Annotated in this window: 101 protein-coding genes, 3 tRNA genes and 1 pseudogene (1 of these 105 cut by a window edge); 49 read left to right on the top strand and 56 right to left on the bottom strand. The window is 70.1% G+C overall.

Annotation, left to right across the window (positions count from 1 at the left end; all coding sequences use genetic code 11):
* From J7I98_RS04010 to J7I98_RS03995, 4 genes are all read right to left on the bottom strand, one after another.
* Window positions 1–325, bottom strand: the 5' portion of a protein-coding gene (locus tag J7I98_RS04010; protein ID WP_214917592.1) for an MFS transporter. It extends 953 nt beyond the left edge of the window; 325 of the gene's 1,278 nt are visible here — the first part of the coding sequence; the start codon lies at window positions 323–325; the stop codon falls past the left edge of the window.
* Window positions 322–1,680: a GH1 family beta-glucosidase gene (locus tag J7I98_RS04005; RefSeq protein ID WP_214917590.1), complete on the bottom strand. Its 1,359-nt coding sequence runs from the start codon at window positions 1,678–1,680 to the stop codon at window positions 322–324. The genes J7I98_RS04010 and J7I98_RS04005 overlap by 4 nt, the downstream gene beginning before the upstream one ends.
* A 72-nt stretch (window positions 1,681–1,752) precedes the next feature.
* Window positions 1,753–2,019 carry a protealysin inhibitor emfourin gene (locus tag J7I98_RS04000; protein ID WP_214917574.1) on the bottom strand — a complete coding sequence of 89 codons (267 nt, stop codon included), beginning with the start codon at window positions 2,017–2,019 and terminating at the stop codon, window positions 1,753–1,755.
* 40 nt (window positions 2,020–2,059) lie between these two features.
* On the bottom strand, window positions 2,060–3,118 hold the full coding sequence (locus J7I98_RS03995) for a M4 family metallopeptidase (RefSeq protein WP_214917562.1): 1,059 nt from the start codon (window positions 3,116–3,118) through the stop codon (window positions 2,060–2,062).
* Window positions 3,119–3,445: 327 nt separating this feature from the next.
* On the opposite strand from J7I98_RS03995, the gene leuA reads away from it, so the two are divergent.
* The 5 genes and pseudogenes from leuA to J7I98_RS03970 all read left to right on the top strand — a co-directional run bounded on the left by leuA (window position 3,446) and on the right by J7I98_RS03970 (window position 10,190).
* Window positions 3,446–5,206, top strand: coding sequence for a 2-isopropylmalate synthase (gene leuA, locus J7I98_RS03990; protein ID WP_214917559.1), 1,761 nt, complete (start codon window positions 3,446–3,448; stop codon window positions 5,204–5,206).
* Window positions 5,207–5,376: 170 nt separating this feature from the next.
* Window positions 5,377–6,072: a TerB family tellurite resistance protein gene (locus J7I98_RS03985; RefSeq protein WP_214917556.1), complete on the top strand. Its 696-nt coding sequence runs from the start codon at window positions 5,377–5,379 to the stop codon at window positions 6,070–6,072.
* 145 nt (window positions 6,073–6,217) lie between these two features.
* Window positions 6,218–8,324, top strand: a pseudogene (locus tag J7I98_RS03980) (MMPL family transporter).
* A gap of 4 nt (window positions 8,325–8,328) precedes the next feature.
* Window positions 8,329–9,528: a histidine kinase gene (locus J7I98_RS03975; protein ID WP_308377665.1), complete on the top strand. Its 1,200-nt coding sequence runs from the start codon at window positions 8,329–8,331 to the stop codon at window positions 9,526–9,528.
* Complete coding sequence (locus J7I98_RS03970) at window positions 9,525–10,190, top strand: response regulator transcription factor (protein ID WP_214917553.1); 666 nt, start codon at window positions 9,525–9,527, stop codon at window positions 10,188–10,190. The genes J7I98_RS03975 and J7I98_RS03970 overlap by 4 nt, the downstream gene beginning before the upstream one ends.
* 9 nt (window positions 10,191–10,199) lie before the next feature.
* On the opposite strand, the gene J7I98_RS03965 is transcribed toward J7I98_RS03970, so the two are convergent.
* Entirely contained in the window at window positions 10,200–11,570 is a 1,371-nt protein-coding gene (locus tag J7I98_RS03965) for an FAD-dependent oxidoreductase (RefSeq protein WP_214917537.1), read from the bottom strand.
* A 175-nt stretch (window positions 11,571–11,745) separates the two neighbouring features.
* Between J7I98_RS03965 and recO the strand changes: the two genes are divergently transcribed.
* From recO to J7I98_RS03950, 3 genes are read left to right on the top strand one after another with little or no spacing between them, the layout of a single operon-like run.
* Window positions 11,746–12,492, top strand: a complete 747-nt coding sequence (gene recO, locus J7I98_RS03960) for a DNA repair protein RecO (RefSeq protein WP_214917534.1) — start codon at window positions 11,746–11,748, stop codon at window positions 12,490–12,492.
* Window positions 12,493–12,512: 20 nt separating this feature from the next.
* Window positions 12,513–13,352, top strand: a complete 840-nt coding sequence (locus J7I98_RS03955; protein WP_214917523.1) for an isoprenyl transferase — start codon at window positions 12,513–12,515, stop codon at window positions 13,350–13,352.
* Window positions 13,353–13,401: 49 nt separating this feature from the next.
* Window positions 13,402–13,554 carry a hypothetical protein gene (locus tag J7I98_RS03950; protein ID WP_214917510.1) on the top strand — a complete coding sequence of 51 codons (153 nt, stop codon included), beginning with the start codon at window positions 13,402–13,404 and terminating at the stop codon, window positions 13,552–13,554.
* 72 nt (window positions 13,555–13,626) lie between these two features.
* Here the strand turns inward: J7I98_RS03950 and J7I98_RS03945 are convergent, their stop codons facing one another.
* The 4 genes from J7I98_RS03945 to J7I98_RS03930 all read right to left on the bottom strand — a co-directional run bounded on the left by J7I98_RS03945 (window position 13,627) and on the right by J7I98_RS03930 (window position 16,842).
* Entirely contained in the window at window positions 13,627–14,046 is a 420-nt protein-coding gene (locus J7I98_RS03945; protein ID WP_214917494.1) for a Fur family transcriptional regulator, read from the bottom strand.
* A 65-nt stretch (window positions 14,047–14,111) separates the two neighbouring features.
* Entirely contained in the window at window positions 14,112–15,026 is a 915-nt protein-coding gene (locus J7I98_RS03940) for a metal ABC transporter permease (RefSeq protein WP_214917472.1), read from the bottom strand.
* A 2-nt stretch (window positions 15,027–15,028) separates the two neighbouring features.
* Window positions 15,029–15,823, bottom strand: coding sequence for a metal ABC transporter ATP-binding protein (locus J7I98_RS03935; RefSeq protein WP_214917460.1), 795 nt, complete (start codon window positions 15,821–15,823; stop codon window positions 15,029–15,031).
* Window positions 15,824–15,858: 35 nt separating this feature from the next.
* Window positions 15,859–16,842 (bottom strand): metal ABC transporter substrate-binding protein, encoded by a 984-nt coding sequence (locus J7I98_RS03930; protein ID WP_214917457.1) that lies wholly within the window; start codon window positions 16,840–16,842, stop codon window positions 15,859–15,861.
* Window positions 16,843–17,011: 169 nt separating this feature from the next.
* Between J7I98_RS03930 and J7I98_RS03925 the strand changes: the two genes are divergently transcribed.
* The 6 genes from J7I98_RS03925 (at window position 17,012) to J7I98_RS03900 (ending at window position 25,087) form a co-directional block, all read left to right on the top strand.
* Window positions 17,012–18,397, top strand: coding sequence for a glycine--tRNA ligase (locus tag J7I98_RS03925; protein WP_214917454.1), 1,386 nt, complete (start codon window positions 17,012–17,014; stop codon window positions 18,395–18,397).
* 93 nt (window positions 18,398–18,490) lie between these two features.
* Entirely contained in the window at window positions 18,491–18,703 is a 213-nt protein-coding gene (locus J7I98_RS03920; protein WP_214917441.1) for a hypothetical protein, read from the top strand.
* A gap of 162 nt (window positions 18,704–18,865) precedes the next feature.
* Window positions 18,866–19,090 carry a DUF6243 family protein gene (locus J7I98_RS03915; RefSeq protein WP_214917438.1) on the top strand — a complete coding sequence of 75 codons (225 nt, stop codon included), beginning with the start codon at window positions 18,866–18,868 and terminating at the stop codon, window positions 19,088–19,090.
* A 77-nt stretch (window positions 19,091–19,167) separates the two neighbouring features.
* The gene (dusB, locus tag J7I98_RS03910) at window positions 19,168–20,307 is read left to right on the top strand and encodes a tRNA dihydrouridine synthase DusB (protein ID WP_214917425.1); all 1,140 of its coding nucleotides are present in this window, start codon (window positions 19,168–19,170) and stop codon (window positions 20,305–20,307) included.
* Between the two features lie 365 nt (window positions 20,308–20,672).
* On the top strand, window positions 20,673–23,414 hold the full coding sequence (ppdK, locus tag J7I98_RS03905; protein WP_214917413.1) for a pyruvate, phosphate dikinase: 2,742 nt from the start codon (window positions 20,673–20,675) through the stop codon (window positions 23,412–23,414).
* A gap of 608 nt (window positions 23,415–24,022) precedes the next feature.
* Window positions 24,023–25,087 carry a helix-turn-helix transcriptional regulator gene (locus tag J7I98_RS03900; protein ID WP_214917399.1) on the top strand — a complete coding sequence of 355 codons (1,065 nt, stop codon included), beginning with the start codon at window positions 24,023–24,025 and terminating at the stop codon, window positions 25,085–25,087.
* Between the two features lie 124 nt (window positions 25,088–25,211).
* On the opposite strand, the gene J7I98_RS03895 is transcribed toward J7I98_RS03900, so the two are convergent.
* Window positions 25,212–26,369: an alkaline phosphatase PhoX gene (locus J7I98_RS03895; protein ID WP_214917387.1), complete on the bottom strand. Its 1,158-nt coding sequence runs from the start codon at window positions 26,367–26,369 to the stop codon at window positions 25,212–25,214.
* Between the two features lie 175 nt (window positions 26,370–26,544).
* Window positions 26,545–27,111: a DUF4287 domain-containing protein gene (locus J7I98_RS03890; RefSeq protein WP_214917384.1), complete on the bottom strand. Its 567-nt coding sequence runs from the start codon at window positions 27,109–27,111 to the stop codon at window positions 26,545–26,547.
* A 186-nt stretch (window positions 27,112–27,297) separates the two neighbouring features.
* Between J7I98_RS03890 and J7I98_RS03885 the strand changes: the two genes are divergently transcribed.
* Window positions 27,298–27,717 carry a VOC family protein gene (locus J7I98_RS03885; protein ID WP_214917381.1) on the top strand — a complete coding sequence of 140 codons (420 nt, stop codon included), beginning with the start codon at window positions 27,298–27,300 and terminating at the stop codon, window positions 27,715–27,717.
* Between the two features lie 32 nt (window positions 27,718–27,749).
* Here the strand turns inward: J7I98_RS03885 and J7I98_RS03880 are convergent, their stop codons facing one another.
* From J7I98_RS03880 to J7I98_RS03865, 4 genes are read right to left on the bottom strand one after another with little or no spacing between them, the layout of a single operon-like run.
* On the bottom strand, window positions 27,750–28,682 hold the full coding sequence (locus J7I98_RS03880) for an oxidoreductase (protein ID WP_214917368.1): 933 nt from the start codon (window positions 28,680–28,682) through the stop codon (window positions 27,750–27,752).
* A gap of 41 nt (window positions 28,683–28,723) precedes the next feature.
* Complete coding sequence (nirD, locus tag J7I98_RS03875; RefSeq protein ID WP_214917365.1) at window positions 28,724–29,053, bottom strand: nitrite reductase small subunit NirD; 330 nt, start codon at window positions 29,051–29,053, stop codon at window positions 28,724–28,726.
* Window positions 29,050–31,593 carry a nitrite reductase large subunit NirB gene (gene nirB / locus J7I98_RS03870; protein ID WP_214917361.1) on the bottom strand — a complete coding sequence of 848 codons (2,544 nt, stop codon included), beginning with the start codon at window positions 31,591–31,593 and terminating at the stop codon, window positions 29,050–29,052. Before nirB ends, nirD begins: the two co-directional genes overlap by 4 nt.
* A 1-nt stretch (window position 31,594) precedes the next feature.
* On the bottom strand, window positions 31,595–32,842 hold the full coding sequence (locus J7I98_RS03865; protein WP_214917358.1) for an NAD(P)/FAD-dependent oxidoreductase: 1,248 nt from the start codon (window positions 32,840–32,842) through the stop codon (window positions 31,595–31,597).
* A gap of 261 nt (window positions 32,843–33,103) precedes the next feature.
* On the opposite strand from J7I98_RS03865, the gene J7I98_RS03860 reads away from it, so the two are divergent.
* The 4 genes from J7I98_RS03860 to J7I98_RS03845 are packed head-to-tail and all read left to right on the top strand — an operon-like array spanning window position 33,104 to window position 36,478.
* Window positions 33,104–33,736 carry a sensor domain-containing protein gene (locus tag J7I98_RS03860; RefSeq protein ID WP_214917354.1) on the top strand — a complete coding sequence of 211 codons (633 nt, stop codon included), beginning with the start codon at window positions 33,104–33,106 and terminating at the stop codon, window positions 33,734–33,736.
* A gap of 10 nt (window positions 33,737–33,746) precedes the next feature.
* Window positions 33,747–35,000, top strand: a complete 1,254-nt coding sequence (locus J7I98_RS03855) for a sensor histidine kinase (RefSeq protein ID WP_214917351.1) — start codon at window positions 33,747–33,749, stop codon at window positions 34,998–35,000.
* Between the two features lie 23 nt (window positions 35,001–35,023).
* Window positions 35,024–35,674, top strand: coding sequence for a response regulator transcription factor (locus J7I98_RS03850; protein ID WP_214919088.1), 651 nt, complete (start codon window positions 35,024–35,026; stop codon window positions 35,672–35,674).
* Between the two features lie 21 nt (window positions 35,675–35,695).
* Complete coding sequence (locus J7I98_RS03845) at window positions 35,696–36,478, top strand: TSUP family transporter (protein WP_214917338.1); 783 nt, start codon at window positions 35,696–35,698, stop codon at window positions 36,476–36,478.
* Between the two features lie 12 nt (window positions 36,479–36,490).
* Here J7I98_RS03845 and J7I98_RS03840 read toward each other — a convergent pair whose 3' ends face one another.
* The 3 genes from J7I98_RS03840 to J7I98_RS03830 form a co-directional block, all read right to left on the bottom strand.
* Complete coding sequence (locus tag J7I98_RS03840; protein WP_214917323.1) at window positions 36,491–37,120, bottom strand: class F sortase; 630 nt, start codon at window positions 37,118–37,120, stop codon at window positions 36,491–36,493.
* A gap of 18 nt (window positions 37,121–37,138) precedes the next feature.
* Entirely contained in the window at window positions 37,139–37,690 is a 552-nt protein-coding gene (locus J7I98_RS03835) for a hypothetical protein (protein WP_214917320.1), read from the bottom strand.
* Window positions 37,691–37,934: 244 nt separating this feature from the next.
* Window positions 37,935–38,732: an aminotransferase class IV gene (locus J7I98_RS03830; RefSeq protein WP_214917317.1), complete on the bottom strand. Its 798-nt coding sequence runs from the start codon at window positions 38,730–38,732 to the stop codon at window positions 37,935–37,937.
* A gap of 68 nt (window positions 38,733–38,800) precedes the next feature.
* On the opposite strand from J7I98_RS03830, the gene J7I98_RS03825 reads away from it, so the two are divergent.
* From J7I98_RS03825 to cutA, 4 genes are all read left to right on the top strand, one after another.
* Window positions 38,801–39,496, top strand: coding sequence for an NADPH-dependent FMN reductase (locus J7I98_RS03825; protein WP_214917303.1), 696 nt, complete (start codon window positions 38,801–38,803; stop codon window positions 39,494–39,496).
* Window positions 39,497–39,507: 11 nt separating this feature from the next.
* On the top strand, window positions 39,508–41,244 hold the full coding sequence (locus tag J7I98_RS03820; RefSeq protein ID WP_214917299.1) for an ABC transporter ATP-binding protein: 1,737 nt from the start codon (window positions 39,508–39,510) through the stop codon (window positions 41,242–41,244).
* Window positions 41,241–43,088 carry an ABC transporter ATP-binding protein gene (locus tag J7I98_RS03815; RefSeq protein WP_214917296.1) on the top strand — a complete coding sequence of 616 codons (1,848 nt, stop codon included), beginning with the start codon at window positions 41,241–41,243 and terminating at the stop codon, window positions 43,086–43,088. Before J7I98_RS03820 ends, J7I98_RS03815 begins: the two co-directional genes overlap by 4 nt.
* A gap of 159 nt (window positions 43,089–43,247) precedes the next feature.
* Window positions 43,248–43,577 carry a divalent-cation tolerance protein CutA gene (gene cutA / locus J7I98_RS03810; RefSeq protein ID WP_308377664.1) on the top strand — a complete coding sequence of 110 codons (330 nt, stop codon included), beginning with the start codon at window positions 43,248–43,250 and terminating at the stop codon, window positions 43,575–43,577.
* Here the strand turns inward: cutA and J7I98_RS03805 are convergent, their stop codons facing one another.
* The 3 genes from J7I98_RS03805 to J7I98_RS03795 form a co-directional block, all read right to left on the bottom strand.
* Entirely contained in the window at window positions 43,578–45,698 is a 2,121-nt protein-coding gene (locus J7I98_RS03805; RefSeq protein ID WP_214917281.1) for a molybdopterin oxidoreductase family protein, read from the bottom strand.
* Window positions 45,699–45,778: 80 nt separating this feature from the next.
* Window positions 45,779–46,570 carry a glucose 1-dehydrogenase gene (locus tag J7I98_RS03800; RefSeq protein WP_214917278.1) on the bottom strand — a complete coding sequence of 264 codons (792 nt, stop codon included), beginning with the start codon at window positions 46,568–46,570 and terminating at the stop codon, window positions 45,779–45,781.
* 12 nt (window positions 46,571–46,582) lie between these two features.
* Complete coding sequence (locus tag J7I98_RS03795) at window positions 46,583–47,200, bottom strand: vancomycin high temperature exclusion protein (protein WP_251020089.1); 618 nt, start codon at window positions 47,198–47,200, stop codon at window positions 46,583–46,585.
* Window positions 47,201–47,343: 143 nt separating this feature from the next.
* Here J7I98_RS03795 and J7I98_RS03790 point away from each other — a divergent pair, with 143 nt between their 5' ends.
* The 3 genes from J7I98_RS03790 (at window position 47,344) to J7I98_RS03780 (ending at window position 50,548) form a co-directional block, all read left to right on the top strand.
* Window positions 47,344–47,985, top strand: a complete 642-nt coding sequence (locus tag J7I98_RS03790; RefSeq protein WP_214917222.1) for a GNAT family N-acetyltransferase — start codon at window positions 47,344–47,346, stop codon at window positions 47,983–47,985.
* A 247-nt stretch (window positions 47,986–48,232) separates the two neighbouring features.
* Window positions 48,233–49,132: a sirohydrochlorin chelatase gene (locus tag J7I98_RS03785; RefSeq protein WP_214917219.1), complete on the top strand. Its 900-nt coding sequence runs from the start codon at window positions 48,233–48,235 to the stop codon at window positions 49,130–49,132.
* Between the two features lie 36 nt (window positions 49,133–49,168).
* The gene (locus J7I98_RS03780) at window positions 49,169–50,548 is read left to right on the top strand and encodes a deoxyguanosinetriphosphate triphosphohydrolase (protein WP_214917215.1); all 1,380 of its coding nucleotides are present in this window, start codon (window positions 49,169–49,171) and stop codon (window positions 50,546–50,548) included.
* On the opposite strand, the gene J7I98_RS03775 is transcribed toward J7I98_RS03780, so the two are convergent.
* Window positions 50,520–51,554 carry a helix-turn-helix domain-containing protein gene (locus tag J7I98_RS03775; protein WP_214917211.1) on the bottom strand — a complete coding sequence of 345 codons (1,035 nt, stop codon included), beginning with the start codon at window positions 51,552–51,554 and terminating at the stop codon, window positions 50,520–50,522. The genes J7I98_RS03780 and J7I98_RS03775 overlap by 29 nt on opposite strands.
* Window positions 51,555–51,904: 350 nt before the next feature.
* On the opposite strand from J7I98_RS03775, the gene J7I98_RS03770 reads away from it, so the two are divergent.
* From J7I98_RS03770 to J7I98_RS03760, 3 genes are all read left to right on the top strand, one after another.
* Window positions 51,905–53,167: an FAD-dependent oxidoreductase gene (locus J7I98_RS03770; RefSeq protein WP_214917199.1), complete on the top strand. Its 1,263-nt coding sequence runs from the start codon at window positions 51,905–51,907 to the stop codon at window positions 53,165–53,167.
* Window positions 53,168–53,201: 34 nt separating this feature from the next.
* Entirely contained in the window at window positions 53,202–55,100 is a 1,899-nt protein-coding gene (dnaG, locus tag J7I98_RS03765; RefSeq protein ID WP_214917193.1) for a DNA primase, read from the top strand.
* Between the two features lie 120 nt (window positions 55,101–55,220).
* Window positions 55,221–56,507, top strand: a complete 1,287-nt coding sequence (locus J7I98_RS03760) for an RNA polymerase sigma factor (protein ID WP_214917190.1) — start codon at window positions 55,221–55,223, stop codon at window positions 56,505–56,507.
* Between the two features lie 85 nt (window positions 56,508–56,592).
* Here J7I98_RS03760 and J7I98_RS03755 read toward each other — a convergent pair whose 3' ends face one another.
* The 4 genes from J7I98_RS03755 to J7I98_RS03740 form a co-directional block, all read right to left on the bottom strand.
* A complete protein-coding gene (locus J7I98_RS03755) occupies window positions 56,593–58,521 on the bottom strand; it encodes an ABC transporter ATP-binding protein (protein WP_214917187.1) in 1,929 nt (642 codons plus the stop codon).
* Entirely contained in the window at window positions 58,518–60,251 is a 1,734-nt protein-coding gene (locus J7I98_RS03750) for an ABC transporter ATP-binding protein (protein ID WP_214917172.1), read from the bottom strand. The genes J7I98_RS03755 and J7I98_RS03750 overlap by 4 nt, the downstream gene beginning before the upstream one ends.
* 97 nt (window positions 60,252–60,348) lie before the next feature.
* On the bottom strand, window positions 60,349–61,791 hold the full coding sequence (locus J7I98_RS03745; protein ID WP_214917169.1) for an FGGY family carbohydrate kinase: 1,443 nt from the start codon (window positions 61,789–61,791) through the stop codon (window positions 60,349–60,351).
* Window positions 61,792–61,836: 45 nt separating this feature from the next.
* Window positions 61,837–62,136 (bottom strand): YtxH domain-containing protein, encoded by a 300-nt coding sequence (locus J7I98_RS03740; protein ID WP_214917166.1) that lies wholly within the window; start codon window positions 62,134–62,136, stop codon window positions 61,837–61,839.
* A gap of 213 nt (window positions 62,137–62,349) precedes the next feature.
* On the opposite strand from J7I98_RS03740, the gene J7I98_RS03735 reads away from it, so the two are divergent.
* The 3 genes from J7I98_RS03735 (at window position 62,350) to J7I98_RS03725 (ending at window position 62,752) form a co-directional block, all read left to right on the top strand.
* A tRNA-Asn gene (locus tag J7I98_RS03735) sits at window positions 62,350–62,422 on the top strand.
* A 5-nt stretch (window positions 62,423–62,427) separates the two neighbouring features.
* Window positions 62,428–62,500, top strand: a tRNA-Asn gene (locus tag J7I98_RS03730).
* Window positions 62,501–62,678: 178 nt separating this feature from the next.
* Window positions 62,679–62,752, top strand: a tRNA-Ile gene (locus J7I98_RS03725).
* 117 nt (window positions 62,753–62,869) lie between these two features.
* Here the strand turns inward: J7I98_RS03725 and J7I98_RS03720 are convergent.
* Complete coding sequence (locus J7I98_RS03720; protein ID WP_214917164.1) at window positions 62,870–63,688, bottom strand: hypothetical protein; 819 nt, start codon at window positions 63,686–63,688, stop codon at window positions 62,870–62,872.
* Between the two features lie 291 nt (window positions 63,689–63,979).
* Between J7I98_RS03720 and J7I98_RS03715 the strand changes: the two genes are divergently transcribed.
* From J7I98_RS03715 to J7I98_RS03705, 3 genes are read left to right on the top strand one after another with little or no spacing between them, the layout of a single operon-like run.
* Window positions 63,980–64,729 (top strand): (Fe-S)-binding protein, encoded by a 750-nt coding sequence (locus J7I98_RS03715; protein WP_214917161.1) that lies wholly within the window; start codon window positions 63,980–63,982, stop codon window positions 64,727–64,729.
* Window positions 64,730–64,785: 56 nt separating this feature from the next.
* Window positions 64,786–66,195, top strand: coding sequence for a LutB/LldF family L-lactate oxidation iron-sulfur protein (locus tag J7I98_RS03710; RefSeq protein WP_214919086.1), 1,410 nt, complete (start codon window positions 64,786–64,788; stop codon window positions 66,193–66,195).
* Entirely contained in the window at window positions 66,192–66,830 is a 639-nt protein-coding gene (locus J7I98_RS03705; RefSeq protein ID WP_214917158.1) for an LUD domain-containing protein, read from the top strand. Before J7I98_RS03710 ends, J7I98_RS03705 begins: the two co-directional genes overlap by 4 nt.
* Before the next feature lie 17 nt (window positions 66,831–66,847).
* On the opposite strand, the gene J7I98_RS03700 is transcribed toward J7I98_RS03705, so the two are convergent.
* The 4 genes from J7I98_RS03700 to J7I98_RS03685 all read right to left on the bottom strand — a co-directional run bounded on the left by J7I98_RS03700 (window position 66,848) and on the right by J7I98_RS03685 (window position 71,808).
* Entirely contained in the window at window positions 66,848–68,320 is a 1,473-nt protein-coding gene (locus J7I98_RS03700; RefSeq protein ID WP_214917139.1) for an acyl-CoA synthetase, read from the bottom strand.
* A 74-nt stretch (window positions 68,321–68,394) separates the two neighbouring features.
* Window positions 68,395–69,963 (bottom strand): GAF domain-containing protein, encoded by a 1,569-nt coding sequence (locus J7I98_RS03695; RefSeq protein WP_214919084.1) that lies wholly within the window; start codon window positions 69,961–69,963, stop codon window positions 68,395–68,397.
* An 87-nt stretch (window positions 69,964–70,050) separates the two neighbouring features.
* A complete protein-coding gene (locus J7I98_RS03690) occupies window positions 70,051–71,088 on the bottom strand; it encodes a rod shape-determining protein (RefSeq protein ID WP_214917137.1) in 1,038 nt (345 codons plus the stop codon).
* Window positions 71,089–71,232: 144 nt separating this feature from the next.
* Window positions 71,233–71,808 carry a hypothetical protein gene (locus J7I98_RS03685; protein ID WP_214917134.1) on the bottom strand — a complete coding sequence of 192 codons (576 nt, stop codon included), beginning with the start codon at window positions 71,806–71,808 and terminating at the stop codon, window positions 71,233–71,235.
* 271 nt (window positions 71,809–72,079) lie between these two features.
* Here J7I98_RS03685 and J7I98_RS03680 point away from each other — a divergent pair, with 271 nt between their 5' ends.
* Window positions 72,080–72,799, top strand: coding sequence for a hypothetical protein (locus J7I98_RS03680; protein ID WP_214917103.1), 720 nt, complete (start codon window positions 72,080–72,082; stop codon window positions 72,797–72,799).
* A gap of 51 nt (window positions 72,800–72,850) precedes the next feature.
* Here J7I98_RS03680 and J7I98_RS03675 read toward each other — a convergent pair whose 3' ends face one another.
* On the bottom strand, window positions 72,851–73,273 hold the full coding sequence (locus J7I98_RS03675) for a MarR family winged helix-turn-helix transcriptional regulator (RefSeq protein WP_251020086.1): 423 nt from the start codon (window positions 73,271–73,273) through the stop codon (window positions 72,851–72,853).
* A 92-nt stretch (window positions 73,274–73,365) separates the two neighbouring features.
* Between J7I98_RS03675 and J7I98_RS03670 the strand changes: the two genes are divergently transcribed.
* Together J7I98_RS03670 and J7I98_RS03665 are read left to right on the top strand one after the other, a co-directional pair.
* Complete coding sequence (locus J7I98_RS03670; protein ID WP_214917097.1) at window positions 73,366–74,385, top strand: NADP-dependent oxidoreductase; 1,020 nt, start codon at window positions 73,366–73,368, stop codon at window positions 74,383–74,385.
* Window positions 74,386–74,451: 66 nt separating this feature from the next.
* On the top strand, window positions 74,452–74,880 hold the full coding sequence (locus J7I98_RS03665; RefSeq protein ID WP_214917094.1) for an organic hydroperoxide resistance protein: 429 nt from the start codon (window positions 74,452–74,454) through the stop codon (window positions 74,878–74,880).
* Window positions 74,881–74,979: 99 nt separating this feature from the next.
* On the opposite strand, the gene J7I98_RS03660 is transcribed toward J7I98_RS03665, so the two are convergent.
* The gene (locus J7I98_RS03660) at window positions 74,980–77,562 is read right to left on the bottom strand and encodes a M14 family zinc carboxypeptidase (RefSeq protein ID WP_214917081.1); all 2,583 of its coding nucleotides are present in this window, start codon (window positions 77,560–77,562) and stop codon (window positions 74,980–74,982) included.
* 133 nt (window positions 77,563–77,695) lie between these two features.
* Window positions 77,696–78,607, bottom strand: coding sequence for a nitroreductase/quinone reductase family protein (locus J7I98_RS03655; RefSeq protein ID WP_214917069.1), 912 nt, complete (start codon window positions 78,605–78,607; stop codon window positions 77,696–77,698).
* 305 nt (window positions 78,608–78,912) lie between these two features.
* Between J7I98_RS03655 and J7I98_RS03650 the strand changes: the two genes are divergently transcribed.
* Window positions 78,913–79,416: a GNAT family N-acetyltransferase gene (locus J7I98_RS03650; RefSeq protein ID WP_214917066.1), complete on the top strand. Its 504-nt coding sequence runs from the start codon at window positions 78,913–78,915 to the stop codon at window positions 79,414–79,416.
* Window positions 79,417–79,547: 131 nt separating this feature from the next.
* On the opposite strand, the gene J7I98_RS03645 is transcribed toward J7I98_RS03650, so the two are convergent.
* Together J7I98_RS03645 and fabV are read right to left on the bottom strand one after the other, a co-directional pair.
* Window positions 79,548–79,691, bottom strand: a complete 144-nt coding sequence (locus J7I98_RS03645) for a hypothetical protein (RefSeq protein WP_214919189.1) — start codon at window positions 79,689–79,691, stop codon at window positions 79,548–79,550.
* A 17-nt stretch (window positions 79,692–79,708) separates the two neighbouring features.
* Window positions 79,709–80,917, bottom strand: a complete 1,209-nt coding sequence (fabV, locus tag J7I98_RS03640; protein WP_214917052.1) for an enoyl-[acyl-carrier-protein] reductase FabV — start codon at window positions 80,915–80,917, stop codon at window positions 79,709–79,711.
* Window positions 80,918–81,346: 429 nt separating this feature from the next.
* On the opposite strand from fabV, the gene J7I98_RS03630 reads away from it, so the two are divergent.
* Window positions 81,347–82,135: an EI24 domain-containing protein gene (locus tag J7I98_RS03630; protein WP_214917004.1), complete on the top strand. Its 789-nt coding sequence runs from the start codon at window positions 81,347–81,349 to the stop codon at window positions 82,133–82,135.
* Here the strand turns inward: J7I98_RS03630 and J7I98_RS03625 are convergent.
* Complete coding sequence (locus tag J7I98_RS03625; protein WP_214916991.1) at window positions 82,125–82,871, bottom strand: carbon-nitrogen hydrolase family protein; 747 nt, start codon at window positions 82,869–82,871, stop codon at window positions 82,125–82,127. The two genes, J7I98_RS03630 and J7I98_RS03625, sit on opposite strands and share 11 nt — an antisense overlap.
* A gap of 59 nt (window positions 82,872–82,930) precedes the next feature.
* Here J7I98_RS03625 and J7I98_RS03620 point away from each other — a divergent pair, with 59 nt between their 5' ends.
* Window positions 82,931–83,539 carry a LysE family translocator gene (locus J7I98_RS03620; RefSeq protein ID WP_214916978.1) on the top strand — a complete coding sequence of 203 codons (609 nt, stop codon included), beginning with the start codon at window positions 82,931–82,933 and terminating at the stop codon, window positions 83,537–83,539.
* On the opposite strand, the gene J7I98_RS03615 is transcribed toward J7I98_RS03620, so the two are convergent.
* Complete coding sequence (locus J7I98_RS03615; RefSeq protein ID WP_214916974.1) at window positions 83,517–84,785, bottom strand: pyroglutamyl peptidase; 1,269 nt, start codon at window positions 84,783–84,785, stop codon at window positions 83,517–83,519. The genes J7I98_RS03620 and J7I98_RS03615 overlap by 23 nt on opposite strands.
* A 53-nt stretch (window positions 84,786–84,838) precedes the next feature.
* Window positions 84,839–85,414 (bottom strand): TetR/AcrR family transcriptional regulator, encoded by a 576-nt coding sequence (locus J7I98_RS03610; protein WP_214916971.1) that lies wholly within the window; start codon window positions 85,412–85,414, stop codon window positions 84,839–84,841.
* A 145-nt stretch (window positions 85,415–85,559) separates the two neighbouring features.
* Here J7I98_RS03610 and J7I98_RS03605 point away from each other — a divergent pair, with 145 nt between their 5' ends.
* Window positions 85,560–88,040 carry a glycoside hydrolase family 3 C-terminal domain-containing protein gene (locus J7I98_RS03605; RefSeq protein WP_308377663.1) on the top strand — a complete coding sequence of 827 codons (2,481 nt, stop codon included), beginning with the start codon at window positions 85,560–85,562 and terminating at the stop codon, window positions 88,038–88,040.
* 241 nt (window positions 88,041–88,281) lie between these two features.
* On the opposite strand, the gene J7I98_RS03600 is transcribed toward J7I98_RS03605, so the two are convergent.
* Window positions 88,282–89,196 carry an SGNH/GDSL hydrolase family protein gene (locus tag J7I98_RS03600; RefSeq protein ID WP_214916968.1) on the bottom strand — a complete coding sequence of 305 codons (915 nt, stop codon included), beginning with the start codon at window positions 89,194–89,196 and terminating at the stop codon, window positions 88,282–88,284.
* 344 nt (window positions 89,197–89,540) lie between these two features.
* On the opposite strand from J7I98_RS03600, the gene J7I98_RS03595 reads away from it, so the two are divergent.
* Window positions 89,541–90,035: a DUF3145 domain-containing protein gene (locus J7I98_RS03595; protein WP_214916964.1), complete on the top strand. Its 495-nt coding sequence runs from the start codon at window positions 89,541–89,543 to the stop codon at window positions 90,033–90,035.
* Between the two features lie 78 nt (window positions 90,036–90,113).
* On the opposite strand, the gene fabF is transcribed toward J7I98_RS03595, so the two are convergent.
* The 5 genes from fabF to J7I98_RS03570 form a co-directional block, all read right to left on the bottom strand.
* On the bottom strand, window positions 90,114–91,385 hold the full coding sequence (gene fabF, locus J7I98_RS03590) for a beta-ketoacyl-ACP synthase II (protein ID WP_214916961.1): 1,272 nt from the start codon (window positions 91,383–91,385) through the stop codon (window positions 90,114–90,116).
* 78 nt (window positions 91,386–91,463) lie between these two features.
* On the bottom strand, window positions 91,464–91,712 hold the full coding sequence (locus tag J7I98_RS03585; RefSeq protein WP_214916958.1) for an acyl carrier protein: 249 nt from the start codon (window positions 91,710–91,712) through the stop codon (window positions 91,464–91,466).
* Between the two features lie 72 nt (window positions 91,713–91,784).
* The gene (locus J7I98_RS03580; RefSeq protein ID WP_214916955.1) at window positions 91,785–92,786 is read right to left on the bottom strand and encodes a ketoacyl-ACP synthase III; all 1,002 of its coding nucleotides are present in this window, start codon (window positions 92,784–92,786) and stop codon (window positions 91,785–91,787) included.
* Between the two features lie 14 nt (window positions 92,787–92,800).
* On the bottom strand, window positions 92,801–93,721 hold the full coding sequence (locus tag J7I98_RS03575; protein WP_214916952.1) for an ACP S-malonyltransferase: 921 nt from the start codon (window positions 93,719–93,721) through the stop codon (window positions 92,801–92,803).
* Window positions 93,722–93,810: 89 nt separating this feature from the next.
* Window positions 93,811–95,010 (bottom strand): CdaR family transcriptional regulator, encoded by a 1,200-nt coding sequence (locus J7I98_RS03570; RefSeq protein WP_214916950.1) that lies wholly within the window; start codon window positions 95,008–95,010, stop codon window positions 93,811–93,813.
* Window positions 95,011–95,092: 82 nt separating this feature from the next.
* On the opposite strand from J7I98_RS03570, the gene J7I98_RS03565 reads away from it, so the two are divergent.
* Window positions 95,093–95,749: a pirin family protein gene (locus J7I98_RS03565; RefSeq protein WP_214916947.1), complete on the top strand. Its 657-nt coding sequence runs from the start codon at window positions 95,093–95,095 to the stop codon at window positions 95,747–95,749.
* Here the strand turns inward: J7I98_RS03565 and J7I98_RS03560 are convergent.
* Window positions 95,741–96,562: a serine hydrolase gene (locus tag J7I98_RS03560; RefSeq protein WP_214916930.1), complete on the bottom strand. Its 822-nt coding sequence runs from the start codon at window positions 96,560–96,562 to the stop codon at window positions 95,741–95,743. The two genes, J7I98_RS03565 and J7I98_RS03560, sit on opposite strands and share 9 nt — an antisense overlap.
* A 19-nt stretch (window positions 96,563–96,581) precedes the next feature.
* Window positions 96,582–97,052 carry a GNAT family N-acetyltransferase gene (locus J7I98_RS03555; RefSeq protein ID WP_214916927.1) on the bottom strand — a complete coding sequence of 157 codons (471 nt, stop codon included), beginning with the start codon at window positions 97,050–97,052 and terminating at the stop codon, window positions 96,582–96,584.
* Between the two features lie 85 nt (window positions 97,053–97,137).
* Between J7I98_RS03555 and J7I98_RS03550 the strand changes: the two genes are divergently transcribed.
* Window positions 97,138–97,593 carry a MerR family transcriptional regulator gene (locus tag J7I98_RS03550; protein ID WP_214916924.1) on the top strand — a complete coding sequence of 152 codons (456 nt, stop codon included), beginning with the start codon at window positions 97,138–97,140 and terminating at the stop codon, window positions 97,591–97,593.
* A 5-nt stretch (window positions 97,594–97,598) separates the two neighbouring features.
* Window positions 97,599–98,615 carry an aldo/keto reductase gene (locus tag J7I98_RS03545; protein WP_214916902.1) on the top strand — a complete coding sequence of 339 codons (1,017 nt, stop codon included), beginning with the start codon at window positions 97,599–97,601 and terminating at the stop codon, window positions 98,613–98,615.
* 204 nt (window positions 98,616–98,819) lie between these two features.
* Here the strand turns inward: J7I98_RS03545 and J7I98_RS03540 are convergent, their stop codons facing one another.
* The 7 genes from J7I98_RS03540 to J7I98_RS03510 all read right to left on the bottom strand — a co-directional run bounded on the left by J7I98_RS03540 (window position 98,820) and on the right by J7I98_RS03510 (window position 106,877).
* The gene (locus J7I98_RS03540; protein ID WP_214916899.1) at window positions 98,820–100,040 is read right to left on the bottom strand and encodes an acyltransferase; all 1,221 of its coding nucleotides are present in this window, start codon (window positions 100,038–100,040) and stop codon (window positions 98,820–98,822) included.
* Entirely contained in the window at window positions 100,040–101,059 is a 1,020-nt protein-coding gene (locus tag J7I98_RS03535; protein ID WP_214916887.1) for an alpha/beta hydrolase, read from the bottom strand. Before J7I98_RS03535 ends, J7I98_RS03540 begins: the two co-directional genes overlap by 1 nt.
* Before the next feature lie 761 nt (window positions 101,060–101,820).
* Entirely contained in the window at window positions 101,821–102,495 is a 675-nt protein-coding gene (locus J7I98_RS03530; RefSeq protein WP_214916885.1) for a response regulator transcription factor, read from the bottom strand.
* Entirely contained in the window at window positions 102,492–103,811 is a 1,320-nt protein-coding gene (locus J7I98_RS03525) for a sensor histidine kinase (RefSeq protein ID WP_251020085.1), read from the bottom strand. Before J7I98_RS03525 ends, J7I98_RS03530 begins: the two co-directional genes overlap by 4 nt.
* A gap of 103 nt (window positions 103,812–103,914) precedes the next feature.
* A complete protein-coding gene (locus J7I98_RS03520) occupies window positions 103,915–104,811 on the bottom strand; it encodes a DUF4429 domain-containing protein (RefSeq protein WP_214916879.1) in 897 nt (298 codons plus the stop codon).
* A gap of 86 nt (window positions 104,812–104,897) precedes the next feature.
* Complete coding sequence (locus J7I98_RS03515) at window positions 104,898–106,109, bottom strand: alpha/beta hydrolase (protein WP_214916876.1); 1,212 nt, start codon at window positions 106,107–106,109, stop codon at window positions 104,898–104,900.
* An 87-nt stretch (window positions 106,110–106,196) separates the two neighbouring features.
* Entirely contained in the window at window positions 106,197–106,877 is a 681-nt protein-coding gene (locus J7I98_RS03510; protein WP_214916874.1) for a TetR/AcrR family transcriptional regulator, read from the bottom strand.
* Between the two features lie 124 nt (window positions 106,878–107,001).
* On the opposite strand from J7I98_RS03510, the gene J7I98_RS03505 reads away from it, so the two are divergent.
* Both J7I98_RS03505 and J7I98_RS03500 read left to right on the top strand, forming a co-directional pair.
* Window positions 107,002–108,606: an MFS transporter gene (locus tag J7I98_RS03505; RefSeq protein ID WP_214916865.1), complete on the top strand. Its 1,605-nt coding sequence runs from the start codon at window positions 107,002–107,004 to the stop codon at window positions 108,604–108,606.
* A gap of 150 nt (window positions 108,607–108,756) precedes the next feature.
* Window positions 108,757–109,119: a peptidase inhibitor family I36 protein gene (locus J7I98_RS03500; RefSeq protein WP_214916864.1), complete on the top strand. Its 363-nt coding sequence runs from the start codon at window positions 108,757–108,759 to the stop codon at window positions 109,117–109,119.
* 34 nt (window positions 109,120–109,153) lie between these two features.
* Here J7I98_RS03500 and J7I98_RS03495 read toward each other — a convergent pair whose 3' ends face one another.
* Together J7I98_RS03495 and aceE are read right to left on the bottom strand one after the other, a co-directional pair.
* On the bottom strand, window positions 109,154–109,948 hold the full coding sequence (locus tag J7I98_RS03495; protein ID WP_214916859.1) for a potassium channel family protein: 795 nt from the start codon (window positions 109,946–109,948) through the stop codon (window positions 109,154–109,156).
* A 93-nt stretch (window positions 109,949–110,041) separates the two neighbouring features.
* Window positions 110,042–112,774, bottom strand: coding sequence for a pyruvate dehydrogenase (acetyl-transferring), homodimeric type (gene aceE / locus J7I98_RS03490; protein ID WP_214916856.1), 2,733 nt, complete (start codon window positions 112,772–112,774; stop codon window positions 110,042–110,044).
* A gap of 457 nt (window positions 112,775–113,231) precedes the next feature.
* Here aceE and J7I98_RS03485 point away from each other — a divergent pair, with 457 nt between their 5' ends.
* Window positions 113,232–113,660 carry a DUF3052 domain-containing protein gene (locus J7I98_RS03485; protein WP_214916844.1) on the top strand — a complete coding sequence of 143 codons (429 nt, stop codon included), beginning with the start codon at window positions 113,232–113,234 and terminating at the stop codon, window positions 113,658–113,660.
* Window positions 113,661–113,728 lie beyond the last annotated feature (68 nt).

Raw genomic sequence — 113,728 nt, 5'->3', positions numbered from 1 at the left:
TCCACGGCGTACGGCGGCCGAATCGTGAAGCCGTACGGTCCGACAGTGCCCCGAACACCGGATTGGCGACCAGCGAAACGGCCGCCCCCATGCCCGTGACCCAGGCCAGCACGGTCTCCTTCGAGGTACCGGCCGGGGCGAGCTCCGCCGCCTGGAGGGCGAGGAGGATCTGGAGGGGCCCGTACCAGCCGACCCAGATCGCCCCGTTCGCGAGGGACAGCGACGCCGTCCAGCCGCGCCCGACCGGGACGGTGGGCTCGGCAAAGGCCGAAGAGACCGAAGGAGACGCTTCGGCGCCCTCGTCCGCCGAAGCTGTCGTCGTCACGCCCGTTGCCCGCGCAACGCGTCCCGCAGCCAGTGGAACGACGCCTTCGGCGTACGGGCCAGCGTCTCGTAGTCGATGTGCACGAGGCCGAAGCGCTGGGCGTTCCCCTCGGCCCACTCGAAGTTGTCCATCAGCGACCACACGAAGTAGCCGCGTACGTCGACGCCCGCCTCCATCGCCCGGTGCAGCGCCCGCAGATGGCCGTCGATGTACGTGATCCGCTCCTGGTCGTCCAGGCCGTCGTACGAGCAGCCGTTCTCGGTGATGACCACCGGGGGAAGCCGGTCGCCGTACCGCTCGCGGAAGGACGTCAGCAGCTCGGTCAGGGCGTCGGGGACGACCGGCCAGCCGAAGGCGGTCCGCGGGTAGCCCTCGATCTCCCGTATCGAGAAGGGCATGTCCGGCGGTACCTCGATGCCGGCGAAGTCGCGCGGCAGGTCCCCGTCAGGAGCCCCGACAAGCGTCGGCTGGTAGTAGTTGACCCCGTACCAGTCCAGCCGCTGGGAGATGACGTCCAAGTCGTCCGCCACAGGGCCCGGCAGCATCTCGGCGATCCCCTCCGGATACCGCCCCAGCAGCAGCGGGTCGGCGAACAGCCGGTTGAGCAGCAGGTCGTAGAAGTCCGCCGCGCTCTTGTCCGGGCCGGACCCGGAAACCGCCCACGTCGGCCCGTGCGAGTTGGCGATCCCGATACTGTCCGCGCCCCTCGCACGCAGCGCCTGTACGGCGAGACCGTGCCCGAGGAGCTGGTGGTGGGCGGCGGGCAGCGCGTCGAAGAGCAGCCGCTTGCCGGGGGCGTGCTCGCCCAGCCCGTACCCCAGCAGGGTCAGTTCGGCGGGCTCGTTCAGCGTGATCCAGCGGTCCACGCGGTCGCCGAGCCTGGCGGCCACCACATCGGCGTACTCCGCGAACCGCCGGGCCGTGTCCCGCCGGAGCCAGCCACCGCGCTCCTCCAGCGCCAGCGGGGTGTCCCAGTGGAAGAGGGTCGGCACGGGCCGTACGCCCGCCGCGCACAGCTCGTCGACGAGCCGGTCGTAGAAGTCGAGGCCCGCCTTGTTGACCGCCCCGGCACCCTCCGGTAACACCCGCGCCCAGGCCACGGAGAAGCGGTACGCCCCGGCTCCGAGCTCCTTGAGCAGCGCCACGTCCTCGGGGTACCGGTGGTAGTGGTCGGTCGCGACGAGGGCGTCCGACCCGTCCCTGATGCGCCCGGGCTCGGCGGCAAAGGCGTCCCAGGTCGTGCGCCCGCGCCCGTCCTCGTCCACGGCGCCCTCGATCTGCTGCGCCGAAGTGGACACTCCCCAGAGGAAGTCGGCGGGGAAACGGGGCAGCGGTGAAGGCGGCAGCGTTGTCATGCAGCGATGCTCGGTACCGCCGGTAACCCTGTCAATGGGCGTGCACGGGTCCTGTCGACCCGGCCGTCGCCGCTACGCGCCTTCTTTGAGGACCCGTGAGATGAGCCGGCTCTGTGCGTCGGTCAGTCGTGGGTCCGCGCAGTAGACGGTCTTCCCGTCGACCGTGATCTGGTAGCTGAATCCGTCCGGCACGCCGACGGGCGGCGTGCCCCGGCCGTCGGCCATCGCCGCTTCGGCCAGGGCCTGCCACTCACGGGCGTCGGGCCGTCCCGAGGTTTCCACCTCGGCATGGCGCTCGATACCGGCGAATCCTCCCGTGCGCCTTACCTGAATACGCATGGGTCCCGTTCTAATACGGATACGGCCGGGCCGAAAGGTACTAGCCGGTAGGCACCCCCACCTGGGACCACGCCTTCAGCAGAGCCTCCTGCTCCTCCCCGTCACCGAAACGGGCCTGCGCGGCGGCCACAGTGGCGCGGGCGAAGTCGGTGAAGCTCGCGTCGACCTGGAGCCCGCCCGAGGTCAGCGTGTCGTACCAGATCTGCCCCGGCCGCTCCCACGCCTTGCCGCCGAGAGCGGTGGCGAGCAGGTAGAAGGCGTGGTTGGGGATGCCGGAGTTGATGTGTACGCCGCCGTTGTCCCGGCCCGTACGGACGTAGTCGTCCATCGTCGCCGGCTGCGGGTCCTTGCCGAGCACATCGTCGTCGTACGCCGTTCCGGGCGCCTTCATGGAGCGCAGGGCCACTCCGGTGACGCGCTCGGCCAGCAGACCGGCTCCGATCAGCCAGTCGGCCCGGTCGGCGGTCTCGTCGTTGACGTACTGCTTGACGAGGGAACCGAAGACGTCGGACACGGACTCGTTGAGTGCGCCCGGCTGGCCGAAGTACGTGAAGTTGGCCGTGTACTGCGTCAGGCCGTGGGCGAGCTCGTGGGCGAGGACGTCCACGGGCAGGGTGAAGTCGAGGAAGATCTCGCCGTCACCGTCGCCGAAGACCATCTGATCGCCGTCCCAGAAGGCGTTCCCGTACTTCTCGTCGAAGTGGACGGTCGCGATCAGGGGCAGTCCGTTGCCGTCGATCGAGTTGCGCCCGAAGGCCTTCATCAGGAGCTCGAAGGTCGCCCCGAGGCCCGCGTACGCGCGGTTGACGGTCGCGTCCTGGCCCGGCTCGTCGCCCTCGCCGCGGACTTTGGTGCCGGGCAGCTCCTTGCGGTGCTCGGCGTCGTAGATGGTGCGGTGAACCGTGTCCGCGGCGCCTTCGGGCGGGGCGAGGGCGGTGGCGCCGAGAACCGTGGTCAGCCGACGGTGGGTGCGCTGTGCGGCGTCCGCTTCGAGGGTGCGGCGGGCGGCTCCGGCGAGCGCGGGGTCCTCGGCCTGGGCGAGCTTGTCGAGGACGTGGGGCGGCACGATCGTGCAGAAGATGGGATGTGTGGCATTCATGGCGGCAATGTGGCACTGGGTCATGCCACTGTCACTACCTGCGACCATGATTGATGCAATCGAGTGAAGCGTCACTCTTTGCCCGTTATGGCGGGTGATCCCGCATACTGATACGGGGCCGGTTTTCTGGACGTCCCTGGGCTAGGCTGCGGCACATCATGCGTTTCGGGCTGCTTCTCCTTAGCTGCCGCGGCGAGGGCCTGTAGTTGTAGGCCGACCCCCTCCCCGCGGGATTTGGTGCTGCAGCGACACAGTCGGCCTCCCCCAAGCTCTTGCAGAGCGCAGGGGGTACCCCCTCCCCGCTGGATCCCGAGGAGCCCCACGCAGATGTCCATCACCGTTGGCAATAAGACGCCGATCACCAATGCCACCCAGATGCAGAAGCCGTCCGGGATGCCGATCCACAAGTACGGCCCGTACGAGGCCGTCGACATCGCCGACCGCACCTGGCCGGACAACCGGATCACCAAGGCCCCCCGCTGGCTGTCCACCGATCTGCGCGACGGCAACCAGGCTCTGATCGACCCCATGTCGCCCGCCCGCAAGCGCGAGATGTTCGACCTGCTCGTGCGCATGGGCTACAAGGAGATCGAGGTCGGCTTCCCGTCCTCCGGCGAGACCGACTTCAACTTCGTGCGCTCCATCATCGAAGACGGCGCGATCCCCGAGGACGTGACGATCTCCGTCCTGACGCAGGCGCGCGAGGAGCTGATCGAGCGCACCGTCGAGTCGCTGGTCGGCGCCCGCCGGGCCACCGTCCACCTGTACAACGCCACCGCCCCCACCTTCCGCCGGGTCGTCTTCCGCGGATCGAAGGAGCAGGTCAAGCAGATCGCCGTGGACGGTACGCGGCTGGTCGTGGAGTACGCCGAGAAGCTGCTGGGCCCGGAGACGATCTTCGGCTACCAGTACAGCCCGGAGATCTTCACCGACACGGAGCTGGACTTCGCCCTGGAGGTCTGCGAGGGCGTCATGGACGTCTGGCAGCCGGAAGAGGGCCGCGAGATCATCCTCAACCTGCCCGCCACCGTGGAGCGTTCGACGCCGTCCACGCACGCGGACCGCTTCGAGTGGATGTCCCGCAACCTGTCGCGCCGTGAGTACGTGTGCCTGTCCGTGCACCCGCACAACGACCGCGGCACCGCCGTCGCCGCTGCCGAACTGGCGATCATGGCGGGCGCCGACCGCATCGAGGGCTGCCTGTTCGGGCAGGGCGAGCGGACCGGCAACGTCGACCTGGTGACGCTGGGCATGAACCTGTTCTCCCAGGGCGTCGACCCGCAGATCGACTTCTCGCAGATCGACGACATCCGCCGCACCAGCGAGTACTGCAACCAGATGGAGGTCCACCCGCGCCACCCCTACGCGGGCGACCTGGTCTACACCGCCTTCTCCGGCTCCCACCAGGACGCCATCAAGAAGGGCTTCGACGCCATGGAGGCCCAGGCGGCCGCCGCAGGCAAGACGGTCGACGACATCGAGTGGGCCGTGCCGTACCTGCCGATCGACCCGAAGGACGTGGGCCGTTCGTACGAGGCGGTCATCCGGGTCAACTCGCAGTCCGGCAAGGGCGGTATCGCGTACGTCCTGAAGAACGACCACAAGCTGGACCTGCCGCGCCGCATGCAGATCGAGTTCTCCCGGATCATCCAGGCCAAGACGGACGCCGAGGGCGGCGAAGTCACGCCCAAGGCGATCTGGTCGGTCTTCCAGGACGAGTACCTGCCCAACCCCGAGAACGCCTGGGGACGCATCCAGCTGCGCTCCGGCCAGACGACCACGGACAAGGACGGCACCGACACCCTGACCGTCGAGGCGGTCGTGGACGGCACGGACACCGTGCTGACCGGCTCCGGCAACGGTCCGATCTCGGCCTTCTTCGAGGCGCTGGGTGCGGTGGGCGTGGACGCGAGGCTGCTGGACTACCAGGAGCACACGATGAGCGAGGGCGCGTCCGCGCAGGCCGCCTCGTACATCGAGTGCGCGATCGACGGACAGGTCCTGTGGGGCATCGGCATCGACGCCAACACCACGCGTGCATCGCTGAAGGCGGTCGTCTCCGCGGTCAACAGGGCTGCTCGCCAGTAAAGCTGGATTCCGGCCTGACCTGAGGTTTTGCCGGCCCCGTTCACCCGTGGAGGTGGGCGGGGCCGCTTCATGTAGTGACAGGGTGCTGACGCGGCATCACTGATGTGGCTAACATCACGTCAACGCGGCAGCGTTGCCGCGAGCGTACGGGGGAGTTACGGAGGTGCGACGTGGTGCCGGCCCAAGGCCCGAAACGATGCGTTTGGGGCATTCGCACCGCTTGGAATACTGTCGGCGACGGTGACTTCTTCTGTCCCGATTGCGGCGGAGACCGCAATTTCCGCCGCCGGACAGGACGCAGGCGCTTCACCGTCCTCGGCGTCCCGCTGCTGCCGCGCGGTTACGCGGGCCCGGTCATCGAATGCGCCGCCTGCCAGACCCACTTCGGCACCGAGGCACTCGACCACCCCACCACCGTCCGCTTCTCCGCGATGCTCCGCGACGCCGTCCACACCGTGGCCCTCGCCGTCCTCGCCGCGGGCGGCACGTCCTCCCGTACGGTCAGACTCACCGCAGTGGCCGCCGTGCGCGCCGCGGGCTTCGACGACTGCACCGAGGGCCAGCTGACCGCCCTCATCGAGGCCCTCGCAGCCGACACCGGGCGCCTTCCCGGGCAGTACGAAGGGACCGCCGAGCCCTGCGGTGCGGCGCTCGCCATCGAGCTGCACGAAGCGCTCGAACCGCTCGCGCCGCACCTCGCCCCCGCCGGCCGGGAATCCATCCTGCTGCAGGGCGCCGCCATCGCCCTCGCCGACGGCCCGTACAGCCCGGCCGAACGCGAGGTACTGACGATCGTCGGCGGCGCGCTGCTGATCTGCCCGGACGACACCTCCCGGCTGCTGGCGGCCGCCCGTACGCCGTCCTGATCCGCCGCCTACTCCCGGGGGAGTAAGGGAGCCCTCCTGCCGCCCCCGGCAGTAGGACTCATCTCGCCCGTACGCGCGACGAATCGGCCTCCCTCCGACGGGACTCTGGTGAAGACCGGAAGCCCGTCCAGGAGGGAGGCCCGCAATGGGGCCTGCAGACACAGCGATACGACAACGCCAACGACGCCGCCGCCGTGCCGTGCCCTGGGCCGTGATCGGCCTCTGGGCCGTTGCGATCGCGGTGGCCCTGTCCTTCGCCGGAAAGCTCGGCGACGTACAGCGCGACCAGGCCGTCGACTACCTTCCCGCGAGCGCCGATTCGACGCAGGCCGAGAAGCTCCAGCAGCGTCTGCCGGGCGGCGAGACCACCGATCTCGTCCTCGTCTACCAGCGCGACGGCGGGCTCACCGCCGCAGACCGCACCGCCGCCCAGCGGCAGGTCGACGCGATCGCTGCGGAGCACCGGCTGACCGCCCGCCCTGAGGGGCTTCCCTCGAAGGACGGCACGACGCTCATGTACCCGGTCTCCACATCGGAGCCGGGCCAGGACGAGGAGGCGCGGACGGCCTTCGTCGAAGAGGTACGGGAGGCCGTCACCGGCGCCGACGGGATGCGCGTTGAAGTCGGCGGGTCCGGCGCCCTTCAGACCGACCTGGAGGCCGTCTTCGGGTCCATCGACGCCACGCTGATGCTGGCGACGGTACTGGTGGTCGCCGTACTGCTGGTCATCACCTACCGCAGCCCGTTCCTGTGGCTGGTGCCGCTCGTCGTCGTCGGCGTCGCCGCCCTCGCCTCCCGGGCCGTGGTCTACGGCCTCGTCCAGGGCTTCGGCCTCACGGTCACCAGCCAGAGCGCGGGCATCATGACCGTCCTCGTCTTCGGCGCGGGCACCGACTACGCCCTGCTGATCGTCGCCCGCTACCGCGAGGAACTGCGCCGCGTCCCCCACCCGTACGACGCCATGAGCGCCGCCCTGCGCGGCTGCGGCCCCGCCGTCCTCGCCTCGTCGGGCACCGTCGCCGCCGGGCTGCTGTGCCTGCTCGCCGCCGACCTGAACAGCAGCCGCGGCCTCGGCCCGGTCGGCGCTGTGGGCGTGGTGTGCGCGCTCGCCGCGATGACGACGCTGCTGCCCGCCGTACTCGTCCTCCTCGGCCGGCGCGTGTTCTGGCCGCTGATCCCCGCGTACGGCAGCGAGCCCAAGCGCCGTCGCAACCTCTTTGCCTCCATGGGCAGTTCGGCCGGTCGCAGGCCGGTCGCCGTCCTGGCGACCGGCACGGCACTGCTCGGCGCCCTCGCGCTCGGCGCGCTGAACCTGCCCGGCGGGCTCAAGGAGGAGGACAGCTTCACCAAGGCCCCGGAATCGGTCGCCGCCATGACGACCCTCGCCGACGCCTACCCCGACCGCAGCAGCAGGCCCATCGATGTCCTCGCGCCGACGAAGGAGGCGGCGCAGGCGCTCAGCACGGCCCGTACGACCGAAGGCGTCGCCGGAGCCGAGCAGGGCCGCAGCGGCGAAGGCTGGACCGAGATCGCCGTCTTCGCCGAGGACGCCCCCGAGTCGGCCGGTGAGACCGCCACCATCGAGCGGCTGCGGGCCGGTCTCGAAGGGGCGTACGTCGGCGGGGCGAGCGCCCAGCAGCTCGACCTGGAGGAGACCACCGCCAGGGACCGCATGATCGTCGTTCCGCTCGTCCTCGCCGCCGTCCTGCTCATCCTCACCGCCCTGCTGCGCAGCCTTGTCGCCCCGCTTCTCCTCGTCGTCGCCGTCGTGGTCGTCTGGGGCGCGGCCATGGGCATCGGCGGCCTGGTCTTCGGCCCGCTCTTCGGCTTCGAGGGCATCGACCCCGGCCTCCCGCTGCTCTCCTTCGTCTTCCTGGTCGCACTCGGCGTCGACTACGGCATCTTCCTGATGCACCGAATGCGCGAGGAGGCGGCGCGGCGCCCGGCCCGCCGAGGCCGCGCTGACAGCGCTGCGCACGACGGGCGGAGTCATCGCCTCGGCCGGCATCGTGCTCGCCGCGACCTTCGCGGTCCTCGCCTCGCTGCCGCTGGTGATGATGGTCGAGCTGGGTACGGTCGTCGCGGTCGGTGTACTCCTCGACACCTTCCTCGTACGGACCTACCTGGTGACCAGCGCAAGCCTGCTGCTCGGCCGACGGGTGTGGTGGCCGGGCGCGCTGTCCCGGAGCCCGGCGCCTGCGGCGGCTTCCGACGAGGCCGTGGCAGAAGAGCCGGTCCGTACCGGAGGATGAGCGGGTGCCCCTGAAGTCCGAACGGGTTTTCGCCGCCCTGCGGCGGGACCCCGCGCAAGCGCCGCACCGGCAGCGCACCGACATGGTGATCAGCGCCGTGATCGGTGCGCTCGCCGTCGCGCTCGCGCTCCTGGTCGACGACGGGCGCAGCCCCGACGCGTACGGCTGGGCGCTGCTCGCCGCCGCTACGGTGCCGCTCGCCTGGCGGCGGCGCAGGCCCGTGGTCGTACTGCTGCTGGTTGTCGCGGCCGTCGGCACGTACCACGGGCTCGACTACAACCATGCCGCTCCCGTCCCGGGCTCACTCCTCGCCGTCTACACCGTGGCGGTCACCGGCAGGCCGCTGCGCACCGTGCTGATCGGCTCGGGCGTCGTCGCCTTCGCCGTCTCGGTGATGCTCACCCTCAACACCCACAAGGGCCTGGAACTGCTGCGCACCTCCGGCTGGATCCTGGCGGTGATCGTCCTCGGCGTGGCCGTGCGGACCCACCGGCGGTACATCGCCGCGACCGTGGAGCGGGCCGAGCGCGCGGAACGCACCCGCGAGGAGGAGGCCGCGCGCCGGGTCGCCGAGGAGCGCCTGCGCATCGCCCGCGACCTGCACGACCTGCTCGCGCACTCCATCACGCTGATCGGCGTCCAGACGTCCGTCGCGGCCCACATCCTGGTCGCCGACCCCGACCGGCTGGACCGGGAGGCGGTCGCCAAGGCGTTGGACGGCATCGCGGAGACCTGCCGCTCGGCGCGCGGCGAGCTCAGGACCACGCTGGAGGTGCTGCGGACCGACTCCACCCGGGACGGTCCGCTGCCCGACCTGGCCGCGCTCCCGGGCCTGGTACGGGCGGCGGAGACGGCCGGCGCCGAGGTGGAGCTGACGGTGCGGACGGGGCAGGTGCGCCCTGCGGTGGCAGCGGCGGCGTACCGCATCGTGCAGGAGTCGCTCACCAATGCGGTACGGCACGCGGGCCCCGGCGTACGGATCCGGGTGGGCGTAGAGGCGCGGGACGACGGAGCGCTGGGCGTCACGGTCACCGACGAGGGCAACGGCCCCTCGGACCACGGCAGTCCGGGCTACGGGCTGGCCGGGATGCGCGAGCGTGCCCGTAGCGTCGGCGGGACACTGGCGGCGGGGCCGCGCCGGGAAGGCGGCGGCTTCGAGGTTGCGGCGGTCCTGCCGCTCGGACAGCAGGAGGCCACTGCATGAGCCCGATCCGGGTCCTTCTCGCCGACGACCAGACCCTCGTCCGGGCCTCGTTCGCGATGCTCGTCGAATCTGCCCGCGACATGGAGGTCGTCGGCCAGGCCGGCACCGGCGCCGAAGCCGTCGAACGTGCCCGCTCCGAGCGTGCCGACCTCGTCCTCATGGATGTCCGTATGCCCGGCCTGGACGGCATCGAGGCGACCCGCCTGATCGCCGCCGACGACGACCTGGCGGGCGTGAAGGTCCTCGTCCTCACGACGTACGACACCGATGAACACATCCTGGAGGCGCTGCGCGCGGGCGCGTCCGGCTTCCTCGTCAAGGACATCAAGCCCGCCGAACTCCTCGCCGCAATCCGCACGGTGGCTGCCGGCGAATCCCTGCTCTCCCCGGGCCCCACGGCCCGGCTCATCGCCCGCGTCCTCGCCACCCCCGACGCGCCGACGACCGGCGGCCCCGACGGCCTGACCGACCGCGAGTGCCAGGTCCTCGCCCTGGTCGCCCGCGGCCTGAACAACACGGAAATCGCCGAGACGCTCGGCCTCAGCCCGCTCACCGCAAAGACCCACGTCAGTCGCATCATGGGCAAGCTCGGGGCCCGGGACCGGGCCCAACTCGTGATCGTCGCCTACGAGTCGGGCCTGGTCCGCCCGGCTCAGTCCTGAGCGCCCTGCTCAGTCCTGGGCCGAGGACGCCCGCAGCATCGCGTCACGGTCGACGATCTTGACCCGCTCGCGGCCCTCGGCGGCGCCCAGCGCCCGCTCTGCGCTGTCCAGGCGGTGCCAGCCCTCCCATGTCGTGTACGCGACGCCCTTGCCCTCCAGGAAGGCCGTCACGGCCTCCTCGGCGGGCGCGGCGGGGGTGTCCAGCCTGCCCGCGCCGTGGTCCTCCAGAAGGTTGGCCACCGTCTCGTTCGCGTCGCCCTTGGTGTGGCCGATGAGGCCGATCGGGCCGCGCTTGATCCAGCCCGTGACGTACGTCGACCGAAGGTGCTCGCCGCCCTCCTCGATGACCCGTCCGCCCTCGTGCGGGACGGTTCCGGACACGTAGTCGAAGGGCAGCTTGGGGAGCTCGTCGGAGAGGTAGCCGACCGCACGGTAGACGGCCTGCACGTCCCAGGTGTGCGTCTCGCCCGTGCCGGTGACATTGCCCGTGCCGTCCAGTTGGGTCCGCTCGGTACGCAGCCCGACGACCTTGCCGTCCTCGCCTATGACCTCGGTGGGCGACTCGAAGAAGTGCAGGAACAGCTTGTGGGGCCGGTCGCCGATGTCCCGGATCGCCCAGTTCTCCAGCGTCTTGGCCACCATGTCCGCCTGCTTGTTGGCACGGCGGGTGGCGATGCTGCCGTCGTCGTAGTCGATGTCCTCGGGGTTGACGATGACCTCGATGTTGGGGGAGTGGTCGAGCTCCCGCAGCTCCATGGGGCTGAACTTGGCCTGCGCGGGACCGCGCCGGCCGAAGACGTGCACTTCGAGCGCCTTGTTGGCGGCGAGCCCGTCGTACACATTCGGCGGGATCTCGGTCGGCAGCAGCTCGTCCGCGGTCTTCGCGAGGATGCGGGCCACGTCCAGAGCGACATTGCCGACCCCCAGCACGGCCACCTTCTCGGCCTCCAGCGGCCAGGTGCGCGGCACGTCCGGGTGGCCGTCGTACCAGGAGACGAAGTCGGCCGCCCCGTAGGAGCCGTCGAGTTCGATGCCGGGGATGTCCATCGCCCGGTCGGCGCTCGCGCCGGTGGAGAAGATCACCGCGTCGTAGAACGCGCGGAGATCGTCCAGGCCGATGTCGGAGGGGTAGTCGACGTTGCCGAACAGGCGGATCTGCGGCTTGTCCAGGACCTGGTGCAGGGCGGTGATGATGCCCTTGATGCGGGGGTGGTCGGGCGCGACGCCGTACCGGATCAGCCCGAAGGGCGCCGGCATCCGCTCGAAGAGGTCGATGGACACCCCGGGATCGGAGGCCGCCTCGGACTTCAGCAAGGCGTCGGCGGCGTAAATACCGGCGGGGCCGGCACCGACTATCGCGATCCGCAGGGCGCGGGGCATGGGGGTTTCCCTTCGAGCGGAGACAGCTGTTCGCCTGCCACCCTGTCAAACGAAATGCCTGCTCAGGTACCTGGCCCCCACCTATGACCACATAAGCGAGACTTATGGCGTCCCAAAGAGGCCCTAAAAACACTGCCCGGCCGGGCCCGCAGGCGGCGTACGGGAGAATGAACGTATGAGCCTGTTCCGTGATGACGGCATCGTCCTGCGCACCCAGAAGCTGGGTGAAGCGGACCGCATCATCACGCTGCTCACTCGCGGTCACGGCCGCGTACGCGCCGTCGCGCGCGGGGTCCGGCGGACCAAGTCGAAGTTCGGGGCGCGGCTGGAGCCCTTCTCGCACGTCGACGTGCAGTTCTTCTCGCGCGGCAGCGAGCTCGTCGGCCGCGGCCTGCCGCTGTGCACACAGAGCGAGACGATCGCTCCGTACGGCGGCGGCATCGTCACGGACTACGCCCGCTACACGGCGGGCACGGCCATGCTGGAGACCGCCGAGCGGTTCACCGACCACGAGGGCGAGCCCGCTGTACAGCAGTATCTGCTGCTCGTCGGCGCCCTGCGCACCCTCGCCCGCGGCGAGCACGCACCGAACCTCATCCTCGACGCCTTCCTGCTGCGCTCGCTGGCCGTCAACGGCTACGCGCCCAGCTTCACGGACTGCGCGAGGTGCGGCCTGCACGGACCGAACCGGTTCTTTTCGGTCGCGGCGGGCGGGGTCATATGCGGCGACTGCCGCGTTCCCGGAAGCGTCGTACCCTCGGCGGAGGCCGTCGGTCTGCTCAGCGCGCTGCTCACGGGGGACTGGGAGACGGCGGACCGCTGCGAGCCGAGGCACGTCAGGGAGGGCAGCGGGCTGGTGTCGGCGTATCTGCACTGGCACTTGGAGCGCGGACTGCGCTCGCTGCGGTACGTAGAGAAGTGAATTGAGGGAGACGAAAGCTCATGGCACGACGCGGGATTCTGGGCCGTAACCGGCGCGAATACAAGACGCCGGAGCCGCACCCGTCCGGTGCGCGCCCGCCGAAGATCCCCGGTGAGCTGGTGCCGGAGCACGTGGCGATCGTCATGGACGGCAACGGCCGCTGGGCGAAGGAGCGCGGCCTGCCGCGCACCGAGGGCCACAAGGTCGGCGAGGGCGTCGTCCTGGACGTGCTCAAGGGCTGCATCGAGATGGGCGTCAAGAACCTCTCCCTGTACGCCTTTTCCACCGAGAACTGGAAGCGCTCGCCCGAGGAGGTGCGCTTCCTGATGAACTTCAACCGGGACGTCATCCGCCGCAGGCGCGACGAGATGGACGAGCTGGGTATCCGTATCCGCTGGACCGGCCGGATGCCGAAGATGTGGAAGTCCGTCGTCCAGGAGCTCCAGGTCGCCCAGGAGCAGACCAAGAACAACGACGCGATGACGCTGTACTTCTGCGTCAACTACGGCGGCCGCGCCGAGATCGCGGACGCCGCGCAGGCGATCGCGCGGGACGTCGCGGCGGGCAAGCTCGACCCGGCCAAGGTCAATGAGAAGACCTTCGCGAAGTACATGTACTACCCGGACATGCCGGACGTCGACCTCTTCGTACGTCCCAGTGGCGAGCAGCGCACGTCCAACTACCTGATCTGGCAGAGCGCTTACGCCGAGATGGTCTTCCAGGACGTCCTGTGGCCCGACTTCGACCGCCGCGACCTGTGGGGGGCTTGCCTGGAGTTCGCCCAGCGCGACCGCCGCTTCGGCGGGGCGATCCCGAACGAGGAACTGGAAGCGATGCGCGGCACGGAGCCGGGCGCCTGAGCCGAGCCCTACGTTCATGGCCTATTCCACCGGTACAGGGGGAGGGGCCATGGCAGAGGCACAGATAGGTGGGCAGGCGGTGGAGCTGGTCTACCGGCCCACCGCCGTCGGCATCCTTGTCCTGCCCAAGCGCGGCGTGAGCGAGCCGGGCGGCACAGACCGGCCGCGGGCGATCCTCGACCGGAACGTGTGGCGGCTCTGATCGGGACGCCGCGACCGGACGCCAGTGGGCCCGCACCGATGTCCGGTGCGGGCCCACTCGCGTACCGCGTCGTCAGACGTTCGCCGCGCACTCCGCGCACGTGCCGAAGATCTCCACGGTGTGCGCCACGTTCACGTAACCGTGCTGCTCCGCGATCGCGTCGGCCCACTTCTCGACGGCCGGGCCCTCGACCTCGACCGCCTTGCCGCACACCCGGCACACCAGGTGGTGATGGTGCTCGCCGGACGAGCAGCGGCGGTACACCGACTCACCCTCACTGGTGCGCAGTACGTCGACTTCGCCCGCGTCCGCGAGAGATTGCAAGGTGCGGTAGACCGTCGTCAGCCCGACCGAGTCGCCGCGGTGCTTGAGCATGTCGTGAAGCTCCTGCGCACTGCGGAACTCGTCCACCTCGTCGAGCGCGGCCGCTACTGCGGCCCGCTGCCGGGTGGACCGGCCACGCACCGGGGCTGGGGTTCCCGCAGTCGTCACAGGTGCCTCCTCTGGTCGCCCGTACGTATGTCGGGCCATTCTGCCAGGTCGTTACCGAGGGCCGGTCAGACCTTGACGTCGTCAGCGGGGCGCCGGGTGTCCGGCAGACCGCTCGCCTCCACGCTACAGCCGCTCGCCGCCCCGGCCTCGGCCGCGCTCAGAGCCCGCGCCCGGCGTCTCGCCAGCGGGGTGGCCAGCGCGGTCAGCACGATGAAGACACCGATGGCCAGCAGGACGATGGTCGCGCCGGGCGGTACGTCGTACTCGTACGAGGTCACCGTGCCCGCCAGCGTCACAGCCGTGCCGATGGCCACGGCCAGTACGAACGTGACCTTGAAGGACCGGGTGATCTGCTGCGCAGCCGCGACCGGCACCACCATCAGCGCGCTCACCAGCAGCAGGCCGACGACGCGCATCGCGACGGTGACCGTGACGGCCGCGGTGACCGCGATCAGGAGATTCAGCGCGCGCACCGGCAGCCCGGTCACCCGCGCGAACTCCTCGTCCTGGCTGACCGCGAACAGATGACGTCGCAGCCCGACCGTGACCAGCATCACAAAAGCGGCGAGGAGGGAGATCGCGACGACGTCCTCGTCCGAGACGGTCGCCAGCGAGCCGAAGAGGTACGAGGAGAGGTTCGCGTTGGAGCCGGTCGGCGCGAGGTTGATCAGCAGGACACCGCCCGCCATGCCGCCGTAGAAGAGCATGGCCAGCGCCATGTCGCCGCGCATGCGCCCGTACCAGCGGATCAGTTCCATGGCGACGGCGCCGACGATCGAGACGAGCGTGGCCATCCACACCGGGTTGCTGTTCAGCAGGAATCCGAGGCCGACACCGGTCATCGCGACATGGCCGATGCCGTCACCCATCAGAGCCTGGCGGCGCTGCACCAGGTAGATGCCGACGGCGGGGGCGGTGATGCCGACAAGGACGGCGGCGAGCAACGCCCGCTGCATGAAGGCTGTTTCGAGGATTTCCATGATCAGGTCAGCAGTCCCGTCCGGACGGGTTCGGAGTGCGAATGCGGATGTACGTGGTCGTGGCCGGGCAGGGCGTGCTGGCCCAGGGACTCCGGGGGCGGCCCGTCGTGGGTGACGCAGCCGTCGCGCAGCACCACCGCGCGGTCGATCAGCGGCTCCAGCGGGCCGAGTTCGTGCAGGACGAGCAGCACGGTCGTGCCGGCCGTGACCTGCTCGCGCAGCGTCGAGGCGAGGATCTCCTGGCTGCCCAGGTCCACGCCCGCCATGGGCTCGTCCATGATCAGCAGATCCGGCTCGGAGGCGAGCGCCCGCGCGATCAGTACGCGCTGGTGCTGGCCGCCGGAGAGGGCGTTCACGGAGTCCTTGGCCCGGTCGCCGAGGCCGACGAGCTCGATGGCGCGCTGGACGGCGGCGCGGTCGGCCTTCGACGGCCAGCGCAGCTTCGTACGGGAGAGGCGGCCGGACGCGACGACCTCGCGCACGGTCGCGGGCACGCCGCCGGCGGCGGTGGTGCGCTGCGGTACGTACCCGACGCGCGACCAGTCGCGGAAGCGGCGCAGCGGCGTACCGAAGAGGTCGACGGTGCCGCCGGTGACCGGCACCTGGCCGATCAGGGCGCGTACGGCCGTCGACTTGCCGGAGCCGTTGGCGCCGAGCAGGGCGACGACCTCACCGTGGTGCACGGTGAGATCGATGCCGCGCAGGACGGGGCGCGAGCCGAGCGTGGCCGTGGCGCCGCGCAGAGCTATCACGGGGCCCGTGGTGGCCGGGCCGGATATGCCGGGCTCTGCCTTCATGGCTCGCGCCTCCGTTTCTGCTGGGGTGATCTGGTTCACTTCGCGCCGAGGGCCTTTTCCAGCGCGGTGAGGTTGGACTCCATGACCTCGATGTAGTCATCGCCCTTGGACTTGTCCGTGATTCCCTCCAGCGGGTCCAGGACGTCGGTCTTGAGCCCGGTGTCGCCCGCGAGGGTCTTGGCGGTCTTGTCGCTGACGAGCGTCTCGAAGAACACCGTGGTGACCTTGTCGTCCTTGGCGACCTTCTGGAGTTCCTTCATGCGGGCCGGGCTGGGCTCCGAGTCGGGGTCGAGGCCGCTGATGCCCTCCTGCTCCAGGCCGTAGCGCTCGGCGAGGTAGCCGAAGGCGGAGTGGGTCGTGATGAAGGTCTTGGTGCCGGCGTTCTTGAGGCCCTTGTCGAACTTCGCGTGCAGGCCGTCGAGCTTGCCGACCAGGTCCTCGGTGTTCTTCTTGTACGCCGCGGCGTTGTCGGGGTCGGCCTTCTCCAGGGCCTTGCCGACACCCTTGGCGACCTCGGCGTACTTCACCGGGTCCAGCCAGATGTGGGGGTCGCCGGCGGCTTCGTCGTGGCCGTGCTCTTCTTCCTCGGAGTGCTCTTCGGCGCCGTGCTCTTCGCCGTGCTCGCCGTGTTCTTCGCCGTGCTTTTCGAGGTGGGTGAGGGCGGCGGCGTCGACGGTGTGCTTCACACCGGACTGCGCGACGGCCTCGTCGACGGCGGGCTGGAGACCCTTGAGGTAGAGGATGAAGTCGGCTTCACCGAGCCCGGCGGTCTCCTTCGGGCTGAGCTCCAGGTCGTGCGGCTCGACACCGGGCTTCGTGAGGGTCGATACGGAGACGTGGTCGCCGCCTATCTCCTCGGCCAGGTACTGCATCGGATAGAACGACGCCACCACGTCGAGCTTGCCGCCGCTGTTCTTCGGCGCGGCGTCGGAGGAGGAGCAGGCACTTACAGCCATCAGGCCGAGCGCGACGGCTCCGGCGGTCGCGGCGGTGGGTATGAGGCGTCGTCGTACGTTCATGACTCCCATTTTCAACAAAACTGGAAACGATTGTCAATAATGCGAGGTGTGATCTGAGGTGTTATGGGGGCTGTGATCCCGCACCCGCCATACCGATTTGATCCGGGGGGTACGAGCGCCGGTAATCTGAATCATTCGCGTTCGTCGTCGTCGTAATGAAGAGAGCACCGTGGCCGCCGACAAGATCGACACCATCGTCAGCCTGAGCAAGCGCCGTGGCTTCGTCTACCCGTGCAGTGAGATCTACGGTGGCTCTCGCGCCGCCTGGGACTACGGACCGCTGGGTGTCGAACTCAAGGAGAACATCAAGCGCCAGTGGTGGCGTTCCATGGTCATCGCGCGCGATGACGTGGTCGGTCTCGACTCCTCGGTGATCCTGGCTCCCGAGGTGTGGGAGGCGTCCGGTCACGTCGCGACGTTCTCCGACCCGCTCACCGAGTGCACCGCCTGCCACAAGCGGCACCGTGCGGACCACCTGATCGAGGCGTACGAGGCCAAGCACAACGGCCGTACGCCCGAGAACGGTCTTGCCGACATCAACTGCCCCAACTGCGGTACCAAGGGCCAGTTCACCGAGCCCAAGCAGTTCTCCGGCATGCTGCAGACGCACCTCGGCCCGACGCAGGACAAGGGCTCGACGGCCTACCTGCGTCCCGAGACCGCGCAGGGTATTTTCACCAACTTCGCCCAGGTGCAGCAGACTTCGCGCAAGAAGCCGCCGTTCGGCATCGCGCAGGTCGGCAAGTCCTTCCGGAACGAGATCACTCCGGGCAACTTCATCTTCCGTACCCGCGAATTCGAGCAGATGGAGATGGAGTTCTTCGTCAAGCCGGGCGAGGACGAGCAGTGGCACGAGTACTGGATGGAGCAGCGCTGGAACTGGTACCGCGAGCTTGGTCTCCGTGAGGAGAACATCCGCTGGTACGACCACCCGAAGGACAAGCTCTCCCACTACTCGAAGCGCACCGCGGACATCGAGTACCGCTTCAACTTCGGCGGCAGCGAGTTCTCCGAGCTCGAAGGCGTGGCCAACCGCACCGACTTCGACCTCAAGGCGCACTCCAAGGCGTCCGGCCAGGACCTGACGTACTTCGACCAGGAGGCCGGCGAGCGCTGGACTCCGTACGTCATCGAGCCGGCGGCCGGCGTGAACCGCGCCATGCTCGCCTTCATGCTCGACGCGTACATCGAGGACGAGGCCCCGAACGCCAAGGGCGTCATGGAGAAGCGCACCGTGATGCGCCTCGACCCGCGCCTGGCGCCGGTCAAGGTCGCGGTGCTGCCGCTGTCCCGCAACCCGCAGCTGTCGCCGAAGGCCAAGGGCCTGGCGACCGACCTGCGCAAGAACTGGAACATCGAGTTCGACGACGCGGGCGCCATCGGCCGCCGCTACCGCCGTCAGGACGAGATCGGTACGCCGTTCTGCGTGACCGTCGACTTCGACACCCTCGACGACAACGCGGTGACGGTGCGCGAGCGCGACACGATGAAGCAGGAGCGCGTCTCGCTGGACCAGATCCAGTCCTACCTGGGCGGCCGCCTGCTCGGCTGCTGACCCTGTCGTACGAGACGTACGAAGCCCCCGGTTTCCCGCTCGCGGGACCGGGGGCTTCGTGCACACTGGGCTCACTCGTACCGGGGAGGCGCAATGCCGTCTATGGCGGCCAGCAAGGTGAGCAGATGGGACCAGCACGGCCGTGGGCATGTCGTCCGGGTCGAGCGGGCGGGCATGCAGCGCCTGTTGGCCTGCGAGACGTGCGGCTGGCGCAAGGGGGTGCAGTTCCTGCCGTGGCTCAAGGCGGAGGAGCACCTGGCCGAGGCGCACCAGGCGACGGTGGATCCGGCGGCATCGCGGAGCTGAGCCGGCGCCTCGTGGCGGAAATTCTGGTGCCCGGCGTCCCCACGGCCGGGTAATGTCGCTTGCATGTTCTTCCAGATCTACGAGTGAGAGCGCGGCGGATCCCACGTCCGCCCCCCACCAGACGAATCCGCAGATCACTTCTCATCACTTCGGGAGAACCCCGTGGCAAAGAGCCGCAACAACCTTCTCGGCGTAGGCGGGCAGCGCAAGAGGATGTCCCGCGCCGAACTCGCGGACAACGGTCCCACGCGCAACGCCGACCGCAAGACTGCCGCTGAGCAGAAGGAGGAGCTGGTGCGCAAGATGCGCGAGCGCGCCACTCCCCAGGAGGACGGCAGCGAGGCGACGGCAGAGGGCGCCCAGGGCACTCAGGACGCCCAGAGCTGACCTCCCAGGAACGACCGTGGGCCCGTACCGCACGAAGCGGTCCGGGCCCACACCCCTGTGTACGGGACAATGGGCGCATGACCACCGCGCTCCCCATGCTCTCCATCGGCCCGCACTCCGTGCAGCCGCCGGTGGTGCTCGCGCCCATGGCCGGCATCACCAACGCCCCGTTCCGCACCCTGTGCCGCGAGTTTTCGGGCGGCAAGGGCCTGTTCGTGAGCGAGATGATCACGACGCGGGCGCTGGTCGAGCGCAACGAGAAGACCATGCAGTTGATCCACTTCGACGCGACGGAGACACCGCGCTCGATCCAGCTGTACGGCGTGGACCCGGTCACCGTCGGCAAGGCCGTCCGCATGATCGTGGACGAGGACCTGGCCGACCACATCGACCTGAACTTCGGCTGCCCCGTCCCCAAGGTGACCCGCAAGGGCGGCGGCTCGGCGCTTCCGTACAAGCGGCCGCTGCTGCGGGCCATCCTCAACGAAGCCGTCTCCAACGCGGACGCCCTGCCCGTGACCATGAAGATGCGCAAGGGCATCAACGACGATCACCTCACGTACCTCGACGCCGGGCGGATAGCCGTCGACGAGGGCGTCACGGCGATCGCGCTGCACGGGCGTACAGCCGCCCAGCATTACGGCGGTACGGCCGACTGGGACGCCATCGCGCGGCTCAAGGAGCACGTGCCCGAGATCCCGGTGCTCGGCAACGGCGACATCTGGTCGGCCGACGACGCGCTGCGGATGATGCGCGAGACCGGCTGCGACGGCGTGGTCGTGGGGCGCGGGTGCCTGGGGCGCCCGTGGCTGTTCGGGGACCTGGTCGCGGGGTTCGAGGGGACGGACGCGTACGCCGCTCCGACGCTGCGCGAGGTCGCCGGTGTCATGCGGCGCCATGCGGAGCTCCTCGGGGAGTGGATCGGGGACGAGGCACGCGGGGTCATTGACTTCCGTAAGCACGTTGCCTGGTACCTCAAGGGTTTCTCGGTCGGGTCGGAGATGCGCAAGAAGCTTGCAATCTCCTCATCTCTGGACGAAATGGACGCTCACTTGAGCGAGCTCGATCTGGATCAGGGGTGGCCGGTCGGCGCGGACGGGCCGCGTGGCCGTTCGTCCGGTAATGGGCGAGTTGTTCTGCCCGATGGCTGGCTGAAGGATCCCTACGACTGCTCTGGCGTGAGTGCGGATGCGGAGCTGGACACGTCCGGAGGCTGAGATTCCGCGCTCATTCGAGACGTGATCCTCGCCACGCCTGATGGCAAGTTTGCTCAGATGAGCGACTCCGGCCCGATTGCATCTCTCAAAAGGTGGCACTGGGTGCCACCTTTTTTGTTTTGATCGATCAAAGCTTTCGTCACTGTGTGCTGACCAACTGGGCGATGATGGGTGCAGAGCGTGTTTATGCGTACAACTGTCGAACGAATGCTCATGCCGGCCCCGGCAAGTTGATCACTTTAGATCTGCTGGCGGACGAGTGGTTAAGGCCGCATGACAGTCAGGTGGACGTACCCAGGCACCTTCGATCTGGGTATGTTCCTCGCCGTCAGGGCAGCCACCGCGTCCTCGAGGAGTCGAGACCCGTGTCGGAAAACAAAGAACCCCAGGTAGCCACCGAGCCCCAGGGTCAGAAGTTCGTTTATGACTTCACCGAGGGCAACAGGGACCTCAAGGACCTGCTGGGCGGCAAGGGCGCCAACCTCGCCGAGATGACCAACCTCGGGCTGCCCGTCCCCCCGGGCTTCACGATCACCACCGAGGCGTGCAAGGTCTACCTCGAGAGCGGCGAGGCGCCGGAGGCGCTGCGCGCCGAGGTCAGCGCGCACCTCGACGCCCTTGAGCAGAAGATGGGCAAGAAGCTCGGCCAGGCCGACAACCCGCTGCTCGTCTCCGTCCGCTCGGGCGCCAAGTTCTCCATGCCCGGCATGATGGACACCGTCCTGAACATCGGGCTCTCCGACAAGTCGGTCACCGGCCTCGCCAAGCAGGCCGGCGGCGACGAGCGCTTCGCGTGGGACTCGTACCGCCGCCTCATCCAGATGTTCGGCAAGACCGTGCTGGGCGTCGACGGTGAGCTCTTCGAAGAGGCGCTGGAGCAGGCCAAGCACGCCAAGAAGGTCACGGTCGACACCGACCTCGAGGCGGCCGACCTCAAGAAGCTGGTCCGCAAGTTCAAGAAGATCGTCTCCGACGAGGCCGGGCGGGACTTCCCGCAGGAGCCGCGCGAGCAGATGGACCTCGCCATAAACGCGGTCTTCGACTCGTGGAACACCGACCGCGCCAAGCTCTACCGCCGCCAGGAGCGCATCCCCGGCGACCTCGGCACGGCCGTCAACATCTGTTCCATGGTCTTCGGCAACCTCGGCCCCGACTCCGGCACCGGCGTCGCGTTCACCCGCGACCCCGCCAGCGGCCACCAGGGCGTCTACGGCGACTACCTGCAGAACGCGCAGGGCGAGGACGTCGTCGCCGGTATCCGCAACACCGTGCCGCTCGCCGACCTCGAGAACATCGACAAGGCCTCGTACGACCAGCTCATGCAGATCATGGAGACGCTGGAGACCCACTACAAGGATCTCTGCGACATCGAGTTCACGATCGAGCGCGGCCAGCTGTGGATGCTCCAGACCCGCGTCGGCAAGCGCACCGCCGGTGCCGCCTTCCGTATCGCCACGCAGCTCGTCGACCAGGGCCTCATCGACGAGGCCGAGGCGCTCCAGCGCGTCAACGGCGCTCAGCTCGCCCAGCTGATGTTCCCGCGCTTCGACGAAGAGGCGAAGACCGAGAAGCTCGGGCGCGGCATCGCCGCTTCGCCGGGCGCGGCCGTCGGCAAGGCCGTCTTCGACTCGTACACCGCCGTCAAGTGGTCGCGTTCCGGCGAGAAGGTCATCCTGATCCGCCGTGAGACGAACCCGGACGACCTCGATGGCATGATCGCCGCCGAAGGCATCCTGACCTCGCGCGGCGGCAAGACCTCGCACGCCGCCGTCGTCGCCCGCGGCATGGGCAAGACCTGTGTCTGCGGCGCCGAGGAGATCGAGGTCGACACCAAGCGCCGCCGGCTGACCGCCCCCGGCGGGATCGTCGTCGAGGAGGGTGACGTCGTCTCCATCGACGGCTCCACCGGCAAGGTCTACCTCGGCGAGGTACCCGTCGTACCGTCCCCGGTCGTCGAGTACTTCGAGGGCCGCATGCACGCCGGCGCCGACGACGCCGACGAGCTCGTCGCCGCCGTGCACCGGATCATGGCGTACGCCGACCGAGTGCGCCGCCTGCGCGTACGTGCCAACGCCGACAACGCCGAGGACGCCCTGCGCGCCCGCCGTTTCGGCGCCCAGGGCATCGGTCTGTGCCGTACGGAGCACATGTTCCTCGGTGAGCGCCGCGAGCTCGTCGAGCGGCTGATCCTGGCCGACACGGACGACGAGCGCGAGCAGGCACTGGGTGCGCTGCTGCCGCTCCAGAAGGCCGACTTCATCGAGCTGTTCGAGTCGATGGACGGGCTGCCGGTGACGGTGCGGCTGCTGGACCCGCCGCTGCACGAGTTCCTGCCCGACATCACCGAGCTGTCGGTGCGCGTCGCGCTCGCCGAGTCCCGCAAGGACGCCAACGAGAACGACCTGCGCCTCCTGCAGGCCGTGCACAAGCTGCACGAGCAGAACCCGATGCTGGGTCTGCGCGGCGTACGCCTCGGTCTGGTCATCCCGGGTCTCTTCGCGATGCAGGTCCGTGCCATCGCCGAGGCGGCGGCGCACCGCAAGAACGCCAAGGGCGACCCGCGCCCGGAGATCATGATTCCGCTCGTCGGCACCGTCCAGGAGCTGGAGATCGTCCGCGAGGAGGCCGACAAGGTCATCGCCGAGGTCGAGGCCGCCACCGGCACCAACCTCAAGCTGACCATCGGCACGATGATCGAGCTGCCGCGCGCCGCTCTCACGGCGGGCCAGATCGCCGAGGCCGCGCAGTTCTTCTCCTTCGGTACGAACGACCTCACCCAGACCGTGTGGGGCTTCTCCCGCGACGACGTCGAGGCGAGCTTCTTCACGGCATACCTGGAGAAGGGCATCTTCGGGGTCTCCCCGTTCGAGACGATCGACCGGGACGGCGTCGGCTCGCTCGTACGCAGCGCCGTCGAGGCCGGGCGCGCGACGCGTCCCGACCTGAAGCTCGGTGTGTGCGGCGAGCACGGCGGCGACCCGGAGTCGGTGCACTTCTTCCACGAGGTGGGTCTGGACTACGTCTCCTGCTCGCCGTTCCGGATCCCGGTGGCGCGACTCGAGGCGGGGCGCGCTGCGGCGCAGTCCTCGGGCAGCGACTCGCGCTGACCGGACACCCGACCGGGCCACCGGAGCTGCCGTCGGTTCACCACCACCCTCAACCGGACCGGCGGCGGCTCCGGCGATGCACCGACACGTAGGTTATCGATACGTAGGTCATCGATACATCGATACATCGGGGCATCGATACGGCGATACACAGAAGTGGCGGCACCTCGTGCGGAGGTGTCGCCACTTCGTCTTTTCCTGCGGTGCTTCGGGTGCGCTTTTGTTGGTTCGCTTGCGGCATTGGTGAACGTGCCGTCACCGGGGTCTCCCGGGGGTCGCCAACAGGAGTTGAATTACGCCATTCTTTCCTGAAAGCAGAGGCAGGATGCGGTCGTCGGATCCCCACCCGCCGACCGCATCCCGATACCTCTGTCCGACACGTAGCCGCAACCTTCGCCGACCGCCGCCAGACGCAGCAAAGCCCCCCACGGCCTTCACTGTGTCTTTCCGGTGGGCTCTGGTTCGTGCCCGACGGGGAACAGCATTTCGTTTGGTGCAGGGCCGCCGCGATGCGTTTCAACTGTGGCCGAAAGCCCTTGGTGACGGCCTGTGATGGCGTGCATACTCAGTTGCAGGGGGCGATTGCGGATGCAACAGATGGGGTTTCGGTGCTACGTGTCCATTTCTCAGGTGTGGACCTTTCCCGTATACGGCTGGCTCCCCGGCCCGATGCGCTGTGGGAAACGATTCTGAGTTTTCACCGATTGAGAGACCGGCGTGGTGTCAAGGTCTTCGGAGAATGGCGTCAGGAATCCCGTACTCGGTTGAATGGTGAAACACGGCTGCTGGCCGCCTTGGTGCCGAACCGGGGCTATTTCCCGGATTTCCTGACACCGCGTGAAGGATTGAGCGGCATTGACGCGGGCCTCGAAGCCGTACGCGCCACAGCCCCCGATCGGCTGCGCGCCGAAATCGGCCTGCTCGCCACCGCACACCGGTCGGACGGTACGTGCCCGTCCCAGGACCGCACCTCCCCTCCGGTGCGCCTCACCCCGCTCGCGGACGGCCGCAGTGACGCCGTCGGCCGGCTCACCGGCGCCCTGCGCGGCTACCACCGCGCCGCCGTGGAGCCGTACTGGCCGTACATCCAGGCCCGTATCGAAGCGGACCGCGCGGTCCGCGGCCGCGCCCTGCTCGACGGCGGCGCGGACGAACTCCTCGACACCCTCCCGCCGATGCTGCGCTGGTGCCCGCCGGTCCTGGAAGCCGACTATCCGGTCGACCGCGATCTGCACCTGGACGGCCGCGGTCTGCTGCTCCAGCCGTCGTTCTTCTGCCGCGGCACCCCTGTGGTCTACCGCGACCCCGACCTGCCACCGGTCCTGGTCTACCCCGTGACCGACACCGGCGCCCCGGCCCCCGCCGACGCCCCCAGCACCTCCCTGGGCCGCCTCGTCGGACACACCCGCTCGGCGGTCCTGGGCGCCATCGGAGGCGGCTGTACGACGAGTGAACTCGCCCGCAGAGCAGGCGTCTCGCTGGCCTCGGCGAGCCAGCACGCGTGCGTACTGCGCGAGGCCGGCCTGGTCGTCACCCTGCGGCACGGCAACTCCGTACTGCACACGATGACGCCGCTGGGTGCGGCGCTGCTGCGGGGCGGAGCCCCGGCGGAGGCGCTGACGGCCTCGCCGAACGTGGCGGAGGGGTGTGTCGCGGGGCGGGTGCGGCCGTAGAGGGCGGGCAGGCAGGGCCCGGCACGGGCGTAGTGGGCAGGCAGTGCCGGGCACGGGCGGGCCGCAGTGAGGTGCGACGCGCCCGTGCCCGGCTCAGGTGCGGGGGCTGGGCCTGCTGGGCCGGTCAGCTGCGGAAGGGGCCCGTCACCTCGTAGGTGATGCCGCCGGAGCCGGAGCCGCTCGTGCCGCGCTGGCTGGAGAAGTAGAGCCGCTGGCCGTTGGGCGAGAAGGCAGGCCCGGTGATCTCCGAGCTGGACTGGCCGCTGATCCGCAGGAACGGAGCGACGATGTCGTCCGGTGTGATGATGCAGATCTCCATGTTGCCGCCGTCCTCCGCGACGAACAGGTCGCCGGAGGAGGAGCCGGTGATGTTGTCCACGCCGGTCAGGGGGGCGGGGCCGGGGTTGACCAGCGAGTCGTCGTAGGCGAGTTCGTACGTGCTGTTCAGCAGGTTGATCTGCCAGACGCGGTTGTCGCCCTTGGTGGTGAACCAGACGGTGTCACCGGCGTAGTGGCAGCCCTCGCCGCCGTTGAACCGCTTTGCGCCGGAGACCTGGTCCCGGGTGACAGTGGGGGAGCCGTCGGGGTCGGGCACCGTGCCCCAGGTGAAGGAGCCGGAGGTGCCGGTGCCGGCCTTGAGGACCTGGAGGGTGCCGGAGGCGAGGTTGCCCCACGTGTTCGGGATGAACCGGTAGAAGCAGCCGTTGCCCTCGTCCTCGGTCAGGTAGATGACGTTCCGCACCGGGTCGGCGGCGGCGGCCTCGTGCTTGAACTTGCCCATGGCGTCACGGCGGGTGCTGGTGCCGCCCCACGGGTTGGTCTCGTAGACGTAGCCGAGGGAGACCTCCTCGCAGGACAGCCAGGTGTTCCACGGGGTGGCGCCGCCGGCACAGTTCTGCCGGGTGTTGGAGAGGATCCGGTAGGCGTCGGTGACGGTGCCGGAGGAGTTGAACTTCACTGCGCTCGCACCGCCGCCGGGATTGATCTCCGAGTTGGAGACGTAGATCCAGCCGCTGCCGTCGGCGAAGCAGGCGCCGCCGTCGGGGGCGTTGTGCCACGTGTAGGAGGTGCCGGACACCGTCTGGCCGGAACGGGCGATGACGCGGCTGGTGAAGCCGCTCGGCAGCAGGATCCCGTTGGCGTCTGCCGCGCCGAGCGCTCCGTACGGGCTCGGACCCAGCTGGGCCGGTGCCGCGTAGGCCGCGCCTTGCATGAGGGTGTAGCCGAATGCCGCGGCCGTGCCGCCGACGACCGCTCCACGCAGGAAACTACGACGTTCCACTTGATCACTCCAGGGGGATCGTGACCGTCCCTGCCGCACCGGTCGGGCGGCGGGGTCGCGGGGGGTGCGCTTCCGGAACCTAGGAGTCGCGGATTGACGGTGCATCAACGACCGATGAAGCGGAAGCGTCCGCTGTCGGCCTGTTGCGCGCGACCCTTTGGCCAGAACCGGCCGGTCAGCTCTCCAGCAGGGTCTTGAGGGCGGTCAGGCGGTCCTTCCAGAATGTCTTGTACGCCTCCACCGCGTCCGCGTCCGCGAGCTTCGTGTGGCCCAGGCCGACCTGTGTCTTCTCCGGTCCCTTGGGCGTCAGATACACCGAGATGCGGCTCGCACCGCCGTCCCAGTCCGCGGTGACCGATGTGGCCGGGCGGTGGGTGCGGACCGTGAGTTCACCGGCCGGGAGCCAGCGGCGGCGCAGGGCGGCGTCGGTGAACGCCTCGGTGACCCGCTCCGGTGGCGCGTTCACCGTCTTGCTGACGGAGACCTGCCAGTCGCCCTCACTGGACTGGCCCACCTCGCGCATGCCGCGCTCCTGCTCGTACCCCACGGTGATCGACTGGGCGTGCCAGCCGGGGACGCCGTGCGTCTCGACGAGGTGGCGGGCGATCTCGGCGTGGGTGCGGTCCGTGGCCTGCCACGCGTCGAGCAGAGCGAACCACGCGTCCCAGTCCCGGCCCGTCGACGCGCTCAGCGCGTCGCCCGACAGCTTCTCGGTGATCTTCCTGCCGGAAGCGCTGCTCATGGCCCGACGCTAGGCCGCGGCCCGTGCCGCCGCAAGGCGGGAGCCGGGTGTTCGGGGGCCGGGTCCGGAGTCGCCGAGAGGCTTTCTTCATGCGAGTTTCGGTTCGAGCGATGAGTTTCGTGGGGCCCCTGGGTCTACCCATCGACCGACAACGAGAGACCGACAACGAGAGAAGAGAGACAGCTCATGGCACAGATGATTTTCGTGAACCTGCCGGTGACGGACCTCGACACCACGAAGTCCTTCTTCAGCAAGCTCGGGTTCTCGTTCAACCCCCAGTTCAGTGACGACAAGACGGCCTGTCTGGTGATCAGCGACACCATCTTCGCCATGCTGCTCACCGAGCCGCGCTTCAAGGAGTTCACGAAGAAGGAGATCGCCGACACCCGAACGACCACGGAGGTCCTCCTCGCGCTGAGCGCCGAGAGCCGCGCGAAGGTCGACGAGATGGCCGACACGGCCCTCGCGTCCGGCGGTTCCCCCGCGAACGAGCCCATGGACCACGGCTTCATGTACGGCCGTTCCTTCCAGGACCCCGACGGTCACACCTGGGAGGTCATCTGGATGGACCCGGCGGCAGTCGCGGGCGAGGGCGCCCAGGGCTGAGCGCCCGGTCGGTCGCCGGGACTGTTGAAGAGCTAGGAATTGAGGGAGCCGGGGTACGTCACCCCGGTGAGCTGCTCGGACGCCACCCACAGCCGCTCACTCGCGATGTCGTTGAGCGTCCACTTGGCCCGCCAGGACCGTGTGGGCGCTCCGCGCAGGCCCTGGATCCTCGGGCCGGTGAACGAGTCGGGCCGTACGCCGGGCGCGGTGGCGGCGTACAGCGTGGGCAGGGCGCCCGACTCGGCGGGCTGGGCGATGATCCGGTTGCCGAACTCGACGAGGCGCTGGGCGCCCTTGCGGCCCTCCATCTTCACGCCGGCGCTCTGGAGATTGGTGGCGGCGTAGCCGGGGTGCGCGGCGGCAGCGACGACGTCGGAGCCGGCGGCGGCCAGCCGTCGTGCCAGCTCGTGGGTGAACAGCAGATTCGCGGACTTGGAACGGGCGTAGGCGATCCAGCGGCGGTAGACGCGCTCGCTGTTGAGGTCGCCGATGTCGATGTTGGCGAGGGCGTGCAGGCCGCTGGAGACGGTCACGACGCGGGCGCCGGGCGTACGGAGAAGCTTCGGGAGCAGCAGTCCGGTGAGGGCGAAGTGCCCGAGGTGGTTGACGCCGAACTGGGTCTCGAAGCCGTCGGCGGTCTTGCCGTACGGCAGGGCCATGACGCCCGCATTGTTGACGAGCAGGTCGAGGCGGTCGTACGGGTACGAGCTCGCGAACTCGCGTACGGAGCCCAGGTCGCCGAGGTCGAGGGGCGCGAACTCGGCGACCGCGCCCGGGACCTCCCCGACGATCCGGGCGACGGCCTCCTTGCCGCGGGCCTCGCTGCGGCACGCGAGGACAACGCGCGCGCCCCGGCGGGCCAGTTCGCGCGCCGTCACGAGTCCGATGCCGCTGTTGGCCCCGGTGACCACGGCCGTACGGCCGCTCTGGTCGGGGATGTCGCTCGCTTTCCAGCCAGTCGTCATGGCCCCAGCGTACGGCCGGCGTTCGAATGTGGAACGACCGGTCAAGAACCTCCGAGCCGTACGGTGAAGGTCTTCACCGTGACCGTCTCGTCGTCCAGGCACCGCCCTGTCTCCAGGTCGAAACGCTGCTTGAGGAGAGGGGACGCGACAAAGGCGCGGCCTTCCACGGAGCCGATCAGGCCCCGGGAGAGGACCTGGGCGCCGGAGAACGGATCACGGTTGTCGATCGCGTACGCGCGGCCCGCGCGGTCGGTGAAGAGCGCGGCCTGGCGGCCGTCGGGCAGCAGGGCCGCCACTCCGCGGCCCGGCGTGAGGGCGGCCGCCTCGCACGCCGTGAACCAGTCGTCTTCGAGGAGCAGTTGGAGGGTCATCCGACGCGAGTCCCTTCGAGGGTGAGGATGGTCAGGTCCGGCTTCATCTGGTCGCGCTCGGGGACGAAGCGGATGGAGGGGTCCGGTGCGTCGGGCGCGTTGACGAAGGACACGAAGCGGGAGAGCCGCTCCGGGTCGTTGATCGTCTCGGCCCATTCGTCGCGGTAGTTGGACACGTGCGTGGACATCATGGCTTCGAGCTGGGCGCACAGGCCCAGGCTGTCGTGGACGATCACGTCCCGCAGGTGGTCCAGGCCGCCCTCCAGGCGGTCCAGCCAGGTGGCCGTGCGTTCCAGGCGGTCGGCGGTGCGGATGTAGAACATCAGGAACCGGTCGATGAGGCGGACGAGTTCGGCGTCGGACAGGTCCTGGGCGAGGAGGTCCGCGTGGCGCGGGGTCGCCCCGCCGTTGCCGCCGACGTACAGGTTCCAGCCGTTAGCGGTCGCAATGACGCCGAAGTCCTTGGACTGGGCCTCCGCGCACTCGCGGGCGCAGCCCGAGACCGCCGACTTCAGCTTGTGTGGGGCGCGCAGGCCCCGGTAGCGCAGCTCCAGGTCGATGGCCATACGGACCGAGTCCTGGACGCCGTAACGGCACCAGGTCTGGCCCACGCAGGACTTGACCGTGCGCAGCGCCTTTCCGTACGCGTGGCCCGACTCGAAGCCGGCGTCGACCAGGCGGGTCCAGATCAGGGGGAGCTGGTCGACGCGTGCGCCGAAGAGGTCGATGCGCTGGCCGCCGGTGATCTTGGTGTAGAGGCCGAAGTCGCGGGCCACCTCGCCGATCACGATCAGCTTCTCGGGCGTGATCTCGCCGCCCGGGATGCGCGGCACGATGGAGTACGAGCCGTTGCGCTGCATGTTGGCGAGGAAGTGGTCGTTGGTGTCCTGGAGGGCGGCCTGCTCGCCGTCGAGGATGTGGCCGTTGCTCAGGCTGGCCAGGATGGATGCCACGGTCGGCTTGCAGGTCTCGCAGCCGTCGCCGCCGCGGGCCGCCTCACGGCCGTGGGAGTCGAGCAGGGCGGCGTACGAGGTGATGTGCAGGGTGCGCACGATCTCGTACAGCTCGGAGCGGGTGTGCGGGAAGCAGCCGCACAGGCCCTTGTCGCCGGACTGGGGGAGGAGCTGGCCGATCAGCTTGACGCAACTGCCGCAGCCCGTCCCTGCCTTGGTGCACTTCTTCACCTCGTGCAGCGTGGAGCAGGCCGTGACGGCGCCCTTGGTGACGTTGTGGCAGTTGCAGACCACGGCGTCGTCGGGGAGCGCGGACGGGCCCAGGGAGACGCCGGTTCCGGTGGGCGCGATGAGCTGTTCGGGGGCGACCGGCGGGACGGTACCGGTGAGGGGGCGCAGCATGGCGTACGCGTCGGCGTCGCCCACCAGGATGCCGCCGAGCAGGGCGCCGTCCGGGCTGACCACCAGCTTCTTGTAGACGCCGGAGCGGGAATCGGAGTACACGACGTCCAGGCAGCCTTCCGCGGTGCCGTGGGCGTCGCCGAAGGACGCCACGTCGACGCCGAGGAGCTTGAGCTTGGTGGACATGTCGGCGCCGGTGAAGGCCTTGGCCTGGCCCGCTCCCGCCTCGTCCGCCTCGTTGGCCTCATTCGCTTCGTCCGCGATGGTGGCGGCCGCCGTTTCGGCCATCTCGTAGCCGGGTGCCACCAGGCCGTACACCTTGCCGTCCGCCGCCAGGGCGCACTCGCCTATCGCGAAGACGGAGGGGTCGGACGTACGGCACTGTTCGTCGACGGAAATGCCGCCCCGTTCGCCGACGGACAGGCCGCAGTCACGGGCCAGTTGGTCCCGGGGGCGTACGCCCGCCGAGAAGACGACCAGATCGGTGGCGAGGGTCGAACCGTCCGAGAGCGACATGCCGTCGACCGTGCCGTCGTCGCCGGTGGTGACCGCCTGTGTGCCGACACCCGTGTGGACCGTCAGACCCATTCCCTCGATCGTACGGAGGAGGGCCGAGGCACCGCCCTCGTCGACCTGGACGGGCATCAGACGGGGCGCGAACTCCACGATGTGGGTGTCGAGGCCGAGCCCGCTGAGCGCGCCCGCCGCCTCCAGGCCGAGCAGCCCGCCGCCGACGACGGCGCCGACCCGGGAGTTTTTCGCGTACTCCTCGATGGCCAGCAGATCCTCGATGGTGCGGTAGACGAAACAGCCCTCCGCATCCTTGCCGGGAACGGGCGGTACGAAGGGGTACGAGCCGGTGGCAAGGACGAGCGTGTCGTAGGTGAAGGTGCGGCCCGCCCGGGAGGTCACTGTGCGGGTGGCGCGGTCGACGCTCTGTGCCGGGTCGTCCAGGTGCAGTTCGATGTTGTTACGGGTGATGAAGTCGCCCTCTACGAGGGAGAGCTCGTCGGGGGTACAGCCCGAGAAGTACGAGGTCAGCTGCACGCGGTCGTACGCGGGACGCGGCTCCTCGCACAGGACGACGACACGCGCCCGCCCGGTCACGCCCCGCTCGGCGAGGGCCTCCAGGAAACGCTGGCCGACCATCCCGTGGCCGACGACCACGATCGTGGGTGTGGACATCTCAGGAGCCTCCAAGCAGGTGGAACAAGGGGGAGGAGGGGAGCGGCTCGTCGCCCTCCCAGGTACGGGCGAGTTCGCCGACGGCGCCGAGATCGCCCAGCAGAATTCCGCCGATCAGCCGGTCCCCGCGGACGACGACCTTGCGGTACGCGCCTCGGGTGGCGTCGGTGAGCCGGACCACGTCGTCACCGGGGAGCGGGGTCGTCTCGCCGAAGGCGGCGAGGTCGAGGGGGCCGGAGCCGTTGAGGGTGAGACGGGTGAGGGCGCGGGTCCCTGTGTAGCGCGCCGAGGGGGCCGGGGCGGGCGCCGGGGAGGTGTCCGAGGAGGGGGCCGGGGAGTCGGCCGGGCAGGCGTCCGGGGAGTCGGCCAGCAGGGTGGCCAGGACGTCGGCCTGCTCGATGGCGGGGCCCGCGAGGGCGTAGACGCGGCCGTTGTGCTCGGCGCAGTCGCCGATGGCGCGGATGTCCGGGTCCGAGGTGCGCAGCTCGTCGTCGACGACGATGCCGTTGCGTACGTCCAGGCCCGCGGCCCGTGCGAGGCCGACCCGGGGGCGTACACCGCAGGCGACGACGACGAGGTCGGCGTCCAGCGCGTAACGGTCGGCGAGCTCGACGGCCCGCACCGCTCCGGCCTCGCAGCGCAGGCCGCGTACCCGGCACTCCGTGTGGACCTCGACGCCCAGTGTCTCCAGATGGCTGCGCAGCAGCTCGCTCGCGGCCGGGTCCAGCTGGCGCTCCATGAGGTGCTCGCCCTGCTGGGCCAGCACGACCTGCGCGCCCCGTTCGGCGAGGGCGCGGGCCGCCGAGACACCCAGGAGGCCGCCTCCGATGACCACGGCGCGGGTGCCTTCGCGCACGGCGGCTGCCAGGGCGAGGCAGTCGTCCATGGTGCGGAAGGGGTGGACGCCGTCGGGGAGATCGTTGCCGAGGCCGCGCAGGGGCGGCAGTACGGGGTTGGATCCGGTCGCCAGGACCAGTGTTCCGTACGGGACGACGCTGCCGTCGTCGCACTGGACCACCTTGTCGGCGCGGTCGATACGGACCACCCGTACCCCGCGCCGTACGGGCGTCTCGGGCAGTGCGACGACCTCGGGGCCGTAACGCCCGGCGAGGACCTCGGCGAGCAGCACCCTGTTGTACGGGGCGTGGTCCTCCTCGCCGATTACGGTGACGCGGGCAGAGGGGGCCAGCTGCCGGGCCAGCCTGGCCCCTGCTGTCCCGCCGCCGATCACCACGATGTCCTTGCTCATGACCGCAGCCTGCGGGGGCGGTGTTACCCGGCCGCATCCCAGTTGTTTCCCGCGGGGAACACTGCGCTCAGCGCGGTGTGCTCCGGGCTGTGAGGGGCGAGGGGGCGCAGCCGGGGGACGGGCGCTGTCCGGGGGCGACGCCCGGGGTGGCGCTGCCCGGGGATGGCGCCGGGGGCCGACTCCGGGGGTGGGGTAAACCGAACCCCGGAGTTCCGTACAGGCACGATCGAAACGGGCGCGTGCGACCGGGAGTCTGAACGCATGGACATCACCGAGCGCCAAGCCGCCGCAGCAACCGCCACCAGCCGTACGAGTGTGATCCTCCGCGAGCCGTTCCGGGCCAGGACCTGGCAGCGCACGGCGTATGTCGTGCTTGCCCTCCCCGTCGGTCTCCTGTGTATACCGATCGCGCTCGTCGGCGGTCCCGCGGCCCGCATCCAGCGCGGGCTCGCCAGCCGGCTGCTGGGCGTGGAAGTGGGGGGAGAGACCGGTGCGGGGGAAGCCGGTGCGCCGGGTGTGCGTGGCCGAGCGCTCGCCCTCGCCCACGCAGTGATCAGCGCGCCGCTCAACCTCGTCGCCGTCACGGTCACCCTCTATTTCTGGATGGTCGTGGCCATCAACCTCGGCTTCCCGCTGCGGCCGGACAACGACCCCACCCAGTCCTGGGGCGGCCCGACCATGGCCGGGGCGTGGGCGGTGCACGCCATCAGCGGCGGGCTGCCGTTCCTGTTCCTCACACCGTGGGTCGTCAAGGGCTTCACCAGGCTCCAGGCGCGGCTGGCATCAGGCTTCCTCGGCGCGGACCGCTCCGGCCTCCTGCGGACCACCGGCATAGCCGCCGGCGTCGCCGTGGTCTGCGCACTTCTCTCCGTACCCGTGATCCACCAGCTCTAGGTTGGCTCCCATGCACCGTCTCCGCGCCGCCGCCACTGCTCTTCTGTACGCCGCCCTGGCCCTGCCCCTCGCGCTGACGGGCATGGCCCTGGTGGTCACGGGCCTGCTGGCCGGCGCGCTGCTCTCGGTGACGGCACTCGGGCCGTGGCTGCTCGCCCTGACCGTCCGAGGGGCGCTCGCCCTCGGAGACCTCCAACGTGCCCTTGCCCTGGGGCTGTTGGGCCTGCGCATCGATCCGCCCGTACGACGCGACGCACCGGGCGCGTTCGGCTGGCGGCGGGCCGTCCTCGGCGACCGGGCCGGGTGGCGGGCCGTCGGCTGCTCCCTCGCCGCGCCGTTCACCGCCCTGCCGCCGGTGCTCGCCGCGTTCGGCGGGTACGCGTACGGGCTGCTGTTCGTCCTGAACCCCATCGTCAAGCGCTGGAACTACATCACGGTCCGGGAGGCCGACGGCTCGGTGCGGCACGTGGGGCTCCGGTTCGGCGGCGTCGAGTTCGACTCCTGGCCCAGGTGGCTGATCACCACCACCGCAGGCCTCCTCCTGTTGGCCGTCACCCCCTGGTTCATACGTCGCCTCCTCGTCCCGCATCGCATACTTCTGCGGACCCTGCTCGGCCCCAACGCCGCCGACCAGCGCATCCGCACCCTGGAGGAGACCCGCGCCCAGGCCGTGGACGACGCCGCCGCGACGCTGCGCCGCATCGAACGCGACCTGCACGACGGCACCCAGGCCAGGCTCGTCGGCCTCGGCATGCACCTCACGATGATCCGCGAACTGCTCGCGGCCGACGTGGACCGCGACCGGATCGTCGCCGTCGTCGAAACCGCCCAGGGCAACGCGAAGGCGGCCGTGGCCGACCTGCGTCACCTCGTCAAGGGCATCCACCCACCCGTACTCGACCAGGGCCTGGACACGGCCCTCGCCACCCTCGCCGCCGACAGCCCGCTGTCCGTCCCGCTCACCGCCGACATCGCGGAACGCCCCGCCCCCGCCATCGAATCCATCGCCTACTTCTGCGCCGCCGAACTCCTCGCCAACGCCGTCAAGCACAGCGGAGCGACCCGCGCCGCCATCGGCATAACCGTCCGGGACGGCACCCTCCGCCTCGCCGTGCGGGATAACGGGCGCGGCGGTGCGGCCGTCGGAGCGGGCAGCGGGCTGACCGGCCTGCTCGCCCGGGTCCGTACCGTCGACGGCACGCTCACCTGCGACAGCCCGCCCGGAGGGCCTACCGTGGTGACCGTCCTACTTCCCTGCCGATGAAGGGTGTTGAGGCTGTGCCGCCGCTGCGTGTTGTCATCGCCGAGGACTCCGCGCTGCTGCGCGACGGGCTCGTCCAGCTCCTCACCCTGCGTGGCGTGGAGGTCGCGGCGGCAGTCGGCGACGCCGGCGCACTGCTCGCCGCAGTCGCCGAGCACGGCCCCGACGCCGCCGTGATCGACATCCGGCTGCCGCCCACCCAGACCGACGAAGGCCTGCGCGCGGCGGTGGAGCTGCGCCGCTCCTCGCCCGGTCTCGGCGTGCTGATCTTCTCCCAGTACGTGGAGACGAAGTACGCGGCGCAGCTGCTGGGGGAGAGCGGCGCGGGCGTCGGCTACCTCCTCAAGGAACGCGTCGTGGACATCGGCGAGTTCGTGGACGCACTGGAGCGGGTCGCGGCGGGCGGCACGGCACTGGACCCGGAAGTGGTGGCCCAGCTCTTCGGCGCGAGCCGTCGTGCGTCGGCGCTGGACGCGCTGACGCCGCGTGAGCGGGAGGTGCTGGCGCTGATGGCCCAGGGCCGTACGAACCAGGCCATCGCGTCGTCGTTCGTCGTCTCGGAGCGTGCGATCGAGAAGCACATCGCGAACATCTTCGCCAAGCTGGACCTGCCCCAGTCGGACGGCGGCCACCGCCGGGTCCTGGCCGTGCTCCGCTACCTGGATGCGGGCGCGTGACCTTCACGTAGGGTCGCGATCATGCCTGAGATATCGCTGACCATGCTCGTTGTCCTGTGCCTGGCCGCTGCCGCGGCGGGCTGGATCGACGCGGTGGTGGGCGGCGGCGGGCTGCTGCTTCTGCCCGCGCTGCTGCTCGGCCTTCCGAACGTGCCCGCCGCGCACATCCTGGGCACCAACAAGGCGGTGGCCATCGTCGGTACCTCCGGAGCGGCGGTGACGTACGTCCGCAAGGCGCCGGTGGAGGTGAAGACGGCGGTACGGGTCGGCCTCATGGCGCTCGTGGGCTCCATGACGGGCGCGTTCTTCGCCGCCGGGATCAGCAGCGACGTACTGCGCCCAGTGATCATGGTGGTGCTGCTAGGGGTCGCCGCGTTCGTGCTGCTGCGGCCGGCCTTCGGCAGGGCCGCCGGTGAGGAGAGGGCCCCGGTCACCCGGGCCCGTACCGTCAGCGCGATCGTCCTCGTCGGTGGCGGCATCGGCTTCTACGACGGCCTTTTCGGCCCCGGCACCGGAACGTTCCTGGTGCTGGCGCTGACCGCGGTGCTCCACCTCGACCTCGTCACCGCGTCCGCCAACGCCAAGATCGTCAACGTCTGCACCAACGCAGGCGCCCTCGCGATGTTCGCCTACCAGGGGACGGTCCTGTGGCAGCTGGCCGCGCTGATGGCGGTGTTCAACCTGGCGGGCGCGATGGCCGGGGCGCGGATGGCGCTCAAAAAGGGCAGTGAGTTCGTACGCGGTGTGCTGCTGTTTGTGGTCTTCTCACTGGTCGCGAAACTCGCCTTCGACCAGTGGTCCTAGGGCAGCGTGGTCCTAGCGCGCCCCTGTCAGATGCGCGTACGCCACCACATTGGCCCGGTAGCCGGTTTTCGGGGAGAAGGCGCCGCCGCAGGTGATGACCCGTAGCTCGGCGTTTCCGTTGGCTCCGTACACCCGCTGCTCCGGGAAGTCCTCGTAGTCGTACACCTCGATGGCGTCGATGGTGAAGACGCCGGTACGCCCGTCCTGGCGGTCCACCTCGATGGTGTCGCCCTTCCTCAGCGCCCCGAGGTTGTAGAAGACGGCCGGGCCCTGCGCGTTGTCGACGTGCCCGGCGATGATCGCCGTTCCTCTGGTCCCGGGCGGGGTGCCGTCCCTGTACCAGCCCGCGACATTGCGGTTCCCGGCCGGTGGTACGTCGAGACTGCCGTCGCGGGCGAGGCCGAGGCGCATGACGGGCGCGTCGACCCTGACGGCGGGTATCCGGATCCGTACGGGCTCGGAAGGTCGCAGCGCGTCGGTGGGAGGGACGCCGCTGCCGCCCGTGTGCCCGGAACCGGCGGTGAATGCCTCGGCGACGGACGGCTGCGGCGGGTTCCGCCCCTCGGCGCCGTTCTGGATCAGCCAGAGCCCGGTGCATACGGCGATGGCGACGAGCCCGCCTTTGGTGCGCCGGTCCGTCATGCTGGCTCCCCTCGGGCGTCAGCTGTCCCGCGTGTCGCTCGCCCGGCGACGCAGGAGCCACGTACCGCCAACGGCGGCAGCGGCCAGTACGGCCGCACCCGCCGCGATCTGGGTGGTGTCGGGCCCCGCGGACCCGCCTACCCCGGTCTTCACGTGGCCTGCGGGGCGGGTGGGGGCGTGGTGCGTGGGAGGCACGGGGTCGGGGTGATGGGATCCCTCCGTCACGGTGAGGGTGCCCTGGGCGGTGGCGCCGTTGTCGCAGGCCACCGCGATGGCGTGGGTACCGGGCTGGACGCCCTCCGGGAGCTTGAACTCCCCCGTCACGACCTCTTGGTGGGTGGCGGGCTGCAGGATGAAGTTCCCGGCCCCGACCGCGTTCGCGTCACCCGTGCCGCCGCTGTCGGCACCGCACGCGGTGGTGTTCACCGTGATGGTGGTGCCGGGTTCCGCGGACGCCGGAAACACCTCGAGCGCGCCCGCGCCGACATCAGCGGCGTACGCCGGTCCTGCGCCGAGACCGATGGCGGCGGCCGCCAGCGCGGTACCCGCCAACAGAAGTGCAGGGGGCATGGTGATCCTCCGGGAAAGCGTCGGTGCGGCACTGCCTCCGAGGTAAGTGGCGGTACGCCCCCGGCGCCTGCTGACGGCCAGTCAGATTCACCGGCCTGTCCCGGTGCGACGCCCCGGAGGCGCGGCATCCGCGCAGGTCAGGCAGAGCCCGCGAGAAGCTCCGCAAAACACGGCCGGCTCCGCCCCGAACGGGTGACCAAGCCGACCACGGACCGCCACGGACGACCGCGGACGATCACCGGCCTCAGATGACCTCCCAGGGAGTCGTCTCGTACACCGACATGACCGTCTTCATCAGCTGCTCGTCCACCGCGAACTCCGTGTCGTCGATACGCCGCACCGGAGCGACCCCCTGCGAGTTCGTGACGAACGCCGCGCGGTACGCCGAGAGCCCGTCCAGCGTCACCCGCCGCCGCACCGAGGCCAGCCCCGCCGCCGGCAGACGGGGTTCGAGCAGGGCCATCGTGATGCCGTACAGCGCCGGCGCGTCGGGCCAGACGACTGAAGTGCCGTCGTAGAAGGCGATGTTGGTGATCGCACCCTCCACGACCTCCCCGCCGGGGCCGGTCAGCAGCGCCTCGTCGAAGCCCTCGCGCTGCGCGAGCTTGCCGTAGTGCGTCTGGGCGAAGCCGCCCAGGTGCTTGACGTGCGCCACAGGGCGTACGTACGGGACGGACATCAGGGCCTGCGGAGCCTGCGGCATCGTGGCGGGCGGGCGGACGGTGACCATCAGGGTGGCGGCAGCGGCGTCGGGGGCCCACAGCACGTACACCCGCAGCGCGGCGTCCCGCACCCCGGCCCCTTCGAGCGCGTGCCGCACCCGCTCACGTACCAGCTCCTCGTCCAGGTCGGCCCCGAAGACCTCCTGGGTGCCTTCGGAGAGCCGCGCGAGGTGCAGGCGCAGGCCGCGCACCCGGCCGTCCCTGACCTGCATCGCGGTGAAGTGGCCGTAACCGCCGTACAGCGTGGGGATCATGAGGTCGTCGGCGGTGGTGGCTCTGCGGCCGTCGATCTCGATGTAGGGCACGTGAGCAGTAGTCATGCGACCACCGTAAACAGTTCACCGGGACAGCTTGACCTCAATCTTGGTTGAGGTACGAGTCTTGCCGCATGGACCTCACCACGAACGCATCCACCACTGCATCCATTACCGAATCCACCACTGAATCCATCACCGAATCCGCCACTGAATCCACGATTGAATCCGCTGCATCCGCCCAGCTCAACGCCGCTCCCCTGCGAGTCGCCGTCATCGTCGCCAGCAATCGCGAGGGCCGCTTCGCGCCCGTCATCACCGACTGGTTCGTCTCCCGGGCAACTGAGCACGACGAGCTCGACCTCGATGTGGTCGACCTGGCCGGCATCGACCTGCCGACCGCCCTCTCCTTCAGCCCCTCCGACGACGTCAAGGCCGTTCTCGCAAAGGTCTCGCCGCGCCTCGCCGCCGCCGACGCCTTCGTCGTCCTCACCCCCGAGTACAACCACTCCTTCCCCGCCGCCCTCAAAAACCTCATCGACTGGCACGGCCCCGAGTGGCACGCCAAGCCCGTCGGCTTCGTCTCCTACGGCGGAATGTCCGGCGGTCTGCGCGCCGTCGAGCAGCTGCGCCAGGTCTTCGCCGAGATGCACGCCACGACCATCCGCGAAACCGTCAGCTTCCATGGCGCATGGGCCCACTTCGACGAGGACGGCAGCCACAGGGACCCGTCGGCCCCCAACACCGCCGCCAAAGCCCTGCTGAACCAGCTCACCTGGTGGGCGCACGCCCTGCGCGACGCCAAGTCCGTCCGCCCGTACGCCGGCTGAGGGCCGACGTCATGCTGATCCGACTGCTGCGCGGCCGGCTGCGCCCCTACGCCAGGACCATCGCCCTGGTCGTCGTGCTCCAGCTCGCCCAGATCCTCGCCACCCTCTACCTGCCCAACCTCAACGCCGACATCATCAACAACGGTGTCCTCACCGGCGACACCGGTTACGTCCTGTCCACGGGCGGCGTCATGCTCGCCGTCACCCTCCTCCAGATCCTCGCCGCCGCGACCGCCGTCTTCTTCGGAGCCCGTGTAGCGATGGGCTTAGGGCGTGATCTGCGCGCCGCCGTCTTCTCCCGGGTGCAGGACTTCTCCGTACGGGAAGTGGGCCGCTTCGGCGCCTCCTCCCTCATCACCCGCACCACCAACGACGTACAGCAGATCCAGATGCTGACGGTGCTCGGCCTGACCATGCTGGTCGCCGCACCGCTGATGTGCCTCGGCGGCATCGTCATGGCCGTCAACCAGGACGTCCCGCTCGCCGCCCTGCTGCTGGTCTTCGTACCGCTGCTCGCCGGGGTCGTCGGCCTGATCATCCGCCGGATGCCGCCGCTGTTCCGCGGCATGCAGAAGCGCATCGACCGGGTCAACCGGATGATGCGGGAGCAGATCACCGGCATCCGCGTCATCCGCGCCTTCGTCAAGGACGAGCACGAACAGCGGCGTTTCGCCGACGCCAACGCCGACCTGATGGGTGTCGCCCTGCGGGCCGGCCGCCTGATGGCGCTGACGATGCCGGCCGTCATCCTGGTCTGGGAGCTGGCGACCGTCGCCATCATCTGGTTCGGCGGACACCGGATCGACTCAGGTGAGCTCCGGATCGGATCGCTCATCGCGTTCCTCAGCTACCTGATGCAGATCCTGATGGCCGTGATGATGACGACGTTCCTGCTGATGCAGGTGCCGCGCGCAGCCGTGAGCGCCGAGCGCATCCAGGAAGTACTCACGACCGAGCCGAGCGTCGTCCCGCCCGCAAAGCCCGTCACCGCACTGCACGGCGGCCGGGGCCAACTGGAGATCCGCGGCGCCGACTTCAGCTACCCGGGAGCCGAGGAGCCCGTCCTGCGCGGCGTCGATCTCACGGCGCGTCCCGGCCGTACGACAGCGGTCATCGGCTCCACCGGCAGCGGCAAGACGACCCTGCTGGGCCTCGTACCCCGGCTGTTCGACGCGACGGGCGGCGAGGTGCGGGTGGGCGGTGTCGACGTGAGGGAACTCGACCCCGAGGTACTGTCCCGCACGGTCGGCCTCGTACCGCAGAAGCCGTACCTCTTCTCCGGGACGATCGCATCCAATCTGCGGTACGGAAACCCGGACGCCACCGACGAAGAGCTGTGGCAGGCCCTGGAGACCGCACAGGTCAAGGGCTTCGTCGAGGCACTGCCCGAGGGCCTGGACGCGCCGGTCGCGCAGGGCGGCAGCAACCTCTCGGGCGGCCAGCGCCAGCGCCTCGCCATCGCCCGTGTGCTGGTCGTCAAGCCGGGGATCTACCTCTTCGACGACTCCTTCTCGGCCCTCGACTACGCCACCGACGCGGCGCTGCGGGCCGCACTCGCCAGGGAGACGGCGGACGCGACGGTCGTGATCGTCGCCCAGCGGGTCTCCACCATCCGCGGCGCCGACCGGATCGTCGTACTCGACGAAGGCCGCGTCGTCGGCACCGGAACCCACGAAGAGCTCATGCGGGACAACCACACCTACCGGGAGATCGTCCTCTCCCAGATCTCCGAGGAGGAAGCCGCATGAGTACCGTCCCCGAGCGCAGGGGCCCGGCCCCGCAGCGCGGCGGCCCCGGCGTGCCCACCGCCCCGCCCCTCGAACGTTCCCTGGACTTCCGCCGCTCCGGCCTGCGCCTGATCCGGATGATGGCCCCCGAACGCCCCCTGCTCCTCGCCCTCCTCGCCGCAGGCACCGCGGCCGTCGCCCTGGCCGTACTCGGCCCCAAGATCCTCGGCCACGCGACGGACCTGGTGGTCGACGGCGCCACAGAACCGGACAGCGGCGGCATCGACTTCCGCGCGGTAGGGGGAGTCCTCGCCCTCGTCCTCGGAGTGACCGCGGGGTCCGCCGCCTTCACCTGGGTGCAGATGCGGCTGGCGATGGTCGTCGTCCAGCGCGTCGGCTACCGGCTGCGCGAGGAGGCCGAGACGAAGCTGGCGCGGCTGCCGCTCTCGTACTTCGACAAGCAGCCGCGCGGCGAGGTCCTCTCCCGCACCACCAACGACATCGACAACATCACCCAGACCATGCAGCAGGCCTTCAGCCAGATGGTGCGGGCGCTGCTGACCATCGTGGGCGTCATGGCGATGATGTTCTGGATCTCCCCGCTGCTCGCCCTGGTGGTGCTGGCCACCGTGCCGGTGTCGGTGCTCGGTGCCATGGTCATCGGCAAGCGCGCGCAGCCGCAGTTCGTCAAGCAATGGGCGATCACCGGCAAGCTCAACGGTCACATCGAGGAGATGTACACGGGCCATGCGCTGGTGAAGGTCTTCGGCCGCCGGAAGGAAGCGATCCGCACCTTCGACGAGCACAACGAGGCGCTGTACGCATCCAGCTTCAAGGCCCAGTTCATCTCGGGCGTCATCCAGCCGGCGATGTCCTTCATCGGCAACCTCAACTACGTCCTGATCGCGGTGATCGGCGGCCTGCGAGTCGCTTCGGGATCCCTCACCATCGGCGACATCCAGGCATTCATCCAGTACTCGTACGAGTTCAACGGTCCGATCACGCAGGTCGCGGCGATGGCGAACCTCCTCCAGTCGGGCGTCGCATCGGCCGAGCGCGTCTTCGACCTCCTCGACGCCGAAGAGGAGTCCGCCGCGCCCGCCTCACCGCAGCGCCCCGCCCGCATCACCGGCAAGGTCTCTTTCGAGAATGTCGCCTTCCGCTACGAGCCGGCCAAGCCCTTGATCGAGGACCTGACCCTGAAGGTCGAGCCGGGCCAGACGGTGGCCATAGTCGGCCCGACAGGGGCAGGCAAGACCACCCTCGTCAACCTCCTCATGCGCTTCTACGAGGTGACAGGCGGCCGGATCACCCTCGACGGCACCGACATCGCCGCCATGACCCGCGAGGACCTGCGCTCCGGCATCGGCATGGTCCTCCAGGACACCTGGCTGTTCGGCGGCACGATCGCCGACAACATCGCGTACGGAGTCACGGGCGACGTCCCGCGCGAACGCGTCGTCGAGGCCGCGATGGCGACGTACGCCGACCGCTTCATCCGCACCCTGCCCGACGGGTACGACACGGTGATCGACGAGGAGGGCGCCAACCTGAGCGCGGGCGAGAAGCAACTCCTGACGATCGCCCGGGCGTTCCTCACCGAACCGTCGATCCTGGTCCTGGACGAGGCGACCAGCTCGGTCGACACCCGCACCGAGGTCCTCATCCAGCGCGCCATGAACTCCCTCCGGCAGGGCCGCACGTCCTTCGTCATAGCCCACCGCCTGTCCACGATCCGCGATGCCGACGTGATCCTGGTCATGGAGGACGGCTCGATCGTCGAACAGGGCACGCACGACGAACTGCTGGCCACAGGCGGCGCGTACGCCCGCCTCCACGCGGCGCAGTTCGCCGCGGTGGCCTGAGCGGCTGTACGGACGAGGGGCGGGGGCAGGACGCCGGGCTCCTGCCGTTCATCCCGGAGGATGACTTCACCGGCGGGCGCCTTCGTCGCCAGATCGGCCCGGCAGAAGCCCGTTCATGCAGAGCCCATTCACAGAGCCCATTTATTAAGGAGACCGACCGTGACAGTGGCCGAGTGGCTGACCGTACAGACCACCACCGACAGCCGGGACAAAGCGCTGGCGCTCGCGCGTGGGGCCGTGGATGCGCGGGTTGCTGCGTGTGCCCAAGTGGGCGGGCCCATCGCGTCCGTATACCGGTGGCAGGGGGAGACGGAAACTGCCGAGGAGTGGCAGGTGTCGTTCAAGACCGTGGGCGCGCGGTACGAGGAGCTGGAGGCCTACATCAAGGGCGCGCACGATTACGACACCCCGGAAATCATCGCCACGGCCGTGGTGCGCGGCAGTGCCGAGTATCTGGACTGGGTCGCGGAGGAGACGGCCGTACGGTGATCAGTCCTGCACCCGCTCGATCCGTACCGCGCACACCTTGAACTCCGGCATCCGCGACGTCGGGTCCAGCGCCGGATTCGTCAGGGTGTTGGCGCGGCCCTCGCCCGGCCAGTGGAACGGCATGAAGACGGTGTCCGAGCGGATCGCCTCCGTGATCCTGGCCGGAGCGACCGCCCGGCCGCGACGGGACACCACCGCCAGCCGGTCCCCCTCGGCCGCGCCCAGGCGCTCCGCCAGCCGGGGGTGGAGCTCGACAAAGGGGCCAGGGGCGGCCGCGTTGAGTTCGTCCACGCGACGGGTCTGGGCGCCGGACTGGTACTGGGACACGACCCGGCCCGTCGTGAGGATCACCGGGTACTCCGCGTCCGTCTCCTCGGCCGCAGGGCGGTGGGTTACGGGGACGAAGCGGGCTCGCCCGTCCGGGGTCGCGAAACGGTCGAGGAAGAGGCGGGGCGTACCGGAGTGGCTGTCGTCCGGGCACGGCCAGAAAACGCCGTCCTCGTCCGCGATCCGGCGGTACGAGATGCCCGAGTAGTCCGCCGGGCCGCCCGCCGAGGCGCGGCGCAGTTCTCCGAAGACCTCCTCGGGGTCGGAAGGGAAGCCCTTCTCGTGCCCGAGGAGCGCGGCCAGGGAGTGCAGTACCTCCAGGTCGGTACGTACGCCGGGCGGCGGGTCCAGTGCCTTGCGCCGCAGCAGCACCCGTCCCTCCAGGTTCGTCGTCGTGCCCGTTTCCTCCGCCCACTGGGTGACCGGCAGGACCACGTCCGCGATCGCCGCCGTCTCGGAGAGGACCACGTCCGCCACAGCGAGGAAGTCCAGCGAGCGCAGGCGCTCTTCGATGTGGGCGGCACGGGGCGCCGAGACGACCGGGTTCGAGCCCATAAGGAGGAGGGATTTGATGTCGCCGCCCAAGGCGTCGAGGAGTTCGTACGCGCTGCGGCCCGGTCCCGGGAGGCTGTCCGGGTCTACGCCCCATACCCCGGCGACGTGCTCGCGCGCGGCCGGGTCGGTGAGCTTGCGGTAGCCGGGCAGCTGGTCGGCCTTCTGGCCGTGCTCGCGGCCGCCCTGTCCGTTGCCCTGTCCGGTGAGGCATCCGTAACCGGACAGCGGGCGGCCGGCGCGGCCCGTGGCGAGGCAGAGGTTGATCCAGGCGCCCACCGTGTCCGTGCCCTTGGACTGCTGCTCCGGGCCGCGCGCGGTGAGCACCATGCCCGCCTCTGCGTCGCAGAACATCCGTACCGCATCGCGCAGCTGAGGGACCGGGACGCCGGTGATGCGCTCGACCATTTCCGGCCAGTGCGCCATCGCCGCCGACCGGGCCTCCTCCCACCCGCCCGTACGGTCCTGGATGAAGGCATCGTCCGTACGGCCTTCGGACACGACGATGTGCAGCAGCCCCAGTGCAAGCGCCAGGTCCGTGCCGGGGCGCGGCGCGAGATGCAGGTCCGCCTGCTCGGCCGTCCGCGTACGGCGCGGATCGATGACGATGAGCGTGCCGCCGTTCTCCTTCAGTTCCGTGAGGTACCTGAGCGCCGGCGGCATCGTCTCGGCGAGGTTCGAGCCGACGAGGATCACGCAGCCGGTGCGCGGGATGTCCTCCAGCGGGAAGGGCAGGCCACGGTCGAGGCCGAAGGCCTTCTGGTGGGCGGCCGCGGCGGACGACATGCAAAAACGCCCGTTGTAGTCGATCTGCGACGTGGAAAGGACGACCCGGGCGAATTTCCCGAGCGCGTATGCCTTCTCGTTGGTGAGCCCGCCGCCGCCGAAGACGCCGACCGCATCGGGCCCGTACACCTCTCGTGTACGACCCAGCCCCTCCGCGATCTTCACCAGGGCCTCCTCCCAGGTGGCCGGTTCGAGCCTGCCTGTGGCGGGGCGTCGGACCAGCGGCTCGGTCAGGCGCACCCGGGAGGAGAGCACAGCGGGCGCCGTACGGCCCTTGCCGCACAGCGCGCCCCGGTTCACGGGAAAGTCCGTACGCTCGACGACTTCCACGCCGGTCTCTGCGGCGCGCAGGCTCATGCCGCACTGCAGCGCGCAGTACGGGCAGTGGGTCGGCGTCGCGGTGGGGGAGTCGGTCGCGATGGGGGGCGCGGTCGGTGCGGCGGGAGTGCGGGGCATACCGCCCAGCGTGCGGCGGCGGTGTTACGGCGGCGGGTGCTGCGGGTTACACCCCCGGTACGCCCCGCTCAGCCCCGCCCCTACTGGCCCGTGAGGTACCGGACGGTCATCCCGGCCGTCCAGCCGCCGTCCACCGCCAGCTCGGACCCCGTCATATAGGCCGCGGCGTCGGACAAAAGGAACATGACGGCGGCCGCGATCTCCTCCGGTACGCCGACCCGCCCCATGGGGGTGCCGGGAAACTTCCCCTCGCCGACCTGGATGCCGACCGGGGCGGTCATCGGCGTGTACGTCATCCCCGGGTGCACCGAATTGACGCGGATCCCGGCCTCGGCCAGCTCGACCGCGCCCACCTTCGACAGGCCGCGCACACCCCATTTCGACGCGCCGTAACCGGCGGTCAGCGCGAGACCGGTGAGCCCGGCCGCCGACGAGATGTTGACGATCGACCCGCCCCCGCCGGCCCGCATCAACGGAATCGCGGTCTTGATGCCGATGAAAACTCCGACCAGATTGATCTCGACGACCTGCCGGAAATGCTCGACGGATTCGTGCTCAAGAAACTGTCCGCTGGATATCCCGGCGTTGTTGACGAGCCCGTCGATCTTTCCGAACTCGGCGACCGCGAAGTCCAGCGCCGCCTGCCAGTCGCTCTCGCTGGTCACGTCGTGACGCACGAAACGGGCCGCGTCCCCCAGCTTCTCCGCGGTCGCGGCGCCCTCCTCCTCCAGCACGTCGGAGACGACGACCTTTCCGCCGCCGTCGACGACCGCCTGCGCGGCGGCGGCGCCGAGGCCGCGGGCCCCGCCGGTGATGAGAACGACCTTGTTGCTCAGATCGACTAAAGCGGCGGCAGCAGCAGAAGAAGACATGCGGTCAGTCTCTCAGCGGCCCGATGCCCCTGCCAATGCGTCGGTCACACCCGGCTCTTGGCGCCCCAGAAAGACAGGATCGGGCTTGATCGTGGCGTCGAGCGCAGCCTTGCCCGCCGCGAGGATTTCCCGTACGCCGCCGTAGTACCAGGTCGCGTCCCGTACGGCGTCGACCCCGACGCCGTACGACTTGATGCCCGCCGCCCGGCACAGCGCGATCGCCCGCCGGATGTGGAATCCCTGGCTCACTAGCACCGCCCGCTCTACGCCGAAGATCTTCTTGGCGCGTACGCATGAATCCCAGGTGTCGAAGCCCGCGAAGTCGCTGACGATGCGCTCGTCCGGCACACCCTGTTTCGTGAGATACGTGCGCATCGCATCGGGTTCGTCGTACTCCTCGCGGCTGTTGTCGCCGGTGACCAGCACGACCTTCACCTTGCCCGTCCGGTAGAGCTCGGCGGCGGCGTCCAGCCGGTGCGCCAGATACGGCGAAGGACCGCCCCGCCACAGCCCCGCCCCGAAGACGACGGCGACGTCCTGCGCGGGGGCGTCGGCGGTCGTCCTGACCCTGCTGTCCGCGACGGCGTGCATCCATGTCGCGGGCGCCAGCGCGAGGACAGAGGCGAGCATGACGGCCTGGACGGTACGCCGCTGGGCACGCCGGGACCGGGGTATGAGGTTCGGCCGTTTCGCCCAACCACCTTTCAACCACTGTGGTTTGCGCACCGGAAATTGCATGTCTTTCCCTGCCCCCCGACTGAAATGATCCCGCCATGGATACACAATTCTGGCCCCTGTACGGATTACGGATCACGACACCCCGTCTTGAGCTGAGACTTCCGGACGACGAACTGCTCGCCGAGCTGTCCGCCGTCGCGGCCGACGGAGTGCACGACGAGGCGTCCATGCCGTTCACCGTGCCGTGGACGGACGGGACGCCGCAGGACCGAGCCCGGGCGACTTTCCAGCACCTGCTGGGCACCATCGCGACGTGGCGCCCGGAGAAGTGGACCCTCAGCCTCGCCGTACGGCACGAGGGCAAGACGGTCGGCCGGCAGGACTTCATGACGGACGACTTCGCGGTGACGAGGGAGGGCGAGACCGGCTCGTGGCTCGGCCGGGGCCACCAGGGGCACGGCATCGGCACGGAGATGCGGGCGGCGGCGCTGCACCTGGCCTTCGAGGACCTCGGCGCACGGCATGTCACGTCCGCCGCGATGACGGACAACCCGAGCTCCCTGCGCGTGTCCGAGAAGCTCGGCTACCGCCCGGACGGCCTGGAGGTGCACTCGGTACGGGGGGAGGCCAGGACGGTACGCCGGCTGAGGCTGACCCGGGCGGACTGGGAGGCGAAGCGGACGGTACGGGTGGAGGTGACGGGGCTGGAGGAGTGCCGGGAGCTGTTCGGGATTTAATTCCCACCCCGCCCTCCTTCCCAGGACCCCCCACGGCTGGAAGTTTCAGCCCATCCGGGGCCTGGGGGCGGCCCCAGTTCGGGAAGGGGCGGGAGAGCAGCCCCCCAGGGCCGTCCAGGCAACGAACGCGAACCGCGCCACCGCGCCCCCGCCCCTGACACCGCCCCCACCCCCGCCGTGAGGCCACGGAAAAGACCCGTCACCCTCGCGCAACGACGCTGCAACCTGCGCCCGCCAGTATCGGCTCATGAAGGAGTCCGCAGCACACCGCGAGCCACTTCCTCTCGACAGCACGGCGCAACTGCTCACCCGCATCACCGCCCAGCTCGGCACCCAGCTCAAGCTCGTCTCCCTGAACGGAACCCGCCGGCCGATGACCCCGAAACCGCCTCCGCCCCCGCCGCCCCGGCCCGCCCTCGTCGCCGTTGCCCACGGCAGCCGCGACCCCGGGGCACTGCGTACCGTCACCGCGCTCCTGGAGCGCGTCCGCGAGCTGCGGCCGGGGCTCGACGTACGGCTCGGGCACATCGAGCTGAACGAGCCGCTGCTGCCCGACACCCTCTCCGGTCTGCCCGACGGCGGCGGGGCCGTACTCGTACCGCTGCTCCTCGGCCGCGGCTACCACGTCAAGTACGACCTGCCGCAGGCCGCCGCCACCGCCCCGCACCTGCGTACGCGAATCGCCGCCCCCCTCGGCCCGCACCCGCTCCTCGTCGAGGCGCTGTACGACCGCCTCACCGAGGCAGGCTGGCGCGCGTCCGACGCCGCGAACCGCGGAAGCGGAGTCGTCCTCGCAGCGGCGGGCTCCCGCGACCCTGAGTCCGCCGCCGACACTCGCCGCACCGCCGCGATGCTCAGCGAACGCCTCGGCGGCGTCCCCGTCGTGCCCGCCTACGCGTCCGCCGTCGCACCCACCGTCCCCGAGGCCCTGCGCGCCCTCGCCGCACGCGGCCGCCACCGGGTCGCCGTCGCCTCGTACTTCGCTGCTCCGGGCCGCTTCGCCGCCCAGAGCAGCGCCGCCGCACCGGGGATCGCGGCCGCCCCGCTCGGCGCCCACCCCGCCATGGCCCGGCTCCTCCTGCTCCGCTACGACCAGGCCCTCGCCGCCCGCTCCCGGGCGATCCGGCGCGAGTTGGCCACCGCCTGAGCCCCGACTGTCACTGGCTCCGTCTACTGTCGGTGCATGGAAGGCACTGCATACGACTCCCCACACGACGGAAGCCCGCACCCCGGAACCCCGCACGACGAGGCCGACCCCCTGTACGACACGGCCGCCACCGAGCGCTGGGCCGCCGAGCCCGACAAACGGCCCGGCAGGACAGCCTTCCAGCGCGACCGCGCCCGCGTACTGCACTCCGCCTCGCTCCGCCGCCTCGCGGGCAAGACCCAGGTGGTCACCCCCGGCTCCAGCAGCCAGGTCTGGGACGCCAGCCCCCGCACCCGCCTCACGCACTCCCTCGAATGCGCCCAGGTCGGCCGCGAGCTCGGCGCGGCACTCGGCTGCGACCCGGATCTCGTCGAGACGGCCTGCCTCTCCCACGACATGGGCCACCCGCCCTTCGGGCACAACGGCGAACAGGCACTCAACGACTTCGCGAAGGACTGCGGCGGCTTCGAGGGCAACGCCCAGTCGCTCAGACTCCTGACCCGCCTGGAACCCAAGCGTTTCGTACGTTCCCCCGCTGGGACATCAGCCGCCGGCACGGCGGGCGGCGACATGGTCAGCGTCGGCCTCAACCTCACCCGCGCCTCCCTCGACGCCGCCACCAAGTACCCGTGGCCGCGCGGCGCCCACCCCACCGACCCCGGCTCGGTGAAGTTCGGGGTCTACGAGGACGACCTGCCCGTCTTCGACTGGGTCCGCCAGGGCGCCCCGGCCCACCGCCAGTGCTTCGAGGCCCAGGTCATGGACTGGTCCGACGACGTGGCGTACTCCGTGCACGACTTCGAGGACGGCCTGCACGCCGGCCACCTCGACCCGAATTTGCTGCAGGCCGACCCCGAGCGCCACGAGATCTTCGCCGTGGCGGTCGGCAGGTACGTCCCGGACGACACCGATCCCGAAGAGCTGGCGGCCGCTCTGGACCGCCTCCTCGACCAGGAATGGTGGCCGCACGGATACGACGGGTCGGCCGTCGCCCAGGCCCGTCTGAAGGACGCGACCAGCCAGCTCATCGGCCGCTTCTGCCTGTCGGCGGAGGGCGCCACCCGCCAGGCGTACGGGACGGGCAGACTCACCCGGTACGGCGCCGAGCTGGTCGTACCGCGCGAGACGCGCAACGAGTGCGCCGTCCTCAAGGCCGTGGCCGACCGTTACGTCATGCAGCGCGACGAACAGGAGCGGCTCCGCGCCGACCAGCGCATCGTCATCGCCGAGCTGGCCGAAGCACTCACGGCCCGCGCCCCCGACGGACTGGACCCCCAGTTCCGCGCCCTGTTCGACGCGGCGCCGGACGACCGGGCCCGTAAGCGCGTGATCGTCGACCAGATTGGATCGTTCACGGACGCCGCGGCCCGTTCCCTGCACGCGCGGCTCACGACGCGCGGACCCCGCCGTTCATGAGCGCGTCCCCGAGGCCGGTCCGCCGGTGCACGACGCGGCTGCCGCGGCGCTCCGACGTGACGAGACCGGCCTCCCGCAGTACGGTCGCGTGCCGACTCGCCGTCGACAGCGTCAGCCGCAGCACACCGCCGAGCTGTGTCGTGGTCATCGGCCGCCCCAGCACCTCCAGGACCTCCGCCCTGGTGTGGCCGATGAGCTGGGCCACGGGCAGCTCGGCCCCCCTCGCACCAGGACCGCCAGGACGGCCGGAGCCCGCCCCGTGCGCCCGGGCGAGGGCCAGCCACCCCGGGTCCGGCGTCACCGGATGGACCAGCACCGGCGGCAGCTCCTCGTCGGCCAGCGCGACGGGGTACCGAATACAGAAGAACGAAGGGATCATCGTCAGCGAACGCCCGCGCAGCTCCAGTTCCTTGTCCACCGGATAGCCGCTCTCCAGCACCCCGTCGTCACGCCAGGCGAAATCCTGATAGGTGGCCAGCAGCCCCTCGGGCCCCTGCGACAGAGCCGCCTCCGCCCGCACGGGACGGTCGGCGTCCACCGCCGACCTGATCACATCCAGGTACGGCTCCACCGCCACCGCGTAGTAACGCCGCAGCGCATCGCCCAGCCGCTCCAGCGCCTCCACGTCGCCCTCCGCCAGCCGCCGGGCGACCGGGGGCACAGGACCGTGTCCGAAGAGCCGCCCGAGTTCCGCGCTCATCCTGGCCGCAGGCGTGGACAGCACCTGGTCCAGGCCGGTCTCCAGATCCGGAATGCCCCGGCCCGGAGTCAGAAAGTCCGGGAGGTACGCCGCGCACGGGCACAGCCGGTGCAGCGAAGCCACCGTCCGGGTGAGACCCGCGCGGGCGATCGCCGCGCGCACCTCACGCCGCCAGGGGTCGAAGACCAGCGCACCCTGCCGGTTCTGCAGCAGGTGAAGGCTGTTCACGATCTCCCACAGCGGGTCGGGCCGTGCGGCCACCCGCAGCCGGTTCAGATCCTCGGTGCCGAAGTGGATGCGTAACATGCGCTCCCCACGCCCCGTCCTCTTCCCGCGCGCTGTCGCCCTGTCCTCTCGCGCAACTCCGGTCCGTACGAGCGTAGTCACCAGTCGCCGGAACTGTACGTTCCCTTTGCGTTGTGCACGAAAGCCCCGCACGTCGTCCATATCGGCGTGACCCTTGTCGCGTGGTGGCTGCGGGCAGTCAACGGGGGAGACGTCCGCGGCCACCGCCCGCCGCGCGGTCTGTTTTCCGCCGCCCCCTGTGGCCCCTCCGCGACACGCCCACGGCCTACCCCCTCTTCCGCCATCACGCTCTGTGCGGGACGCTCGAAGACGGCGGCGTAGCGTGAGGGCAGGCACAGAGGAGGCACCAAGTGGTCGACGCAGATCTGACGTTCGTCATCGTCGGTGGGGGACTGGCCGGGGCAAAGGCCGCCGAGACTCTCCGCAGCGAGGGGTTCACCGGCCGGGTGATCCTCATCGGGGACGAACGTGACCATCCCTACGAACGCCCGCCCCTGTCCAAGGGGTTCCTGACCGGCAAGGAGGAACGCGACAGCGTCTTCGTCCACGAGCCCGCCTGGTACGCCCAGAAAGACATCGAACTGCACCTCGGGCAGACCGTCGTCCACCTGGACCGCGAGACCAAAACGGTCCGGCTCGGCGACGGCACCTCCGTCCGGTACGACAAGCTGCTGCTCGCCACCGGCTCCGAGCCGCGCCGCCTCGACATCCCCGGCACCGATCTCGCCGGTGTCCACCACCTGCGCCGCCTCGCCCACGCCGAGCGGCTGCGCGGCGTGCTGGCCTCCCTCGGCCGCGACAACGGGCACCTCCTCATCGCCGGGGCCGGCTGGATCGGCCTGGAGGTCGCGGCCGCCGCGCGCGGTTACGGCGCCGAGGTCACCATCATCGAACCCGAGCCGACCCCCCTCTACCGGGTCATCGGCCCCGAGCTCGGCCAGCTCTTCACCGACCTGCACACCGAGCACGGCGTCCGCTTCCGCTTCGGCGCCCGCCTCACCGAGATCGTCGGCCAGGACGGCATGGTCCTCGCCGCCCACACCGACAACGGCGAGGAACACCCCGCAAACGACGTCCTCGCCGCGATCGGCGCCGCCCCGCGAGCCGCCCTCGCGGAGGCCGCGGGCCTCGCCCTGGTCGACCGCGCGCACGGCGGCGGCATCGCCGTCGACGCCGCCCTCCGGACCTCGGACCCGGACATCCACGCGGCCGGCGACGTCGCCGCCGCGCAGCACCCGCTCCTCGAGACCCGGCTGCGCGTAGAGCACTGGGCCAACGCCCTGAACAGCGGCCCGGCCGCCGCCCGCGCGATGCTGGGACAGAAGGTCTCGTACGACCGGATCCCGTACTTCTTCTCCGACCAGTACGACCTGGGGCTGGAGTACTCGGGCTGGGCGCCCCCCGGCTCGTACGACCAGGTCGTCGTCCGCGGCGACACAGGAAGGCGCGAATTCATCGCCTTCTGGCTGAAGAGCGGCCGGGTCCTCGCGGGCATGAACGTGAATGTGTGGGACGTCACCGAAGCGATCCAGGAGCTGATCCGCTCCGGGGCGCAGATCAACACCGACGCCCTGTCGGACCCGTCCGTGCCACTCACCGCACTGCTCGGCTGACGGGAGTGTCCGAGCACCGCCGTACACTTCACGCGTGGCAGGCAGGATCAACGATGACGACGTGAAGGCGGTCCGGGACGCGGTCCCGATCGACGCCGTTGTTTCCGAGTACCTCCAGCTCCGCAGCGCCGGCGGCGGGAATCTGAAGGGCCTGTGCCCCTTCCACGACGAGAAGTCCCCGTCCTTCCAGGTCAGCCCGAGCAAGGGTCTTTTCCACTGCTTCGGCTGCCAGGAAGGCGGCGACACGATCGCCTTCGTGATGAAGATCGACCACCTCTCCTTCTCCGAGACGGTCGAGCGCCTCGCCGGTCTGGCGGGCATCACCCTTCGCTACGAAGAGGGCGGCTACAACCCCGCCAACCAGCGCGGCGAGCGCGTCCGCCTGGTCGAGGCGCACAAGGCCGCCGCGCAGTTCTACGTCGAGCAGCTCGACTCCGCCGAGGCCGAGATCGGCCGCAAGTTCCTGGCCGAGCGCGGCTTCGAGCAGAGCGCCGCCCAGCACTTCGGCGTCGGCTACAGCCCGGCCGGCTGGGACCACCTCACCCGCTATCTGCGCGGCAAGGGCTTCTCCGACAAGGAGCTGACCCTCTCCGGCCTCTCCCAGGAGGGCCGCCGCGGCCCCATCGACCGCTTCCGCGGCCGCCTGATGTGGCCGATCCGCGACATCACGGGCGAGGTCGTCGGATTCGGCGCGCGCAAGCTGCGCGACGACGACAACGGGCCGAAGTATCTGAACACCCCCGAGACCGCGATCTACAAGAAGTCCCAGGTCCTGTACGGCATCGACCTGGCCAAGAAGGAGATCGCCAAGACCAGCAGGGCGGTGGTCGTCGAGGGGTACACCGACGTCATGGCCTGTCACCTGGCCGGCGTCACCACCGCCATCGCCACCTGCGGTACGTCGTTCGGCGGCGACCACATCAAGATCCTCCGCCGGCTCCTCATGGACAACGCCTCGGCCGAGGTCGTCTTCACCTTCGACGGCGACGCGGCCGGCCAGAAGGCCGCGCTGCGCGCCTTCGAGGACGACCAGAAGTTCGCCGCCGAGACCTCCATCGCGATCACCCCCGGCGGCATGGACCCCTGCGACCTGCGCCTCGCCAAGGGCGACGCGGCGGTCGCGTCCCTGGTCGAAACGCGCACGCCGCTTTTCGAGTTCGCGATCCGGCACGTCGTGTCCCGGCACAACCTGGAGACCCCGGCCGGGCGGGCCGCCGCGCTCGACGAAGCCGCGCCGATCGTCGCCAACATCAAGAACGTCGCGATCCAGCACGAGTCCGCCGTCCAGCTCGCCGGCATCCTCGGCATCCTCGACACCCAGTTCGTGGTCAAGCGAGTCGCCCAGCTGGCCCGCTGGGCCCGCGACCGCGGCGGCCGGGGCCCGGCCCCTGCTCGCACCGCGGGCCCGCAGCAGGCACAGGCACCCGTCGTCCCGACCGGCCCCGCGCTGAATCTGCGCAGCCCCGCGCACCGCACCGAGCGCGAGCTGCTCAAGCTCGCCCTCCAGCGCCCCGAGCTGGTCTCCCCGGCCTTCGACGCGTACGGGGCCGACGAGTTCACCGCCCCGCCGTACGCCGCCGTACGCCAAGTCATCGAGGAGGCGGGCGGCGCGGAACAGGGCGCGCAGGACGCCTCCGACTATCTCGCCCGGGTCCGCGCGGCGGCCCCCAACGACACGGTGCGCGCCCTGGTCACCGAGCTCGCCGTCGAAGCGATCCTGCGCAAGACCGTCGACGAGATCTACGCGGGCGAGCAGCTGATCCGCGTCCGTCTGCGCGCCGTGGACCGTCGCATCCTGGACGTCCAGGGCACGATGGCCCGCCTCGCCGGCCCGCACACCGACCCGGAACACCTGGCGGCCGTGCAGAACGAGCTGTGGGTCCTCCAGCAGTACGCCCAGTCCCTGCGAAACAACGGCGCAGCCGCGCTCTGACGATTCCTTCCCCGCAGCGGGGGAAGGAATGGCCTGTAACCACGCAGTAACGGACCGGACTCAAAAAGTCACGTCACGCCCCTCGTAGCGGCGATGTGTCGTACCCCACACTGGGTGGCGGTGCCTGAGTCCTCGGAGCGCGGCCGGCCCACGCCGAGTGGGCCTCAATCACCCGCGGTTCCGCTCATTGTGTACGGGACGGACGGCGGCCCGGTCGCCGCTCCCGTCCCGCTGCCGCACGCCCCCGAACCGGCAGCGATCACCCTGGAGGTCGCCCCCGTGCAGACCCAGACCCAGACCTTGACCGGTGTCGGCGTCGAGCCCGACGTCGCCACGGTCCCGTTGCAGAGCCGGGGCGAACATCACCCCGAGAGCGCAGAGAGCGTCGAGAGCGCCGAGGCCGTTGAGCCCGCCGATGCCGCCGACGCCGAAGTCCTCGTCGAGGACCCGGCGGACGTGCCCGAGCAGCGGCGCAGTACCCGAACCGACACCGGAGGGCCGTCTTCCGACCTGTTCCGGCAGTACCTGCGCGAGATCGGCCGTATCCCACTGCTCACCGCGGCAGAGGAGGTCGACCTGGCCCGCCGGGTCGAAGCCGGCCTCTTCGCCGAGGAGCGGCTAAGCGGCTACCCCGACCTGGACTCGCAGCTCGCCGTCGATCTCGACAAGCTGGTGGTCATGGGCCGGATGGCCAAGCGACGCCTGATCGAGGCGAATCTGCGCCTCGTCGTGTCCGTCGCCAAGCGGTACGTCGGCCGCGGCCTGACCATGCTGGACCTGGTGCAGGAGGGCAACCTCGGCCTCATCCGCGCCGTGGAGAAGTTCGACTACGCCCGCGGCTACAAGTTCTCGACGTACGCGACCTGGTGGATACGCCAGGCCATGTCCCGCGCGCTGGCGGACCAGGCCCGCACCATCCGCGTCCCGGTCCATGTCGTCGAGCTGATCAACCGCGTCGTCCGCGTCCAGCGCAGGATGCTCCAGGAGCGCGGCTACGAGCCGACGCCCCAAGAGGTCGCGAACCAACTGGAACTGACCCCCGAAAGGGTCACTGAAGTCCTGCGCCTCGCCCAGGAACCGGTGTCGCTGCACGCGCCCGTGGGCGAGGAGGACGACGTAGCACTGGGCGACCTCATCGAGGACGGTGATGCCGCGTCACCCGTCGAGTCGGCGGCTTTCCTGCTCCTGCGCGAGCACCTGGAGGCCGTGCTGTCCACGCTCGGCGAGCGCGAACGCAAGGTCGTCCAGCTCCGTTACGGGCTGGCCGACGGCAGGCCCCGGACCCTGGAGGAGATCGGCCGGATCTTCGGCGTGACGCGCGAACGCATCCGCCAGATCGAGTCCAAGACCCTCAACAAGCTCCGGGACCACGCCTTCGCCGACCAGCTGCGCGGCTACCTGGACTAGGCGGGCGGCCGCACATGTCGCAGCCGGGAAGGGGCGGGGCGGGGTGAGGCCCCGCACCGAGGCCACCCGCGCACCCGCACCCCGCCTAGTCCACCTCCGCCACCGCCTGGGCGAACTGCGCCGCGTACAGCCGCGCGTACGCACCCTCCGACGCCAGCAGTTCGCCATGCGTTCCCTGTTCAACGATCGAACCATTGTCCATAACCAGGATTACGTCGGCGTCCCGGATGGTGGACAGCCGGTGCGCGATCACAAAGCTGGTACGGCCGTGAGCCAGCCGTGCCATCGCCTTCTGGATCAGCACTTCGGTACGGGTGTCCACCGAGCTCGTCGCCTCGTCGAGGACGAGGATCACCGGATCGGACAGGAAGGCCCGTGCGATCGTGATGAGTTGCTTCTCGCCGGCGCTCACCCCCGACCCGTCGTCGTCGATCACCGTGTCGTACCCGTCGGGCAGCGTCCGTATGAACCGGTCGGCGTGGGCGGCCCGCGCCGCCGCTTCGATCTCCGCCCGCGACACGTCGCGCGACGCGCCATAGGCGATGTTGTCGGCGATCGTCCCGCCGAACAGCCATGTGTCCTGGAGCACCATTCCGATGCCCGAACGCAGGTCTTCGCGCGCCATCTTCGCGATGTCGACGCCGTCGAGAGTGATGCGCCCGCCCGTCACTTCGTAGAACCGCATCAGCAGATTCACCAGCGTCGTCTTGCCCGCGCCGGTCGGGCCGACGATCGCGACCGTCTGCCCCGGCTCGACCTTCACCGACAGGTTCTCGATGAGCGGCTTGTCCGGCTCGTACCTGAAGGAGACCTCCTCCAGCGCGACCCGCCCCTCGGGCTCCCGCGCAAGCTCCGCGTCCGCCGCATCGGGCTCCTGCTCGTCAGCGTCGAGCAGCTCGAAGATCCGCTCGGCCGAAGCGACTCCGGACTGCACGAGGTTCGCCATCGAAGCGACCTGCGTCAGCGGCATGGAGAACTGCCGCGAGTACTGGATGAACGCCTGCACGTCACCGATCGACAGCGTGCCCGAAGCGACCCGGAGCCCGCCGACCACCGCCACCAGCACGTAGTTGAGGTTGCTCACGAAGAACATCAGCGGCTGCATGATCCCGCTGTTGAACTGCGCCCTGAACCCGGCCTCGTACAGTGCGTCGTTCTGCTCGCGGAACGCCTCGGCCGATTCGTCCTGCCGCCCGAAGACCTTCACCAGCGCATGGCCCGTGTACATCTCCTCGATGTGCGCGTTCAGCCTGCCTGTGGTCTTCCACTGCTGCACGAACTGCGGCTGCGACCGCTTGCCCACCTTCGCCGCGACGACCACCGAAAGCGGCACGGTCACCAGCGCGACCAGCGCCAGCAGCGGCGACATCCAGAACATCATCGCCAGCACACCCACAATGGTCAGCAGGGAGTTGATGAGCTGGCCCATCGTCTGCTGCATGGTCTGCGAGATGTTGTCGATGTCGTTCGTGGCCCGGCTCAGCACCTCGCCGCGCTTCTGCTGGTCGAAGTACTTCAGCGGCAGCCGCGAAAGCTTCGCCTGAATGTCCTCGCGCATCCGGAACACGGTCCCGTTGATGACCCGGATCGACAGGCGCGTCGCCACCAGCATCAGCAGCCCCGCGCCCACGTACACCGCGAGCACCAGCAGCAGTACGTCGCCGACCGCGCCGAAGTCGATGCCCTGCCCGGGGACGAAGTCCACCCCCGAGAGCATGTCGGCGAGCCCGTCGTCGCCCTTCTCCCGCAGCCCGTCGATGGCCTGCGCCTTGCTGCCCCCCTCCGGCATCTGCCGGCCGACGACCCCCGCGAAGACCAGGTCCGTCGCCCTGCCAAGAATTTTAGGACCGACCACTGACAGCGCGACGCTGAGCACACAGGCCCCCAGCATCCACCACAGCGTGATCCGCTCCGGGGCGAACTGCCGCAGCAGCCGCTTCCCCGAGCCCTTGAAGTCCATGGACCGCTCGGTCGGCCCGCCGCCCGCCATCATCCGTCCACCAGGCCCGCTCATGCCGCCTCAGCCTCCGTCAGCTGGGAGAGCACGATCTCCCGGTAGGTCTCATTGCTCTCCATCAGCTCGTGATGGCGTCCCGTCCCGACGACCCGGCCCTCGTCCAGGACCACGATCCGGTCGGCGTCGCGGATCGTCGACACGCGCTGGGCGACGATCACGACCGTCGCCTCGGCCGTCTCCCGCCCCAGCGCGGCCCGCAGCGCCGCATCGGTCGTGTAGTCCAGCGCCGAGAAGGAGTCGTCGAACAGATAGATCTCCGGCCGCTGCACCAGCGTCCGGGCGATCGCGAGCCGCTGCCGCTGCCCGCCGGACACATTGGTGCCGCCCTGCGCGATCGGCGCGTTCAGCCCGTTCTCCAGCTGCTCGACGAACTCGCGGGCCTGCGCCACCTCCAGCGCGTGCCACAGCTCTTCGTCCGTGGCGTCCGGCTTCCCGTACCGAAGATTCGTCGCGACCGTCCCCGAGAACAGGTACGGCTTCTGCGGCACCAGCGACACCGTGCTGGCCATCAGCGCCGGTTCGAGCGTCCGTACGTCCACACCGTCGACCAGCACCTCGCCGTCCGTCGCATCGAACAGCCGCGGCACGAGCCCGAGCAGCGTCGACTTCCCGCTGCCCGTCGACCCGATAATCGCGGTCGTCTCCCCGGGCCTGGCCACCAGGTCGATGTTCTTGAGTACGGACTCCTCGGCGCCCGGATAGCGGAACTCGGCGCCCCGGAGCTCCAGTTGCCCCCGCGCGCGCAGTTCCCGTACCGGATCGGCCGGCGGAACGACGCTCGACGCGGTGTCCAGCACCTCCTCGATGCGCTCGGCGCACACCTCGGCGCGCGGCACCTGCATGAACATGAAGGTGGCCATCATCACGGCCATCACGATCTGCATCAGGTACGCGAGGAACGCCGTCAGCGCGCCTATCTCCATCCCGCCGCTGTCGATCCGGTGCGCGCCGAACCAGACCACAGCGACGCTGGATATGTTCACCACGGTCATCACGATGGGGAACATCAGCGCCATCAGCCTCCCTGCGGACAGCGACACATCCGTCATCTCGGTGTTCGCGACGCGGAAGCGGCCCTTCTCGTACTCGTCCCGTACGAACGCCCTGATCACGCGGTTGCCCGTGATCTGCTCGCGCAGCACCTGGTTCACGGTGTCGAGCCGCTCCTGCATCGCGCGGAACAGCGGCCTCATCCGCCGCACGATCAGACCCACCGAGACCCCGAGCACGGGCACGACCGCCAGCAGCACACCCGACAGCGGCACGTCCTGCCCGAGCGCCATGACGACGCCGCCCACGCACATGATCGGCGCCGACACCATCAGCGTGAACGCCATCAGCACCAGCATCTGGACCTGCTGGACGTCATTGGTGGTGCGCGTGATGAGCGAGGGGGCACCGAACTGCCCGACCTCGCGGGCGGAGAAGCTCTGCACCCGCTCGAAGACCGCCGCGCGGATGTCCCGCCCGAGCGCCGCGGCGGTCCGCGCACCGTAGAAGACCGCGCCGATGTTGCAGAAGACCTGGACCACACTGACGGCGATCATGAGAGCGCCGAACTTCAGGATGTAGCCCGCGTCCCCGTTCACGACACCGTTGTCAATGATGTCCGCGTTCAGGGTGGGCAGATAGAGGGTGGCGCAGGTCTGCAACAGCTGCAGCAGCACCAGCAGGGCTATGGATTTTCTGTACGGGCCCAGATGGGCACGCAGGAGTCTCAGGAGCACGCGCAGTCTCTCGGGTCGGCAAGATCGTGGGGTCACCCCATCTTCTGTCACCGCCCCCGGGGAACTCCAAGGGTTAATCCCAACCCCGGGTCAAGACTCAGGAACCGGAGGCAAATGCTCCGGGATGGATCTGGTCCCGCGTCGCCCCGTACTGCTGCCGCACCGCCTGCCCCATCGCCAGCTCCTCGCCCGGCTCCAGTACCTGCGCCGCCGCCCCCCGCCAGGCAGGCGGGGTGTGCGGAGCCAGCGTGCCCTGCGCGACGCCGAGCGCCCACGCCGCCTGCCGGGCCGCGCCCAGCGCCGCGTACTCCGCGGGCTGCGGCACGACCACCTGCGTACCGAAGATCGCGGGCGCCGCCGCCTGCACCGCGGGCAGCTCGGCGGCCGCCCCCAGCAGGAACACCCGCCGCACCTCCACGCCGCGTCCGCGCAGCACGTCCAACGCGTCGGCCAGCGAGCACAGCATGCCTTCGAAGGCCGCCCGCGCCAGGTGCTCGGGCTTCATCGACTCGCGCCGCAGCCCGCTCAAGGTCCCGGCGGTGTGCGGAAGTTGCGGCGTACGCTCCCCCTCCAGGTACGGCAGCAGTACGAGCCCGTATGCCCCCGGCGACGACTTCAGCGCGAGCTCCGAAAGCCCGTCCAGATCCGTCCCCAGCAGGTCGGCGGTGCCCCGCAGCGCGCGTACGGCATTGAGCGTGTGCACGACCGGCAGATGCATCCCGGTGGCGTCGGCGAACGACGTGATGAGCCCGCTCGAATCGGCCAGCGCCTCATGGTGCACGGCCATCACCGACCCCGACGCCCCCAGCGACACCACGGCGTCACCGACAGCCACACCGAGCCCGAACGCCGCCGCCATCGTCTCGCCGGTGCCGGCGGAGATGAGCAGCCCCTCGGGGGTCGTCCCCGCGGCGTCGGAAGGGCCGATCACCTCGGGCAGCGCGGCCTGGTGCCCCAGCGCCAGCTCCACCAGATCGGGCCGGTACGCCCCCGTGGCAGCCGACCAGAAACCGGTGCCGGATGCGGCGCCCCGGTCGGTGGTCCTGCGGGCCGGACGCCCGAGCAGCTGCCACACCAGCCAGTCGTGCGGCTGCATCAGCGCGGCGGTGCGCTGCGCCGACTCGGGCTCGTGCCGCGCCAGCCAGCGCAGCTTCGCCACCGGCTGCGGGGCCTGCGGCACCGATCCGACGGCCTCGGCCCATGCCTGGCGCCCGCCGAGCGCGTCGACGAGATCGGCGGCCGCGACCTGGGCCCGCTTGTCATTGCCGAGCAGGGCCGGACGTACCTGCGAACCGTGCGCGTCGAGAGTGATCAGGCCGTGCTGCTGTGCGGATACGCCGATGGCCTGTACGCCTTCGAGCAGCCCGCCGGCGGCGGCCTCGCCCAGTGACAGGAGCCACACCTGCGGATCGGCCTCGGTGGCCTTGGCCTCCACCTGGTGCGGGGCGTAGCCCTGCCGCAGCACGGCACCCGTATCCGCATCGCACACGACAATGCGTGTAGAACCAGACGAACTGTCCAAGCCGGCGACTATCCCCATGCTGCAAGATTCTGCCGCATGCGGGCGCCGACTCGTGCCGCGCGGCTAGGTGTTTGTCGTACCCCAGTCGTCCTCGGCGTTCTGGCCGCGCTCGCGCAGCGACCGAACCCGCTCGGTCACGGAGCCGGGGACCTTGTCCCCGACCCTGTCGCTGACCGTGTGGAAGGCCTTGCCCGCGATGTCACGGCTCTGGTGGGCGGCCGACTCGGCTGCGTTGCGCACGGCCGGGTTCTGCGAGATCTGGCGCGCGGACTTCTTGAGCTGCTCGTAGCGCTCACGTCCGGCGCGGGTCCCGAGCACGTACCCCAGGGCCAGTCCGGCGATGAATGCGAGCCGGTAGCGCATGGCTGCCACCCTTCCTTTGCGTCGGCGGTCCCCTGAATCCGGGGGTGTCTCGGACCGCGGGGCTGTGCTGGCCGCCTACCCGTGGGCACCTGTGATCACCCGGGGCGATACCGATTGGCGGAGCACCCCCCTGCTTGCGCTAATGTATGTGTCGCAGCGAGCACACGCCCCCCGGGACGCCATCCGGTGGGTACGTTCGGTGCAACGCAGCAATCCCCTGTAGCTCAATTGGCAGAGCAGCCGGCTGTTAACCGGCAGGTTACTGGTTCGAGTCCAGTCGGGGGAGCGCGATCCCCTGTAGCTCAATTGGCAGAGCATTCGGCTGTTAACCGGAGGGTTACTGGTTCGAGTCCAGTCGGGGGAGCGGCAAGGAAAAGGGCCCCTCAGGGGTCCTTTTTCGTATCTCCTTCGCATCTCCTGGAACCGCGCAGGCAGCAGCGAAGTCCTCATGGTCGTGTGTTGCCGACCATCCGAGGCAGGAGATCGTATGAGCGGCTATGCTGCGGCAGACGGCGCGCACAAATGTGCGCGACGCGCCGTAAGGGGCGGTAGCTCAGCCGGTTAGAGCAGCGGACTCATAATCCGTCGGCCGTGGGTTCGAGTCCCACCCGCCCCACTCTCTGCAGTCCCTGCAGAAACGTTTCACGCTGCGCGAACGCGCCGTGGACGGGCTGCGGGAACGTCGAAGGCCCCCACCTCTCGTGGGGGCCTTTCTGCTCCGGGGACGGGAGCGTCAGCCGGTGCAGCCCGGGACGCTTCCGGGCGGGCGGCATTCTCCGCCGGCGTTGGCGGTGACGCTGGTGTTGAGGAGCGTCACCGTGCTTCCGGGGTTCTCCCAGATGCCGCCGCCCTGTCCGCCGGAGACCAGAGTGGCGGAGTTGCCGGAGACTCTGCTGGAGGCGAGGGTTGCCCTGCCGGGGGAGAAGTCGCCCAGGCCCCCGCCCTGGTCGGCCGCCCTGTTCCCCTGGACGGCGCTCGCGTTGAGGCGCAGTGTCCCGGCGTTGAGGATGCCACCGCCGTCTCCGGTCGTCGCGTGGTTGTCGCTGACTGTGGTGCTGGACAGCGTCGCTGTGGCGTTGGAGGCGTTGAAGAGGCCGCCCCCGTTGATGGCCGTGTTGCCTGTGATGGCGCCGCTCTGGACGGTCAGGGTGCCGCCGTTCCAGATGCCGCCGCCGTCATCGGAGACGTTCCCGTTCCTTACGGTGATCCGGTTCAGGGTGAGGGCTCCGCTGGGTTCCACGGTGAAGATGCGGAAGGAGTCGGTGCTGTCGCGTTCGATGGCGGTGTCGAACCCGTTGATGGTGACGTCGGCTTTGATCGACGGCAGCCCGTGGCCCGGGCTGTCGTAGTCCGTCAGCTTGTACGTGCAGGACGGTGCCAGGGTGATGTCCTCACCCGTGCTGTTGGCCTCGTTGATCGCGTTCCGGAGAGCCGTGACGTTTCCGCAGGGCACGAGGATCTGTGCGTGGGCCTGTGCGGCGGGAGCCAGGGCGAGACACAGACCGAGAACAGTGGCAGCGCTGAGGCTGCCCCGTCGTAGTACCGCTTTCATGTGGTTCCTCGGGATCGGGTCGGCTGGGACGGCCGCCTCGACGGCTCCGGAGGGGGGGATTCGGAGCGTGATGGTGCGGCGAAATCAGACAACGTCAGAGTCAGGACGCCAGCTAGAAGAGCTGAGCCGATCGATTCCGGATTCACCCCTCCGCCGCGATGCCGTCGACGAGAGCGCCGTGTTTGCGACGCGCGGGGTTTGCGACACGCGTGCCTGCGCAGGGTGGGAGGTACAGCGCGCTGAAGGTTTGCTGGGCGCGGACACACCGCTCCCGGCGGAGGACGGACACGCATGAGAATCGCCCTGTTCATCACTTGCTTCAACGACACGCTGTTTCCGGATACGGGAAAGGCGGTGGTCTCGCTCCTTGAGCGCCTGGGCCACACCGTCGAGTTCCCGCAGGCCCAGGCCTGCTGCGGCCAGATGCACTTCAACACCGGCTACCGCCCCGAGACGCTCCCGATGGTCCGCCGCTTCGCCGACGTCTTCGAGCAGGGCGAGTACGACGCCGTGGTCGCCCCGTCCGGATCGTGCGTCGGCATGGTGCGCGACTACCACCGCGTCGTCGCGGAGCAGTACGGCGACAGCGCGCTCGTCGAGCGCGTGGAAGCGGTGACCCCCAAGGTGTACGAGCTGTCCGAGCTGCTCGTCGACGTACTCGGCGTCACCGACGTCGGCGCGCACTTCCCGCACCGCGTCACCTACCACCCCACCTGCCACAGCCTGCGCATGCTCCGCGTCGGCGACCGCCCGCTCCAGCTCCTGCGCGCGGTCAGGGGCATCGACCTGGTCGAGCTGCCCGCCGCCGACAGCTGCTGCGGCTTCGGCGGTACGTTCGCGCTCAAGAACGCCGACACCTCGAACGCCATGCTCGCCGACAAGATGCGCGCCGTACTCGACACCCGCGCCGACGTCCTGACGGCAGGCGACAACTCCTGCCTCATGCACATCGGCGGCGGCCTGAACCGGCTGCGTACGGGCGTAGGCACCCGTCACCTCGCCGAAATCCTCGCCTCGACGGAAGGGACGACCGGACGGTGACCGACAGCAACAACGTCGTCTGGCTCGGCGCCCCGTCCTTCCCGGACGCCGCCCGTATGGCCCTCGCCGACACGCAGCTGCGCACCAACCTGCGCAAGGCAACCGGCACGATCCGCGACAAACGGCTCGCGGTCACCGCCGAACTCGACGACTGGGAGCAGCTGCGCACTGCGGGCGAGGCCCTCAAGCGCCGCACCCTCCGCCACCTCGACCGCCACCTCGTGCGCCTGGAGGAGGCCGTCACCAAAGCGGGCGGCCAGGTCCACTGGGCGGCCGACGCCGCCGAGGCGAACCGCATCGTCACCGCCCTGGTCAAGGCGACGGGCCGGACCGAGGTCGTCAAGGTCAAGTCCATGGTCACCCAGGAGATCGCGCTCAACGAAGCCCTCGCCGAGGAAGGCATTTCCGCGTACGAGACCGATCTCGCCGAGCTCATCGTGCAGCTCGGCGACGACCGCCCCTCCCACATCCTCGTCCCCGCCATCCACCGCAACCGGGGCGAGATCCGCGACATCTTCCGGAGCGAAATGGGGAAGTGGGGCCGCCCCGCCCCCGAAGCCCTCAGTGACCGCCCCCGCGACCTCGCGGAGGCCGCGCGCCTGCATCTGCGCGAGAAGTTCCTGCGCGCCAAGGTCGCCGTCTCCGGCGCCAACTTCGCGGCCGCCGACACCGGCACGGTCGGCGTCGTCGAGTCCGAGGGCAACGGCCGTATGTGCCTCACGCTGCCCGAGACGCTGATCACCGTCATGGGAATCGAGAAGGTGCTGCCGTCCTTCGAGGATCTGGAGGTCTTTCTCCAGTTGCTGCCGCGCTCGTCGACGGGTGAGCGCATGAACCCGTACACCAGCATGTGGACGGGCACGACCGAAGGCGACGGGCCGCAGGACTTCCACCTCGTCCTGCTCGACAACGGCCGTACAGCCACACTGAAGGACACCGTCGGCCGCCGGGCACTCGCCTGCATCCGCTGCTCGGCCTGCCTCAATGTCTGCCCGGTGTACGAGCGGACCGGCGGCCACGCCTACGGATCGGTCTACCCCGGCCCGATCGGCGCTGTCCTGACCCCGCAGCTCGTCGGCGTCGAGCACGCCGAGTCGCTGCCGTTCGCCTCGACGCTGTGCGGGGCCTGCTACGACGCCTGCCCGGTGAAGATCAATATCCCGGAGGTGCTGGTGCATCTACGGGCGGAGGTCGTGGAGGCCAAGCGTGCCAAGGGGCGGGTTCCGACCCCGGAAGCCCTGGTCATGAAGGCGGCCGCGTCCGTGCTCGCCTCGCCCGCGAAACTGTCCGCCGTTCAGCGCCTCGCGCACCCCGCCGCCCGCCTGGTCTCCCGGCGCGGCAGCATCGGCAACCTGCCCGGGCCGCTCGGCCGCTGGACGCGGACGCGCGACACAGCCGTGCCGCCGAAGGAATCGCTGCGGGCGTGGTGGCGCCGGACGCGCGGCGGAAGGGAAGGTTCCAAGTGACCACGCGCGACACCGTGCTGGGCCGGATCCGGGCGGCCCTCGCCGACGTACCGGCGTCCGAGAGCCCCGACGACGTACCCGTACCGCGCGACTACCGGCGCTCGCACGCCGAACCGGACGCGGTGGCGCAGTTCGCCGCGCGCGTCGCGGACTACCGGGCGACGGTGACGCGTACGACCGAGGCCGACGCCTGCGCGACCGTCGCCGCACGCCTGGCCGCGCGCGGCCTGCGCACTCTCGTCGTCCCGGACGGCTTCCCGGCCGGGCTGCTTCCCGAGGGCGGCGCATGGACCGTACTGCGGGACGAGCCACCGCTGTCCGTGGCCGAACTCGACGCGGCGGAGGGTGTGCTGACGACGGCAGCCCTCGGGATCGCGGTCACCGGCACGATCGTCCTCGACGCGGGGCCGGGGCAGGGCCGCAGGGCTCTTACGCTCCTCCCGGACTACCACCTGTGTGTCGTACGGGAGGACCAGATCGCCGGCGACGTTCCCGAGGCACTCGGGCGCGTCGACGCGACCGCACCGCTGACCTGGATTTCCGGGCCTTCTGCCACGAGCGACATCGAACTCGACCGCGTGGAGGGCGTGCACGGCCCGCGCACCCTCGACGTCATCGTCGTAGGGGGTGGGTGAGGGGAAAGAAGAAGCCGCTAACCGCCCAGCGCCCGCTTCATCACCTTGCCCATGTCGTTGCGCGGCAGCGACTCCAGCAGGCGGACCGCGCGCGGGCGCTTGTGCGGGGCCAGTTGCGCCGCCACATGGTCCGCCAGTTCCTGCTCCGAGGGCGGAGACCCGGGATCCGTCGCCACGATCCACGCCACCACACGCTCCCCCAAGTCCTCGTCCGGCTCACCCGTCACGGCCGCCTCCCGCACTCCCGGATGCTCCAGCAGCGCGTTCTCGATCTCGCCCGCACCGATCTTGTAACCGCCGCTCTTGATCAGGTCCGTGGCCTTGCGTCCCACGATGCGTACGTGGCCGTCGGCGTCCCTGGTCGCCATGTCGCCCGTACGGAACCAGCTGCCGTCGAACGCCGCCTCCGTGGCGTCGGGCCGGTTCAGGTACTCCGTGAAGAGGTTCGGGCCGCGCACCTGGATCTCGCCGATGGTCTCGCCGTCGTACGCCGTGATGTCCGCGCCCGCTTCGTCGACCAGCCGCAGTTCCACGCCCGGGAGCGGGACGCCGACCGTGCCGGCGCGCGACTCGCCGTCGGACCCGGCGCTCGCCGCAGTGGAGGAGCACAGCATCAGGGTCTCGGTCATGCCGTACCGCTCGACGACCCGGCGGCCCGTCGCCGCCGCGATCCGCTCGTGGTCGTGCAGGGGCAGCGCCGCCGACCCGGACACCAGCAGCCGCGCGCCCGCCAGCGCCTTCGCCAACTCCCGGTCGTCGTCCAGTGCTTCGGCCAGCCGGTGGTACATCGTCGGCACGCCGAAGAGCATCGTGGCGCCCGCCGAGAGCTCCCGCGTGACACCCGCCACGTCGAACCTGCCCAGGTGACGCACCTCGCCGCCGCGCCGCAGCGGTCCCAGGATGCCCAGGATCAGCCCGTGTACGTGGAACAGCGGCAGCCCGTGCACCAGCACATCGTCCGCCGTCCACCCCCAGGCGTCCTCCAGCGCGTCCAGCGTCGCCGCCAGGGCGCGGCGCGGCAGGACCGCACCCTTCGGCGGGCCTGTCGTGCCCGAGGTGTAGACGATCAGGGCGGGGGATTCGGCCGGCGGCTCGGCGGGAAGGGGCGCCGGTGATTCGTCCGCCACCGTGTCGACGTCGATACGCCGCAACCTGCCCAGCGCCATGGGAAGTTCGTAGCCGGGCGCGGTCAGCACCACCGACGGCGCACTGTCCGCCACGATGTGCGCCAGCTCCCGCTCCCCGGTCTTCGGGTTGAGCGGCACGGCGGGCACCCCGGCCAGCAGCGCCGCGACCACCCCCACCGCCGTCTCCAGACTCGGCGTGGCCCAGACGGCGACCCGCTCGGCGCCGGCGATCCGGGCCGCCAGGCTGCTCGCGAGGGAGGCCAGATCGGCGTACGTCAGAGTGCGGTCGCCGAACCGCAGAGCCGTCCGGTCGGAGCCTGAGCGGAGGGTGGGAAACAGGTCGGGAACCGAGGAGGTAGCCATGCGCCGACCCTACGACCCGCCTTCGGCGAACGCACTAGGACATCCCCGATATCCCCGGCAAAGCGGCATCCCCGTCACAGCGCCGCCTCCCACCTGAACGTCGTCCCGCCCTCCCCCTCCCCTTCATCCCCATCCCCGTCCTCCCGTCGCCCATCGTCTGTGACCACAAGCCGCACCACCCCCTCCCGCACCTCGACCGTCACCTCCACCGTCGTGACCCCCACCCGCCGGTGCGCCGCCGCCAGAGCGCCGCGCAGGGCGGTCAGCAGCCGGCGGGCCACCGGTTCCGAGACCAGCGCGTCCACCGCGCCCACGAAGTGCACCGACGGCTGGAAGCCCAGCAGCGCCGCCGCGCCGGACGTCTCGCGCAGGACACGGCCCCGGAAGGTGGACGGCGCTTCCGCCGGGGGCTGTTGGAGGGCGAAGATCGTCGTCCGTACCTCTTGAATCGTCGAGTCGAGCTCGTCGATTGCCGCACCCAGCAGCTCGTCCATGTCCGCCGCGGCCGCCCGCCGCCGGGTGGACTCCAGCATCATCTCGGTGGCGAACAGCCGCTGTACGACGAGATCGTGCAGGTCACGCGCGATCCGGTCGCGGTCCTCGAAGACCGCGAGCCGCTCCCGGTCGTGCCTGCTGTCCGCGAGGACCAGCGCGAGCGCCGCCTGCGAGGCGAACTGCGAGGCAAGTAGCCGGTCGACCGCCGTGTACGGGACGCCGCCGCGCCGTCGCGGCAGGGCGAGCGTGCCGATCAGCTTGCCGCCGCTCTGCAGCGGCAGCATCATGCTCGGGCCGAACCGTGAGCGTACGTGCGTGGTCATCCGGGCATCGGTCGCCGAGTCCTCGATGAACACCGACTCCCCGCCCAGCAGTTGTTCCAGAACCGGACTGCCGGCCTCGATGACCGTACCGATGAGATCGGCGGGGTCGTCGAGCGTGGAGGCCGCGACGATCTCCATGCCGCCCTCTGCGGTGGGCTGGAGTACGACGCCCGCCGAGGCGTCGGCGAGGATACGGGCCCGCTCGGCCACCGTGTTCAGCGCGTCGGTGGCACTCTCGCCGGTGAGGAGAGCGGTGGTGACGGCGTCTGCGCCCTCGATCCAGCGCTCCCGTCGGCGGGCTGTCTCGTGCAGGCGGGCGTTGCCGATCGCGATGCCCGCCTGCGAGGCGAGGACCCGCAGCATCGCCAGGTCGTCGGTGGTGAATCCCCCGGATTCCCCGCCCTGCGCCCCGCCTCGCTTCCCGCCCTGCTCCCCGCCCTGCTTCTCCGTCAGATAGAGGTTGCCGAAGACCTGCGTGTGCACCTGAATCGGCACCCCGACGAACGAATGCATCTCGGGGTGCCCCGGCGGGACGCCCGACGAGCGGACGTCGGCCGCGATGTCGGGGACGAGCAGCGGCCGGGGTTCCTGAATGAGGTGGCCGATCAGGCCCGTACACCCGTCGGGAAGCCGTCCGATGCGGGCCCGCGTCTCTTCGTCGATGCCCGAGGTGAACAGCTCCGTGACACCACCGCGTTCGGGATCCACGACCCCGAGGGCGCCGTACCGCGCCCCGGCCAGTTCGGTCGCGGTGTCCACGATGTGCTGGAGGGTGGCGCGCAGCTCAAGCTCCGTGGCGACGTTCAGCACGGCTTCCAGCAGCATCGGCAGCCGGGGCGCCACGCTGCCCGCGCCCTCCGGATTCACGTGAGCCGCAGCCGCGCTGTCCTCTTACGCATTCGGCTTCCCCATTCAGCCGCTGATGGGTTCGAGCACGAGCGGCTGGATCTTGCCCTCCAGCATCGCCCCGAGCCCGAGTACGGAGCAGATGTCGGGCCGCTCCGCGATGTGCACCGGCATGCCCGTCGCGTCGCGCAGCATCTGGTCGAGGCCCGGCAGCAGCGCGCTGCCGCCGACCATCATGATCCCGCGGTCGGCGAGGTCGGCGACGAGATCCGGCGGGCAGTCGCGCAGCACCTTCCCGATGCCGTCGAGCACGGCCGTGAGTGGGGTGTGGATCGCCTGGCGCACGGCGGCGGTGTCGACGATCACGGAGCGGGCGAGCCCGGTGGCCACGTCCCGGCCGTGGATCTCGGTGGATGCCGGGCCGTCCGAGGTCAGCCCGTTGCCGCTGAGTGCCAGCTGGAGGGGGCGTACCGACTGACTCGGCAGCATCAGTTCGTGCTGGTGGCGCAGGTGCTGGATCACCGCGTGGTCGATGGCGTTGCCGCCGATCGGGATGCGCTGGGCGGTGACGATCGAGCCGAGGGAGAGCACCGCGACCTGGGTGGTCGCCGCCCCGCACACCATGATCATGGTGGCCGACGGCTGTTCTACGGGCAGCCCGCAGCCCACGGCCGCGGCGATGAGGGTGTCGACGAGCTCGACGCGGCGCGCGCCGAGCCCGATCAGGGTTTCGACGGCGGCGCGCTGGGCGAGCGGGTCGCTGTCGTGCGGGGTGCAGGCGGCGGCGCGCAGCCGCGGTTTGCGGCGGAGCTGGCGGCGCAGCTTCTCGCCGATCAGCTGGCGCAGCATGCGCTGGGCCATTTCGATGTCGACCACGGTGCCGCCGGAGACGGGGCGTACGACGCGGATGTAGTCGGGCGTGCGGCCGGTCATCTTCTCGGCGAAGGCACCGACGGCGATGAGCGCGCCGGTGCGCGTGTTCACGGCGGCCACACTCGGCTCGTCGACGACGAGCCCGGCCCCCTTCACGAATACCCGGGTCCTCGCGGCCCCGAGGTCGACGGCGATATGGCAACGGCGCAACTGCTCAAGGCTGACGGTCACGGCAGATTCTTCTCCCGAGAGCACTGACGGACCGACGGACGCCGGTCCTCCTAGCATCGTGCGCGGGCCGTGAGCCGTGCGCGCGCTGGGCTGAGCCGGTCGGGGTACGAGCTGACGCCCTGCCAGGAACGGGATCGCGGGGCGTTACGAGCCGTCAGGAAACTGCACACGCTGCAACAGGCCCCAGGTGAACTCCGCCACGCACGCCCTCCCGTCGGGCAGCGTCATCCCCAGCCGCCACCGGGTCGGCGCGGTGCCCTCCATCGGGCGAACCGGCGCGAAGGCGCGGGCCACCTCGTCGACGGTGCACGACCAGGGGCGCAGGTCGTCGGTCGTACGCAGCTCGGGGCCCGGGGCGCCGGGGGCGCGTACCAGCCACTCGTTCCAGACGGCGCCGCCCGGCGCGGTCAGTACTTCGAAGCGGAGGTCCGGCCAGAGCGGCACGGGCCAGGCCAGCGCGTCGCACTCCAGGTCGCCGATCCGGCGGCGTGCGGACGTCTCGGGCGGCCCGAGGACCGACCGGTAACGCGCCACGGTCCCGCGCGCACGCGGCGACCGGAGCATGGCCTGCCACCGGCGATTGGCCTCGCGCATCTCCGCGAGCGTCACGCTCAGCTCGTGCCGGGCGTCCTCGACCAGGCCGGGCTGGTGGTCGGCCATCCGGCGCAGCAGCACGAGCTGGAAGTCGAGCGGCCCGAAGGGATGCGTGCCCGTATGCATACGTCCATCCTGCCTTGCCCCTCTGACACGCCGCGGAACCCGCTCTTCCACACAAGATCCTCACAGGTGAGGCTCCCGTTGTCCCCCCTGGGACGCATAATCTGCGGGCGCCATGGACTACTGCCACTCCTGCCGCAGGCACCTCAACGGCGCTCTGGCCTGTGCCGGATGCGGAGCCCCCATCGGGGAGCTCAGCCGCACCGCTCCCCGAGCGGCCGTGCCCGAGCACTTCGACATGCCCCCAAGGCCCGGAGCGTGGCAGGCGCCTGACGTGTCGGAGCAATACGACGACAGGCAGTACGGCGACGGCTACGGCAGCTACGCCGATTACGGCGACCCTGACTACGGGGACCCCGATTACGCCGACGGTTCCACTGACGACGGTGACGACAGCGACGCTGCCGCCGCGCCCGACGATCTCCCCGAATCCAACGATTCCGGCGGCCGCGGCGCACGCCGCTCGCGACGCTCCCGCCGGGCGCACCGCCGCCGGGGCCGCAAGGTCGCACTCGTCTGCATGGGCCTCGTGCTGGCCGGGGGCGCGCTGAGCCTCGCCGAGCTGGCCACGGAGTCCTCGGGCGAGGGGCAGGCGTCCGCTCCCTCGGGCGACGAGGACGAGGGTGACCCGAGCGGGTGGTCGACCCCGACGGGCGACAGCGGCCCCTCGGGCGACGGCGGTATCCGGGACGCGAATGCGGATCCGTCCGCGTCGGCCAGTAAAGCCTCGGCATCCGCGAGCGCCTCCGCCTCCGCCAAGGCGTCGAAGTCCGCCGCAGCGAAGGCGTCGGCCACCGGCAAGCCGACCGCTCCGGCATCCGGCGACTCCGGCGGTGCGCCCTCGCAGGCCACGGGCGAGCCGTCGTCCGCACCGGCGCCCGCGCCCCCGCCACCCCCACCGCCGCCGTCCGAGCAGCCGGCCCCCAAGCCCACGCCGACGCCGGATCCGAAGCCGCCCGAGACCTGCGACCAGTTCCTGTGGTGGTGCACCTGAGCGGAGCGCCGGGCGGTCACGGCTCCGGGGCACGTAATCCCCGGGGTTGATTCAGTGCCCCAGCATCCGCTTCAGCAGGTCCCGCAGCACCGTTCGCTCGTCGTCCGACAGCCGGCCGAGCGGCTCGCGCGCGAAGTTCAGCGAGTCCCGCAGTTTGGCCGCGGTCTGCCGCCCCTCGTCCGTGACGGCGGCCAGCTTCACCCGCCGGTCTGCCGGGTCGGGCCGCCGCTCCACCAGGCCGCGCGCCTCCAGCCGGTCGACGATCCCGGTGATGTTCGACGGCTCGCACTTCAGCTTCTGGGCGATACGACGCATGGGCATCGCTTCGAGGGAGAGGAGCCCCAGGACGCGCGCCTGGGCGCCGGTGAGCGCGTAGGTGGCCGCCGCTTCGTCGTACTCCTCGTGGTAGCGGGACACGACCTCGCCGATCAGCTCGACGACTTCCAGGGTCAGGTGGCCTGTGCGAGGGGTCATGCGAACCATCGTACCCATTTACTTGACAACATTAAATATCCAGGAGCATGGTTGTTTCAGTACCTGAAGCTTTTTCTAGGAGGTCGCACCGCATGACCGCACTGCCCACGACCGGCCGCTCCTGGCACCTCGTCGCCCGCCCGCACGGCTGGCCCAAGGCCGAGGACTTCGCCCTGCGCGAGGCCCCGGTGTCCGCGCCGGCCGAGGGTCGCATTCTGGTCCGCAACCTCCACTTCTCGGTCGATCCCTACATGCGCGGCCGCATGAACGACGTGAAGTCGTACGTCCCGCCCTTCCAGCTCGACGAGCCGATGGACGGCGGCGCGGTCGGCGAGGTGATCGCCTCCGGCGACGAGCGCTTCGCCGTGGGTGACCACGTCCTGCACGGCCTCGGCTGGCGCGAGTACGCCGACGTCAACGCCAAGCACGCCACCAAGGTCGACGCCTCGCTCGCCCCGCTCTCCGCCTACCTCGGCGTACTGGGCATGCCCGGCCTCACCGCCTACGCGGGCCTCTTCGAGGTCGCCTCCTTCAAGGAGGGCGACGCCGTCTTCGTCTCCGGCGCGGCCGGTGCGGTCGGCAGCCAGGTCGGCCAGATGGCGAAGCTCAAGGGCGCGTCGCGGGTCATCGGCGCGGCGGGCTCGGCCGGGAAGGTCAAGCTCCTCACCGAGGAGTACGGCTTCGACGCGGCGTTCAACTACAAGGACGGCCCCGTCGCGGAGCAGCTGCGCGAGGCCGCTCCCGACGGCATCGATGTCTACTTCGACAACGTCGGAGGCGACCACCTCGAAGCGGCCATCGGCTCGCTGAACGTGCACGGTCGCGCCACGATCTGCGGAATGATCGCCCAGTACAACAACACCGAGGCCACGCCCGGCCCGCGCAACATGGCGATGATCATCGGCAAGCGGCTCCGGCTGCAGGGTGTGCTGGTCAGCGACCATGCCGCGCTCCAGCCGCAGTTCGTCAAGGACGTCTCGGGCTGGATCCGCTCCGGCGAGCTCAAGTACAACGAGACCGTCGTCGAGGGCATCGAGAACGGCTACGACGCATTCGTCGGCCTGCTCCGCGGTGAGAACACCGGCAAGATGATCGTTTCTCTTACCCGATAGGCTCACCCACAGCCGCCGCGGTCGTGGGCGCGAGTCGCGGCGTACCAAGCAGGAGGATTCTTCAGCATGACCATCCAGGCCATAGACGTGAAGTACACCGCTGTCGCCACCGCGGAGAACGGCCGTGACGGCCGTGTCGCCTCGGACGACGGCAACCTCGATGTCGTCGTCAACCCGCCGAAGGAGATGGGCGGCAGCGGCGCCGGCACCAACCCGGAGCAGCTCTTCGCGGCCGGCTACAGCGCCTGCTTCCAGGGCGCGCTCGGCGTTGTCGCCCGCAAGGAGAAGGCCGACATTTCGGGCTCCGTCGTGACGGCGAACGTCGGCATCGGCTCGAACGGCGAGGGTGGCTTCGGTCTCGAGGTCGCGCTCAGCGCCCACATCCCGAACGTGGATGCGGCCACCGCGAAGGACCTGCTGGAGAAGGCGCACCAGGTGTGCCCGTACTCCAACGCCACCCGCGGCAACATCAAGGTCGAGCTGTCGGTCGTCTGATCCGACGCACAGCACGTCGTGAAGGGCCGCACCCCGTCCAGGGGGTGCGGCCCTTCACCTCGTAAGGGGACGATTCTTCTCGTACGTCCTCCGAGTCGCTCAGCCCGCCGAGTTGATCAATGCCCGTCCGACCTGCGCGTAGATGCCCTTCGGGTGCGCACGGAACAGCGGCTCCGTACCGAACAGCACCACGCTCGCGCCCTTGGCCGCCGTGCCGCTGACGACCGCCGCCTTGCCGGCCGCGTCCTTCGGGCCGCCGCTGCCGTCCTCGGCCGCGCGCCAGTGGCCGGAGACGAGCGGGTTGCCGGCGCCGTACGACTGGTCGACGCGGACGCCGGGACCGAGGTCGGTGAACCACACCGGCGAGTACACGAAGGTGTGGGCAGGGGCGCCGCCGGTCACGGGACCGCCCGCGTTGACGACTCGTACGACACCGTTCGCGTCACCGTTGCCCTCGACGTGCTTGGCCGCCAGGAGACCGGCATCGGCATTGAGCGCCGCACCCGCCGCGCCACGGCCGACCAGCCCGCCACCGCCCGCGAGGAACGCGCCGAGTGCGCCGCGCGCGGCCGGTTCGAGTTTCCCGTACTCCAGCCCGGACGATACGAACAGCACGTCCGCCTTCGACCAGTCGAAGCCCGCGTTGAGCTTCGCCGTGGACACCGGCAGTACGTCGAAGCCCATCTCGCGCAGCGCGAGCAGCTCGCCCGGCGTCACGGCAGCGGCGACCCGGGTCCGGCCGAGCGGGGCGACACCCTTGGCCTTGGTGGCGTGGAAGGCGACGCCGTAACGGTCGGCGAGAACCGCGGCCTTCTTACGGGCCGATGCGGGCACGATCGCACTGCCGTCGGCGCTGCGCCGTACCTTCACCCCTGCTGCCAGGAGGGAGCTGAGGGCGGTGAGCTCCTTGGGGTCGTCGAGCCGCAGCTGAAGATCACCGCGAGGCGCGACGTACCCGGTGGGCGACGCGGCATGCACCGGACGCCCCGGAACATCCACCCCACCAGGAGCCTTCTGCACCTTCTCAACGCTCGCGCCCCACAGCAGCCCGAGACTCCACCCGGAGATGTCATACATCGTGGACACATCGGCGCTGATGTCGCGCCCCTCGGACAGGATCACATTGGCGATACCGCGCTTGGGCTGCCGCATGTCGACGACGTAGGACCCCGCCTTGTACGCACGCCCCCCGAGCTTGAAGTCCCGCCGGGCGCGCTCCACCCGCACATCATTGGCGACGAGATGGTCGACGAGCCGGGCCGCGGCGGTCGCGGACCGCTGCGTCCGCCCGGCCGGGACGACGTACGCCCGCGGAAAGTCGGTCGTATAGACGTCCTCGGGCCCGATGCCGGGCACGCCCGGCACGGTCTCCGCCGACACCGGCACCTGGGCGGCGCCAGCCGCACCGCGCCGGAAGGTCTCGATCTGGTCGGCGATGACGGAAGTGCGCCTGGCCACTGTGTAGTCGAGGGAGGCGCGCATCGCGGCGCCCGCGATGTCCGTGTTGATGGCGGCCCTGCGGCGCAGCTCATCGACGGGCAGCGTGTCGTACGACTCGTTGTTGACCTGCATCGGGAACTCGATGGTGTGCGCCGCGACCGCGCCCTGGAAAGGCATGTACTGCGGAGTGAAGATCGGCGGCCAGTCGTCCCAGCCCTCTTCCTCGTCGCGGAAGGGGATGACGGCGGGCTCGACGCCGTCCTTGGCGGGCGTATAGCCGAGCCCGTTCACAGCCCGTTCCATCCCCAGCGCATTCGCATACGAATTCTTGAGGAAGAGGTCGTACTCGTAATTCTCGCCGTGCGGCGGCGTCGTCGGCTCGATGAGCGTGCCATTGACGTACCCGTGCAGGTCGAGCATTACGGCGGGCTGCTTGTCGATGGCGATCTGCCGGATCGCGCGGGCCTCGGGCTGGGTGGCGGTGATGAAGTCCCGGTTGAGGTCGAAGCCGTTGGCGTTCGCTCGGGTGCCCGCGATCCGGCCGTCAGGATTGGCAGTCACATTGAGATAGACACGGGTCTTCGCCAGCAGATCGGCGGTCTTGCCGTCCTTTGCCTTCGCGAGATTCTCGATGAGCTTCAGGGCGGCGTCCGTACCCTCCCACTCATTGCCGTGGATGTTGTTGTTGATGAAGACGGGGGCCTTGTAAGTCGCCTTGATACGGCGGTCCTTCGCGGCGGCGCCCGGTGAATTCTCAATCAGCTCCCGCATCCGCTCCTGCTCGCGCGCCTCGCGGGAACTCTCGGGCGCGGTGACAGTGACGAGATAGAGCTGATGCCCTCCGGCGGACCGCCCGGCGACCTCGACACTGACCCGATTGCCCAGCTTCTGCAGGGCGTTGAGCTTCGGAGCGATGGAGTGGTACGGCGTGAGCCCCAGCTTGATGGACTTGTCGGCCGGGTTGGGGGCGGGCGGGGTGAGCGTGGTCCGGCGCGGATATCCACGGTCGTGCCTGAGCCCGGGGGACTTCGCCGCATCGAGCGCGTTGGCGGCTGCGGAAGCCGGATTCCGGGCCGCGGCCGCCCCTTGCCCACCGGCCGTCCGCTCCCGGTGTACGCCGCCGTCCCGGCCCCCGTCCGGGCCGTCGCCGGGGTGGGCGGTGGCGGGGACGGGGGCGAGGAGGAGTGCGCTCGCGATGGCGGCGGTGGTGATGAGGAGAGGTCTCGGTATGCCTGTGCCCATGCGTATCTCCGGATCGTCGGATGCGTTCGGATGCGATCAGGGATGGTGATCGATCGGTACGCAGGGGTCTACCTCTTCAACCGCCTGACGACAAGGGGGTATTGGGGCGGCAGGGACCTGAGAGGCACACCCCTCAGGCGGTGCCGGGCGCGACCGGAGGCCAAGGGATCTCGGCCAGCACGGGCAGAAGGGACTCCTCCTCGTAGTCGAGGTGGGCGGTCAACTCCTTCGACATCCGATCGAGTTCGCTACGGAAACGCAGCGGATCGGCACTGCTGATATCGCCCAGCAGGGCAACGAGTTCCCCTTGAATACGCGCAACTGTCCGGTGTTCGGCCCGAAGCCGGTCGAGGGCATCGCGCAAGTGAGGGTGGTAGCCGCCGATGGCGTTGAACAGGTGCGCGTCCTCGCTGGTGTGATGGAACTCCAGGGTCTGGCAGAACGCCAGGCAGTGCTGCCGTATCTGCAGCCCGAGCCCCGGCGGCACTGAGGCTTCCCCATCTCCCCGCCGACCCGCCCGCGCGGCGAAGTGCGCGTCGACCTCGTCGCTCACATGCCGCAACTGCCCACGCAACCAGGTGTGTACCTCGATGAGCTTGCCGGCGAGGTTGCTGACCTCGCGGGGCGCTCCCTCGCGCTCGGCCGGCTCCAGCGCCACGACCGGCAGGACCCGATCAGTACGGGCCTGATAGTCCCCGTATCCCGGATCCACACCCACAAAGAGCTCGAACAACTCGTCACGCCGCGCACCCTCGGCCGGGACGGCAATCGCCTCGAACGACTCGGTGCCGATCTCCACCCGCACCTGGGGCCGGGCGAGCAGGTTGTGGTACCAGGCGGGATGCCGGGTCGCACCGGCGGCGGACCCGACGACCAGCAGCAGATCGCCGTCGCGGACGTAGCCGAGGGGAGTGGTGTGCTGCTTCCCCGACTTCACGCCGGTGGTGGTCAGCAGAAGGAGGTCGCCGCCTTCGAAGGGGCCACCGACCTTTCCGCCGTTGGCTCGGAACTCGTCGATGACCGCTTGATTGAAGGAAGTGGGCATACTGTGTCAAATCTCCTGAATGAGGGCATGGGGCGGCGCCGAGGGATGAATGAGGGCGCACGAGGACGTACGGACGTCACACGCCGGTGCTGAACACGGCGGAGTACGACAGGACGCGAGACGGCGCGCGAAGGCGCTTACGTCAGGCGGAAGGGGGGTGCGGAGTATGAACTCATGGCATGTCCCAAGATGAAAGGTGCTCGCCCAACTACCGGCCTGCCCACTGCTCTTTGGCCGGCGTCACGCGACACGCGCCCCATTACAGCCACCGGCCGGGCCACCTGTCAACGCGCTATCTTCCACTTGTGCTGACCCTGACACGCCTTCGAGCCGATCACGCGCCTGCGCTCCTGGCCTTCGAGCGGGAGAACCGCGCGTACTTCGCCCGCTCGATACCCGACCGAGGCGACGACTACTTCCAGCACTTCGAAGCCCGCCACGCCGCGATCCTCGCCGAACAGGCCGCCGGGCTGCACCACTTCCATGTCCTGCTGGACGATCAAGGCGACGCGATCCTCGGACGCATCAACCTGATCGACATCACGGCGTCCGGAACCGCCGAGCTCGGCTACCGAATGGCCGAGCGAGCCGCAGGCCAGGGCCTGGCCACCACGGCAGTACGGGACATCTGCAAGCGAGCGGCAACCGACTACAACCTCACCTCACTCACCGCAGTCACGACAACCGACAACCCGGCCTCGAAGGCCGTCCTGACCCGCACCGGTTTCGCCCCGGTCGAAGACATCGTGCTGGACGGCCGCCCGGGCACGCGCTACAGCCGCACGCTGGGCGTTGGCCTGAACCGGTAACTGCAGCACGAAGTCCCCGGCCATCCGCATTCGCCGCCGTCAGGTCGTCGGAGTGGACATCGGCGTCGGCGTTGAGGGTGTGTGCGGCGTGGAGGAACGCCATGCCCAGCAGGCGCGCTTGCTCGGCCGGATCAGGTATGCGGCGGCAGCGTCATGGACTGCCGGTTCGCTGATCCGGGCGGTGTCGAGCGCAGTTCGCCGTCGGCGAGGGCGGTGAGCGCTGTTTCGAGGTCCTGCTGCCGGCGGATGAGGGTGTCGTCGGTGGGCAGGCGCATGGCGTTCCTCCAGATGGTCAGGTGGCGGTGGGCCAGGGAATATCGGTGGCGACGGGCGCGGTGTAGTCGATGCCGGGGACGGCGAAGCCGTAGAGGCGTTGGACTTCGCTGTGGAACCAGTCGAGGTCTGCCAGGTCGGTAATGGTGTCGGTGGTGGCGGCGGTCCACCGCTGGGTGACGGCGGCCTGGACGGCGGGGTCGAGTTCCCAGGTGTCGAGGCGGACGCGCCCCTCGTCGTCGAGGGTCAGCGGGCGGGCTCCGGTGAGCTGGTCCCACAGGTCGGTCAGCTGGTCGATCGGCGGGACCATGTCGGTGCCGAGGACGCCGCGCAGCAGGCCGACGTAGAGGGCGATGCCGGGGATGGCGGTGGAGGACTGGGTGACGGCCGCGCCGTTGACCGAGGTGACAGCGCGGCCGCCGACCAGCCTGTCCAGGCGCTCGTTCAGAGTTCGGGCCGTGGCTTCGAGGTGAGCCTTGGCGGCGCCGATGGTGCCTTGGCGGTAGATCGCTGCGGTCAGCGAGGATCCGATGTAGGAGAGGGCGGCGGTGGTGAAGCCGTCGGCCAGCAGGTTGCGTTCGGCGAGCTGGTCGATCCAGCGTTCCCAGTCGGTGCCGCCCATGACGGCGGTCGTCTGCTCGATGTCGTCGCCGTCGGCCGGTTCGGTTTCCACCTCCTTGACCTCGGGGTTTGCGGTGCTGTCGAAGACGAGGGTCTTGGTCCGGTACGACTCGCCGATCGGCTTGAGGACAGAGGCATACGTGTGGCCGGTGTCCGGGTCGGTTCGGCGGGGCGCGGCCACCGAGTAGATCAGGTAGTCCAGTCGGCCGCCGTAGCGCTTCTCGAGCAGGTCGGCGACCTCGGTCTTCATGGCGTCGGAGAAGGCGTCGCCGTTGAGGAAGACCATGTCCCGGCCGTGCTGTCGGGCGAGTTCGGCGGTGGCAGCGGTGCGGTACCAGCCAGCCGTGCCGGTGCGCCGCCCGGGTTCCTTCTCGAAGCAGACGCCGATGCCACGGATCCCGACGCGGGCCAGGCCGGCGATGGTGGCCGCGAGTCCGTAGCCGGCCGACGATCCGATCACGAGGGCCACCGGTCCGTCGTCGGCCGGCGGCTGGGCGGGGGTGGGGACGGCCTGCCACATGTCGGCCACCAGCTGCTGGCAGCCTGCCGGGTGCGAGTCGAGGAAGAGGAAGCCGCGGCTGCGGGGGGTGATGACGGTTTCGCTCACGCTGTCGGATCCTTGGGGTCGTCGTCGAGGTCGAGGGCGCGGCGGCCGTCGGATGGGCCACCGCATCCTGCAAGTCTGCGATCTTTCCAATACGGGCGGTGACCTCATCGGGCACAACGATGTCCAGACGTGCTTGGAGGGTTTCCACCAGTTCGAGCAAAGCGAGGCTGTCCACGCCCAAGTCGCGCTCCAGCAAACGCCTCAGGCCGGGAACACTCGACGCGTACACGGCCCGTGATCCACGACAGGGCTTCGACGGTCACCGCGGCCGTAGCGACGCTCACTTCTTGCTCGCCGCCTTGGTGCGGCCGGTACGGGCCGGCAGGGACGGGACGGGGATCAGCGGGGCGGCCCGGTGTCCGGTGGTGGCGCCGGTCTGCTGGGGGGGCAGGGGGGAGCGTCAGGCGTTCGCGCCGATAGGCTGGTTCCATGCGTGATCTCGGGGTGGGTTTCGGTTACTTGATGAAGGGCCAGCGGTGGGCTGGCCGGCATGGCAAGGCGTACGGGTTTGGGCTTTTGCCCGGGCTTGTGACCTTCTTGCTGTACCTCGCTGCGCTGGTCGGGCTGATCTACGGGGCCGATGACCTCACCGCCTGGGCCACCCCCTTCGCCGACGACTGGGGCTCCCCTTGGCTCGGCCTCTTCCGCGGTGCACTGACGGCGCTGGTCTTCGCCCTCGCGCTGTTCCTCGCGGTGATCACCTTCACCGCCGTGACGCTCCTCGTCGGGCAGCCCTTCTACGAGTCGCTGTCCGAGCGCGTCGACCGCTCCGTGTCCCCGGACGGGACCGCCCCCGAGTCCGGGCTGCCGCTGATCCGGGAGCTGTGGATCTCGGCGCGTGACAGCGTGCGCGTCCTCGCCCGGGTGGTGCTGTACGGCGTCCTGCTCTTCGCCTGCGGGTTCATCCCCGTCGTCGGCCAGACCGTCGTGCCCGTCATCGGCTTCTGCGTCTCCGGGTTCTTCCTTGCGGAGGAGCTCACGGCGGTGGCGCTTCAGCGGCGCGGCGTCGAGCTGAAGCAGCGGCTGACGCTGCTGCGCGGGCGTCGCATGCTCACTCTTGGGTTCGGCGTTCCGCTGACGCTCGCCTTCCTCGTTCCGCTGGTTGCCGTCTTCCTGATGCCCGGCGCTGTGGCCGGCGCCACGCTTATGGCGCGGGATCTGCTGGAGGAGCCGTCGGCCGATGCCGACGGTGTCGCTGCGGCTTCCGTTACCGCGTAAGTACGTCCGCCAGGGCCGAGCCCGGGCGGTCCGGCGCGGCCTCCGCCATCGTCGTACCGTCCGGGGCCCACACCGCGCTCAGGCCGCAGCCGTCGTACGGGCCGGACCGGCCCACGTGGTTGGCCAGGGCGACGTACAGGCCGTGGTCCTTCGCCAGCGAGGGGTAGACGGCGGTGCGCTCCCGCTCGCCGTTGCCCTTCCAGTAGAGCGAACTCGCCAGGTAAATCTGGCACTTGTCGGCCGCCGCCCGTTCCGCGAGCTCCGGGAAGTGGTTGTCGAAGCATGTCGCGAGGGCGAAACGTACGCCGTCCAGCTCGAAGCGTCCGTCGCCCGTGCCCGGTGAGAAGATCTCGCCCTCTGCCTCGTACAGGTGCTGCTTGTCGTAGCGCGTGAGCAGTCCGCCGTCCTGGCCGAAGACGAAGGACGTGATGGTGGGGAGGTTGCCCGAGGGGCAGTCGGCACTGTTCGACGGCGACGCCGCGCAGTTCACCACCGCCGCCGTGGACGTCTCGCGGCAGGCCGCCCTGATCGGTTCCAGACGCGGGTCGTCCGGTGTGACCAGCAGCGGCGGGTCCTTCGTGAGCAGCTCCAGCTCGTAGCCGGTCAGCGCGAGTTCCGCGAAAGTCGTGATCCGGGCTCCGTGTCCGGCTGCCTCCCGGACATACGCCGCCATCCGCCCCGCGTTGGCTTCGACGGAGCCCGGCTCGGACGTGAACTGTGCCGCTGCGATGATCATGCGGACCAGTATCCGGAAAGCGGTTGATCGCCGGACGCCGGGGCGTGAGCATCGGGGCCATGACCGAAGTGATAGCCGTAGCCGTCATCACCCTCCTCGCAGTCATCAGCCCGGGCGCCGACTTCGCGATGGTCGTCCGTAACAGCTGCCTCTACGGGCGTACGACCGGCCTGTTCGCCGCCGCCGGAGTCGCCGCGGGCGTCCTCGTCCACGTCACGTACACCATGCTCGGCGTCGGGCTGCTGATCGCCTCGTCGACCGAGCTCTTCACCGCGATCAAGCTGGCGGGTGCGGCCTATCTCGTCTACATCGGGGTCCGGACCTTCATCGCGCGCGCCGACCTCACCGTCGACCTGTCGTCGAAGCCGGCGCTGGGACCGGTCGGCGCGCTGCGCTCCGGGTTCCTCACCAATGTGCTCAACCCGAAGACGACTCTCTTCGTCGTTTCGACCTTCACTCAGGTGGTCGGGCCCGGAACCCCCATGTGGCAGCAGGCGGGTTACGGCCTGTTCATGTCGGCCGCCCACCTCGGCTGGTTCGGTGCGATCGCGCTCTTCTTCTCCGACTCCCGGCTGCGGGCCGCCATGCTGCGCCGCCAGAAGGCTCTCAACCGTGCCATCGGCTCGGTGCTGGTCGGCCTCGGTGTCACCCTCGGATTCGCTCGCTGAGCTTGCCCGCCGCCACGCCGATGATCGCCCGCACCTGCGCAATGATGTCCAGCCGGTTCCGTACGAACGCGGGGTCCGTGATCTCCGACGTATTCCCCGCGCCGAATTCCAGCACCGGCGTATGCACATGCCCGCCCGGCAACTCGTCCAGCCCGAGCCGGTCCCGCAGCAGCGTCGCGCGGTAGGCGATCTCGTTGGAGAGGTAGTTGCCGCCGCCCCCGGCGCGGGCCGACGAGCCGGGGGTCGGGCCCTGTGGGCGTACCACGGGCGCGGTTTCGCCCGCCGGGATCTCCGTCACCGACGTGTTGTCGTACACCGGGAAGCGACCGGTGTCGGCGGCCACGATCTCCTTGTACGGGAGCGTGGTCGACGTCCACTGGGGCTGCGACGCCGGATCGGCGACCGGCACGGTCTCCGTGCGCGAGACGTTCTCGTTGTCCGGGAAGCCACCGCGCCACGCCCCGTTGGTGCGCTCGATGTCGATCCGCCCCACGCGCCCCTGGCTGACCGTGGTGAACGCGTCGACGCGCGGCAGCTCACTCCGCAGCGTGCGTTCGACCGTACCGTCGGCGAAGTCCTGCCAGCGGACCGGGAAGACGGCGGTTTCGATGCGGGCGAGGCGGCCGTCGGCGGTACGGATGACCGTGCCGTCCAGGGCGAGCGCCGTCGCACCCGACGGGTTGCTGATGCGGACGTCCCGGTCGAGCGTGAACGGGTCGAAGCCCGTCATCAGGATGCGCTTCATGCCCTTGGCACCCTGACCCGCAGGGAAGCGGATCGCGTCCTGGCCGCGCGACGACCGTTCGAGACGGTCCAGCAGCTTCGCGCGCTCCCCGTCCGGCAGCCCGAACGACGCCTGCCACTGCCGCAGTTCCCGCGTCATGCCCAGCCGCGCCCAGTACAGCGGCCGGTCGTCGTCCCTGCTGAGGTCACCGCCCGCCGGGCCCCGCCCCTGCGCCCGGTCCACCGACCGCTGCCACAGCCGCGATCCGTGTTGTACGACGGCCCGCTCGGCCGCCTCGTACGACCGTGCCCCACGCAGCGCCTGCCCGAAGTCGGGCGCCACCGCGTCGAATCCGCTCCGCCGCAGAACTTCCTGCGGCACGGCCCGGTCCAGCCGCTGCTCCTCGACCGTTGCGGGAGACGTCGGCTCCGCCGCCCCCGCGGGCAGCGAGGTCCCAAGAAGTGGCACGAGGGTGAGAAGGGCGACGCCAAGTGCGTGGCGCCCGGGGCGTATCGGGGACACAGGTGATCCTTCCGTCGGGTGGCGGAAGTATCCCCGTACGCCGGTGACTTGCGCTACGGGGCGGGCTCGTGTTGCAGGAGGGAGAGGAAGTCACGGAAGGCAGCCGGCATGTCGACCGACCCCGGGTCGAGCAGCCACTGGTACTGCAGCCCGTCCATGACCGCCACCACCAGCGGCGCCGCCTGTTCCGGCGTCAGCCCGCCCGGCAGCCGCTCGCCGTACTCCCCGCGCAGGGCGGCCGCCATGCCCTGGCGGACCTGCGCGTAGCGGTGGGTGAAGAACTCCCGGGCCGGGTGGTCCTCGGTGACGCACTCGCCGAGGAGCGCCGAGAAGGTCTGTACGACACCGGGCCGCATCGCGTTGTACTCGACGAGCGGGTCGAGCAGGTCCAGCCGCCAGGCCTCGGAGCTGCGCCCCGCGCCCCCCGTGTCCCACTGGTCGCGCTCCTCCAGGACGGCGACGAGCAATGCGTCCTTGGTGGGGAAGTAATGAAGCAGCCCCTGCTGGGTCAGGCCGACGCGCTCGGCGACCGCGCTCAGCGACGCACCCCGGTAGCCGCGTTCGGCGATCACTTCGAGGGCGGCGCGGAGAATCTCCGCCCGCCGCTCCTCGCTCCTGGCCCTGGCCATGGTCCTGGTTCCTTCCCCTCGTACGTGCTGGCAGGACGGTACGCCATCGCCAATAATTACGAGTAGATAACAAAGCCTACCGTTCTACAGGTAAACGAGTGACGATGAAAAGGAACCAGCACGACTCAACGAGGAGGTACGGCCCGTGGCAGTCCAGCCCACCACCCAGGACGCACAAGGCGAGCAGGCCCGTAACGCGGCAGTCGAGGCGGCGCTCGGCAAGCTCGGTCTCGACGCCAAGGCCCGCCTCCTGGGCGGCCAGGACATGTGGTCGCTCCCCGCACTCCCCGAGATCGGCCTGAAGTCCCTCGTCATGTCCGACGGCCCGGTCGGCGTCCGCGGCGTCCGCTGGACCGCCGACGACCCGTCGGTCGCACTGCCGTCCCCGACCGCGCTCGCCGCCACCTGGGACCCGGAGCTCGCCCGCCGCGCCGGCCGTCTCCTCGCCCAGGAGGCCCGCCGCAAGGACGTGCACGTCCTCCTCGCCCCGACCGTCAACCTGCACCGCTCACCGCTCGGCGGCCGCCACTTCGAGTGCTACTCCGAGGACCCGTTCCTCACGGGCGAGATCGGCACCGGCTACGTCCGGGGCGTCCAGGACGGCGGAGTCGGCACCACCGTCAAGCACTTCGTCGCCAACGACGCCGAGACCGACCGCTTCACCGTCGACAACATCATTACGCCGCGCCCCCTGCGCGAGCTGTACCTCGCCCCCTTCGAAGCCATCGTCAAGAACGCCCACCCCTGGGGCATCATGGCGGCGTACAACCAGGTCAACGGTGTCACCATGACCGAGCACCGCTACCTCCAGAACGAGGTGCTGCGCGGCGAATGGGGCTTCGACGGCTACATCGTGTCCGACTGGATGGCCGCCCGCTCCACCCGGGGCGACATCGAAGGCGGCCTCGACGTCGCCATGCCCGGCCCCGTCACCGTCTACGGCGAGGCGCTCGCCGGGGCCGTCCGCGCGGGCGAGGTGGACGAGGCCGTGGTCGACGAAGCCGTACGCAACGTCCTGCGGCTCGCCGCCCGCGTCGGCCTCCTCGAAGGCGCCCCCGCCGTGGTGAGCGAGCTGCCGGAGACCGTCGACGGCCAGGCGCTGGCCCGCGAGGTGGCCCGCCGCGCCTTCGTCCTCGTACGCAACCAGGTACGCGACGGCCGGCCGGCACTCCCCATCGACGCCTCGAAGATCCGCAAGCTCGCACTCGTCGGTGCCTCCGCCCGCGACGCCCGCGTCCTCGGCGGCGGCTCCGCCACCGTCTTCCCCGAGCGCGTCGTCGCCCCGCTCGACGGCCTCGCCGCCGCACTGCCCGCCGGCACGCTGACGTACGCCGTCGGGGCCGACCCCAGCGACGAACTCGGCCCCGCCGACAAGGGCTTCGAGCTCCGGGCCGTCTGCCGCGACGCCGCGGGCCACGTCATCGGCCGCCGCTCCCTCCCCGGCGGCCAGGTCCAGTGGATCGGCAACGACCTGCCCGACGGAGTCACCCACGAGACGCTCCACAGCGTCGAGGTCAAGGGCACCTTCACCCCGCGCGAGAGCGGCGAGCACGCCTTCGGCACCCGCGGCATCGGCGCGTTCACCCTGACCGTCGGTGGCGAGGTCCTCTACGACGGTGTCCAGCCGATGTCGGACGCGTCCGACCCCTTCGAGGCGTTCTTCGGCGCCCCGGCCGAGCGCGGCCGCGCCCGCCTCACCGAGGGCGAGCCGGTCGAGGTCTCGCTCGTACACGCCGTCGACAAGGCAGACGCCGCGCCGCTCCCGGCGGTGATGTTCTCGTTCCTGCACGGAGCGCCGCAGCGCGACGCCGACGAACTGATCGCCGAAGCGGTCGAGGCCGCCCGCGACGCCGACACCGCCGTTGTCGTGGTCGCCACCACGGAAAGCGTCGAATCCGAGGGCTTCGACCGCACCGACCTGCGCCTCCCCGGCCGCCAGGACGACCTGGTCCGCGCGGTCGCCGCCGCCAACCCGAACACCGTCGTGATCGTCAACTCCGGCTCCCCGGTGGAGATGCCGTGGCGCGACGACGTGGCCGCGGTGCTGCTCGGCTGGTTCCCGGGGCAGGAGGGCGGCGCGGCGCTCGCCGATGTGCTGCTCGGCGCCGAGGAGCCGGGCGGCCGGCTGCCGACCACCTGGCCGGTCTCCTTCGCCGATGTGCCGGTGGCGGACGTAGCGCCGCGAGACGGCGAACTGCACTACGCCGAGGGCCTCTTCATCGGCTACCGCGCCTGGGACAAGGCGGGCGCCACCCCCGCGTACGCCTTCGGCCACGGCCTCGGCTACACCACCTGGGAGTACGAGTCCCTGGAGGTGACCCCTGCGGCGGCCAAGGTCCGCGTACGCAACACCGGTTCACGCACCGGCCGGGAGGTCGTCCAGGTATACCTGGCCCCGCAGTCGGACTCCGCCGAACGGCCGGTGCGGTGGCTGGCGGGCTTCGCCGGGGTGGAGGCCGGCCCCGGCGAATCGGCGGAGGTGGAGATCGAGCTTCCGCGTCGCGCCTTTGAAATCTGGGACGAGCGGGACAACTCCTGGTCTCTCGTCCCCGGTTCGTACGAGGTCCGGGCCGGCCGCTCCATCGCGGACAGCCGCCTCAGCGCCACCCTGGACGTCCAGGCCTGAGACAGGCCGACGGGGGCGGGCATTTTCCCTGCCCGCCCCCGGAGTGTCCGTCCTGCTCAGGGGCAGGCCTCGGGAGAGGGCGCCGGACGGGTGAAGCGGCTGGCCGTCGGCGCTTTTTCATCTGCCGATACAGAAGCCCTCTCGGCCGTGCGGGCAGCAAGAGCGCGACACGCAGCCGGCGACACGCCGGAAACCGGCGGTCAGGCAATCCGATAGAAAAGGCCCGGCGCTTCAATAGTGCTTATTCCGGAGGCTCTTTCGCCGTGATGTTCCGGTACGCGATCTCCGCGAGCCGCCCCTGCCCGTTCTTGCTCGGGTGGAACCAGTCCCAGTGGCTCAACTGCTTGCCGGAGAACCGGTAGTCGAAGACCGCCCCGCCGTCGTACCGGCAGCGGGCGTCCTTGGCGCACACGTCCTTGAGCACCTTGTTGTACGCGACGACCCGCTCCTGCACCGCGTCGCGCCGCGTCACCGCCGCCGTGTCCATGGCGTCCGCGTCACCCAGCATCGACTGGCAGATCCCCAGCTTCCAGATCTGCTTGCCCAGCGCGTTCCCGCGCCCCTCGGACCAGAGCCGCTTCAGATCCGGCACGCTCGACACGTACACCTGCGACTTCGGCAGCTCGCTGCGCAGCTTCTTCAACGACGTCTCGAAATATGTCCGGAAGTCAGCCACCGATGTCATGTGCGACACGCTGTCCCGGCAGGCGTCATTCGCGCCCACCATGACGGTCACCAACTCCGGCTTCTGTGCCACGGCCTGCGTCATCTGCTCCGGCAGATCGGCGATCCGTGCCCCGGACTTCGCGTGGTTCCAGCTGCGTCCGGCCGCCCCCGTCCCTCCGAGCAGGCGCCACGCCACGCTGCGTACGTCTTTGTCGGTGCCTGTCGCCCAGGACACCTCGGGGCAGTCCGCGAGTACCGTGCACGCGTCGAAACCGCGCGTGATGGAGTCCCCAACAGCGGCGATGGACTCCGGACTGCGGTCCCAGGCCGGCGTCGGCCTCGGGGACGGCCGCTGGTCCGCCGACGAACCGCCGTGGCCCGACGCGTCCCCCGAGTCGCAGCCCGCGAGCACGCCGAGCGGTACAAGAAGCGCCGCCGTCGCAGTGGCGACGACGGCGCGCGACCGGCGGCTGAGATGGCTGTCCCGCATCCCGTGTTCCCCTCCATGGCGTCTTACATGGCGTCCTGGCGAGTGAAAGCTATGAATTTCAGGCCCCTCGGACCGACAGTACGTCACCCGTCGGACGCCGCCGCACGGTAGCTTTTCCCCCGTCGAACCAGAGGCGCCACGCCGACCGGATCCGGTAAATTACATCACGTCACATACTGTCCCTTTTCAGGAGATTAACTCCCGATGCTGTTTACTGTTGACAACCTCGGGAGCCGGCCCGAATGTGGCCATTGGGGCAGGATGTCTGGTGCTGTCCTGACCGCGACCGGTACGGACGCGAGGCCGCTGGGGAAGGCGAACCTCGTCCCACACTGGAGGTCCCGGTGACGACACGTGGAGTTCTGTACGTTCACTCCGCACCGCGCGCGCTGTGTCCGCACGTCGAATGGGCAGTAGCGGGCGTACTCGGTGTGCGGGTCAACCTCGACTGGATCAGGCAGCCGGCCTCGCCCGGCACCTGGAGAGCCGAGTTCTCCTGGCAGGCACAGCCAGGCACCGCATCACAGCTCGCCTCCGCACTGCGCGGCTGGCATCTGCTGCGCTTCGAAGTCACGGCCGAGCCGTGCCCGACGGCGGAGGGCGAGCGCTACAGCTCCACCCCCGGACTCGGCATCTTCCACGCCGTCACCGGCATGCACGGCGACATCCTGATCCCCGAAGACCGGCTGCGCGCCGCGCTCGCCCGCTCGGTGCGGGACGAGACCGACCTGGAGGCCGAGATCTCCAAGCTGCTCGGCAAGCCGTGGGACGACGAACTCGAACCCTTCCGGTACGCGGGCGAGGGCGCACCGGTCCGCTGGCTCCACCAGGTCGTCTGACGCCCCGCCACCCCCAGTGCGACGTACGACGAAGGCCCCACCGGGAGCGTCCCGGCAGGGCCTTTCGGCGTATGCGGATCAGACGGAGCGGAACGCCAGGACCACGTTGTGGCCGCCGAAGCCGAACGAGTTGTTGATCGCGGCGATCGAACCCTCGGGCAGCTTGCGCGGCTTGTCGCGCACGATGTCCGCGCCGTCCTCACCGATGAACCCGTCCAGTTCGTCGATGTTGATGGTCGGCGGGGCCATGCGGTGGTGCAGCGCCAGGACCGTCGCGACGGTCTCGATGCCGCCGGCGCCGCCCAGCAGGTGACCGGTCATCGACTTGGTGGCCGAGATCGCCACGTGGTCGAGGTCGTCGCCGAGGACCTTGCGCAGCGCCTTCACCTCGGCGAGGTCGCCCTGCGGGGTCGACGTGGCGTGCGCGTTGAGGTGCACGATCTCGGCCGGCTTGAGCCCCGTGTCGTCCAGCAGGTTCTGCATCGCGGCGGCGATTCCGCGGCCGCTCGGCTCGGGCTGCGCGATGTGGTGGGCATCCGCGGACAGACCCTGGCCCACGACCTCGCAGTACACCCGCGCACCACGCGCGGCGGCGTGCTCGGCCGACTCCAGGACGACGACGCCCGCGCCCTCGCCGAGGACGAAGCCGTCACGGCCGGTGTCGTACGGACGCGAGGCCTTCTCCGGCTCGTCGTTGCTCTTGGACATCGCCATCATGTTGGCGAAGGCCGCGATCGGCAGCGGGTGGATCGCCGCTTCCGTGCCACCGGCGACCACGACATCGGCGCGGCCGGTACGGATCATCTCGACGGCGTAACCGATGGCCTCGGCACCGGACGCGCAGGCGCTGACCGGGGTGTGCACGCCCGCCTGGGCGTTGACCTCGAGGCCGACGTTGGCGGAGGGGCCGTTCGGCATGAGCATGGGCACGGTGTGCGGGGAGACGCGGCGTACGCCCTTCTCCTTCAGCACGTCGTACTGGTCGAGCAGGGTGGTGACGCCGCCGATGCCGGACGCGATGACCGCGCCCAGACGCTCGGGCTGGATCTTGGTGTCCTCGCCGGCCTTGTCGATGTAACCGGCGTCGGCCCACGCCTCGCGCGCCGCGATCAGCGCGAACTGCGCCGAGCGGTCCAGCTTGCGGGCCAGCGGACGGGGCAGTACGTCGCCCGGGTCGACGGCCGCCAGGGCCGCGATACGGACGGGCAGTTCGGCGAAGCGCTCGCCCTCGAGGGGCTTGACGCCGGATCGTCCCGCCATCAGACCTTCCCAGGTCGATGCGGCGTCGCCACCCAGCGGGGTTGTTGCGCCGATACCGGTGACGACCACGGTGCGATTGGTCGGGCTCACAGGAATTCTTTCTCCACGTGTAGAGGGTGCTGAATTTTTACGGCGCCACCGCCGGGTGGCGACACACGATCGGCCGGATCAGGCCTGGTGCTTGAGGATGTAGCCGGCAGCGTCGCCGACCGTCTTGAGGTTCTTGACGTCCTCGTCGGGGATCTTGACGTCGAAGCGCTCTTCGGCGGCGACGACGACCTCGACCATGGACAGCGAGTCGACGTCCAGGTCGTCGGTGAAGGACTTGTCCAGCTGGACGTCCTCGACGGGGATACCGGCGATCTCGTTGACGATCTCGGCGAGACCGGTGACGATCTCTTCCTGAGTGGCGGCCATTGTGGCGCTCCTTCGGTGTTTGAACAGAGAGGGAATTGGTAAAACAGCAGGCCCGAAAGGTTCCGGACCCGCCTAGGGGAGGGTAACGACCGTCGCGGCGTAGACGAGACCCGCCCCGAAGCCGATGACGAGCGCGGTGTCGCCACTCTTCGCCTGCCCGGTCGCCAGGAGCCGCTCCATTGCGAGCGGAATCGAGGCGGCCGAGGTGTTACCGGTGGTTTCGATGTCGCGGGCGACCGTGACATGCTCCGGCAGCTTCAGCGTCTTCACCATCGAGTCGATGATCCGCATGTTCGCCTGGTGCGGAATGAAGACGTCCAGATCATCTGCGGTGATCCCGGCCGCGTCCAGCGCCTGCTGGGCGACCTTTGCCATCTCGAAGACGGCCCAGCGGAAGACCGCCTGGCCCTCCTGCGTGATGGCCGGGAACCTCGCGACCTCGCTGTCGCGGTAGTCCGACCACGGAATGGTCTGCTTGATCGTGTCGGACTTGTCGCCCTCGGAACCCCACACGGTCGGGCCGATGGCCGGTTCCGTGGCGGGGCCGACGACGACGGCGCCCGCACCGTCACCGAACAGGAAGGCCGTCGCGCGGTCCTCCAGGTCGGTCAGGTCCGAAAGCCGTTCCACGCCGATGACGAGGACGTACTCGGAACTGCCTTCGACGACCATTCCCTTGGCGAGGGTCAGGGCATAACCGAAGCCGGCGCATCCGGCTGAAATGTCGAAGGCGGCGGGCTTGTTCGCGCCGATCTTGTCCGCGATTTCGGTCGCGACGGCCGGGGTCTGCTTGAAGTGCGAGACGGTGGAGACGATGACTCCGCCGACCTGCTCGGGGGTGATCCCGGCGTCGGCGATCGCCTTCCCCGCGGCCTCGACGGACATCATGGCCACGGTCTCCTCGTCGGAGGCCCAGTGGCGGGTCACGATGCCGGAGCGGGAGCGGATCCACTCGTCGGACGAGTCGATCGTCTCGAGGATCACCTCGTTGGGCACGACACGGGTCGGGCGGTAGCCGCCGACACCCATGATCCGCGCGTACGGGGCGCCCTTGCTGGGCTTGATCTTCGACATGCTCTCTCGGGCTCCTATCGGGCCGCGTGCTCAGCGATGAGCGCGCGGGCCGCGTCGAGGTCGTCGGGGGACTTGAGCGCGAGGGTCTTCACACCGGGCAGTGCGCGCTTGGCGAGGCCGGTCAGCGTGCCACCCGGGCACACCTCGATGAGCGCGGTGGCGCCCAGCTTCTCGAAGGTCTCCATGCACAGGTCCCAGCGGACCGGGTTGGAGACCTGGCTGACCAGGCGGGCGACGACCTCGGGCCCGGTCGCGACGGTCTTGCCGTCGGCGTTCGAGACGTACGTGATGGCCGGGTCCGAGACGACGAGGTCCTGGGCGGCCTTGCCCAGCTCGGCGACCGCCGGGGCCATGTGGTGCGTGTGGAACGCGCCGGCGACCTTGAGCGGCACGACGCGGCGTACGCCCTCGGGCTTGTCCGCCTCCAGAGCGGTGAGCTGCTCGGCCGTGCCGGCGGCCACGATCTGGCCCGAGCCGTTCACGTTGGCCGGGGTCAGGCCCAGCTTCTCCAGATGCGGGACGACGATCTCGGGGTCACCGCCGAGCATGGCCGACATGCCGGTTTCGGTGACGGCGGCGGCCTGGGCCATGCCGAGGCCACGCGTACGTACGAAACCGAGTGCGGCCTCTTCGGTGAACACACCGGCATACGCGGCGGCGGTGATCTCACCGACGCTGTGACCCGCGACCGCGGAGACATCCGCGCGGACGTCCAGCGCCGCGGCGGACAGCAGACCGGCGGCGACCAGCAGGGGCTGGGCGACCGACGTGTCGCGGATCGCGTCCGCGTCGGCCTGCGTGCCGTAGTGGACAAGGTCGAGCCCGATGGCGTCGGACCATGCGGCGAGCCGGTCGGCGGCGCCGGGGAGGTCGAGCCAGGGAGTCAGGAAGCCGGGCGTCTGGGCGCCTTGGCCGGGAGCGACGAGTACGAGCACCCTCACACTCTCTCTTGTGGACGGCCCAACAGGCCCGTGGGGACAGGGACCAAGAACCGTCGGGGGAATTGTTGGTGTTCGACAAAAGTCTAGGACTGCGTATCTCCGTCGGCCAGGCGCCCCAGGATGAGTGCGATCCGCAGCGTGAAAGCGGAACGTACATCGGAGGGTGACCAGCCGGTGACGTCTGTCACACGTCGGAGCCGGTAGCGCACGGTGTTGGGGTGTACGAAGAGCATCCGCGCCGCGCCTTCGAGGCTGCTCGCCTGCTCCAGATACACACTCAATGTCTCCAGGAGCGCCGAGCCCGCTTCCTCCAGCGGTCTGTAGATCTCCTCCACCAACTGCTCCCGCGCCGCAGGGTCGGAAGCGATCGCACGCTCCGGCAGCAGATCGTCCGCCAGAACGGGGCGCGGCGCGTCCTGCCACGCCTGGCACGCCTTCAGCCCGGCGGCCGCGGCCTGCGCGGACCGGGTGGCGGCGAGCAGGTCGGGCACGACGGGTCCGGCGACCACGGGCCCGGCGGCGTACGGGCCGATCAGAGCCTTCGCGACCTGGAGCGGGTTGTCGCTGCCGCCCGCGATGACGACCAGCCGACTGCCGAGCACCCCGGTCAGGACCTGCAGCTTCGCGTGCCGGGCGGCCCGGCGGATGGCCTCGACCGTCAGCTCCGAGTCGCCGTCGGGCGCGGTGCCGAGGACGACGCAGACATGTTCGGGGGAGTTCCAGCCGAGCGCGGCGGCCCGCGACACCGCACCCTCGTCGGCCTCGCCGGACAGCACCGCGTTCACGACGAGCGATTCGAGACGTGCGTCCCAGGCGCCGCGCGCCTCGGCGGCCTGCGCGTACACCTGGGCGGTCGCGAAGGCGATCTCGCGGGCGTACACGAGCAGGGCCTCGCGCAGGATCGACTCGTCGCCGGGGGCCGCGACCTCGTCGATCGCGCTCTCCATGACCTCGATCGTCGTACGCACCATCTCGACGGTCTGGCGCAGGGTGATCGCTCTGGTCAGCTCGCGGGGTGCGGTGCCGAAGACGTCGGTGGAGATGGCCTGCGGGGTCTCGGGATGCCGGAACCACTCGGTGAACGCGGCGATACCGGCCTGGGCGACCAGGCCGATCCACGACCGGTTCTCCGGTGGCATGGCCCGGTACCACGGCAGCGTCTCGTCCATGCGGGCGATCGCGTTCGCGGCGAGACGGCCGGAGGACTTCTCCAGTCGGCGCAAAGTCGCGGCGTGCGGGTGGGCGGCGTTCGCGGCGGGCTGCTCAGGATCGGGTTGGGGCACGGGACAAGACTGCCTTATCAGGACGGGTGCGCGGCGGGCCGGGGGCCCACCGTTGTTCCTGACCGGGTCTACGGTGGGCTCTGTGATTTCTGTACGGCGTGCCGCAGACCGCTTTCGCGGAGGCGATGCCTCCGCCGGCATCGAGTCCCTCCACGCCTTCTCCTTCGCCCACTTCTACGACCCCGGCCACCTCCGCTTCGGCGCGATCCTCGCCTGCAACGAGGAGCGCATCGCCCCCGGCGCGGGCTTCGACGAGCACCCGCACAGTCACACCGAGATCGTTACCTGGGTCGTCGAGGGCGAGCTGACCCACCGCGATTCCGCCGGTCACGCGACCGTCGTACGCCCCGGGGACGTCCAGCACCTCAGCGCGGCCGACGGCGTGCGGCACGTCGAGCGCAACGACGGGGGCGAGCCGCTGCGCTTCGTGCAGATGTGGCTGGCGCCGCTGGTGCCCGGCGGCGACCCGGCGTACGAGATCGTGCGCGGCATCGCCGACTCCACGCCGTACGCCGTCCCGGCGGCCGGCGCGATGCTGCACGTGCGGCGGCTCGCGGCCGGCGAGCGTACGGCCGTACCGGACGCCGCGTACGTGTACGGCCATGTCGTACGGGGTCAAGTGCGTTGCGCGGGCGAGGACTTGGGGCCCGGGGACGCCATTCGGATCACGGAGTCCAAGGACCTGGAGATCGTCGCCGCTGTCGCGGCCGAGCTGCTGCTGTGGGAGATGTCAGGCTGAGCGGCGCGACTCCGCGAGCACCGCGTCGGTGAAGGGCGGCCAGGCCTCGGCCGCCCAGGGCCCCCAGGCGCGGTCCGTCAGGGCCACGCAGGCGATGCCCGCGTCGGGATCCACCCACAGGAACGTGCCGGACTGGCCGAAGTGTCCGAACGTACGCGGTGAGGACGAACTGCCCGTCCAGTGCGGGGACTTGGAGTCGCGGATCTCGAAGCCGAGCCCCCAGTCGTTCGGGTTCTGGTGGCCGTACCCCGGCAGTACGCCCTTCAGGCCCGGGTGCACGACGGAGGTCGCGTCGGCGACCGTGCGCGGGTCGAGCAGACGCGGCGCCTGGAGCTCGGCGGCGAAACGGGCCAGGTCGTCGACGGTCGAGACGGCGTCCTTGGCCGGGGAGCCGTCCAGCGAGGTGGACGCCATGCCGAGCGGCTCCAGCACCGCCTGGTGCAGATAGTCGGCGAAGGGGATGTCGGTCGCCTTCGCGATGTGGTCGCCGAGGACCTCGAAGCCCGCGTTGGAGTAGAGCCTGCGGTCGCCGGGCGGCGCCATCACGCGGTGCTCGTCGAAGGCGAGGCCGCTGGTGTGGGCGAGGAGATGCCGGACCGTGGAGCCCTCGGGCCCGGCCGGCTCGTCGAGCTCGACGGCCCCCTCCTCGTACGCGACGAGTGCGGCGAACGCGGCGAGCGGCTTGGTGACGGAGGCGAGCGGGAAGCGGTGGGCCGTCGGGCCGTGCGACCCGAGAACGGTGCCGTCCGCCCGTACGACGGCGGCCGCCGCGGTGGGTACCGGCCAGTTCTCGATCATCCGCACGCTGTCCATGCGTACGAGCGTAAAGGCTCTACAGCGTCAGCCGCATCGAGGGGTCGGGCTTGCGGACGAAGCCGAGCGAGGCGTAGAGCGGCTCCGCCTCGGCGGACGCGTTGAGGTCGACGCTGCCGACCCCGCGCTCGCGGAACCAGTCGAGCAGCGCCTCCATGCAGGCGCGGGCGTGGCCGCGGCGGCGCTGGTCCGGGTCGGTGGCGACGCTGAAGACGTAACCGACGGAGCCGTGCGGATTGCCGGCGCGGCCGATGCGGTACTCGACGGTGCCGACGGCGAGTGCGGCCAGGGCCCCTGGCCGGTCCGGGTGGTCGACGACCAGGGCGGCGAAGTCCCCGTCCGGGTCGGCGAGTTTCTTCCGCACGGTCGGGAGGGACTCGGCGTGCCAGTCGGTGGACCGATCGACGGAGAAGACCGAATCGATCATGACTTGGCGCAGGCGGATCACTTCCGCGGCGTCGGCGGCGGTCGCGCGGCGTACGGGGCTCATGCCGTGGAGGCTAGTCAGCACGTACGGAAACTTCTTCCCGTTTTCGGTTGCTTGGAGTGCACTCCAAGGTCCTAGCGTGGTGGCCATGACCGTGATGGAGACCGCCCCCACACGCACCCATTCCTGCGCCGATGAACCCCGGGCACACCCCCGGCCCGAAGGTCAGGACCACTACACGATCAGCGAGGTCGCCGCGCACACCGGGCTCACGGCGTACACCCTGCGCTGGTACGAGCGGATCGGGCTGATGCCGCACGTGGACCGGTCGCACACCGGCCAGCGGCGGTTCCGCAATACCGACCTGGACTGGCTCGCCTTCGTCGGCAAGCTCCGGCTGACCGGGATGCCGGTCGCGCACATGGTGCGCTACGCCGAGCTGATGCGGGAGGGCGAGCACACCTTCGAAGAGCGGCAGGAGCTGCTGGAGTCGACACGCCGGGATGTGCGAGCCCGGATCGCCGAGCTGAACGACACGCTCGCCGTACTCGACTTCAAGATCGACTTTTACGCGGACGCCCGGCGGGCGTCGGAGAGGGCCTGAACCCCATGAGCGACAGCAGGATCGAAAAAGTACAGCTCGGCACCGGCGGACCGGAGGTCGGCGTCCAGGGGCTCGGCTGCATGGGCATGAGTTTCGCTTACGGGCCGACGGACGCGGGCGAGGCGCGGGCCACGCTCGAACGGGCGCTGGAGCTGGGCGTCACGTTGTACGACACGGCGGACGCGTACGGGGCGGGGGAGAACGAGACCTTCCTCGCACCGTTCGTCCGGGCGCACCGGGACGAGGTCGTCATCGCGACGAAGTTCGCGCTGGCGGTGGACCCGGACGACCCCACGAAGCGGATCATCCGGAACGACCCGGCGTACATCAGGCAGTGCATCGAGGGCAGCCTCAAGCGCCTCGGCGTCGACGAGATCGACCTCTACTACATGCACCGGCGTGATGTGAACGTCCCCATCGAGGAGACCGTCGGCGTCATGGCCGAGCTGGTCCGCGAGGGCAAGGTCAAGCACCTCGGGCTGAGCGAGGTGACCGGCAACGAACTGCGGGCGGCGCAGGCCGTGCACCCGATCGCGGCGGTGCAGTCGGAGTGGTCGCTGTTCAGCCGCGACATCGAGGCGGGTGTGGTGCCGGCGGCGGCGGAACTCGGCGTCGCACTCGTGCCGTACTCGCCGCTCGGGCGCGGCTTCCTGACCGGGGCGTTCGTCAGCGCCGAGAAGGAACTGAGCGAGGACGACTTCCGCCGGCACCAGCCCCGCTTCAACGGCGACAACGCGTCGGCGAACGCTGCGCTGCTCGACCCGGTGCGGAAGCTCGCCGAAGGACGCAGCGCCACGCTCGGGCAGGTCGCGCTGGCGTGGGTGCAGCAGCAGGCGCAGGTGCACGGCCTGGCAGTGGTGCCGATTCCGGGGACGCGGAAGCGGGTGCGGGTGGAGGAGAACATGGGCGCGACGCGGCTGTTGCTCACGGAGACGGAGTTGGAGCTGCTTGAACCCATCGCGGGGCAGGTGGCGGGGGGCCGGTACGCGGACATGACGTTTACGTCGGCGGGGCGGGAGTAGGCACTGGGCTCCGTCCCAGACCCCGGACGGGCTGGATTACCGGCCTCTCCGGGGCTCTGGGGAGCGGGGTCTGGGGGCTTGCCCCTCAGGAGCGGGGTCTGGGGGCTTGCCCCTCACGCGGCGGAGCCGCGGATGTCACAGCCGGGAAGGGGCGGGGAGGGGAACAGCCTCGCGCAGCGGCCCGCCCCCCAACCTCCCCCGCCGTCACGCCAGCCCCAGCGCGAAGACCGCGAACCCCGCCGCCAGCACCCCCGCCGCCGCTCTCCGCCCCCTCGTCGCCTTCGTCCACGGCGCCTCGAATCCGCGCGCGTACTTCCCGATCAGCACCAGAAACGCGGCGAACACCGGCAGCCAGGCCGCCCTCGCCAGTACCCAGCCCAGCGAGTCCGGGGCGCTGGTCAGCCCCGGGACCGTACCCACCAGCAAGGAACCCGGCACCGCCGACGCCAGCATCGCCGTCTGGTGCCAGCACAGGATCGTCATCGCCGACAGGTTGACGACAACGACCGGCGCCCACAGCGCAGGCCGCCGCAGCAGCCTGCCGATGCGGTCGCGGAGCAGGATCGCCGCGCCGCTCTGCGCCGCCGCGAGGGCCAGGACCAGCAGGGACGGCGGGTGCGAGTTGGTGCGCGCCTCGCCCGGTACGCCGACCATGGACGCCGGGTAGTGGAATGCCGTCAGCAGCGCCGCGAACAGCACCGCGCCGCCGATCAGCAGCATCGCCCCGCCCCGCTTGCCGAGGCGCTTGTCGCCCCAGCACACGCCGAGTTGGTACGCGAAGAGCCACCCGGGCAGCAGGTTCAGCAGGCTCAGCCAGGACGGCATCGCGTCGGCGTACGGCCCGTAGCGCAGGAAGTCGACAACGGCCACGGAGCCGATGAGGGGCGCGGCGGCCCAGGCGCCCATCGTCCGGCCGGCGCGTATGCAGTACGGCGTCAGGGCGGTCACCGCGACGTACACACCCACGAACCACAGTGGCTGGATGACCAGCGTCGACCCGGTCCGCAGGGTCGTACCCGGCACCCTCAACGTGTACAGCACCGGAAGCATCACCGCCCACACGGCGGTCACCCCCAGCACCGGCCGGCCGAGGCGCGCGATCCGGCCGCGCAGCCACTCGCCGGTCGAGCCCTTGTGGCGGCGGTACGAGAGGACCGACGCGTACCCGCCGACCAGGAAGAAGATGCCCAGCATCTGGAGTACCCAGCTCAGCGGGGCGAAGAAGCCGAAGGACGAGAGCGGGCTGGCGTTGCGCAGCGCGTTGCCGCTGTCGCCGTCGAGCGTGAAGCCGCCGAGCATCCAGTGGCCGGTCGGGACCGCGAGGAGGGCGAGCGCGCGCAGTCCGTCGATGGCGCGGTCGCGGTGGGCGGGGGTCTGCGCGTCGATCCTGTTCGCGGTCTTCCGCAAAGCGCTGACGGCAGTCATCACAGCTCTCCCACGGTGATGGCGGCGAAGGTACGCAGGGATTCGGTGCCGGGGGCGAAGTAGCCGGTGTGGCCTTCGGCGTCGTCGGCCGGTACGCGCCGGGCGCCGAAGGCGGGTTCGGTGGGGTCGGTGCCGTGCCCCAGGCCCGCGAACTCGACGTTCGGGACCTTGGAGATCCAGTCGGAGGGGTCCTTCGCCGCCCACACCCGCGCGTCGGTGCGCATGTCGTCGACGCTGGCGACCCGCATCCCGGGGGAACCCAGCGCGACGACATCGGCGGCGTCCAGACGGGGCGCGGCAAGGCCGCAGACGACCGAGCCGTAGCTGTGGCAGAACACGGCAGGGTCCGGGGCGCCGGTGGCATCGAGGCCGTCCGTCAGCCGGGCCAGGCGTTCGGCGCCCGCCTCGGCGAGGTCGCCGGTTGCGGCGTCGACACCTACGCCGACGGGGGTGGTGTATCCCGCCCAGGCGATCACGGCGGTGCGGTGGCTCTTCGTCGAGTCGTACAGGGACTTCGCCATGCCGGCCGGGGTGCCGTACACGTCGTTCGTACGGTCGAAGGTCCTGGCATCTATGTCGGAGCCGGGGACGACGACGGCCACGTGCTCCGCCTTGCCCAAGTCGCCGTACACCTCGGCGACTTGGGCACGGCCGCGCGGATCGAACGCGAGGATCTGCCGGCCCGGCTTCGCGAGGCGGTCGAAGCCCTCGGCCTTCGCGGCACGCGAGTTCGCCTCGTAGCGGAGCTCCACGGGGGCGCCGTCGAGGTTGCCGACGACGAGGGGGTGGCGGCGGGCGAGGTCCTGCCGGCGGTCCTGGCTCAACCCGGCGAAGAAGTAGGCGACTTGCTCCGGCGTGGTGGCTGCGGGATCGGGCAGCCCCTCTGCGCGCCAGGCGGAGCTGCCGGGCGGTGGGCCGGTGACGGCCTCCTGCGCATTCCCGGAGGCCCAGCCCGCCGTGCCCGCTACGACGGTGGTCGCGAGCGCGACGGCAACCAGGGTCCTCTTGTAGCGGCGCATGATTCCGTCTCCCTTTTCTCGTCCAGTGGCTGGCGGAGAGGAAGGTAGGAAGACGATGCGGGCGGGGGCGTCACACCGGGGAGCCAAGTCGGGGGTGCTACTTGGGTAGGGGTGGGGGTAGTTGGCGCCGGGTTTCGGCTTGCGCCGGGTGGGTCCGTGCGGGGTCGGGCCGCTCCGGGGGCGCCATTCGGGACTGCATGATTTAGCTGCGGGGCGGGGCTTTGTTTGCGAGGCCAGTAATTCGCGCACAAATCACGCTTTACGTCCCGAACAGCGCCCCCTGCGCGACCCGCCCCCTCGCCGCCGTTCGCATCCTGGTTCAGGCGGCCCGGCTACCGGCGCCGGTCGGTGTTCAACGGTGTACGGGAGGGGGACGGGGCCGTAGGGAGTGGTGTTCGGGACGTAAAACGTGATGTGTGCGCGGGACGCCGGGAGGCTTTCGGTGACCCGGGAACGCAGCTAAATCATGCAGTCCCGGACGCCGCTCCCGTAGGCCCCGGCCCCCGGCGCCACGACCGGCCTGGCAGCGCGCCCGCCCCGCCCACTACGACAGGCCCCGTCCTAGCGCCGATGGGTGGCGTCGACCCGCTCGCGTCGGCGGGTTTCCGGCCGGGGGTCCGGGGGTTGTCCCCGGGAAGGCACAGCATGCAGTCCCGGACGCCGCTTCCGGTAGGCCCCGGCCCCCGGCACCACCACCGGCCTCGCAGCACCCCCGCCCCCGGCACGAAGACAGGCCCCGCACCGCCCCGGCGCGAATGCCGTTACGACCCCGGCGACACCAACCCCGACTCGTACGCGAAGACCACCGCCTGCGCCCGGTCCCGCAGGTCGAGTTTCGCCAGGACGCGGCCGATGTGCGTCTTTACCGTCTGCTCCGCCAGCACCAGCCGCCCCGCGATCTCCTGGTTCGACAGGCCCCGGGCAATCAGCTCCAGGACCTCCGTCTCGCGCGGCGTAAGCCCGTTGAGCCGCAGCGAGGGGTCCCTGCGCGGGGCCGGCCGCTGGCGGGCGAAGTCGGCGATCAGACGCCGCGTCACCGACGGTGCCAGCAGCGCTTCCCCGGCTGCCACCACCCGTACCGCCGAGATCAGGTCCGCGGGCGGTGCGTCCTTCAGGAGGAAGCCGGACGCCCCGGCGCGCAGCGCCTCGTACACGTAATCGTCCACGTCGAAGGTGGTGAGCATCAGCACCTTCGGCCGGTGCACGACGCCCACCGGCGGATCCAGCAGCTCGCGCGCCGCCGCCAGCCCGTCCATCTCCGGCATCCGGACGTCCATGAGGACCACGTCGGGATGCGTGGACCGGCTGACGTCGACCCCCTGCCGCCCGTCCGGCGCTTCGCCCACCACGTCGATGTCGCTCTGCGCCGAGAGCAGCGCGGCAAACCCCGCCCGCACCATGGCCTGGTCGTCGACGATGATCACGCGGATGGTCATGGGGAGGGTGAGTCCTTCGCGCCGATGGGAAGCCGGGCGGCGACCCGGAAGCCGCCGTCCGGCAGAGGACCGGTGTCCAGCTTGCCGCCGGTCAACCGTACGCGCTCACGCATCCCGACCAGGCCGTGACCGCCCGCCCCGCTCGCCTCCACCGGCGCCGTGCGGCCTGCGGCGGGCCCGTTGACGACGAGGACGATCAGGTCGGTGCCGTCCGAGGTGACCGACACCCGCGTCGTGGCCCCCGGCGCGTGCCGCACCACGTTGGCCAGGGCTTCCTGCACGATGCGGTACGCCGACAGGTCGACGGCCTGCGGCAGTTGACCCGGGTCGGAGAGACCGGCGGAGAGGGACAGTTCGGCCGGCACGCCGGCCCGTACCGTCGCCTCGACGAGCTGCTGGAGCCGGTCGATGCCCGGCTGCGGGGTCAGTTCGCCGGTGGCGTCCTCGCTGCGCAGCACCGCGAGGAGCCGCCGCATCTCGGTCAGCGACTCCCGCGCGCTCGTCGCGATCGAGGCGAACTCGTCCTGGACCTCGGGCGAGAGCCCCCCGACCCGGTACGGCGCTGAGTCGGCCTGCACGGTGATGACGGACATGTGGTGGGCGACGACATCGTGCAACTCGCGTGCGATGCGGGTCCGTTCCTCCAGCAGCGTGCGCCGGGAGCGCTCCGCCTCGCTGATGGTCTCCTGCTCGACCAGCCGCCGCTGTACGTCGCCGCGCTCGCGCAGCGCGCCCCCGATCACCAGGACCACCGCGCTCAGCACGATCATCAGCACGTCCGTGCCGTCGGTCTCCGCGGGGAAGAGCGTGCCGAGGAGGAGGCCGACGAGGCAGGTGACGAGCCAGACCCCGATCAGCGTCCGGCGCGTCTCGCGCAGCGCCAGCGCGAGCATCAGGAAGAGATAGCCGACGATGACGGGCGAGCTCCACGGCCAGATTTCGCCCTTGCCGAGGCCCTCGAGCAGGAAAAGACTCCCGACGGCATCGGCGGGAAAGATGATCCACCATGCCTGGAGCGGCCGGTGGCCGATCATCAGCAGCGGAAGCGTCTGCGCGGCGGCGATGGCCCCGGCGAGACCGCCCGGCACGGCGTAGTCGTTGGCGAGGACCGAAATGGTGACGGGCAGCAGCGTGGCGGTGAGCGCGAGGACCGCGGCGTACGGCAGGAGCCGCTGCCAGCGGCGCGGGGCGTCGGCGAACAGGGGGGTCGGCGCGTGCGAGGGGTGGCTCACGGCGTGGGCGAGGGCGCGCACGTTGCGGCGTCCGGCGGTGATCAGGCCGTCGGAGGGGGGCGGGGGAGCGGAAGGTTCGGTCATGGCTCGGTCAGCGTAGGCAGCCGACGCCCGTCGGCGCGTCATACCGGGGTCCGGAAGCAGACCTCATACTCCGGTATGACACGCCGGCTCACAGCTCCGCGAGTCACAGCTCCGCGAGCAGCTCCGCCTTCTTCGCGCTGAACTCCTCGTCGGTGACGAGACCGGCCTGGTGCAGGTCGCCGAGGTGCCGTATCCGCTCGGCGATGTCCGCGGGGTCGCGCCGCCCGTGCGCGACGCTCACGGCCTCGACGGGCACCGCGTCCACAGGGGCCGCGCTCCCGCTCCGTACCGCGCCGAGGACCGCCGCGGCGAACGGCAGGGATTCGTGCACCGGCCCGTAACCGAGGCCGAAGACGACGGCGGCCGGGTCCTGGTCGGCCTGGGCCGGCTGCGGCGTGCTGACACTGCCATTGCCGGCGTCAGCGCGCCGCAGCAGCCGCAGATAGCCGTCGAAGATATCGGGGGAGCGCCACTCGACGCCGTGCAGGTCCTGGACGGGGAAGCTCTGGTCGCCCGCTTTCCACTTCGCGGAGGACGCACCCGTCCAGAACCAGCGGAAGGAGACGTGCGACCCGTCGAAGGACGCCTTCCCGTCGTACGCCTTGAAGTGCAGCGGCGCCTCGGGCGCGCGCACCAGGTACTTCTCGGCGGGCACCTTCGCCTCGGGCACCAGGAGGGCGCGCAGTTCGTCGGCGTAGTACTCGGCGAGCGTCTCGCGCTCGGCGGGCAGCACGAGCCGGTACGGGTCGGAGCCGTCCCGCAGCTGTCCGGCCGCAGCCTCCATGAGCGGGTCGGCGCCCGGTCTTGGGGTCGCGTGCAGAACGACTGTGCCGCGCTTCCCCGGCGTCAGAGTCACCGACGCCAGCGCCTCGTGCGGGACACGTCGCTCACCGATCGCCTGGAACAGCTTCGGTGTGCGGATCCCCCGTTCGAAGCGGATGAGCACGGAGTCGCTCTCGAACTCCCAGGTGGCATGAATTCCGGCCAGCACATCACCCATGCGGCTCATCGTATGCGGCGTGCGCCCGCGCGTCGCCCCTCGGAGCCCGGCGCGATACTGAGGGCCGCCGCGACGATCTACGCGCGTCAGGTCGCTTCCCCGCCGGAAATTCCACTCCGGCAGGCCCCGCTGCCGCCCGCACAGCTCACCGTGCGGTACGACCCGACGCCTATCCCGGCGAAGTTGCTGAGGCTCTCGGTGCCCGGCTCGAAATAGCCGGTGTGCCCGACCGCGCGGGCTGCGGAGAAGACCCGGGCACCGAACTCCGGCGTCACCGGGTCCGCGCCGTGACCGAGCCCGCCGACCGCCAGATACGGCACTCCCTGGATCCAGTCGTCGCCGTCCCGCGTGGCCCACACCCGCGCCCCGGTGCGCAGCTGCTTGGCGCTGTCGACCCGCATTCCGGGGCTGCCGGCGACCGCGATGTCGGAGACGCGCGACGGCAGTTCGGGGGCGGCGACGCCGCAGACCACGGAGCCGTAGCTGTGGCAGAAGAGGGACACCTTCGAGTCGCCGGGCAGCGCCCGCACGAGCGAGGTGAGCCGCTTGGAGCCGTCCCTGGCGAGCTTGCCGATGGCCGCGTCCATGCCGACACCGGCGGGCGAGGTGTAGTCGGCCCAGGCGATGACGGCGGTACGGGTACGGGGCGCTGCCGCGCGCTCGGCGGCGTACAGCGACTTCGCCATGCCGACAGGCGCGGTGTACTTGCGGCGTGTCCGCTCGAAATTCACCACATTGGTGTCCACGCCGGGGACGACGACCGAGACCCGCTGTGCGCGCCCGAGGTCGCCGAAGACCTCGGCGACCTGGCCGGAACCCGCGGGGTCGAAGGCCAGGATCTGCCGGTCGCTGTTCATGAGCGACGCGAACCGGTGCATCCTGCGGTCCGCCGCCATGCGGCCTTCCGGAGTCAGCCGTTTGTCGTGCATGCGCTGCAGTTCGACCGTGCGCGCCTCGCCGAGGGCCCGGTGGTTGGCGCGGTAGCGCAGAGTGAGCGGGGCGCCGTTCATGTTGCCGACGACCAGCGGGTAGCGGTCGACGAGCCGGCCCCGCTGCGTCGCGGTGAGGGAGGCGAAGAAGCGGGCGATCCGGTCGGGCGCCGACCCGGCCTCCGGCAGCTCGCGGCCGTCGATGCCGCCCCGGGCCCAGGCGGAGAGCGATGCCCCCAGCGGATCGGATTCGTCCTTGTGGTGGCGTATCGCCGTCCATCCGGAGGTCGCCAGCAGGACGAACACCACGGCGAGAGCGAGCAGCGCGCGCCATGCGTTGAGGGTGGGGGAGGAGTCGAAGGAAGTCACTATCGAGCCACCCTAGGAGACGCGGGAGGCTCACCGCGAAGACCGTGACTCGGATCACGTTTCAAACGGCCGGTGGTGAAGGGATGTTCACGCTTTGTGTGCAACCGTGTCGCACGCCGGAGTGCGCCAGTCGGCCGCGAGCGCCGGTTCGAGGTGGTCCAGGTAGAGCTCGGTCAGCGCCCTGATCGACTCGATGCTGACGTCCTCGCTCTGCCCCCACAGCCGGCCCGACACGCGCATGACGCCGGTGAACGCCGCGACGGCGATACGCGGCCGGGGATCGGCGTCCAGATCCAGCCCTTCGCGGTCGGCGACGATCCGGGCGACCTGCTCCTCCAGCTCCGTGGAGCGGCGCAGATGGGCGGCGAGCAGCGCGGGCGTCGACTCGATCATCTGGTAGGTGCGCATGTGCAGTTCGACCGGCACGACGGCTTCGATGGCCTCGCCGATGGTGTCCCAGGCGCCCAGTACGGCCTTGCGCATGGCTACGAACGGGCCCTCCTTCGCGGGGCGTTCGCGCAGCTCGGCGAGGAAGTGCGACTCCACCATCTCCTGGACGGCGAAGGCGGCCTCTTCCTTGTTGGCGAAGTAGCGGAAGAAGGTGCGCTGGGAGACCTCGACGGCGTCGGCGATCTCGTCGACGGTCGTCTGCTCGTACCCCTGTGTGGTGAAGAGCTCCAGCGCGGCGCGCAGCAGGGCGTCACGAGTGCGCTGCTTCTTGCGCTCGCGCAGTCCCGTCGGCCGGGTGGCCTCTTGCTGCTCGGTCATGGCGTCATGCCCTGGTGGCCTCTTTCCGCGTTTGTCCAGCTCAGAATACCTGTGAGCTTCGTGACAGTTACCGTCTTGTGAATTCGTTTGTCAACTGTCAGTGGCTGTCATTAGCCTCTTGCGTATGACTAGTCAGACGACCATCGACAAGGCGCCGCCGCCGCAGAATCCCGCGCCCGCACCGGCCAGGGGGCTCAGGGGACACCCCTGGCTGACGTTGATCGGTGTGGCGATCGGCGTGATGATGGTCGCGCTCGACGGCACGATCGTCGCGATCGCCAACCCCGCCATCGCCAAGGACCTCGGCACCACGATGGCCGGCGTCCAGTGGATCACCAACGGATACCTCCTCGCGCTCGCCGTCGCACTGATCACCGCGGGCAAGCTGGGTGACCGCTTCGGCCACCGCCAGACCTTCCTCATAGGCGTGGCGGGCTTCGCGCTCGCCTCCGGCGCCATCGGATTCTCCGAGAACGTCAGCCTGGTGGTCGCCTTCCGCGTACTCCAGGGCCTCTTCGGCGCACTGCTGATGCCGGCCGCGCTCGGCCTGCTGCGCGCCACCTTCCCCGCCGAGAAGCTGAACATGGCGATCGGCATCTGGGGCATGGTCATCGGCGCCTCCACCGCGGGCGGCCCGATCGTCGGCGGACTGCTCGTCGAACACGTCAGCTGGCAGTCGGTGTTCTTCATCAACGTGCCGGTCGGTGTCATCGCCCTCGTACTGGGCCTGGTGATCCTCAAGGACCACCGCGCCGAGAACGCCCCGAAGTCCTTCGACATCCCCGGCATCCTCCTCCTGTCCGGCGGCATGTTCGCGCTGATCCTGGCCCTCATCAAGGGCTCGGAATGGGGCTGGGGCGGTACGAAGACGCTGGGCTTCCTCGCGGCAGCGGTCGTCCTCTTCGTGCTCTTCGCCTTCTGGGAGACGAAGGTCAAGGAGCCGCTCATTCCGCTCGGCATGTTCAAGTCCGTTCCGCTGTCCGCCGGTACGGTCCTGATGGTGCTGATGGCCTTCGCCTTCATGGGCGGCCTCTTCTTCGTCACCTTCTATCTCCAGAACGTGCACGGCATGAGCCCGGTCGACAGCGGTCTGCACCTGCTGCCGCTGACGGCCATGATGATCGTGTCCTCACCGATCGCGGGCGCGCTGATCACCAAGTTCGGCCCGCGTGTCCCCCTGGTCGGCGGCATGGTCTTCACCGCGGTGGCGATGTTCGGCATGTCCACCATGACCACGGACACCGCCACGCTCCCCATGTCGCTCTGGCTCGGGATGCTCGGCCTCGGCCTCGCCCCGGTCATGGTCGGCGCCACGGAGGTCATCGTCGGCAATGCCCCGATGGAGCTGTCGGGTGTCGCGGGCGGTCTCCAGCAGGCCGGTATGCAGGTCGGCGGCGCGCTCGGTACGGCGGTGCTGGGCGCCGTAATGGCCGCCAGGGTCGACAACGACCTGCCCGCGAACTGGGCCGATGCGAAGCTGCCGCCGCTCACGCCCGCGCAGCTCGACCAGGCCTCCACCGTGATCGAGATGGGCGGAGCCCCGGTCCCGCCGAAGGCTCCACAGCCCGTCGCCGAGGCGATCACCTCGGTCGCGCATGACACGTTCGTGTCGGGCATGGGCCTGGCCTTCACGGTCGCCGGCGTGGTCGCGGTCGTCGCGGCGCTGGTCGCCACGCTGACGAAGCGCGGCGCGAACGCGGAGGCGGGGGCGGGCGGCGCCCACATCTGACGTCAACCCGGTGCGTACGACCGCCCCGCCGGACGGTTCCGGCGGGGCTGTCGCCTATCCGGGTGGAACGTCCCCCGGGCCCTTACGCCCCTGCGTCCTCGCAGGTCAGGGTGCGGTCAACTGATCCGCACAACACGGGGGTTGATCCAGATGCGTACGACCGTACTCGCGGCCGGAATCCTGACCGTCGCGGCACTCCTGCCGCAGACCGCCCACGCGACGCCACCGCGCCTCGGGAGCTGTGCCACCGGCGAGCTCTGCCTGTGGGCGAAACCGGACTTCAAGGGCGGGCGCCAGGCCCACGAACTGTCCGGCATCGACATCGAAAGCTGCGTCCCACTGCCTCCGGGCACGGACGCCCAGTCCCTGGCCAACCGGACGGGGCGGCCGGTTACGACGTACCAGTCGCGGGAGTGCGAGGAGACGGGCGAGTTCGAGACGTATCCGGGAGGGGGGACGTGGGTGCCGCAATCCCCTTACCGGGTCAGGGCGTTCAAGGTGTGGGAGAGCTGAACGGGCCGTTCCGGCGGAAACCGGCCCGAGACCCTCAGCGGGCCGCAGGCCGGTCCGCGGCGGGCGCAACCGGCTCGGACCCCTGAGCGGGCACCTGCGCCGCCGCCCCGCCCGAAAGCCGGCCGACCTCCGCCCGCAGTTCCCTGACCTCCGCGGTCAACGCTTCGAGGAGCGCCGTCTGACGGCGCTCCTCGACGTCGTCCCGCTCGAAGCGGGAGATGAACCAGGCCGCGATGTTCGCGGTGACGACACCGAGCAGCGCGATACCCGACAGCATCAGGCCCACCGCGAGCATCCGCCCGAGCCCCGTCGTCGGGGAGTGGTCGCCGTACCCGACCGTGGTCATCGTCGTGAACGACCACCACACCGCGTCACCCAGCGTCTTGATGTTCCCGCCGGGAGCGCCGCGCTCGACCTCCAGCACGGCCAGCGAGCCGAACATCAGCAGGCCGAGCACCGCGCCCCCGACGTACGTCGTCAGCTGTATCTGGGGGGCCACCATGGCGCGTCGGCCGACCAGCAGCAGGGTGGCGACGAGCCTCAGCAGTTGCAGCGGGCGCAGCAGCGGCACGAGCACCGCGAGCAGGTCCAGCGGGTGACTGCGTACGAACAGCCACTTGCTGGGCGCCAGAGCAAGCCGTACGAGGTAGTCCAGGGCGAAGGCACCCCAGACCACCCACTCGGCGATCATGCATGTCCGGCGCACTGCGCCATTGGCGTCGGGCGCGACGATCGGCACCGCGTACGCGACGGCGAAAGCCACCGCCAGCCACAGCAGGACCCCCTGCGTGCGCTTTTCCCACCGGCTCTGCGCCGTCTGCACCTTCATGCCCGCATCGTATGGAACGCGCAACGAGGGAAGAACGGAAGGGGCGGCGGGACCTCATGAGGTCCCGCCGCCCCTTCCCACCAACAACCGCGGTTACGCGTCGCCGCCCGCCGCCCCCGGATCCGCCGCTGTCACATCGAGCAGCCGGTACCGGTCGACAGCCTGCTTCAGCGCCGAGCGGTCGACCTTGCCCTCCTTGGCGAGCTCGGTGAGCACCGCGAGGACGATCGACTGCGCGTCGATGTGGAAGTACCGGCGGGCCGCACCACGCGTGTCGGCGAAGCCGAAGCCGTCCGCACCGAGCGAGGAGTACGAGCCCGGAACCCAGCGCGAAATCTGGTCCGGAACCGAACGCATCCAGTCGGAAACAGCCACGAACGGACCCTGCGCACCCGACAGCTTCTGCGTCACGTACGGCACGCGCTGCTCCTCCTCCGGGTGGAGCAGGTTGTGCTCCTCCACCGAGACGGCATCGCGGCGCAGCTCGTTCCAGGAGGTGGCGGACCAGACGTCGGCCTTGACGTTCCACTCGTCGGCGAGGATCTGCTGAGCCTCGACCGCCCACGGCACCGCCACACCGGAGGCCATGATCTGGGCCGGAACCGCGCCCTTCTCACCCTCCTTGAAGCGGTAGATGCCCTTGAGGATGCCGTCGGTGTCGACGTTCGCGGGCTCGGCCGGGTGCTGGATCGGCTCGTTGTAGACGGTCAGGTAGTAGAAGACGTCCTCGGCGTTCTCGCCGTACATCCTCCGCAGACCGTCCTGGACGATGTGCGCGATTTCGTACCCGAAGGCCGGGTCGTACGCGACACAGCCCGGGTTCGTCGAGGCGAGCAGCTGTGAGTGGCCGTCCGCGTGCTGGAGGCCCTCACCGGTCAGAGTCGTACGTCCGGCGGTCGCACCCAGCACAAAGCCGCGCGCGAGCTGGTCGGCCATCTGCCAGAACTGGTCGCCGGTCCGCTGGAAACCGAACATCGAGTAGAAGACGTACACCGGGATCAGCGGCTCGCCGTGCGTGGCGTACGCCGAACCCGCGGCGATCAGCGACGCCGTGCAGCCCGCCTCGGAGATGCCGTCGTGCAGCATCTGACCGGTCGGGGACTCCTTGTAGGCGAGCAGCAGATCGCGGTCGACCGCCTCGTACTGCTGCCCCAGCGGGTTGTAGATCTTCGCACTCGGGAAGAAGGCGTCCATACCGAAGGTGCGGTACTCGTCGGGCGCGATCAGCACGAAACGCTTGCCGATCTCCTTGTCCCGCATGAGGTCCTTCAGCACACGCACGAAAGCCATGGTGGTGGCGATCGACTGCTGACCGGACCCCTTCTTCGCGGCCGCGTACGTCTTCTCTTCCGGCAGCGGCAGCGGCTTCGCCCGTACGACACGGGTCGGTACGTACCCGCCCAGCCCATTGCGCCGGTCGTGCATGTACTGGATCTCTTCCGAGTCGCGACCCGGGTGGTAGTACGGCGGGTAGCCCTCGTCCAGCTGCTTGTCCGTGATCGGGATGTGCAGCCGGTCGCGGAAGCGCTTCAGGTCCTCGACCGTCAGCTTCTTCATCTGGTGGGTCGCGTTGCGGCCCTCGAAGTTCGGCCCCAGCGTCCAGCCCTTGACGGTCTGGGCGAGGATCACGGTCGGCTGGCCCTTGTGCGCCTTGGCCGCCGCGTACGCCGCGTACACCTTCTTGTGGTCGTGACCGCCGCGGCCCAGGTGCAGGATCTGGTCGTCGGTCATGTTCTCGACCATGGCGCGCAGCCGGTGGTCGTCACCGAAGAAGTGCTCGCGGATGTACGCGCCCGTCTCCGTGGCGTACGTCTGGAACTGGCCGTCCGGCGTCGTGTTCAGCTTGTTGACCAGCACGCCGTCGCGGTCCTGGGCGAGCAGCGGGTCCCAGCTCCGGTCCCAGACCAGCTTGATGACATTCCAGCCGGCGCCGCGGAACTGCGACTCCAGCTCCTGGATGATCTTGCCGTTGCCGCGCACCGGGCCGTCGAGGCGCTGCAGGTTGCAGTTGACGACGAAGGTCAGGTTGTCCAGGCCCTCACGCGCGGCGATGGACAGCTGGCCGAGCGACTCGGGCTCGTCCATCTCGCCGTCGCCGAGGTACGCCCAGACATGCGACTTGGAGGTGTCGGCGATGCCGCGCGCCTCCATGTAGCGGTTCATCCGCGCCTGGTAGATCGCACCGAGGGGGCCCAGACCCATCGAAACGGTCGGGAACTCCCAGAAGTCCGGCATCAGCCGCGGGTGCGGGTAGGACGACAGTCCGTACGGCGCCTTCGACTTCTCCTGGCGGAACGCGTCGAGCTGCTGCTCGCTCAGCCGGTCCAGCAGGAACGCGCGGGCGTAGATGCCGGGGGAGGCGTGCCCCTGGAAGAAGATCTGGTCGCCGCCGTCGCCCTCGTCCTTGCCGCGGAAGAAGTGGTTGAAGCCCACGTCGTACAGCGAGGCGGAGGAGGCGAACGTGGCGATGTGACCGCCGACGCCGATACCCGGGCGCTGCGCGCGCGACACCATCACGGCCGCGTTCCAGCGGGTCGCGTTGAGGACCTTGCGCTCGATCTCCTCGTTGCCGGGGAAGAACGGCTCGTCCTTGGTGGCGATGGTGTTGACGTAGTCCGTGCTGCGCATCTCCGGAACGGCGACGCGCTTCTCCCGCGCGCGCTCGATCAGACGGAGCATCAGGTAGCGGGCGCGCTCACGGCCCCGCTCGTCGACGGCGGCGTCGAGGGAGTCGAGCCATTCCTGGGTTTCTTCGGGATCGAAGTCCGGGACCTGGCTCGGAAGGCCGCCAATGATGATCGGATTGCGATCGGATCCGGAAGCCACGCTGTTCCTTCGCTGGTTGGGTCGTGAGGGGTGTCGCGCCGCCTCCATCGTGTACCCCGGGAACGCAAACGTCATCTCTACCGAGGGGTAACCCCCGCCCGGTGAGAAGGCTCGTCGTCAGCCCCAGGACGGGTCCGAGGAGGATCCGAGGATGGGTCCGGCCAAATCGCAACCTTACGCCCAACACGTTCACGCGTTCCGTAAGGCTGTTCGCCCTCGAACGGCCCACCGAAGCCGCGTAGGCTTACAAAAGTGCCGGAATGGGGTGTGGGATGAGTCACCGGACGGCCTGTGGCCGGGTCTGGAGTTGCGGTGAACCCGCCCTATCCGTCACCGTTTCGGCTGTCTCCACGGCCGGGTACTTGCGCGATCGGTCCCGCACGTGTGGACTACGGCCAACGCCCACGCACGCGCGTGGGCTGAAGGTATTCCCCAAAACATGATCAGGAGGCAATCCGTGAGCGCGACCGCGGACCACGCGGAGGAGCGGACCAACCCGGCAGCACGCCTGGGGTTCGAGCCCGGACAGGTGGTCCAGGAGATCGGCTACGACGACGACGTCGAGCAGGAACTCCGTGAGGGTATTGAGGCCATCACCGGCCAGGAAATCGTCGACGAGGATTACGACGACGTCGCTGACGTCGTTGTTCTCTGGTTCCGTGACGAGGACGGCGACCTTACGGACGCGCTGGTGGACGCCATTGGTCTGCTCGAGGACGGCGGCCAGGTGCTGCTGCTGACCCCGAAGACCGGCCGTGACGGGTACGTCGAGCCCAGCGACATCAGCGAGGCTGCGCAGACGGCGGGTCTTTCCCAGACCAAGACCGTCAGCGCGGGCAAGGACTGGAGCGCCGGCCGGCTGGTGACCCCGAAGGCAAAGCGCTGAGCCACCGCCGCGTCCGAGCAGACTCCTCATGAGCAGGCTGCGCCCAAGGCGAACCAGGGCCCCCGCCG

It is taken from the genome of Streptomyces sp. ISL-98, assembly GCF_018614055.1.
GTDB classification, from domain to species: domain Bacteria; phylum Actinomycetota; class Actinomycetes; order Streptomycetales; family Streptomycetaceae; genus Streptomyces; species Streptomyces spiramyceticus.
The sequence above is the reverse complement of the archived record's forward strand: the minus strand, read 5'-3'. Positions and strand labels throughout refer to the sequence as shown.

Excerpts from the sequence above, each read along its gene's own strand:
- J7I98_RS03655 (WP_214917069.1), bottom strand. The coding sequence starts at position 78,607 with ATGCCCACTTCCTTCAATCAAGCGGTCATCGACGAGTTCCGAGCCAAC.
- J7I98_RS03670 (WP_214917097.1), top strand. The coding sequence starts at position 73,366 with ATGACCGCACTGCCCACGACCGGCCGCTCCTGGCACCTCGTCGCCCGC.
- J7I98_RS03500 (WP_214916864.1), top strand. The coding sequence starts at position 108,757 with ATGCGTACGACCGTACTCGCGGCCGGAATCCTGACCGTCGCGGCACTC.
- J7I98_RS03785 (WP_214917219.1), top strand. The coding sequence starts at position 48,233 with ATGAAGGAGTCCGCAGCACACCGCGAGCCACTTCCTCTCGACAGCACG.
- nirB (WP_214917361.1), bottom strand. The coding sequence starts at position 31,593 with ATGTCCACACCCACGATCGTGGTCGTCGGCCACGGGATGGTCGGCCAG.
- J7I98_RS03495 (WP_214916859.1), bottom strand. The coding sequence starts at position 109,948 with ATGAAGGTGCAGACGGCGCAGAGCCGGTGGGAAAAGCGCACGCAGGGG.
- leuA (WP_214917559.1), top strand. The coding sequence starts at position 3,446 with ATGTCCATCACCGTTGGCAATAAGACGCCGATCACCAATGCCACCCAG.
- J7I98_RS03550 (WP_214916924.1), top strand. The coding sequence starts at position 97,138 with ATGACCGTGATGGAGACCGCCCCCACACGCACCCATTCCTGCGCCGAT.
- J7I98_RS03845 (WP_214917338.1), top strand. The coding sequence starts at position 35,696 with ATGCCTGAGATATCGCTGACCATGCTCGTTGTCCTGTGCCTGGCCGCT.
- J7I98_RS03935 (WP_214917460.1), bottom strand. The coding sequence starts at position 15,823 with ATGAAGGCAGAGCCCGGCATATCCGGCCCGGCCACCACGGGCCCCGTG.
- J7I98_RS03825 (WP_214917303.1), top strand. The coding sequence starts at position 38,801 with ATGGACCTCACCACGAACGCATCCACCACTGCATCCATTACCGAATCC.
- J7I98_RS03805 (WP_214917281.1), bottom strand. The coding sequence starts at position 45,698 with ATGCCCCGCACTCCCGCCGCACCGACCGCGCCCCCCATCGCGACCGAC.
- J7I98_RS03860 (WP_214917354.1), top strand. The coding sequence starts at position 33,104 with ATGGACATCACCGAGCGCCAAGCCGCCGCAGCAACCGCCACCAGCCGT.
- J7I98_RS03795 (WP_251020089.1), bottom strand. The coding sequence starts at position 47,200 with ATGCTCGCCTCTGTCCTCGCGCTGGCGCCCGCGACATGGATGCACGCC.
- J7I98_RS03555 (WP_214916927.1), bottom strand. The coding sequence starts at position 97,052 with ATGAGCCCCGTACGCCGCGCGACCGCCGCCGACGCCGCGGAAGTGATC.
- J7I98_RS03685 (WP_214917134.1), bottom strand. The coding sequence starts at position 71,808 with ATGCATACGGGCACGCATCCCTTCGGGCCGCTCGACTTCCAGCTCGTG.
- J7I98_RS03800 (WP_214917278.1), bottom strand. The coding sequence starts at position 46,570 with ATGTCTTCTTCTGCTGCTGCCGCCGCTTTAGTCGATCTGAGCAACAAG.
- J7I98_RS03625 (WP_214916991.1), bottom strand. The coding sequence starts at position 82,871 with ATGATCATCGCAGCGGCACAGTTCACGTCCGAGCCGGGCTCCGTCGAA.
- J7I98_RS03840 (WP_214917323.1), bottom strand. The coding sequence starts at position 37,120 with ATGACGGACCGGCGCACCAAAGGCGGGCTCGTCGCCATCGCCGTATGC.
- J7I98_RS03995 (WP_214917562.1), bottom strand. The coding sequence starts at position 3,118 with ATGAATGCCACACATCCCATCTTCTGCACGATCGTGCCGCCCCACGTC.
- J7I98_RS03780 (WP_214917215.1), top strand. The coding sequence starts at position 49,169 with ATGGAAGGCACTGCATACGACTCCCCACACGACGGAAGCCCGCACCCC.
- J7I98_RS03530 (WP_214916885.1), bottom strand. The coding sequence starts at position 102,495 with ATGACCATCCGCGTGATCATCGTCGACGACCAGGCCATGGTGCGGGCG.
- J7I98_RS03930 (WP_214917457.1), bottom strand. The coding sequence starts at position 16,842 with ATGAACGTACGACGACGCCTCATACCCACCGCCGCGACCGCCGGAGCC.
- J7I98_RS03745 (WP_214917169.1), bottom strand. The coding sequence starts at position 61,791 with ATGGGGATAGTCGCCGGCTTGGACAGTTCGTCTGGTTCTACACGCATT.
- J7I98_RS03560 (WP_214916930.1), bottom strand. The coding sequence starts at position 96,562 with ATGGACAGCGTGCGGATGATCGAGAACTGGCCGGTACCCACCGCGGCG.
- J7I98_RS03885 (WP_214917381.1), top strand. The coding sequence starts at position 27,298 with ATGGCACAGATGATTTTCGTGAACCTGCCGGTGACGGACCTCGACACC.
- J7I98_RS03610 (WP_214916971.1), bottom strand. The coding sequence starts at position 85,414 with ATGGCCAGGGCCAGGAGCGAGGAGCGGCGGGCGGAGATTCTCCGCGCC.
- J7I98_RS03820 (WP_214917299.1), top strand. The coding sequence starts at position 39,508 with ATGCTGATCCGACTGCTGCGCGGCCGGCTGCGCCCCTACGCCAGGACC.
- J7I98_RS03660 (WP_214917081.1), bottom strand. The coding sequence starts at position 77,562 with ATGGGCACAGGCATACCGAGACCTCTCCTCATCACCACCGCCGCCATC.
- J7I98_RS03630 (WP_214917004.1), top strand. The coding sequence starts at position 81,347 with ATGCGTGATCTCGGGGTGGGTTTCGGTTACTTGATGAAGGGCCAGCGG.
- J7I98_RS03580 (WP_214916955.1), bottom strand. The coding sequence starts at position 92,786 with ATGTCGAAGATCAAGCCCAGCAAGGGCGCCCCGTACGCGCGGATCATG.
- J7I98_RS03715 (WP_214917161.1), top strand. The coding sequence starts at position 63,980 with ATGAGAATCGCCCTGTTCATCACTTGCTTCAACGACACGCTGTTTCCG.
- J7I98_RS03545 (WP_214916902.1), top strand. The coding sequence starts at position 97,599 with ATGAGCGACAGCAGGATCGAAAAAGTACAGCTCGGCACCGGCGGACCG.
- J7I98_RS03790 (WP_214917222.1), top strand. The coding sequence starts at position 47,344 with ATGGATACACAATTCTGGCCCCTGTACGGATTACGGATCACGACACCC.
- J7I98_RS03620 (WP_214916978.1), top strand. The coding sequence starts at position 82,931 with ATGACCGAAGTGATAGCCGTAGCCGTCATCACCCTCCTCGCAGTCATC.
- nirD (WP_214917365.1), bottom strand. The coding sequence starts at position 29,053 with ATGACCCTCCAACTGCTCCTCGAAGACGACTGGTTCACGGCGTGCGAG.
- J7I98_RS03675 (WP_251020086.1), bottom strand. The coding sequence starts at position 73,273 with ATGACCCCTCGCACAGGCCACCTGACCCTGGAAGTCGTCGAGCTGATC.
- J7I98_RS03665 (WP_214917094.1), top strand. The coding sequence starts at position 74,452 with ATGACCATCCAGGCCATAGACGTGAAGTACACCGCTGTCGCCACCGCG.
- J7I98_RS03950 (WP_214917510.1), top strand. The coding sequence starts at position 13,402 with ATGGCAGAGGCACAGATAGGTGGGCAGGCGGTGGAGCTGGTCTACCGG.
- J7I98_RS03815 (WP_214917296.1), top strand. The coding sequence starts at position 41,241 with ATGAGTACCGTCCCCGAGCGCAGGGGCCCGGCCCCGCAGCGCGGCGGC.
- J7I98_RS03755 (WP_214917187.1), bottom strand. The coding sequence starts at position 58,521 with ATGAGCGGGCCTGGTGGACGGATGATGGCGGGCGGCGGGCCGACCGAG.
- J7I98_RS03585 (WP_214916958.1), bottom strand. The coding sequence starts at position 91,712 with ATGGCCGCCACTCAGGAAGAGATCGTCACCGGTCTCGCCGAGATCGTC.
- J7I98_RS03740 (WP_214917166.1), bottom strand. The coding sequence starts at position 62,136 with ATGCGCTACCGGCTCGCATTCATCGCCGGACTGGCCCTGGGGTACGTG.
- J7I98_RS03830 (WP_214917317.1), bottom strand. The coding sequence starts at position 38,732 with ATGACTACTGCTCACGTGCCCTACATCGAGATCGACGGCCGCAGAGCC.
- J7I98_RS03510 (WP_214916874.1), bottom strand. The coding sequence starts at position 106,877 with ATGACCGAGCAGCAAGAGGCCACCCGGCCGACGGGACTGCGCGAGCGC.
- J7I98_RS03520 (WP_214916879.1), bottom strand. The coding sequence starts at position 104,811 with ATGGGTGATGTGCTGGCCGGAATTCATGCCACCTGGGAGTTCGAGAGC.
- J7I98_RS03835 (WP_214917320.1), bottom strand. The coding sequence starts at position 37,690 with ATGCCCCCTGCACTTCTGTTGGCGGGTACCGCGCTGGCGGCCGCCGCC.
- J7I98_RS03645 (WP_214919189.1), bottom strand. The coding sequence starts at position 79,691 with ATGCGCCTGCCCACCGACGACACCCTCATCCGCCGGCAGCAGGACCTC.
- J7I98_RS03940 (WP_214917472.1), bottom strand. The coding sequence starts at position 15,026 with ATGGAAATCCTCGAAACAGCCTTCATGCAGCGGGCGTTGCTCGCCGCC.
- J7I98_RS03540 (WP_214916899.1), bottom strand. The coding sequence starts at position 100,040 with ATGACTGCCGTCAGCGCTTTGCGGAAGACCGCGAACAGGATCGACGCG.
- J7I98_RS03710 (WP_214919086.1), top strand. The coding sequence starts at position 64,786 with ATGGCCCTCGCCGACACGCAGCTGCGCACCAACCTGCGCAAGGCAACC.
- J7I98_RS03955 (WP_214917523.1), top strand. The coding sequence starts at position 12,513 with ATGGCACGACGCGGGATTCTGGGCCGTAACCGGCGCGAATACAAGACG.
- J7I98_RS03700 (WP_214917139.1), bottom strand. The coding sequence starts at position 68,320 with ATGGCTACCTCCTCGGTTCCCGACCTGTTTCCCACCCTCCGCTCAGGC.
- J7I98_RS03855 (WP_214917351.1), top strand. The coding sequence starts at position 33,747 with ATGCACCGTCTCCGCGCCGCCGCCACTGCTCTTCTGTACGCCGCCCTG.
- J7I98_RS03890 (WP_214917384.1), bottom strand. The coding sequence starts at position 27,111 with ATGAGCAGCGCTTCCGGCAGGAAGATCACCGAGAAGCTGTCGGGCGAC.
- J7I98_RS03695 (WP_214919084.1), bottom strand. The coding sequence starts at position 69,963 with ATGCTGCTGGAAGCCGTGCTGAACGTCGCCACGGAGCTTGAGCTGCGC.
- J7I98_RS03965 (WP_214917537.1), bottom strand. The coding sequence starts at position 11,570 with ATGCCCCGCGCCCTGCGGATCGCGATAGTCGGTGCCGGCCCCGCCGGT.
- J7I98_RS04005 (WP_214917590.1), bottom strand. The coding sequence starts at position 1,680 with ATGACAACGCTGCCGCCTTCACCGCTGCCCCGTTTCCCCGCCGACTTC.
- J7I98_RS03505 (WP_214916865.1), top strand. The coding sequence starts at position 107,002 with ATGACTAGTCAGACGACCATCGACAAGGCGCCGCCGCCGCAGAATCCC.
- recO (WP_214917534.1), top strand. The coding sequence starts at position 11,746 with ATGAGCCTGTTCCGTGATGACGGCATCGTCCTGCGCACCCAGAAGCTG.
- J7I98_RS03775 (WP_214917211.1), bottom strand. The coding sequence starts at position 51,554 with ATGTTACGCATCCACTTCGGCACCGAGGATCTGAACCGGCTGCGGGTG.
- dusB (WP_214917425.1), top strand. The coding sequence starts at position 19,168 with ATGACCACCGCGCTCCCCATGCTCTCCATCGGCCCGCACTCCGTGCAG.
- J7I98_RS03525 (WP_251020085.1), bottom strand. The coding sequence starts at position 103,811 with ATGACCGAACCTTCCGCTCCCCCGCCCCCCTCCGACGGCCTGATCACC.
- J7I98_RS03535 (WP_214916887.1), bottom strand. The coding sequence starts at position 101,059 with ATGCGCCGCTACAAGAGGACCCTGGTTGCCGTCGCGCTCGCGACCACC.
- J7I98_RS03920 (WP_214917441.1), top strand. The coding sequence starts at position 18,491 with ATGCCGTCTATGGCGGCCAGCAAGGTGAGCAGATGGGACCAGCACGGC.
- J7I98_RS03720 (WP_214917164.1), bottom strand. The coding sequence starts at position 63,688 with ATGAAAGCGGTACTACGACGGGGCAGCCTCAGCGCTGCCACTGTTCTC.
- J7I98_RS03880 (WP_214917368.1), bottom strand. The coding sequence starts at position 28,682 with ATGACGACTGGCTGGAAAGCGAGCGACATCCCCGACCAGAGCGGCCGT.
- J7I98_RS03970 (WP_214917553.1), top strand. The coding sequence starts at position 9,525 with ATGAGCCCGATCCGGGTCCTTCTCGCCGACGACCAGACCCTCGTCCGG.
- J7I98_RS03600 (WP_214916968.1), bottom strand. The coding sequence starts at position 89,196 with ATGCGGGACAGCCATCTCAGCCGCCGGTCGCGCGCCGTCGTCGCCACT.
- J7I98_RS04000 (WP_214917574.1), bottom strand. The coding sequence starts at position 2,019 with ATGCGTATTCAGGTAAGGCGCACGGGAGGATTCGCCGGTATCGAGCGC.
- J7I98_RS03865 (WP_214917358.1), bottom strand. The coding sequence starts at position 32,842 with ATGAGCAAGGACATCGTGGTGATCGGCGGCGGGACAGCAGGGGCCAGG.